The sequence below is a fragment of the Streptomyces sp. NPDC088194 genome, assembly GCF_040702025.1.
Taxonomy (GTDB): domain Bacteria; phylum Actinomycetota; class Actinomycetes; order Streptomycetales; family Streptomycetaceae; genus Actinacidiphila.
On the sequence record NZ_JBFBIV010000001.1, the window covers coordinates 1 to 115,343 of the forward strand.

A 115,343-nucleotide genomic window follows, 5' to 3' on the forward strand; every position below is an offset into this window, starting at 1 on the left:
GGGCTTGTCCGAGTAGGCCCACTACGAGGACAACCCTCCGCCTTGCGATCGCACGCACCAGACGCCACGGGCCCCGCCCTTTGGGCGGACGGCGCTACTTCCAAAACACGGCCTAACCCCGCGGGCCCGGCCAGGCGGCCAGGCGCGCCGACAGCGCGGCCCCCGACACCCGGGAATTCACCCGAACGGCCCGCGCGGATGTCCCGCGCGACCGAATGACCCGAGGCTGGTCAGCATGCGGCTGCACCGGCCCAAGCTGGCGTGGTACCTACCGGCACTGGCCCTCCTCGTGACCTGTTCGGCGCCGCAGCACCCGGCGAACGCGCCGCGGCAGGGCTCTGCCGCGATCCACCCGGTGTCGCTGCGGCCGAACGTCGTGCTGCGCGCGGGATGGCACGCGGACGAGAAGGACGTACGGCCGGGGCTGGTCTACGACCACTCGGTCAAGGCGGTGTTCGTGCACCACACGGACAACCCCAACACGTACGACTGCAGGACCGACGTCCCCAAGATGCTGCTGGCCCTCGAACAGCGCCATATCGCCCTGGGCTGGGACGACCTCGGCTACAACTTCATCGTCGACCGGTGCGGCGGCATCTACGAGGGCCGGACCGGGAGCGTCGACCGCGACCCGCGGGGCTCGCACACCGAGGGCTTCAACAACGACACCGTCGGGATAGCGGCGCTCGGCAACTTCGGGGGCGGGCAGAAGGTGCCGCACGCGATGCTGGAGGCGATCGCCGAGATAGCCGCCTGGAAGCTCGACCCCGGGGTCAACCCGCTGGGCCGGGTGCGCCTGGTGTCGAGCAACAACGCGAGCCTCTACCGGAAGGGGACGGCCGCGGAGCTGAACGTGATCTCCGGCCACCGCGACGTCTACCAGACCGACTGCCCGGGCCAGGCGCTGTACGACGACCTGCCCTGGGTCCGGCAGGAGGCCGCGCGGCTGCGGCAGCAGGCCGCCCGGGACGGCTGACCCGCCGGGCCGCTCCGGTCACGGCACCGGCTCCGGTCACGGCATCCGGTTCCGGCCACTGCACCGGCTACGGCGCGGTGAAGAGCGCGGCGAAACCGGGCGCGAGCCAGGGCCTGCGACCCCAGGCGGCGATCTTGCCGCGGGCGAGGGCACCCATGCTGGTACGCCTGCCGAGCGCGAGCAGGAAGAACGTGACCGGCTCGGCCACGATCGTGCAGTCCGCGCGCCGCGGCGGCTCCCGCGTCACGGCCACCGCGCCGTCGGTGAACGTCACGGCGAGCCGGGGCCCGCCGCGCAACCTCAGGGCGTAGCAGGCGTTGTGGCCGGTGGCGGAGCGCGGGTCGACCACCCGGGGCATCGCCGTGGTCAGGAACGGCAGCGTGAGCGCGACCCGTTCGCGGTCGATCATGTGCGGCCGGCGCAGCGCCACCGCGATGTCGTAGCCGTGGCCGAGCATGTGGGTCAGCAGATACGAGCCGAGGGTGCCCAGATCCATCGGGCCCATCGGGGTGAGCACCTGCTCGTCCGCCGACCGAGCCCCGGTCGCGTCGGTGAACGCCTTCGCGTGCCGCACGATCTCGTCCGCCAGGATGGACGGGTCCCGCTCCGTGAAGGCTTGCAGGGAGGCGGAGTTGGCCGCCGCCAGGCCGCCCGGGGTCCCGTCGCCGTACGGCCGCTCTCGGCCGGCGGCGAGGTCGGCCATCAGCGCGTTGGCCAGGGCCAGATGGGCGGCTGCCTCGCCAACGGTCCACTGCGCGCCGGGAATCGGCGCGGCCGGGTCCGCACCCGCGCGGAGCAGTTCCGCGGTCCGCTCGGCGACGGCGTGGACGGCCGCGGACAGCGGTGACGCGGTGGTGGTCCCGGAGCGGGGGGTGTCCATGGTGCTGAAGGGTGACCCAACTCCGTACGTCTGTCCAGGGCCCCTACGTCCCCGCCGCCGCGCGGACCCGCGCCGCCCCCGTACGAGGAGGGCGGCGCGGATGCGTTCAGCGGGTGCGGGTGCGGGTGCGGGCGGCGGTGCCGGTGGCGCGCGGGCCGGTCAGTGCATCCACAGCAGGTACAGGCCGTTCGTGCCGTACTCGCAGATGTAGACCGGGCCGTGCACGGGCGCGTCGGCCTGGGCCTGGGCGACACAGCTGTCGTAGGTCGGGAAGTAGCCCATGAACATGAAGCCGCTGCCGGGAGGCGGGGACGCCTGCGCCGCCGTGGTGGCGACGCCGAGGCCGAGGATCGCGGTGGCGGCGACCGTGGCCGCGCGGGCGAGGACCTTCTTGCGCATGTGGATCACAACTCCTTTCCGGGCAGGCGGAGTTGCCTGCCGAATGGCCAGGGGTGTGGTGCAGGGGGTGGCGCGCGCGGCCCCCACACTGCCGGGAGCCGCCCTCCGTTTTCAATAGGTCCAGACCAATTGGTGACGGTGGGGCGGTTGGGTTTCCCGCGGTCACGCGCAGTGGCCCGCGCGGCCGGACCGATGAGTTTCGCCGGCGCGAGCGGTCCACTTGTACGAAGGTTCCGTTCCCGCGGCCGAAGACGGCCCGGGCGGACCGCACCGTCCGAAGCGCACGAGGAGATCGAGATGACCGCCGGCAGCCAGAACGGCCCCGCGAGCTACTTCCCCGCGATCGAGAAGAAGTACGGCCGCCCGATCGCGGAGTGGAAGGAGCTGATCCGTGCCTCGCCGCTGACCGGGCACATGGAAGTGGTCAACTGGCTGAAGGCCGAGCACGGGCTCGGGCACGGCCACGCCAACGCGCTGGTCGCCCACACCCGGGCGGAGGACGCGGCGGCCTGACCCCCGCCCGGCCTGACCCCCGCCCGGGTAGGGCGCGGCGGGTGGTACCGGTGCTACGGGCGGGCCGGGTCCGCCGCCGGTTCCTCCCGCGAGCCCGCTGCCGGGTCCGCCACCGAGCCCTCCTCCGTACCTGTACCTGTACCTGTAGCCGTAGCCGTACCCGTATCCGTTTCCGTACCCGCGCCGGCGCGGGCTTCCCTGCGGGACCTGGCCAGGGCCGGGTCGAGCACCGGCACGGCGGCGAGCAGGCGCCGCGTGTACGGGTCGCGCGGGTTGCCGTACACCTCGTCGGCGGTGCCCTCCTCGACCACCCGGCCCGCCCGCATCACCGCGACGCGGTCGCTGACCTGGCGGACCACCGCGAGGTCGTGGGCGACGAAGACCAGCGACAGCCCCAGGTCCCGCTGGAGTTCGCCGAGCAGGGCGACGACCTGGGCCTGCGTGCTGACGTCCAGCGCGGAGACCGGCTCGTCGCAGACCACCAGACGCGGGCGGGGCGCCAACGCCCGGGCGATGCCGACCCGTTGGCGCTGGCCGCCGCTGAACTCGTGCGGGTAGCGGTGGTACCAGGACGGTTCGAGGCCGACCCGCTCCAGCAACTCGCCCACCCGCGAGGTGATCTGCTGCTCGGTGAGGTCGCCCGCCACCCGCAGCGGGTCGGCGATCGACTCGCCGATGCTGCGGCGCGGGTTCAGCGAGGAGACCGGGTCCTGGAAGACCATCTGCAACTCCCGCCGCAGCGGCCGCAGTTGCCGCTCGCCGAGCCGCACGATGTCCTTGCCGCGGTAGCGGACGGCGCCTTGCGTGGGGTCAAGCAGCCGGACCAGCATCCGCCCCAGCGTGGTCTTGCCGCTGCCGCTCTCCCCGACGACGCCGAGGGTCTCGCCCTCCCGGACCACCAGGTCCACGCCGTCCACCGCGGCGAACCGGCCCCGGCCGCGCCCGAACTCCTTGCGCAGCCCGGCGGCTTCGAGCAGCACCTCGCCGCCCTGCCGCGGGTCGGCGACGGCCGCGCCGCTCAACTCGCGTGCGGGGGAGCCCTTTTCCCGGTCCGGTACCCCTTCCGGCGACGGTTCCGCTTCCGCCACCGATGCCCCTTCCACCGCCGGTTCCGCTTCCGCGGCGACCGGAGCGAGCCGGGGCACCGCGGACAGCAGCGCGCGCGTGTAGGCGTGGCCGGGGTTCGCCAGCACCTCGCCAGTGGGGCCGGATTCGACTGCGGCGCCGTGCTGGAGGACCAGCAGCCGGTCCACCGTGCCGGCGGCGACGCCGAGGTCATGGGTGACCAGCAGCAGCGCCAGGTCGGAGCCGGTGCGCAACTCGTGGAGCAGGTCGAGGACCTGCGCCTGCACGGTGACGTCGAGCGCGGTGGTCGGCTCGTCGGCGACGATCAGCCGCGGCTCGCAGGCCAGGGCCATGGCGATGAGCGCCCGCTGCCGCATCCCGCCGCTGAACTCGTGCGGCCGGGACCGGGACCGGCGGGCCGCCTCGGGGATGCCGACCCGGTCCAGCACCTCCACGGCCCGGGCGCGGCCGGCGGCGCGGGAGACCCGGCGGTGCACCCGGTAGACCTCGGAGATCTGGTCGCCGACCGCGAGGTAGGGGTCGAGCGCGCTGAGCGGGTCCTGGAAGACGACGGCGGCGACGCCGCCGCGCAGCCGCCGCAACTCCTCCTCGGGCGCCGTGAGCACGTCGGTGCCGGCCACCCGGACCGTCCCGCTCACCTCGGCGCCGGTGCCGCGGTGCAGCCCGAGCAGCGCGTACGCGGTGGCGGACTTGCCCGAGCCGGACTCGCCGACCAGACCGAGTGCCTCGCCGGGCCGCAGGGTGAAGCCCACCCCGTCGACGGCCCGTACCGTCCCGGACTCGGTGCGGAAGTCGATCCGCAGGTCGGCGACCTCGACCAGCGGCGCGTCCGTACGCCCGGGGGAACCGACCTCGGCCCCGGCCCCGGCCCCGGCTTCCGGCGCGGACGTGGACGTGGACGTGGACGCGGACAGCGGAGCGTTGGCGGTCACGCCAGCACCACCCTTCGGTCGGTGAGGGCGTAGAGCACGTCGGCGACCGCGTTGGCGACCACCACCGCGAGGCCCATGACCAGGACGATTCCCACCACCACCGGCAGGTCCTTCAACTGCACGGACTGCACCAGCTGCTGGCCGAGCCCGGGGACGCCGAAGAGCGTCTCGGTGAGCAGCGCGCCGCCGAACATCGTGCCCAGGTCCAGCGCGGACAGCGCGATCACCGAGGCGAGCGCGCCCCGCAGCGCGTGCCGGCGGACGATCGCGCCCTCGGGCACGCCGTACGCGCGGAAGGTGCGGATGTGGTCCTCGGCGAGCGTCTCCAGCATGGAACTGCGGGTCAGCCGGGCGTACTTGGCGGCCTCGACCAGGGCCAGCGCGAGCCACGGCAGCAGCAGGTTCCAGGCCCACTGCTCGGGGTCGGAGGTCAGCGGCACATACGTCGGGTACGGCAGCCAGCGCAGCCACGAGCAGCAGACCAGAAGCAGCAGGATGCCGGTGATGAACACCGGTGTGGCCGTGCCCAGCAGGGTGAACCCGGTGAGCAGCCGCTCCACGAGGGTGCCGCGGCGCAGCGCGGACAGCAGGCCGGTGCCCACCCCGATGACCAGCCACAGCACCATGGCGCCCAGCGCGAGCGAGGCGGTGGCCGGCAGCTTCTCGGCGACGACGTGAGTGACCAGGTCGCCGGTGCGGTAGGACTGGCCCAGGCACGGCGCCGGGCAGTGCAGGGTGCCCGTGCCGGTGCTGTAGTCGTGGCCGGCGAACACCCCCTGCAGGAAGTGCCAGAACTGGACGTACACCGCGTCGTCGAGGCCCATCTGGGCGCGGACCTGGGCGACCTGGGCGGTGGAGCAGCGCGGCCCGCAGGCGAGTTGGGCGGCGTCGCCCGGGGCGAGGTAGAACACGGCGTAGAGCACGGCGGCCAGCACCAGCAGCACGGCGGCCGCCTGGAGCAGGCGCCGCCCGGCGAAGCGGATCACGACGCGCCCCCCTTGCGGGTGCCGATCCGCAGCCGGCTGCGCGAGCGCGGGTCGAGCGCGACCCGCACGCCCTCGGCGAACACCGTGAAGGCGAGCACCGTGACGAGCAGCAGCAGCGCGGGCAGCAGGACGTACGCGGAGTCGGCCTGGTACCAGGTGGAGGCGGTGGAGAGCATCTGTCCCCACGACGCGGTGGGCGGGTTGACGCCGATGCCGAGGAAGGAGAGGCCGGCCTCGGAGACGATGTTGCCCGGCAGCAGGATCGCCGCGTAGGTGAGCACCGGGGCGACCAGCGCGGGCAGCAGTTCGCGGCGCGCGGTGCGCCAGCCACTGGAGCCGGCCAGCCGGGACGCGGCCACGTAGTCGAGGGACTTCTGGGCGAGCACCTGGGCACGGACGATCTTGGCGACGCCGCCCCAGGCGAGCAGGCCGAGCACCAGGGCGAGCAGCAGCGGGCGCGGGAAGCCGCCGGGCACCACCGCGAGCAGCGCGATGGCGAAGACCAGCGCGGGCAGCGTGACGAAGATGTCGGCGACGCGGCTGAGCAGCCCGTCCACGGCCCGGTTGCCGAGCCCGGCGGCCAGCCCGAACGCCGTGCCGATCACGACTTGCAGGATCGTGGCGCCGAACGCGACGGCGAGCGAGGTGCGCGCGCCGTAGACGAGCCGGGCGAACAGGTCGCGGCCGGTGCCGGGTTCGACCCCGAGCCAGTGCGTGCCGCTCACCCCGCCGAAGTGGCCGAGCGGGACCGCGCCGGCCCTGGAGTCCAGCAGCGCGGCGTGGTAGCTGGTGGTGTCCTGGCCCTCGACGGCGGCCAGCAGCGGTGCGGCCACGGCCACCAGCACCAGCAGCGCCACCACGGCGCCGCCGGCCAGGGCGGCGCGTTCGGCCCGCAGCCGGCGCCAGAACTGCCGTCCGCCGGGGATCGGCCCGCCCGGCACCGGGTCGCCGGAGGACGGTCCGGCCGCGGCCGGACCGTCCCCGGCGAGGGTGAGTTCGACGCTCACGACGTCACTTCACCGCGGCCTGGGAGATGTCCAGCACGCCGGTCCAGTCGCTGATCACCACGTTGCGGATGTTCTTGCCGAACAGCCGCTTGTAGACGGGGTGGACCAGCGGCACGGTCAGCGCCTGGGCGCCGATCTTCTGGTCCAGGGCGCCCCAGCGCTTCGCCGCCGCGCTCAGGTCGGTGATCTTGTCGATGGCGTCGATCTCGTTGTTGACCGACGGGTCGTTCAGCTGGGAGCTGTTGAAGTTGTAGCCGTCCTTCACGATCTGCCGACCGTCGAAGATCGGGCCGAGGAACGGGCCGCCGGACGGCCAGTCGGCGCCCCAGCCGGCCAGGAACAGACCCGGCTCGGTCTTCACGCTGTAGACCTTGTCGTCGAACGCGTTGTGCTCCAGGCCGTCGAGCTTGACGGTGATGCCGGCCTTCTTCAGCGCCTCCTGCACGGCGGTGGCGACCTCGGGGCCCTCCTCACCGCCCTTGTTGGTGTCGTGGGTGAGGGTGACGGTCAGCCCGTTCGGGTAGCCGGCCTCCTTCAGCAGCTCGCGCGCCTTGGCCGGGTCACCGCTCTTGCCCGCCGGGAACGGGTCGTAGGGCGTGTAGCCGAACGCGGCCTGCGGGGGCAGGAAGGTGGTGGCGGGCTCGGCGAGCGAGGAGCCGCCGTCGGCGTCCACCACGGTGGTCCGGTCGATGGCGTACGCGACGGCCTCGCGCACCTTGATGTTGTCGAACGGCTTCACCTTCGGGTTGAACGCCAGGTAGTCGGTGTAGCCGAAGTGGCCGGTGCCGACCCGGGCGGACAGCGCCTTGTCCCCGGTGGTCTTGGCGAGCTCGGCGGGGCCGAGGTTGGTGTCGGTGGTGACCGCGTCCGCGTCCTTGCCGACGCCCGCGGACAGCCGCTGGTTGATCACGGCCTGGTCGAGCCCGGACTGCACGTCGATGGTGTCGGGGTAGGCGCGCCGCTGGTCGTCACTGGCCTGCGACCAGTTCGGGTTGCGCCGCAGCACGATGTGCTCGCCGTTGTTCTGGTTGCTGACGACCTCGTACGGGCCGGAGGAGACCGGGTGCTCGGCGTACTTGGTGCCGGTGTCCTTCGCCTTGGGCACCGGCGCGAAGGAGGTCTGCGTGGCGAGCAGCGGGAAGTCGCCCTCGGGCTTGCGCAGGTGGAAGACGATCGTCTTCGCGTCGGGCGTCTCGATCGAGGACAGCCCCTTGGGGTCCTTGTACGGGCCCTGGTAGTCCTGCGCGCCGACCAGCCAGTCCCGCAGGTAGGGGGCGCCGCCGGACAGCTCCGCCGCGAAGGAGCGCTCGATGTCGTACTTGATGTCGGCGGTGGTGATGGCCGTGCCGTCCTGGTACTTCAGCCCGTCCTTGAGGTGGTACGTCCACACCGTCGCGTCCTTGCTGGGCTCGCCGGTGTTCGTGGCCAGGTCCGGGACGACCTTGTTGCCGGCCGCGCCGTTCTCCCGCGCGCGGGTGGTCAGGGTGCGGTAGACCAGCGAGGGGACGTTGCCGCCGCCGGAGGTGTAGAGCCGGGCGGGGTCGAAGTTGTTCTGCGGCTGGTTGTTCAGCACGTAGAGGGTGCCGCCGCGGTGCGGGGTGGAGTCGGAGCCCTTCGCGGCCGAGTCGGCGCTCTTGGGGCCGCAGGCGACGGCCCCTCCGGCGAGGGCGAGACCGACGGCTATGGCGCCCAACTGCCGTGGAGACAGGGACAAGCGAGACATGGCAGGGCCTTTCCCCGGGCGTGCGGTCGCCCGGGCGGGGGGAGGCGCGCGCCCGGGGCGCGCGGGACAAACGGGGATACGGGGATGCGGGGATGGGGCGTCATGCGGGGGATGGTCGGCCCGGGTGGTCAGCTGACCGTGCGGGCGGACCTGCCGGAAAGACCCCGGGCGCGGCAGACCCCCGACCGCGGTCGGGGGTGGCTCGGCGAAGGGGGGCCGGGTGCGCGATCAGCGACAGTGCACGTCGGCGACGCTGTGCCCGGTCACGCCGATCAGCGCCAGCTCGATGCTGGCGCGGACCAAGGGGCGGATGGGGCACAGGTGCATGGCAGAAGAGTGCGCAGACGCACCACGAATTGTCAAAGTCGGACGTTGATGATCACAAAGGAACACTTATGCACAGGGTGGGCCCTAGGGGCGGACGGCGCGGCGGACCTGCCACCAGGTGAGCCCCGCCACGGCGGTGGCCGCGACGGCGACCGCGATCTGCGGCTTCAGCCGGTCGGTCGGGCCGTTCACCCGCCTCGCGCGCACCGCCCCGTTCGACTGCCAGCTCAGGGTCGAACCGTTCGACTGCCCCGACAGCCACGAGCCGAACGACTGGAACGACCCGAGCGACACCGCGGACATCGCCGACCCCAGCGACCCGAACGACCCGAACGACGCCACCGACCCGACGGACAGCACCGACCCGGCCGCCCCGATGGACAGCACCGACTCGGTGGAGGCGATGGACAGCAACGAGTTGTGCGACCGGATCGACCAACGTGACGACATGCCCCCATCCTCCCCGATCACCCCGGTGCGGGCCACAGCGCGGGGTGCCCCGCGGGGGCGGGTCGCCCAGGGTGGCACCGTCCGCTCCCGGCGCGGGGGTTGGCGTTGGCGGGGGCGCGGGGCGCCGGGAGCGGGGTGGGGTCAGCTCTGGGTGTAGGTGTAGTGCGGGGAGTCGTACTGCGGGCCGTTCTTCTCGTAGGTGAACCAGTAGGTGACGACCGAGCCGGAGGTCAGGGAGCCGACGTTCTGGGTCCAGGTTCCGCCGTTGTCGGTCATCCGGAGGTTCTGCTGGCCGCCGCCGTTGACCTGGTAGTGCACGTCGACGTAGGCCGCGGGGGTGGTCGGCGTGAAGCTGATCAGCGCGTCGCTCGCGTCGACCCGGGTGGCGTTCGCGGTGTAGTCGGAGGTGGTGGTGCCACCGGTCGTGCTGCCGCCCGTGGTCGTGCCGCCGGTGGTGGTCCCGCTGGTCGTCCCGCCGTCGGTGCTGCCGGTCGTGGTGCCGCCGGTGGTCGTGCCGCCGGTGGTGCCGCTGCTCCCGCCGGTCGTCTGGTAGACCGCCATCCAGTCGACGCTCATGCCCGCGCCGGAACTGATGTCGGCCGACGGCGAGGTGCAGCCGCAGACCTTGTTGGGATACGAACCGCCGATCGCCACGTCGAAGATCGCGAAGAAGCCGTGGTCCACGGCCGCCTGCCAGGTGGCCGTGGAGACCTCGTTCTCGTCGACGGTGTAGGTCAGGTTGCCGTCGAGGTAGAACCGCAGCTGCTCGGCCGAGGTGTTGGTGCGGTCCACGATCACCGAGTAGGTGTGGTACCCGGTCTGGCAGCCCCCGCACGCCTGGAGCCCGCTGCTGATGCCGTCCGGGTCATGGCACTCCCCGGCCCAGACGCCGCAGTGGAAGGTGGTGGAGTGCTGGCTCAGCGCGTTGACGTCCTCCATGATGTCCATCTCGCCGATACCCGGCCAGTTGGTCGCCCCGACCGGCCTGGCGTCCGCGCCCATCGCCCAGAACGCGGGCCAGTAGCCCAGCCCGCTGGCCGGGTTGGGCTGCTCCAGCGACGCGCTGATCTCCAACTGGCCGCCGGCCGGCGCGGCGAAGTCGGTGCGCTGGGTCTCGATCCGGCCCGAAGTCCACTGCCCCGACGCGTCCTTGACCGGCTTGATCACCAGATGACCGGCGCCGTCCTGGTAGACGTTCGTCGTCGAGTCGGTGGCCGTCTCCAGCTCGCCGGTGCCCCAGTTCGCCGCGGCGCCGGGGTAGTTGTAGCCGGTCCCGGTGTCGTAGAGCCAGTTCGACCGGTCGAGTCCGGTGCCCGCGGCGCCGTTGAAGTCGTCGCTGAAGACGGTGCTCCACCCGGTGGGGGGTGCCGGCGCGGCCACCGCGGCCGAACCGCCGGAGACCGTCAGCGCGAGCACCCCGGCGAGCAGCAGGAGGAAGGCGCTGAGCACGGCGATCGGCCCCCGCCGACCACGACGGCGGCCGGGCGGACGGAGACGGAGCGGGGGACGGAGAGGGGGCGGGGGACGGAGCCGGAAACGGTTCTGGCCGCCTTGCGCGGCACCGGAGTTCGGCATGCGTGTCACGGGTGATCCCGACCTTTCTGCGGGTGCGACTTGGACCGCGGTGAGGCCGGACGCGGCGCGGAGACCGGAAGGTGCGCACCGGGGTGGGGGGTCCCGTCTCCTTCGCACCGCGTCGTGAGAGCGCTCTCAGAGCGGCGGATCGAGGCGAGTGTCGGGCTCCCGCCAGGTTCACGTCAAGGCGTCGGGCGGGATCGGGTGGGAATGCCCGCGGGTGCGGGGAGCGGGCGGTGGTGACCCGGGGGCGGGTGCGGCGGGGTACCCGGGGAGGCGTGCGGCGGGGTACCCGGGCGTGGCCGGTAGGGACACGCAGGAGGGGTACGCGGGCGCGTCGGCGGGGACCCCCTCGCCCGGCGTGCCACCAACCCCGGCTCCGTACGGCCGGGTTGACCTGCCTCCGCCACCCCGGTGCGGGAACCGCGGAAGAGTGCCCCCTTCGCCCTCCAACGGTGCCCCGGCGTACCTGGACGGGCGCCGGACGCTCCGGGTAGAACAAGAAGATCCGCTTGCTGGAGGAGGAGAACGTGGCTTCTGCCATGGACAGGGAAAACGCTCGCGCGCAAGGACGCGCGGCCGCTCCCGGGCGTCGCCCCCACGCTCCCGCGCACGCGCCCTCCCGAGGGATTCTCGGCCTTCAGAGCACGGCCGGGAACGCCGCCGTCGTGCAGATGCTCCGCAACGGCGGACCCGCCGGCGGCCGGAACGACCATGAGCACAGCGCCGGTTGCGGCCACGGCACGGAACAGGCCGCCGTGCAGCGCTCCGCGGTCCACTCGGTGCTGCAAGGCCCGGGCCGACCGCTGGACGCCGCGCTCCGCTCCGAGATGGAAGCACGCCTCGACGCGGACTTCTCCAACGTCCGTGTCCACACCGACAGCGCCGCGCAGCGCTCCGCGGCGGAGATCGGCGCCCGCGCCTACACCTCGGGCAGCCACGTGGTCATCGGCCAGGGCGGCGGCGACAAGCACACCCTCGCCCACGAGTTGACGCACGTCATCCAGCAGCGCCAGGGCCAGGTGGCCGGAACGGACCATGGCAACGGGCTCCGGGTGAGCGACCCGTCCGACCACTTCGAGCGCACCGCCGAGGCCAACGCGCAGCGGGTGATGAGCGGCCCCGTACCCACCAGGGGCCACGAAGCCGGCCACCAGGCCGACGACGCCGCCGGCGCCGCACTCACCCCGACCGTCTCCCGGGCGATCCAGCGCGTGTACGGCGGCCGTCACTACGTCCAGTACGGCAACACCACCAACGACGTGGGCACGTACATGAGCGCGGAGCTGCACCCCCGCTCCCTCGGCAAGGGCAGCTCCCCCCGGGTCAAGCCCTCGTGGTGGCCGTCGTCGAAGACCGCCACCGGCGCCTGGTTCGCCCGGAACATGGTCCAGGGCCACCTCCTCAACGAGAACCTCGGCGGCCCCGGGAACACCCTGACGAACCTCACCCCGCTCACCAAGACCGGAAACTCCAACCACCTTCACTACGCAGAGGCGAACGTGAAGAAGGAGATCAAGAACGGCAACGTGGTGGAGTACGAGGTCGTCGCCCACTTCGACGGGATCACGGGGCGGGAGCTGGGCGCGTCAGGCTCGGTGGCGGCCGACATCGACCAGAACTACCAGTACGTCATCCCCTCCCACCTCGCCTGCGACGTCCAGGTGTACGACCCCCGGGGCAAGTGGCTGTACGGCGAGAGCTGGTACGTGCGCAACACCAAGTAGCCCGGCGCAGCCGGCCGGACGCCTGGCGTGGTCTCAGGAGAGGGCCGTGCCGTCGGAGTTGACGAACTGCCAGGTGATGCCGGTGACGACACCGGTGCCGGTCGGGGCGAACTCGGTGAACGCCGGCTCGCTCAGGTCGATGTGGGTCGCGTCGCAGCTCGGGCACTTGTCCTCGACCGGGACGGTGATGGTCTGGCCGTTGTAGGTGACCTGGACCGAGATCCCGTCGCACAGCGGGTCGTTGTTCGGGTTGGCGGTGGTCCACCACTGGTACGACACGGCGACCAGGTACTGGCTGGACGCGTCGATGGGGGTGCCGCAGGCGCCGTAGCCGGCGTCGTCGTAGTACGTCATCTCGCCGGTCATGGGCTGGCCGATCGGCACGTCGGCCGCGGCCGGCCCGCCGCCGAGCAGAAGCAGCGCCGAGGCGCCTGCCGCGCCGCCGATCCAGTGGCCGATACGTCGCGCGATGCGCAATGTCCTTCTCCTGTCCGTCTGTTCAGCGTGGGGGGACTGAGCAAGCGTTCCGAGCAAGGCGTTCCGTGCGGCGCGCTCCGAGTACGGCGGGTCCGCATCTCTGACGGTACGCGAACAAGCGCTCCCCGGGTACGGGGCCTCACCCCGCCCGGGTGCCCTACCGCTCGGCGCCTTCCCGTTCGGCGTCCTCGGGGGGCGGGCAGGGCGGCAGGTGCATGGTGGCGAGGCGTTCGGGGTCGCCCACCGAGAGGATCTCGACGATACGGCCGCCGGCCACCGTGCACGCCATGACGCTGTGCGGCTTGCCGTTCGCGCGCCAGGCGATGATGCCGGTGCGGCCGTTGACCCGGGCGGGGCGGGCGATGATCGAGGTACCGGCGCCGAGCCGGGCCCGCTCGGCCACCGCGGTGGCGCCGTGCCGGACCACCAGACCGTGCGGAGCGTAGGAGCGCCAGGTCACGTCCGGGTCGAGCACCTGGAGCAGCCCCTCGAAGTCGCCGTGCCGTGCCGCCGCGAGGAACGCCTCGACCACCGCGCGCTGCTCCCGCTCGCCGGACGGGCGCGGGGTGCCCCGCACCTTGCGGCGAGCCCTGCTCGCGAGCATCTTCGCGGCGTCCGTGGACCGGTCGAGGATCTGGCCGATCTCGTCGAACGGCACCGCGAACATGTCGTGCAGCACGAACGCCAGCCGTTCGGCGGGGCCGAGGGCGTCGAGCACCACCAGTAGCGCCAGCCCGACCGACTCGGCGAGCAGCGCGGCGTCCTCCGGGGCGTCCTCGCCGTCCTCGGTCACCACCACCTCGGGCGGCGGGTCGTCGTAGGCGGCCTCGGGGTGGGCCCGGCGCGAGCGCAGCACGTCGATGCAGACCCGGCCGACCACGGTGGTGAGCCAGCCGGCGAGGTTGTCGATCGCGGCCGCGTCCTGGCGGGCCAGCCGCAGCCACGCCTCCTGCACCGCGTCCTCGGCGTCGGCCCGCGACCCGAGCATCCGGTGGGCCACCGCCACGAGCCGCCCGCGCTGCTCCTCGAAGGCACCCGCCAGTGCTTCGTCCCGAAGCGGTCCGGTCGTCATCTCGTCACCTTCCTCGATCAAGCCACGTCACCGCTGTGACGCGCCCGGGAGGAGGAAGGTAACCGGCCGGGATTCCCCCGGTGCGCCGGGGGCCGTCATTCGTGGCCGACGCCGTCGGGCAGCAGGGCGGCGGCCAGGGCGGTCGGGCCGTGGGCGGCGGCTCCCCGCGCGTACGCGACCGCGTACCCGTCGTCGCCCAGCGCCGCGCGGGCCGTTCGCTCGCAGCGGTCGCGTATCGGCTGGAGTTCCGGCGCCCCGCGCTGCGGGTGGCCGACGCTGCGCCAGTACGCCCCGCCGGTGCCGTAGACCGACGCGGCCTGTTCGGCGCGGCCGGCGGCGGCGAGCGCGGCGGCCAGCAGGTCGAGGCCGAGCGCTATGCCGAAGGAGTCACCGAGCAGGTGCTTGCTCTCCAGCATGGTGCGCGCGTACGCGACCGCGTCCTCGGGCTCGGCGGAGAAGAGGGCCACGACGGACAGCTGGTAGTCCAGGTAGGAACGCGTCCACACCTCGCCGATCTCCACGCAGTGCCGGCGCAACTCCAGTGCCCGCGCCCGGCCTTCGGCGAAGTCGCCCAGCGCGGTGAGGGAGAGCACCTCGACGAGGTGGCAGCGCAGCCGGTCGGGTGTGTCGAACGCGGAGCCGGGGACGGAGTCCAGCGCGTGGCTGCGGAGGGTGCCGGGAACGTAGCCCGGGGCGGACCCGAGCGCTTCCCGTACGGCGTCCAGGGCCGTACGCGACTGCCCGGTGAGCATGCCCAGCAGGCCGGTCAGGCAGGCGGCGGCGGCCAGGTCCTCGCTGTCGCCGCGCATCGCGACCATGGCCTGCACCCGGTCGCTGATGTCGGCGGCGCGGTCGTACTCGCCCTGGAGGGTGAGGGTCGCGCCGAGTCCGATCAGGGCGCGGGTGCGGGCGGGGCCGGGCGCGGTGTGCTGCTCCAGGGCGCGCTCCAGGTAGGACCTGGCCTCTTTGAGGTGACCGCAGCAGGTCCAGAAGTAGACCAGCAGACCGGCGAGTTCGGCGGCCGCGGCGCTGTCGTGGTCGAGCCAGTGGTCGAGCGCCGCGCGCAGGTCCGGGTGGGCTTCCTCGATCCGCCGGTAGCCGAGGAGCTGGTCGCGCCCGGACCAGGCGGCGTCGGCCCAGCGGGCGAGCCCGGTGAAGTAGTCGGCGTGCCGGTCCTGGGTGCCGGCGACCTCGCCGAGTTCGCACAGCCAGGTGTGGCCGTACTCACGGATGGTGTCGAGCATGCGGTAGCGGTCGCCGGAGCCGGCGTTCGGAGCGGTGGCGGGTACAGATACGGGACCGGGTGCGTGTGCGGGGCCGTTGCCGTTGCCGGACGTCGGTAAGGTGCCGGGCCCGGACTCGGTTCCGGTCCCGGGCTCCGCGCCCGGCCCGATCCTGCGGACGACGGACTGGGCGACCAGCCGCTCCAGGGTCGGCGCCACGGCCGCGGCGCCGAGCGGACCACCGGCGGCGACGGCCTGGGCCGCGGCGAGGTCGAACGCGCCGCGGAAGACGCTCAACCGCGCCCACAGCAGCCGTTCCAGCGGCGCGCACAGCTCGTGGCTCCAGCCGATCGTGGTGCGCAGCGTCTGGTGCCGGCGCGGCCAGGCGTACCCGGGCGAGGCCAGCGTGTCGAAACGCGAACCGAGCCCTTCGGCCACCTCGGCGACGGCACCCGGCCCGACCGAACCGACCCGCGCGGCGGCCAGTTCGATCGCCAGCGGAATGCCCTCCAGCCGGCGGCAGACGGCCTCGGCCGCCTCGGCCGCGCCCGGCTCGGCCAGCGGCGCGCGGCCCAGCCGGTCGGTCACCCGGTCGGTGAACAGCGCGAGCGCGTCGGGGCCGTCGGCCGGCAGCGGCAGGACCTCCACGAGTTCCTCGACCGCCGAGCCCAGCGGGCGGCGGCTGGTCGCCAGCACCGTCAGCCCGGGGGCCGCGGTCAGCAACTCCCCCACCAGATAGGCGCACGCGTCGATCAGGTGCTCGCAGGAGTCCAGTACGAGCAGCAGCCGCCGGTCGGCGAGCCACTCGCTCAGCGCGTCCAGCGGCATCCGCAGCGAGTGGTCCGCGAGGTCCACCGCGTCGCTGACGGTGGAGAGCAGCAGCTCGGAGCTGTCCAGGGTGCTGAGGTCGGCCCACCAGGCACCGTCCGGAAAGTGCCCGCGCCCCGCGCCCGCCTCGCGTTCCGCGCCTCCCGGGACCCCCGTATCCGCCTCGCCCGGACCGCCCCCGGTATCCGCCTCCGCCGCTGCAAGTGCTGCCCGCTGCGCCAACCGTGTCTTCCCGATCCCGCCGGGGCCCGTCAGCGTCACCAGCCGGTGCCGGGCCAACGCCCCCTCCAACCGGCCGAGTTCCGCTCCCCGACCCACGAAACTCGATGTCTCCTGAGGAACGTTGCCCGTCATGACCTCAGCCTGACACCAACCGGACACGGAGGGAAACTCACCCGTCACTCCGGTCCCCGGCCCCGGCACGGGGCGGGAGTTCGAGGCCGAGGTTCTCGCGGAGGGTGCTGCCCGTGTAGTCGTCGGCGACGACCTTGCGTTTGCGCAGTTCGTTGAGGAGCCCGTTGACGACGAAGTCGTGCTGGCGCGGGTCGGCGAGGCCGCTGAGCGAGATCACGTCGAGCACGCCGGCCCGGAAGCGTTCCTCGACGGCGTCGGCGAGTTGCTCGGGGGTGCCCGCGACGGCCCAGTGCCCGGTGTCCTGCGCGGCGATGACCAGTTCGCGCAGCGTGTAGCCCTGGCGGGCGTAGCCGGCGAAGATGTCGACGCGGCCGCGGCGGCGGTTGACCGTGGTGACGTCGGGCAGCAGGCTCTCCGGCAGCTTCGCGTCGAGCGGGAGTTCCGACAGGTCGACGCCGCCGCCGAGCATGTCGGCCACCTGCGCCCGGCCGCGTTCGAAGTCGATCGACTCCCGCTTGTCGCGGACCAGTCGGCGTGCCTCCGCCTCGGTGGCGCCGTACGTCGCGTGGAACGAGCTGAAGATCAGCGGCAGTCCGCCGGGCCGGCCGAACCGCTCGGCCTCGGCACGGATCTTCCGGGTGAAGTCCGTCGCGATGTCGAGGGTGGGGAGCGAGGTGAAGACGATCTCGGCGTAGCGCGCGCCCAGCGCCCGGCCCGCCTCGGACTGCCCGGCCTGGATCTGCACCGGGCGGCGCTGCGGCAGCGGCGGGATGTTCAGCGGTCCGGCCACGGTGAAGTACCTGCCGGCGTGGTCGATGGGGCGCACCCGGTCCCGGTGCAGCGTGGCCCGGCCGTCCGGGCCGGCGGTCAGCGCGCCCGGTTCCCAGCTGTCCCACAGCGCGTTGACGACCTCCAGCGACTCCGCGGCGCGCGCGTACCGCTCCTCGGGGCTGGGCAGGTCGCCCGGGCCGAAGTTCTCCTCGCCGACGGAGGAGGTCACCAGGTTCCAGGCGGCCCGCCCGTTGCTGACGTGGTCGAGGGTGCCGAAGAGCCGGGCCAGGTTGTACGGGTGGTGGAAGGTGGTCGAGACGGTCGCGATCAGGCCGATCCGCGAGGTCACCTGGCTCAGCGCCGAGACGAAGACCAGCGGCTCCTGCGACCCGATCGCGCCCTGGGCGCCGAAGCTGAGGAGGTCGGCGGTGAACAGCGCGTCGATCCGCGCCGCCTCGGCGAGTCCCGCCACCCGTATCGCGGTGTCCAGGGTGGAGCGGGCGGGGTCGATCGCCAGGTCGTAGGTCTCCGACGTGCCGCCGGCGCCGGTCACGGTCTTCAAGGTCCTGGGCGGCTTCGCGTTCACAGTTGGTCCCATCTCACCGCTGGCGGTGACGTCTCGGGGCTGGGGTTCAGGGGTTCAGGGGTTCTGGGATTCACGGGTACGGGGGATCGCGCGTACGCGGGTTCGTGGTTCCGCGAGCGCGTGAACTCACGCGTGCACGCCTTCCCGGAGCCTTCACGGCGAAGGCGAAAGCGAAGGTGGCGAAGGCGAACGGGCGCCCGGGCAGCGGAAGTCGACCCCTTCCGGGCTCCCTGCGGACGTGCGGCGCGGCGCCGGCGGAAAAGGGCGCGCGTCGACCGCTCAGCGCGGGGGAGAGGCGGGGCGGGCCGTCGTCAGCGACAGAGCGCGGTCTGGGTACGGCACAGGTCGACGTGACGCCGCTTCGTCCAGCCCGGCAGCGGAACCGCGGTCCCGGCCGGCCCGACGCGCGTTGCCCTCACGATGACTCCCATCGACCCGGGCGGCCGTCGAACGGCAGCCCTTCGACCCGCGGCTCAGGCGATCCAGGCGCCCCTCAGCCGCTCCTGACGGTACGGAACGAACGTACGCGGCAGGTGGGCGCCCCTGTCAAGACCGCCTCGGACCAGCCCGCGCCGCCCTGCGGTGCGCCGCCGCTCACCGTCGCGTCGAGTACGGGGCGGCATCCCGCCCCGTACGTACGCGCCGAACGCCTGCCTCGGCCGATAATGGGGTGGTGAGCAACCGGCGTCTGCGCGTGGTCCTGGCCGAGGACTCCGTCGTTCTCCGTGACGGCATGGTCGAACTGCTCGGCGCCCGCGGGTGTGAGGTGGTGGCCGCCGTCGGGACGGCGCCCGGGCTGCTCGCCGCGGTGGTCGACCATCGGCCCGACGTGGCCGTGGTGGACATCCGGATGCCGCCCACGCAGACCGACGAGGGTATCCGCGCCGCCGTGGAGATCCGCACGAGGACGCCCGGCGTCGGCATCGTGGTCTTCTCCCAGCACGTCGAGACCACCTGGGCCTCCCGCCTGCTGGCGGGCGGCGCGGCGGGCATCGGGTACCTGCTGAAGGAACGCGTCGCCCGCACTTCCGAGTTCGTGGACGCGCTGCACCGGGTCGCCGACGGGGGCACGGCACTCGACCCGGAGATCGTCACCCAGCTGATGCGGGGTGGCCGGCGCAGCCGGGTGGACACCCTGACGCCTCGCGAGCGCGAGGTGCTGGAGCTGGTGGCGCAAGGGCACTCCAACCGCTCCATCGCCTCGCTGCTGGTGGTGTCGGAGCGGGCGGTGGAGAAGCACGTGGCCGCCGTCTTCACCAAGTTCGGCCTGCGGGCGACGGACACCGACAACCGCCGAGTGAAGGCCGTCCTCACCTACCTGGCGGAGAACGGCAGCCGACCGGCCGTCACAGACGCGTCGGCAACTCGGCGGTGACCACGGTCGGTCCGCCGGGCGGGCTGTCGATCCGCAGCGCGCCGTCCACCGCCGCGAGCCGTTCGGCCAGGCCCGTCAGGCCGGTGCCGACGCCGAGCGCCGCGCCGCCGCGCCCGTCGTCGCGCACGGACAGGACGACCCGGCCGTCGGTCGCGCTCGCCTCGACTGCGGCCGAGCGGGCAGCGCTGTGCTTGGCGACGTTGGTGAGCAGTTCGGCGGCGCAGAAGTAGAGGGCGCGTTCGACCACGTGGTCCGGTCGTTCCGGCAGGTCCAGGTGGAGGGTGACCGGCACCGGCGAGGTGGCGGTGAGCCCTGGCAGTGCCTCGCCGAGGCCGCCGTCCAGCGTCACCGGGTGGATGCCGCGAGTGAGCCGCCGCAGTTCGGTGACGGTGTCGTCGGTCTGGCCGCGGGCGCGTTCCATCAGGGCGCGCAGCCGGGCGAGGTCCGGGCCGGCGGCGGGAGCGAGCGCGTCTTCGGCCAGCGAGAGGGTGATGGCCAGGGCGACCAGCCGGGCCTGGGTGCCATCGTGCAGGTCACGCTCCAGGCGGCGGAGCTCGTCGTTGTTCTGCGCGAGCAGCGTGGCGCGGGCGGTCTCCAGTTCCCGGACGCGCCGTTGGGCACGGGCCGGTCCGAGCAGCAGCCGGGCGAGCCGCCGGTTCACTCCGCTCAGCGCCCGAACCGCGCCGGGCACCGCGGCCAGGACCACCAGGCCCAGCGGTGTGGACGCGGCACCCATCCAGGGGGCGGGGCGCGGACCCGGTTCGAGCAGGCGTACCCAGAGCGGGAAGCCGATCAGCCAGCCGCAGACGAGGGGAACCGCCACCGCGGCGGCGAACCCGAGCACGCCGAGCGGCAGTCGCAGTACCAGATAGAGCAGCGACCGCCAGGCGATCGGGTCGGTCAGCACGACACGGCCACGGGCGACCACGCCCGCCGGGCGGGGCAGCCTGGCCGGCTGCTCGACGCGCTCGCCGAGCAGCCGGCCGACCAACTGCCGGTGCAGCGCGCCGAGACCGCGCGCGCCCCTCAGCGCGGCGGCCACGAACGGCAGGCCGAACACGGTGAGCGAGAGCAGCGTCCCCGCGTAGAACACGGCGAGGGCGTAGGCCCCGCCGAGCAGGGCGAGCGGCAGCCCGACGACCGCGAAGGCCCATTCGCCGCCCCGGACGGACAGGTAGCGCCGTTGCTCAGCCACGGTCGGCCACGGGGACCCGCGCGGGCCCGCCCGACGCGGGGGACAGCACCCGGCCGGCGGGCGGCGCGCCCGCCGACCCCTCCCGGGTGGGCGCCTGTTCGCCGGCCGTGCTCCCGCGGGCCGACTCGTCGCCGCGCTCAGTCACGGCTGCCTCCCGCCAGTCCTGCCGCGGGCCCGCGTATCGTTCGCAGGCCTGTGGCCGGGATGCCGGGGAGGGTCAGTGTTGTTGCGTCCGCGGCGATTCTGGTCGTGCTCTTGCTGGGCGGCCTGTTGCGGTGTTCAGTCATGGCTGCCTCCCACTAGCTCTGCCGCGGGCCCGCGTATCGCTCGCAGGCCTGTGGTCAGGATGCCGGGGAAGGTCAGTGCTGTCGCGCCCGCGGCGATCCACCAGCAGCCGGCCACCGGGAGGGACGGCATCGGCGACCCGCTCACCGCCGTGCTGAACGCCGCCGACGCGGCGCCCGCGACCGCCGCGCCGAGCAGGACCCCCACCGCCGTGGTCAGCACCGCCTCCGCGGTCAGCATGCGCAGCAGTTGCGAGCGGGTCGCGCCGATCAGCCGCAACAGCGCGAACTCGCGGCGCCGTTCGGCGGTCACGGCGACCAGGGTGTTGAGCGTGGAGACGGCGGCGAAGCAGACGAGCAGCGTCAACTCGGCCTGACGCAGCCAGACATCCGTGGCGGAAGTGACGCTGGACGCCGCCGCGCCCGCAGCGTGCCCGGCGGTTCTCGTCATGATCAGCATGGTGCCCGACAGGCCCACGAGCAGGGCGACCGGCACCACGGCGGACGACAGTCGCCGCGCGTACCCGCGCAGGTTGGCGTCGGCCAGCCACCCCGCACCGGGTGCCAGCGCCCGTACCGGTGCGCCCAACAGGGCCGCCAGGACGCGCGCCGCGAGCGGCCCCGCCAGAGCGACCGCGACCAGCAGAACCAGCGAGCCGAGCAATGCCGCCTGACCCGCCTTGTCCACCTGCTCCGCAGGGCGCGTCGCGGCCAGCCGCAGCAGCAGGCCGCCGCCCACCAGCACGCCGATCGCGGCGAGCAGACGCAGCGCACCCGTCCGCCCGTGCTCGGTCGAACTCGCCGTGAGGGCGGCCGCGGGCGTGATCCGGGAGATCCGCCGTGCCGCCACGGCCGAGGCCGCCAGCGCGACGGCGAGCGCGACGGCCGGCGCCACCAGCATCGGGATCGGGTTCCACGGCACCCGCACCCCCGGCGCCGCCATCCCTCGCCGCTGCATCGCGGCGAGGAAGCCCCGGGCCGCCGCGGCACCGGCGGCCCAGCCCGGCGCGGTGACCACCAGCGTGGTCACCACGACCTGACCACGGACCAGGCGCCGCACCTGGCGGGGTGTCGCCGCGATGGTGCGCAGCAGGGCCAGCTCCCGGTGCTGCTGGCGCAGCGCGAACCCCAGCGCGTTGACCACGACGAAGAACGCGACCAGCACGGCGATCTCACCGAAGGCGCCGGCGATCACCATCAGGCTGGGCCCGGTGGTCGCCTTCCGGGCTGCCGCCGGGGCGGTGGCGCCGGCGGCGAACAGCAAGCCGAACAGGGTCAGGGTGGCGATGGCGAGGAAGAGCGCGACCGCCAGGCCGACGAAGGCAGCCGGACGGCGGCGCATCTGCCCGAGCGCGAGCGAGGTCACAGCCCTTCCCCGCCCAGCCGGCTCAGGGCTTCGCCGACCTGGGCGGCGGTGGGCCGGTCGAGTTCGTCCACCAGCACGCCGTCGGCGAGCAGCAGCGCCCGGTCCGCGTACCCGGCGGCCACCGGATCGTGGGTCACCATCACACAGGTCCCGCCGCTCTCGTCCACACCGGCGCGCAGCAGGGCGAGGATCTCGTGGCCGGTGGCCCGGTCGAGCGCGCCGGTCGGCTCGTCGGCGAACACCATCGGAGGACGGGAGACCAGTGCCCGGGCGATGGCGACCCGCTGCTGCTGCCCGCCGGACAGCTGCCCGGGCCGGTGCCGCGCGCGCCCGGCCAGCCCCACCCGGGCGAGCGCGTCCAGCACCCGGCCCCGGTCGGGCCGCTCGCCGGCCAGCCGGCCCGGCAACTCGACATTCTGCGCGACGGTCATCGCGGGCATCAGGTTGAACGCCTGGAACACGAACCCGACCCGACTGCGCCGCAGTGCCGCCAGCCTCCGCTCGGGCAGCCGGGACACCTCGGTACCGCCCCACCAGACAGAGCCCCGAGTGGGCCGGTCCATCCCCGCCAGGCAGTGCAGCAAGGTGGTCTTGCCGGAGCCGGAGGGCCCCATCACCGCCGTGAACGTCCCGGGCGCGAAGGCCACCGACACCCCGCGCAACGCCCGCACGCTGGCGGCACCGCGTCCGTACTCGCGGTGCAGGTCCTCCCCTCGGGCGGTGGTGCCCGTCCTGGTATCCCTTGTCGTCTCAGCCATGCCCTCATCCTCGGCGGGCGGAGCACGGCGATCGATCCTGCCCGCCCCCGCATCGGCAGTTCGGAAAACCGCACCCCGGTAGGCGCCGCGCCGCCTCGCTCGGCCCCGCCCCGCGCCGCTCGGCAATCCCGGCCCCGCGCCGCTCGGCAACCCCGGCCCCGCCCCGCTCGGCAACCCCGGCCCCGATGACGAATACGTTTCATCTTCATTGACAGCCCTCGCCGTTCCCATCAGGATGACAGCCGTCTCACCGCTGCTCTGAAGGAGGCTGTCGCGGTCTCCTCTGATGAATCGTTTCATTCGGAGGCTTGGAATGGCGCAGTCCCGACGGTCCGGTCACGGGCCCCTCCTGCTCCTGGCCGCGCTGACCGCATGGTTGACCGCGGTCGGCCTCGTCCTCGGGACCGCGATGCCCAGCGCCGCCGCGGGCCCCGTCGGTTCCCCGGGTTCCCCCGGTTCCGCCGCCACCCGCGCCGCCCCGAACCACCTGACCGTCGGCGGCCTGACCGCCCCCGCCGACGTCGCACCGGACGCCACCCCGCTGCTGGGCTGGCAGGTCGGCGCGGGCACGCAGCGCGCCTACCAGGTCGAGGTCGCCACCACCGCCGCCGCCCTGGCCGGCCGGCCCGACGTGTGGAACTCCGGCAAGGTCTCCTCCCGCGCCAACGGCACCGTCGCCTACGGCGGCCCCGCGCTGCGCCCCGCCGCCGGCTACGTGTGGCGGGTGCGCACCTGGGCCCCCTCGGGCGCCGCCTCCGCCTGGTCGGCCGCGGCCTCCTTCGGCACCGGCCCCGGCAAGGCGTGGCCGGGCGCCGCGCCCATCTGGGCCGGCAGCGCCTCCTGGAGCGACTACACCTTCCAGGGCAGCTTCGTGATCGACGCGAAGTACGCCAGCGTCACCTTCCGCGAGTCCGACACCCGCGACTTCTACCTGTGGCAGTTCAAGGGCAACGGCGAGAACACCATCGCCCCGCAGGTCCAGAAGGACGGCGCCTTCTCCAACCTCAAGGCGGCCGAGCCGCTGCCCTTCGCGCTGGTCGACGGCACGGCGTACGACTTCCGCGTGGTGGCCGCCGGTGCGACCTTCACCACCTACCTCAAGGCCGCGACCGGCACCGGGTGGACCCTGGTGGACACCACCACTGACGCCACCTTCGCCTCGGGCGGCATCGGCTTCCGCACCGGCAGCACCGAACAGGCCACCTTCGACGACATCACCGTCACCGCCCCCGACGGCACCGCGCTGTACGCCAACGACTTCAGCGACCCGGCGAACACCGACTTCAGCTGCGGCACCGTCACCGGCCAGGCGCTGTTCGTCGACAAGAGCAAGAACTGCGGCACCGGCTTCGGCGGCGCCGACTGGGCGTTCCTGCGCGGCGACACCACCCTGGCGAAGGGCCGGCACATCGCCTGGGCGCACCTGTACGCGACCGGCTCCTCCACCACCCCCGGCCGCCAGTTCGTCTACAAGATGTGGGTCAACGGCCGCTTCGTGGGCGTCGGTCCGACCCGGCCGGTCGGCACGGAGACCCGCTACGACGGCTACGACGTCACCTCGCTGCTGCGGCCGGGCGCCGCCAACACCATCGGCGCGCTCGCGTACACCACCAGCGACCAGCGCTTCCTCGCCGACCTCGTGGTCCGCTACACCGACGGCAGCACCCGGACCTTCGGCACCGGGCCCGGCTGGAAGGCGGAGAGCGGCGCCAAGGTGCTGCCGAGCGCGGGCAGCATCGGCACCAGCTACTACACCGCCCCGGTCGAGGACTTCGACGCCCGCGCCTACCCGACCGGTTTCGCCGCACCCGGCTTCGACGACGCGTCGTGGCCGGCGCCCGTGGTCAAGAGCGCCTTCGCCGACCTGGAGCCGACCCCGACCGCCAAGGTCCGGCAGAAGCCGGAGAAGCCCGCGTCGGTGGTCGAGTACGCCCCGGGCGACTACTACGTCGACTACGGCCGCAGCTGGATCGGCGGCCTCTCGCTCGACCTCACCGGCAGCGCGGGACAGCGACTGGACATCCGCTACGGCGAGGTGCCCGCCGGCACCGACACCGTCCGCTACAAGACCTCCGCGGGCAACACCTACGAGGACACGTGGACGCTGAAGGCCGGCGGCCAGCACCTGGAGACCTGGGGCCTGCGGGTCTTCCGCTACGTCCAGATCACCGGCGCCCCCACCGGCCTGCGCGCCGCGGACCTCACGGCGGAGGCGTACGTCTACCCGTTCGACGAGTCGGCCGGCACCTTCGACTCCTCGGACAGCTCGCTCGACCAGGTCTGGACGCTGTCCAGGAACACCGTGGAGATGTCCGACCAGAACCTCTACGTGGACTCCTGGGAGCGCGAGCGCGGGGTCTACGAGGCCGACTCCTACCTCCAGTTGATGGCGAACCTCTACACCGGCGGCGACGCCTCACTCGGCGACTACTCGCTCAACTTCCTCCTGTCGAGCCGCACCTGGCCGACCGAGTGGCCGATGTACCTGATCCTCGCCTTGCACGACAGCTACCAGACGACCGGTGACGCCACCGCGCTGGCCGCGAACTACGCGTCTCTACAGGGGAAGTTGCCCGACCGGTGGTTCGACCCGGCGAGCGGGCTGATCCACAAGACCACCGGCGACACCGGCGCCGGCAGCTGCAACGACTGCGACATCGTCGACTGGCCGGCCTCCGAACGCGACGGCTACGTCTTCAGCTCCTACAACACCGTGATCAACGCGATCAGTTACCGCAGCTACCGCGACATGGCCGACATCGCCACCGCGCTGGGCCGCACCGCGGACGCCACCGCCGACAACGCCAAGGCCGACGCGATCAAGTCCGCGGTGAACGCCACGATGTGGGACGCAGCCAAGGGCGCGTACCGCGACGGCCTCGACGACAGCGGCGCCCCGATCGGCCACTACGCCGTGCAGGCAAGCGTGTTCGCCACCGCGTTCGGCCTCGCCGACGACCAGCAGGCCGCGCGGGTCGCCGACTACCTCGGCACGCGCGGCATGGCGTGCAGCGTCTACTGCGCCGCGTTCATGATCCAGGCGCTCTACGACGGCAACCGGCCGGACCTGGCGCACGCCATGCTCACCTCCACCGGCACCGACAGCTGGCTCAACATGATCAAGGCCGGCGCCGGCGCGACCATGGAGGCGTGGGACCTCTCCTTGAAGTCCAACACCACCTACTCCCACCCCTGGGCGGCCTCGCCCGCCTTCGACATCCCGCAGGACATGTTCGGCATCCGGCCGACCACCCCCGGCTACGCCACCTTCGACGTCAAACCCCAAACCGCCGCGGTGCGTTGGGCCCATGTCACGGTGCCCACCGGCAAGGGGAGGATCGGCGCGGCCTTCGACACCGCGGCCGGCGGCCGGGTCGACACCGGGGTGAGCGTCCCGCCCGACTCCAGCGCCGACGTCTACCTGCCGGGCGGCTCGGCCACCGCCACCGCCGTCTACCTGGACGGGCGCCGGGTCGCCGCCACGTACGGCAACGGCTTCCTGCGGGTCGCCGGGGTGCAGCCCGGCTGCCACGTCCTCACCACCGACCCGGGAGGGTCCGCCTACCGGGACACCAAGCTCACCGGCATCTGCCCCGACGGCTACCGGGCTCCGGCGCGACACGGCCGGTAGGACGCGGTCGGGAGGGCACGGCCGTCAGGCGTGCGGTCGGTAGGGTGCGCCTTATGCCGGATGTCGCCGCCCTGCCCGAGCCGTTCACCCCGTCGACCGACCCCGCGGCGCTGGCGGACCTGCGCGCGCGGCTGCGCGCGACCCGCTGGCCGGACGCGCCGGCCGACGCCGGCTGGTCGCTCGGCACCGACCTGGACTACCTCCGCGAGCTGGTCGCGTACTGGGCCGACGGCTTCGACTGGCCGGCGCAGGAGGCGGCGCTCGCCGCGCTCCCGCACTTCCGCGTCCGGCTCGGCGGCCTGGGCATCCACTTCGTCCACGCGCGGGCCGCGGCCGCGCCGGCCGGCACAGCGCTGCCGCTGGTGCTCAGCCACGGCTGGCCGGACTCGTTCTGGCGCTACGCGAAGGTCGTCCCGCTGCTCACCGACCCCGGCGCGCACGGCGCCGACCCGGCCGACGCGTTCGACGTGGTCGTGCCCGACATGCCCGGCTACGGCTACTCCGACCGCCCGACCGGCCCGCCGCTGAACTCCATCGCCGTCGCCGGCCTGTGGGCCGAGCTGATGGACGTCCTCGGCTACCGGCGGTTCGGCGCCGCGGGCGGGGACATCGGCAGCCATGTGAGCCGGTACCTCGGACTCGACCACCCCGAACGGGTCGTCGCCGTGCACCGTACCGACGCGGGCGTGCCGGTCTTCGGCGGCGACCCGGCGGATCTGGCACCCGAGGAGCGCGCCTGGTTCGAGAGCGTGGCGGCGTGGGGCGGGGCCGAGGGCGCCTACGCCGCCATGCACCGTACGAAGCCCCAGACTGCGGCCTTCGGCCTCACCGACTCGCCGGCCGGGCTCGCCGCGTGGATCGTCGAGAAGCTCCGGTCGTGGAGCGACTGCGGCGGCGACATCGAGCGCAGCTACACCAAGGACGAGATCCTCACCAACGTCACGCTGTACTGGCTCACCGGGACCATCGGCTCCTCGATGCGGATGTACGGCGCCAACGGCGCGATCCCGCCCGCCCAGCTCGCCCGCCGGGTCGAGGTCCCCTCCGGCTTCTCCCTCTTCCCCGGCGACATCGCCCGCCCCCCGCGCGCCTGGCTCGACCGCACCGCGAACGTCGCCTACGTCAACGAGCCGCCGCGCGGCGGCCACTTCGCGGCGTTCGAGGAGCCCGAGCTCTACGCCGAGGAACTGCGTGCCTTCTTCCGCCCCTTCCGGCGCGCGCTCTAGGAGGCTTTCCGGGCGCTGGAGGGCTCGGGAGAGCGCTGGCGGACGCCGCCGCGGATTCCCCCCGGGGCGGGTTGTCGGTGCTCGCGGCTATCGTGGCCTGCGTCGCGGCATGTGCGGCCGGCGAAGGGGGCCGGTGTTCGCGCAGGGCCGCTCTGTGACGATATGCGGATGGCGAGCGGTCCTGGGGAGGGTCCGCCCGCGCGCCAGGGGTGGGAGAACGCCATGGGAAACAACGGGGATTCCATACCGGACGAGGAGTGGGAGCGCTTCCTGCGGGAGGCCGAGGCCGGGACGCGCAGCGCGCCTGTGGAGCCGTCGGCGCGGGCCCGGATGGTCGCACGGCGGCTGCGGGAGGAGGCCGGACCCCCGGAGGGATGGCGGGCCCACCAACCGCCCCGGCGCGGACGGGCCAAGGCGTGGTACGCGGTCGGACTCCTGCTCGTGGTGGGGCTGCTGGTCGTGGCGCTGGACCCGGGGCGGGCCGCCGGATGGTTCGGGGGCGGTAGCGGAAACGGCGACGGGAAAGCCGGCCGCGCGGACGCGTCGCCCACCGCGAAGTCGTCATCCCGACTGCCCACGCCGGAAGAGCCGTTCAGAGGATCGCCGGCGGCGCAGTGGGACGACGGCACAGCCGGGATCAGCATGCCCACCGCACGGGCGACCGGTTGGATGACCGAGAAGCAGGTGGCGCGGGCGCTCCAGCAGAGCCTGGACTTCCTGGCGGCGGCCAGCCTCGACCCGGCGGTGATGCGCGGGGAGCGGCCGAAGAAGGCGATCGCCCTGGTCAATCCGCACCAGAGCGACGTCCAGGACTACCTGTCGACCGCGTTCCGCACGCCCAGCCAGGAGAACGACCCTCTGCTGATGTTCAGCCGCTTCGCGCAGACGAAGGTGCGGCTGGTGGGGAGCGTGGTCAAGACGCGGGGACGGATCACGTTCCGCGAGGGCAAGCGCGGCGCGCTGGAGGTGACCAGCGATGTCACCTACGTCTACCCGGTCGTCCGCGCCGCGAAGGGCAGCGACGAGGTCGCGCGCACCATCGTGCGCCGCGAGACGGTGATGAGCTGGGACGACCCGGCGAAGGTGATCACCGAGCCGGGGACGTTCTCCTTCGTCTCCTACAAGATGGACGCCACCAACGGCGGTTGCAGCAACTACACGGGCTATTTCCGCCCCGAGTTCACCGCCGACCGCGCCCCGAGGAGCCCCGGAAGCGGCCCCGAGATGGACCCGTACGACCGGACCACCTCGATGAGCGAACGCCTGCGCGAGGCCGACGGAACGGAGTGCGGGACGGCCACGCGATCGTGACCGATCCCGGTCACCAGGGGTAGGGAAAACCCGACCGTGAGGTCTCGACCTGGCTGTCATGACCTGATGGGGCCGGTCGAACTGGAATGGCCGGGTGGCTATTCGTCGATTTCACGGTTCCGCCGATCCGCGAAAGCGGTGGGGTGCGGGATGGCTCGTCGCCGCTTTCTGGGCTTTCGGATTTCCGCTGGTCTCCGGCCTGGAAACCCAGCGGATCTGGGGATTCTGCGCGGGAACCGGCTATCTCTGCGCCGCGGTTGCCGCGTTCCTGCCTCCGCGCCCGCCCGCCGGCAGCCCGGCCGGCGTACGGGCCAGCGCAAGGGCGGGCATACGGGCCGGAGCACGGGCCGGCGCATGGGCGGGCATACGGGCCGGAGTCGGGTGCGCGCTCGCCGGGGCCGTCGTCCTGCCGTTGCTGTACTGCGTGTTGAGCGGCCGCGCGCAGAGCGAGGTCGGCGTCATCGAGCGCTCCGGGCAGCTCCTGCTGCACGGCCACAGCCCCTACGTCGCCCACCCCCGGACCGTCCTCGACTACGACCCCTACCTGCCCGGGATGGCCGCCTTCGGGCTGCCGCGGGCCCTGTTCGGCGACGGGGGCCCGCTGCTTCGGCTGCTCGGCGACGCCCGCGTGTGGTGCGCGCTCGTCCTCCTCGGCTGCCTGGGGCAGGGACGCCGCATCCTGCGTACGCCGGTCGCCGGCGAAACGGCATCGGTAGAGGATCGGTTGGGGTACGGCACCGCCTTCGCCGCCCTGGTCGCCTCGCCGGTGGTGGCACTGCCGCTGTGCGTGAGCGGAGTGGACCTTCCGCTGACCGGTCTGCTCTGCCTGGCGCTCGCGCTGGCCGCCCGAGGGCGGCCCACCGCGGCGGGGCTCGCCGTCGCGGCGGCCTGCGCCCTCAAGTGGACGGCGTGGCCCGCTCTCGCGGTGGCGGCGTCCTTGCTGGCGCACACCGCGGGCCGGCGGGCCGCCCTGCGCTTCGCGGGCGTCTCGGTGGCGGGCACCCTCGCGCTGGTCCTGCCCGGAGTGCTGTGCTCGCCCGGGGCGGTGGCCGAGCAGGTGGTCGCCTTCCCCACGGGACGCGGCCGGTTGGCGACCCCGGCCCGGAGCCTGCTGCCCGGCCGGCTGCTCGCGGAGTCGGGCCCCGCGGGCTGGTACGCGGCCGTCGCGCTCCTGTCGGCGGGCGCGCTGGCGGTGGGCGCCTCACTGGTCGTACGCCCGCCGTCCGACGCTGTGGCGGCCGCCGACCGGCTCGCGCTGGGCCTGTGCGCGGGGTTCCTCCTCGCCCCGGCCGGGCGGTTCGGGTATCTCGCGCTGCCGGTCACGCTGGCGGTGTGGACGCGGCTGGCCGGCACGGGGAGCCGGGTGGGACGGGCGGCGGAGCGGCGGGCGCCGGAACGGGGTGCCGGACGGGAAGCGGAATGTCGCTCGGGGCGGGAAGCGGAGGACCCGGACGCGGCGGTGCGGCCGGGGCGGGAGGTCGCGGTCGGGCCCGGCCGGGCGGTCCGCGCTCGGCGGGCGGTCGGCGGTCGGCGGGCGGTCGGCGGTCACCGTGCGGTCGGCTCTCCCGCCGGCCGGTCGGCGTCGAGGTGGCCGCGCAGATAGGCGAGGACGGCCAGCACCCGCCGGTTGCCCTCGGCGGGATCGAGGTCCAGCTTCATGAAGATGTTGCCGGAGTGCTTGACCACCGACGCCTCGGTGACGGTGAGGCGCCGGGCGATGGCCTGGTTGTTCAACCCCTGTGCCATCAGGGCGAGTACCTCCCGCTCCCGTGGCGTCAGCCGCAGCAGCGGCTTGGCGGCGCTCTGCTCCCACAGCAGCACCCGCACCACCTCCGGGTCGATGACGGTCCCGCCGCCCGCCACCCGGTCCAGGGCGTCGAGGAACTCCGCCACCTCGCCGACCCGGTCCTTCAGGAGATAGCCCAGGCCGCCCTGGTCCGGCGGCCCGCCGAGGAACAGCCGCGCGGCATACGCGCCCGCCACGTACTGGGAGAGCACCAGGACCGGCAACTCCCGGTGTCTGGCGCGCAGTTCGAGGGCGGTACGCAGGCCCTCGTCGCGGAAGGCGGGCGGCATCCGTACATCGGTGATGACCACGTCGGGCCGGTCGGCGTCCACCGCGCGGGCCAGTTCCGCGGCGTCGCGGACGGCGGCCGTCACCTCGTGGCCGACACGGGAGAGGAGTTCGACGAGTCCGGCACGCAGCAGCACCGCGTCCTCGGCGAGCACTACACGGAGCACGGGACCTCCAGGGTGAGACGGGTCGGGCCGCCGACGGGGCTGGTCACCTTGAGCCTGCCGTGCAGCACGGCCACGCGGTCCGCGAGTCCCTGCAGCCCCGCACCGGCCGAGGGGTCCGCGCCGCCGCGTCCGTCGTCGGTGACGGTCACGGTCAGCAGGTCGCCCGCCAGCCGCGCGGCGACGGTGACCGCTGAAGCGCCGCTGTGCTTCGCCGCGTTGGTGAGCGCCTCGGTCACGGTGAAGTAGGCCACGGTCTCGACGGGGCCGGGCAGCCGGTGCGGGAGGTCGACGTCGACGGTCACCGGGACGGGGTGGCGCAGCGCGACCTCGCTGGTGGCGGCGGCCAGTCCGTGGTCGGTGAGGACCTGGGGATGGATGCCGCGGACCAGCCCGCGCAACTGGTCCAGGGCCGCCCGGGCCTCCGCGCGGGCCCGGGAGACCAGCTCGGCGGCGGGCGTGCCGGCCGCGTCCTGGCTCCGCAGCTCCCACTCGGCGAGCCCCAAGGTCATGGTGAGCGCCACCAGTTGCTGCTGGGCGCCGTCGTGCAGGTCGCGCTCGATCCGGCGCCGCTCGGCCTCGAACGCGTCGACCAACCGGACCCGGGACCGGGTGAGTTCCACCACCCTGGTGCCGAGGTCCGCCTCGACGGCCGGCAACAGCGCCAGGGCGACGCGCACTTGCGCGCCGGCCAGCACCCCGCCCGCATAGGCGCACACCGTCAGCCCGGCCAGACCCGCGGCCGTGGCGGGCAGGGCGGCGACCGGACCGCTGATCGACCTGCCGGGGATGAGCATCAGGGTGTCCGGGGCGATCAGCCACGCGAAGACGGGCGTGGTCACCAGCAGCGCGGAGAAGCCCAGCAGCGCCGTGAAGCCGAGACCGGCGGCGGTGAACACCACGCCGAGCACCAGCGCGTACCCGAGTTCGCGCCAGGTGGCCCGCTCCTTGAGCCGGGCGCGCAGCCAGGGCAGTGCCCCGACGCCCGGCAGTGAACCGTGCGGGTCCGGCAGCGGCTCCGGCTCGACCAGGCGCAACCTGCGCCGCTCCACCGCCGCGACGGGCACCCCGCAGGCCGCCGCGGCCATCAGCACCAGCACGCCGACGCCGACCACCGAGAGCCCGAGCCCGACGACGAGCAGCGTGGTCAGCGCGACCAGGACCGCGCACCCCACGACCGCGCCCGTGCACAGGTAGGCGGCGCAGCGCAGCGGCCACCGGGAGAAGAGGAACCGCACCGGTCGCCGGCGCAGCGCGTCCCACACGGCAACGGTCATGGCCTCTCTCCTCCCGCCGGTCGCGCGCGCCCGTTTCCTCCCCTTGAGGACTCCGCTCCGGCGGAGCGGGTTGCCTGGTGGGGAGGGGCGGTGGGCCCCGGGTGGGGAGGGGCGGACGGGCGGCGGCCGTGCTGCCGCCGGCGGGGTCGGAGGGTCGGGGGCGGCCGGGGAGGACTGACAGATCGGCGGCGAGGTGCTTATGATGCCCGGGATGATGAACTTCTCCTCGTACGGATTGGGGGACTCGTCCGCGCAAGGTGAGTGCTGATGGCACTTCACTTCGCGAACGGGATTCCGCCCCGCCTGCTGATGTGGCAGCGCGTACGCGAGTACGCCGTGCCACCGTCCATGATCGGGACCGTGACCGCACGGCGTGCGGTCGGCGACTGGGCGGGGGCCTGCGCCGCCGCCCGGATCGACGTCGATCTCGATCTGCGCGCCGTGCGCGACCGCCACGGCACCGATGTCGCCACCCGACTGCGAGCGGATCTACGCCGGTTGGCGCCGGATCTGCTCCGCTGGCACCTGCCCAGGACCGCCCCCGACGGGCGGCTGCGGCCGGGCCTGACCCTCTGCCTCGCCCGGTACGGAAGCGCGCGCACCGCACTGGACCTGGTGGTGCGGACCCCGCCGTCCTGGGCGGACGCCGGCCAGCGGCTGTCGCTGGCCCTGTGGGAGGGGCCGGGGCACGACACCCCCGAGCCGCCCCCGCTGTGGCCGCACCCCCACCCGCACCCCGGTCCGCATCCGCACCCGCACCCCGACCGGCGGTTCCGGCTCGACCTGCACCGGCACCTCTGGGACGCCCGGCGCAGCGGCGAACTGGCGTGGCGGTGCGGCGCGGAGGGCGCGCCAAGGTCCAGGACCCTGTCCTCGGCACCTCCCGAGGTGCCCCTCGACGAGGCCGCCACCGACACGGACTCCCTGTGGGCGGCGGCGACTTGGGCCGCGGAGGCGGAGCTGCTGCTGCGGGCCGAGGGCCGTCCGCGCGGCGCCTTCACCGTACGGCTCGGGGCGCGCCGCCGCGCGGTGCTCGAACTCGTCGCGCCCGACGACAGCCACGCACCCACGTGCCGGCCGGTGCGGGAGGCGCTGCCGCCGCAGGAGGTCGCGGCGCTTCCGATGCTGCCGGAGGTCGCGGCCCGGGTACTGCCCGATCTGGAGCTGCTGCGGGCCGGGTTGGTCGCGGCGGACCGGCTGCATCCGCTCGTCGCGGCGGCGTTGGCGGCGTACGTCTCGGCCCCGTCGGCCGGTCCCGCCCCCGAGCCCGGTGATCCGCACCGGGTGGAGTGCCGGGGCGAGGTGCACCGGATCGCCCTGCGGGACGGGGTGTTGACGGCGGTCGACCACGACCCGGACCAACTGCGCCGGGAGGAACTGCTGGTGGCGCTCGGCGGGCCCGCGCTGCCCTGCCTGCGCGCCATCGACACGGTGCACCGCGACCCGGAGGCGCTGCCCGCGGTCCGGGAGCGGCTCGGCCATGGCGACGTCGTCGGGGCGCTGGCCGTGGTCGAGGGGCTGCTCGGACCGAACGCGGTGCTGCGGGACGGTCCGCTCCGGCGGGAGCTGGAGTCCGCCGCGGCCCGCCGGGTCGACCACGGGCTCTTCCGCGCGGGGATGGCCCCCGTGCCGGGTGCGGGGCGTACGAACGCCGCTCGCCGTCAGCGGCCCGGCCGCGCGACGCCTGCCTACCCGAGCAGCAAGGGTTCCAGCCGGGCCCGCCCCCGTACCGGCCAGTACCGCTGACCCGCCACACCCCCCGAACTCCCCTTCTCCCGAGGCGCGTTCCGCTCGCGCACGCCCATGACCTCCGGGACGGGCCGACCCGTCCCCGTACACGACCCCAGGTGATGCCCATGACGTCCAGCACCCTCCTGCCCGCCCCGGCTCCGGCCGCGGGCGTGCCCGTATCCACTGTCCCGCCCACCGTCGCGCCCGCCGGGGCCTCCGGCACTGACGCCCAACTCGCCGTGGCCGAGGACCTCCTGACCCTGCTGCGGACGACCAGGACGGAGCCCCGTCCGGACGAGCAGCTCGAAGCGCTCACCCTGGCCGTCGCGGCCGACCTGCCCGTGCTGCTGTGGGGGGAGCCGGGCATCGGCAAGACCGCGGCCCTGACGCAGCTCGCCGCCACCCTCGACCTGCCGCTGACGACCGTGATCGCCAGCGTCCATGAGCCGTCCGACTTCTCCGGGCTGCCCATCGTGGGCGAGGAGCCCGAGGTGCGCGGGGTGCCGATGGCGCCGCCGCAGTGGGCCGTCGAACTCGTGCGGGCCGGGCGGGGGTTGCTCTTCCTCGACGAACTGTCCACCGCCACCCCGGCGGTCCAGGCCGCGCTGCTCCGGGTGGTCCTGGAACGGCGGGTCGGCGCGCTTCAACTGCCCCCGGGCATCAGGATCGTGGCCGCCGCCAACCCGCGCGCGTCGGCCGCGGACGGGTGGGAGCTGAGCCCGCCGCTGGCCAACCGGTTCGTGCACCTGTACTGGGTGCACGACCGGGAGGTGGTGGTCCGCGGTCTGGGCGGCGTCTGGCCCCGGGCGGAACTGCCCCGGCTGGTGCCCGAACGGCTCTCTGAGGCGGCGGACTTCGCCCGGCGCGCGGTCTGCGGCTTCCTCCAGGCCCGGCCGACCCTGATCCACCGGCTGCCGACCACCGAGACCCGGCGCGGCGGCGCCTGGCCGTCACCGCGGAGCTGGGAGGCCGCGCTCACGCTGCTGGCGTTCGGCACGGCGGCCGGTGTCTCCCGCGAGGTGCTGGCGCTGCTGGTGCGGGGCGCGGTCGGGGACGGACCCGGCCTCGAACTCCTCGCCCACCTGGACCGGATGGAGCTGCCGGACCCGGAGCTGATGCTGGCCGATCCGGCCGCCGCCGAGCTGCCGGAGCGGGGCGACCTGCGCCAGGCGGCCCTGGAGTCGGTGGTGGCCGCCGTCGGCGCGCGGCCGGAGCGGGACCGGTGGGAGGCGGGCTGGGCAGTACTGGCCCGGGCGCTGGAGACCGGCGCGCCGGACCTGCTGGTCGCTCCGGCGACGGCGCTGGCCGCGCTGAGGCGCGAGGAGTGGGAGGTGCCGGCGGGCGTGGAACGGCTGACCGGGGTGATCGGCCTCGCGCGCCGGGCGGACCGGTCGGTGCGGCGGGCCGAGGCCGCGCCCGGCGCGCGGCGGACGCCGGGGGAGCGGCGATGACGGGGGCCGCGAAGGGTACGGGGCCGCAGCCGGGTTCGGTGGCGCGTTCGTCGTCCCGCGATGTGCCGCGTCCGGTGCCGCGCCCGGTGCCGAGCCCGGGACCGCATCCGCGTACGGCGCCCAAGCCCGCGCCACCGCGTACGGCGCCCAAGCCCGCGCCACCGCGTGCGGCGCCCAAGCCCGCGCCACCGCGTGCGGCGCCACCCACCGCGGCGCGGGACGGCGCCGCACCGCGACCGGGTGCCACCCAGCCCGGAATCCCGCTGGACATGGAGAAGTTGCTGGCCGCCCGGCTGCACGCGGTGAAGGTCCGCCCGTACCTCGCCGACGCGCTCTTCGCGCTGCACGTGGTCGAGGACCGGTCGGTGCCCACGATGGCGGTGGACGCGCACTGGCGCTGCTACGTCTCGCCCGGCTTCGTGGCGCGGATGCCGGTGGAGGAACTGGCGGGCGTATGGGTGCACGAGGTCTCCCACCTGCTGCGGGACCACCACGGGCGGGGCGAGCGCTACGCGCGCGAGCAGGAGGACCGGGAGGGGCGCGGCCGGGGCGCGCGGAGCGAGCAGGAGGTGCGGCAGGCCGAGCGCTGGGAGCGGCTGCGGCGGAACATCGCCGCCGACTTCGAGATCAACGACGACATCTACGACGACCTCCACGGCAAGGGCCTGCCGCGCCCCACCGGCGCGGTGCTGCCCAGCCTGCTCCGGCTGCCCGAGGGCCTGCTCATGGAGGAGTACCTGCGGACCTCGTCGCTGTCCGGGGCCGCCACGGACCTCGCCTGGCTGGACTGCGGCAGCGGTGCCGACGGGCAGGCCCGGCCATGGGAGTCGGGGCCCGACGGCGCGCAGGGGCTCAGCAGGCAGCAGCGGGACGCGGTCCGCTTCCGGGTCGCCGAGGCGATCAAGGGCCGGCCGGGCAGTGCTCCGCAGGGATGGCGCCGATGGGCGGAGGAGGCGTTCCATCCGCCGCAGCCCTGGCGGCAGTTGCTGGGGGCGGCGGTCCGCTCGGCGGTGAGCGCGCCGGGGGCGGGCGGCGACTACAGCTACCGCCGCCCGTCGCGGCGCTCCGCCGGTGTGCCCGGGGTGCTGATGCCGAGCCTGCGCCGTACCCCGCCCCGGGTCTGCGTCGTGATCGACACCTCCGGGTCGGTGAGCGACGCCGAACTGGGCAGCGCGCTGCTGGAGGTGGCGGCGATCACGCGCGCGGTGGGCGGACGGCGCGACCTGGTGTCGGTGATCTCCTGCGACGCGGCCGCCGGGATCGCCGTCCCCATCTGCCGGGCCGAGAACATCGAACTGGTCGGCGGCGGCGGGACCGACCTTCGCTCCGGCTTCGCCCAGGCGCTGCGGTCCCGGGTCCGGCCGGACGCGATCGTCGCGCTGACCGACGGCCAGACCCCCTGGCCCTCCGCGCCGCCGCCCTGCCGCACCGTCGTCGGCCTCTTTCCCCGCCCGGCCGACTCCGTGGACGAGGAGGACCCCGACTACGTCCCTCTGGACCCGCCCACCTGGGCCCGCGTCGTCACCATCGGCTGAACGGCCGTGCCGCCGCGCCCGGTGGGACCGTCAACGCGGGCGCGGTCAGAGGCTGTTGAGGAGGTCGTCGAGCGGCGGCGGGACCAGGTCCGGGGGGAGGGCCTGCACGAGGACATGGCCGTAGCGGATCTTGCGGCCCTTCTTCGTGCCGATGAAGCGCCGCAACTGCCGCGGTGCGGCGCGGTCGCGCTGCGCGGGCTGCTGCAGGAAGGTGCGCAGCGCGCGCAAGTCGCCTTCGGCGCGCACGAGTTCCGTCACCCGGGGCACGCCGAGCGCGCGGATGAGTTCGTCCTCCAGGTCCGCCGCGCAGACGAAGAACCGTTGCCGCGCGGCGCCGGCGCGCGCGAAGCCCCGCTCGTAGAAGCCGCGTTCCGCCTCGTCGCACAGCCCGGTCAGGCGCAGGTCCAGGCCGGTCGGGCCGAGTAGTTGGGCGAAGCGCGCGATGCTCATCGCGCCGCCCATCGCCAGGACGCAGACGCCCTCCCCCTCCAGGTCCCGCCCCCGGGCCGCGGCCAGCGCGCCGACCGCCGCGACGTCACTCGGCCCCTCCACGAGCACCACGGTCCGCACCGCCGCCCGTCCGGCCCACTCCGCCGCGATGTCCCCGGCCGGCCTTTCGGCCGTATCTCCTCCCGCACCCCTGGGCGCGCCCCCGGTCACAGCCCCGGCCGCACCTTCGGCCGCCCACGCCGTGACCGCCTCCCGGAACTCCTCCATACCCGCCATGCGACGAGTCTCCGGCCCCGCCACCCGCGACGGAACCGAATTTCCGCGGTCGGGACACCGGCCCGCGCGCCGCGGCCCGACCGCGGGCCCTCGAACGCGGCGAGGAACAGCCGCCGACCGTCAGACCACCCTCCGGTCGGCGAGCGCGGCCACCTCGGTGAAGTACGCGCGGAACAACGGCTCGTCACCGGTCGGCACCCGGAACGCGGGCGAGGCGGAGTACCGGAAGGCGGCCGGGTCGGTGCCGTAGGGCGCGGCGTTCGGATCGCCCACGCAACCGATGAACAACTGGCCCGCCCGGCTACGGCAGGCGCGCCGCGATCTCGCCCGCCGGCCGGCCCGTGTGCAGGGCGAGCAGGTCCACGATCAGGTCGTCCAGGGGCGGCCAGGGGATCGTCCCGTGGTCGTTGTAGAGGCTGATCAGGCCGTGCATCGCGGTCCACAGCATGAGCCCGGCCTGCCACTGCTGCGCCGCCCTGGACCCCTTCCGGTCCGGTTCGGTGACCGCGGTCAGGGAGGCGATGACGGCCCCGAGCATCTCGGCGCCGGCGCCGTGCGTCGATACGGGGACGAGGTCGGCCGGCATCCGCCCGCCGAAGAGGGTGCGGTAGTGGCCGGGCTGTTCGACCCCCCAGCGCACGTAGGCCGCGCACCGGGCCACCAGGTCGGCGAGCGGGTCCGGGGCCGGGCGGGCGGCCTCGTTCATCAGCCGGGCCAGCTCGTCGTAGCGCAGCCGCAGCACGTGCTGGATCAGCGCGCCCAGGTCCGGGAAGTGGCTGTAGATGCTGGCCGGCGCGACGCCGACCTCCCGCGCGACCTGCCGGAGCGTGAGTGTCTCCGGCTGGTCGAGGGTGGCGAGCAGCTTCGCCGCGGCCTCCACGAGCTGGGCCTTGAGCACCTGCCCCTGGCCGCGCGGGTTGCGGCGGCGGGCCGCGGCCCGCTCCTGAGACGACACCGTCGCTCCCTTTCCGACGTCCGATCCGACTTTCCGGCCCTCCCGGCCCTCCCGGCCCTCCCGGCCCTCCCGGTTCCGACCTTCCGGGTTCCGGCCTTCCGACCTGCGTGAACCGTTCGGCGACGACGGTTCACCCTACCGCTCCCCGCTCCTGGGCAGCTCCTTGACACCGATAACCAACACTTGTTTACTCATATGACCAACAGTTGTTCAGTCAAAGGCGGATGATCATGCGAATCGCAGTACTCGGCGCGACCGGGAAGACCGGCCGCCTCCTCGTGGAGCAGGCGCGGGAGCGGGGTCACGAGGTGGTGGCGCTGGTGCGGGCCCCGGACCGGTTCGCCCCGCCCGCGGGTGCGGAGGCCGGGGCGGGCGCCGGGCGGGTGGAGGTCCGGCGGGCCGACGTCTCCGCTCCCGGGACCTTCCCCGCTCTGGACGACGTGGACGTGGTCGTCTCGGCCGTCGGCATCAGCAAGGGGGACGGCCCGGGCGCGCTGGCCGCCGGCGCGCGGCGGCTGGCCGAGGCGCGCGTCCGTACGGTGTGGCTCGGCGCGCTCGGGACGGGCCCGTCCAAGGGCGCCGGCGGGCTGATCTACTCCGCGGTGATGCGGATCTTCGTCGGCGCGGAGCTGGCGGAGAAGGCGGAGGCCGACCGGATCGCGCTCGACGCCGGCGCGACCGTCTTCCACGCGCCGGACCTCACGGACGGGCCCCTCGGGCCCGAACGCCGCACGGTGCCGCTCGCGGACTACCCGCGCCCCCTGCTCCCGCCGCGGACCTCCCGCGCCACCGTGGCCGCGCTCATGCTCGACGAGGCGGAACGCACGCACCCCTCCGCCGGAGTCGTCATCCCCCTCGGCTGACCCGCACCTCCCGGGGGGCGCCCGTCCCCCTACGCTGCCGGCATGGATCGGATGGAGCGCGCGATCGGCGCGGTGGTCGGATCGGCGGTCGGGGACGCGCTGGGCGCGCCCTTCGAGTTCGGTGCGGCGGGCACGTTCTCCACCCGGTTCCCGAGGGCCGGTGTGGGCGGTGAGATGTGCGGAGGCGGCGGCTGGGAGGTCGGCGAGGCCACCGATGACACGCAGATGGCGGTGCACGTCGGGGAGTCGCTGGTCGAGCGCGGCGGGTTGGACCTGCAGGACGTCTTCGCGCGATTCCGGCGTTGGGCGGCGGCCGAGCCGAAGGATATCGGGTTGCAGACCGAGGATGTCCTGACCAACGGACTGCCGTGGGACCAGGCGGCCGAGGCCCACTTCCGCGGCAATCAACGGGCGGCAGGGAACGGCGCGTTGATGCGGGCCGCCACGTCGGGGGTGTTCTTCGGCGGGCGGGGAAGGGCGGCCACGATGGACGCGGGGCGCCGGCTGTCCGCGCTCACCCACGGGGACCCCGCCGCGTGGGAGGGCACCGCGATCTTCCACGAGTTGCTGCGCGTGGCGCTGGCCGGCGCCGACCCGCTCGACGCCGTTCCGGCCGCGCTTGCCGCGGCGAGCGCCGAACACCGCGAGCGGTACGCGGTCGTGCTGGCCCCTGGCTGGGAGCCCGAGCAGGCAACGGAGTTCAACGGCGCCGTGTGGCCCTGCCTCGGCTCGGCAGTCTGGGCGGTGCGGACCACCACCTGCTACGAGGACGCGGTGCGCGCTGCCGTGGACCTGGGCGGCGACACCGACACCGTGGCGGCTGTCACCGGCGCGCTGGCCGGGGCGGTTCACGGCATCGCAGGCGTTCCAGGTCGCTGGACGGAGCCGCTGCACGTCCCGCTCCCCGGGGCCGCCGGACCGCCCCGGGTTCTTCGCCGCAGGGAACTGGAGGAACTGACCGCAGAGTTGCTGGCCGCATCGGCGCGGTCCGGTTCGTAGGCGCGAACGGCGTGGGGGCGTGGGGCGCCGGCGGGGCCGCCCACTTCTGTGGGCGGGCCCGGGGGACGGGGGTGGGGCGGGTCAGCGGACGTGGATCGTCACCGTGACGGTCTTGAGCACCGCCGGGAGCTTGGTGGTGTCGACCTTCAGGATCTCCCCGTTGTCGGTCTGGCCGGTGGGCGGCATCACCTTCTGGTGGACCGTCCACTTGCCGTCGGGGTCCACGGCGATGGTGTCGATGCCGAAGTCGTCGTCGTTGGACAGGTAGAGCGTCCTGCCGGCGTCCGTGGTGGCGACGCCCTCGACCTTGTCGTGCGAGAAGAACGCACCGCTGGGGTCGAGTTGGCTCACCAGCGTGCCGACGTTGAGGTACGGCTGCTTCTGCGCGACGTGCACACCGGCGCCGGTGAGCGCGGCCAGCGCGTCGTTGGTGCCCTTCTTCCCGACGAACGCCTCCGGCGACTTCCCGCCGATCGTCAGGCCGCTGACGTCGGCGGCGCCGTTGATGTCGATCTCGTAGAGGTTCTTCTGCGCGAACGGCTCGAAGTTGCCGTCCCGCTCGTCGACCAGGAACTTCGTGTCCGACAGCGCGGTGATCTCGCTGTTGGCGTCACCGGTGTCGTCCGGGTCGTCCAGCAGGTAGAGGTACTGCTTGGTCTGGTACGTGCGCAGGTTGATCGTGATGACGCGGGTGGTCGAGACGTTGCCGGCCTTGGTGCTGCCGAGGTCCGGCTGCTGGAGCGCGGACTGCATGACGCCCACCAGGGTCGAGCCGTCCGGGGTGACCGTCAGGCCCTCCATGCCCTTGTTCTTCAGGCGGTCCGCGAACTCGGCCGGCAGGTAGCCGACGATCTTGTGATAGGCGTTGTCCTGGCTGTCCTTGTACGGGGTCAGCCGGCCCAACTCGTAGCCGCTCGCGTCGAAGTGCGTGATGTACGGGCCGTACTCGTCCGAGACCCAGAACGTGCCGTCCGGCAGCGCGACCAGTCCCTCGGAGTCGTAGCCGTACGGGTCCTTGGCGACGGGGACCGGCGTACCGCCGTTGGCGTTGGTCGCGTTGACGTCGTCGATCACCTCGCTGGTGTCGTGCGGCGGGCGGCCGCTGTAGTTGACGCCGCCCAGGCTCTTCGGGCCCTTCAGGGTGACCTTCTTGACCAGTTCGGCCTTGCCGCCCACGAGCTTGAACTCGCCGATCTGCGGCGTGAAGTCCGGCACCATCTCGGACTTGTTGCCGTCGGGGGCGTCGGCGTTGGGGCCGCGGTCGGTGAGGCCGTAGAAGTAGCCGGACCTGCCGGGCACCGGGGCGAGCGAGGAGCCGTAGCCCTCACCGGAGATCTCGGTGGTGCTGCCGTTCGGGCCGGCGACCTTCGCCAGCGGCGGCAGGGCGTCGCCGTTCGCCTGGGTGTCCTTGAACAGCTGCACCGCGTCGGTCGCCGTGTAGGTGAAGGTGTCCGTGCCCTTGAAGCCGGCCTTGGGGGTGTACGTGAACGAGCCGTCCGGGTTGACCGTCGCGGTGCCGTCGGACGGGTCGGTGTGCCGGACGACCGCGGTCGCGCGGGCGTCGTTGCGCAGCACGTTGCCGGTCACCTTGCCGTGGCCGGAGTACGAGTCGGCGGCCGCGGAGAAGTCGTGCGACGGAGCCGACAGCCAGCCGTGGGCCTGGGCCGCGGCGGTGCCCGCGCCCACCACGGCGGCGGTGGCGACGATCGCGACGGCAACCCGGGTGCGCTTGCGGGAGAAGGGTCTCGAAGTCATGCTGCCGAACCTGTCGGTCGACGGTGAACGCCGAGTTGACCCCTGGTGAACCCTCGATCCGGGATGGAACGACTCCGCGAACGTCCTCGACTTCCGCCGCCGTCGTTGCTACGCCCTGGGGCCGCTGGGATACGTGGGGGTGGGGGTACGGACTCCCGGGACGTGGCCCGGCCCGGGAGTCCGTACCCCCTTCCCGGCGGGCGGGGCGGGTCAGACGGTGCCGTTCTCCCACCACCAGCCCCGGCCGAGGTCGGCCCGGCTGTCCACGTGCTGGTGGTCCTCGGTGTAGGTCTCCAGGCCGGAGAAGCCGCAGGTCTCCGCCTTCTGGTAGACGGTCTTGTTGGCCACGCCCGGGACGTCGAGGTCGGCGGCCGTGCCGTACAGGTGCATGCTGTCGCTCGCCCCGCCGACCGCGGCGTTGTGGGAGATGCTGCGGAAGCCGGAGTTGACGGTGATCGGGACGTTGCCGAGCTTCTTGCGGAGCGCTTCGAGCTTGTACATCGCGCGGCGGACGTTCTCCTTCGCGGCGGCGGCGCTGACCTTGCCGCCGTCGAAGGTGCCGCTCACCCGGTCGGTGAACTCGCTGAAGTCGAAGTGCGCGGTGGAACCGTCGGACTGCTGAAGGGCGTTGAGCTGCGCCTGGGTGGCGGGGCCGACGACGCCGTCGGCCGACAGGCCGTAGGCGGACTGGAAGAGCCGGACCGCGGTGGCGGTGCCCGGGCCGAAGTCCCCGTCGATGGCGACCCGGGTGTGGCCGGCGCTGCCGGTGGCCCAGCCGGCCACCCGGACCTGCAGTTCGGTCACGTCGGCGCCGGTCGATCCCTGCTGGAGGGTGCGCGACCAGGTGTACGCGTACGCCGAGCGGGACAGCAGGATCGGTCCGAGGACGACACCGGCGCCTGCGGCCAGCGTTCCGCGCAGCAGGGTGCGGCGGTCGAAGGGGGAGGAGGACGAGGGAGGCGAGGACGGCGAGGAGGACGAGGACGGGGACGAGGTCATCGTGGTCCTTTCGGTGAGCGAGCGGCTGGGAGTGGGCCGCGGGCGTGGAGCGCCCCCAGCATGGCGGCGGCACGGGCGGTGCTCAAGAGGCGTGCGGCGCACGGGGGATGAGGCCGGATCAACCGATCGGTGGAGGGGGACCGGCCCGGTGGCCGATCAGCCGGTGTCCGCGGAGTGTGGTCGGTCGGCCGATGGGCGCGGGAGCCGTCCGCTGTCAGGGTGGTGAACGGTCCGGGACGGGTTCGGGAGCAGAGGGGACACCACGTATGCCCGCGGTGGTCGAGGTGCGGAACCTGCACAAGAGGTACGGCGGCACCGTGGCGGTGGACGATGTCTCGTTCCGCGTGGAGCAGGGCGAGATCTTCGGGATTCTCGGTCCGAACGGCGCCGGCAAGACGACGACGGTGGAGTGCGTCGAGGGGCTGCGGACGCCGGACGGCGGGGAGATCAGGGTGCTGGGGCTCGATCCCCTGCGCGACCGCGCGGAGTTGACGCAGCGGCTGGGGGTGCAGCTCCAGGACGGGCAGCTCCAGGACCGGATGACGGTGGGCGAGGCACTGCGGCTGTACCGCTCGTTCTACCGCCGGCCGGCCGATCCGCGGGCGTTGATGGCGGCGCTGGGGCTGACGGCCAAGGAGCGGACACGGTACGCGGATCTGTCCGGCGGCCAGAAGCAGCGGCTGTCGATCGCGCTGGCGCTGATCGGAAGCCCGGAGGTGGCCGTCCTGGACGAGCTGACCACGGGGCTGGACCCGCAGGCCCGCCGGGACACCTGGGAGCTGATCCAGGGTGTCCGCGCCCGCGGGGTGACGATCCTGCTGGTCACCCACTTCATGGAGGAGGCCGAGCGGTTGTGCGACCGGGTGGCGGTGATCGACCGGGGCCGGGTGGTCGCGGTGGACAGCCCGAGCGCCCTGACCGAGCGGGTCCCGGACGGCCAGCGCATCCGGTTCCGGCCGTCGGTGCCGTTCGAGGACGGCCTGCTGACCGAGCTGCCGGACGTGACCGGACTGACCCGGCGGGGCGATCTGGTGCTGGTCACCGGCACCGCCGACGCGTTGAACGCGGTCACCTCGGTGCTGGCCCGCCACGGCATCGTGGCGGAGCACCTGCGGGTGGACCAGCCGAGCCTGGAGGACGCGTTCGTCGCGCTGACCGGCAACCACCTCACCACCGGGACGGGCGAGACGGATTCGCCCGGCGCCGTCCACGACTGACCGTTCGCCCCACCTTCGTTTCTCCGCACCTTCGCGCAACCGTACGAGCAGGAAGAGGAGTTCAGTGATGCCGGTGGATACGTCGAGCGCGCCGGCGGTGCCGGGCGCCGTCGCGGACGGTTCGGCGCTGGGCCGGCTCGCGCTGGCCGAGCTGAGGTTGTTCCTGCGGGACAAGGCGGGCCCGGTCTTCGCGGTCGGCCTGCCGTTGGTGCTGCTGGTCGTGTTCGGGAACGTCCCGTTCTACCGGCGGCATCGCGCGAACCTGGGCGGGTACACCCTCCTCGACGTGTACGTGCCGATCCTCGCGGCCTTCGTACTGGCCACGTTGTCGTTCAACGTGGTGCCGCAGGTGCTGGTCGGCTACCGGGAGAAGGGGGTGCTGCGGCGGCTGCGGACGACGCCGGTGGGGCCGGCCCGGGTGCTGGCGGCGCAGCTCCTGGTCAACCTGGCGACCGCGGCCGTGGCGGTGGTCGCGCTGCTGCTGGTGGCCCGGCTGGCGTTCGGGGTGCCTCTGCCGCGGCAGGCCGCCGGGTACGCGATCGGCATCGTGCTGACCGCGCTCGCGCTGATCGCGCTCGGCCTGCTCGTCGCGGCGGCCTCGCCGAACAGCCAGGTCGCGAACGCGGTGGGGGTGACGCTGTTCTACGTGATGATGTTCTTCGCCGGGCTCTTCCTGCCGATCGCGACCATGCCGTCGCTGCTGCGGCACATCAGCCAGGCCGCCCCGCTGGGCGCCGCGGTGCAGGCGCTGACGGACGCGACGGAAGGGCACTGGCCGCACCCGGTGCAGCTGATCACGCTGGTCGCGTACACGGTGGTCTTCGGCGGGGGAGCGGTTAAATGGTTCCGCTGGGAATGAGGACGGGGGACGGGATGACGGGGTCGTGGGCGGTGGGGCCGGAGCGGGAGGGGCCGCGATGAGCGGGGCGGCGCCACCGCCCGTACGGCCGGGTCGCCAGGACCAGCGGCTGGAACCGCTGATGACCGTGGCGCCGTACGTGATCCTGGCCGCGCTGGTCGTCGTGACGCTGGTCGTCAAGCGCGGTGCGGGCGGCTCCCTTCTGATCGACCTGGGGCTGTGTGCCACGGCGGCGCTGTGGATGCTGTGGATGTTCACCTGGCACCCCGCGTGGCGGGAGCGCGTGGCGGTGATGGCGGTGTTCTTCGCCGGGCTGGTCGTGCTGATCGGCGTACTGGTGCTGCGCGACCCGTGGTTCGGCCTGTTCACCCCGGCCGGGTACTTCTACGCGTTCGGGGTGCTGGTCTGGCCGTGGCGGCTCGCGGGGGTCTCCGGGGTCGCGTTCGAGTCGGGGATGGCGCAGGTGGCGGGCATCCCCAAGCACAACGCCTTCGGGGTGGCGCTCACCGTGGTGGTGCTGGCGGTGAACGTCGTCTGCATGTGCGGGATGGCGTGGTGGGAGTGGGACGCCGATCGGAAGAACGTGGAGCGGGTGGCGGCGCTGGAGCAGGCGCGGGAGGCCAACCGCCGGCTCCAGGCGACGCTGGCCGAGAACGCCGGGCTGCACCGGCAGTTGGTGGTGCAGGCCCGCGAGGCGGGGGTCCTGGACGAGCGGCAGCGGATGGCCCGGGAGATCCACGACACGCTGGCGCAGGGCCTGATCGGGATCGTCACCCAGTTGCAGGCCGCGGAGTCGGCGGGGGACGTCCCGGAGCGGTGGCGGGCGCACTTCGCCGCGGCGACCCGGCTGGCCCGGGAGAGCCTGGCCGAGGCGCGCCGGTCGGTGGACGCGTTGCGGCCGCGGCCGTTGGAGACCGCCGGGCTGGGGGAGGCGCTGGCCGGGGTCGCCGACCGCTGGTCGGCGCTGCATGGGGTCACGGCGCAGGTGACCACCGTCGGGACCGCCCGGCCGCTGGCGTCGGAGACCGAACTGGCCCTGCTGCGGGCGGCGCAGGAGGCGCTGGCGAACGTGGCCCGGCACGCCCGCGCCGGCACGGTGACGCTGACGCTCGGGTATCTGGGGTCCGAGGTCACGCTGGAGGTGCGGGACGACGGTTGCGGCTTCGACCCGTCGGCCCCTCGCGTGCCCGCGCCGGCGCCGGCCGCGTCGGCGACGGTCGGACCCGAGCCGGAAGCGGAAGCGGGATCGGGCACGGAAGCGGAACCGGGATCGGGGTCGGATACGGAAGCGGGCGGTGGGTTCGGTTTGAAGGCGATGCGGGAGCGGATCGAGGGGTTGTCGGGGACGTTGCGGGTCGAGTCGGCGCCGGGATCGGGTACGACGGTCTCCGCGTGCGTGCCCCAGGAGACGGTGGAGGCCGGCGCGTGAGCCCGGCCGGCGGGGCCCCGATCACGCTGCTGATCGCCGACGACCACCCCGTCGTCCGGGACGGCCTGAGCGGCATGTTCGCCGCCGACCCGGCCTTCGAGGTGGTGGGCCAGGCGGCCGACGGCGCCGAGGCGGTCCGGATGGCCGGCAGCCTCCGGCCGGACGTGGTCCTGATGGACCTGCGCATGCCCGGGATGGACGGCGTGACCGCGATCGCCGAACTCGCCAGGACCGGCAGCACCGCGCGGGTGCTGGTGCTGACCACGTACGACTCCGACAGCTACGTCCTGCCGGCCATCGAGGCGGGCGCGACCGGCTACCTCCTCAAGGACGCGCCCCGCGACGAACTGCTCCGCGCGGTGCGGGCCGCCGCCAACCGTGAGGCCGTCCTCTCCCCCGCCGTCGCGGCCCGGCTGATGAACCGGGTCCGCTCACCCGGCCCCGGACTGCTCAGTCGGCGCGAGAGCGAGGTCCTGAAGTGGGTCGCGGCCGGTGCCACCAACCGCGAGGTGGCGGCCCGCCTCCTGATCAGCGAGGCCACCGTCAAAACCCACCTCTTGAACGTCTACGGCAAGCTCGGCGTCAGCGATCGCGCGGCCGCCGTGGCCGAGGGGTTCAACCGCGGCCTCCTCACACCCCGCAAGTCCCCCCACCGGGGTGACCCCCCGGGCCCGCAGGCCCTGCCCCCGCGGTGAGTTGCCGGACCACCCGCGCGTAATGGGCTGGTCGCGCAGTTCCCCGCGCCCCTTGAGGGTGCCGTTCTTCCGCGGGGGGAGCCGTACCTGCCCAGGGGCGCCTGGGAGGTGCCCCCAGCGTCGCTTGGGGGTGCGGTTCTTTCGCGGGGGGAGCCGCACTTACTCGGGGGCGCGGGGAACTGCGCGCTCAGCCGACCACTGTGGCGCGCTGGGCCCGCGGGCCCTCCCCCCGCGGCGGGTTGGCCGGACCTGCGTGCTGTCGGCTCGGGTTGGGTCAGCCGATCAAGAGGACAAGCTTTCCGCGCAGGCGGCCGTTCTCGCCGGCGCGGTGCGCCTCCGCGATGTCGGCGAGCGGGAACGTCCCGCCGACGGGGAGCGAGAAGCGCCCGGCCTCGATCAACTCGCCGATCTCCGCGAGCGCGTGGAGCGCGCGGCCGGAGTCCCCCCGGCTGAACCGCACCCCGTGCTCCTGCGCACCGGCGAAGTCGGCGACCGTCAGGACGTGTTCCGGGCCGCCCGCGAGGCCGATGAGTTCGGGCAGCACGCCGCTGCCGGCGACGTCGAGCGCCAGGTCGACGCCGTCGGGCGCGAGCGCGCGGACCCGCTCGACGAGCCCGTCACCGTAGGCGACGGGCACGGCCCCCAACGAGCGCAGGTACGCGTGGTTCGCCGGACTCGCGGTGCCGATCACCTGCGCGCCGCGCGCGGCGGCGAACTGGACCGCGGCGCTGCCGATGCTTCCGGAAGCGCCGTTGACCAGCAGCGTGCCGCCGCTCCCCACGCCGAGCTGGTCGAGCGCGCGGGTCGCCGTCTCGACGGCGGCCGGCAGCGCGGCGGCGCCGGCGAAGTCGAGCGACGGCGGGATCGGCGCGTAGTACGACAGCACCGCCGACTCGGCCTGCGCCGCCCCCTCGGCGCAGAAGCCGAAGACGCGATCGCCGACGGCCGCGTCCGTGACGCCCTCGCCGAGCGCGTCGACGATGCCCGCCGCCTCGTAGCCCAGGGTCTGCGGGAGTTCCTCGTCCATGAGCCCCGCGCGCTTCTTCCAGTCGCTCGGGTTGACGCCGGCCGCGCGCACCGCGATCCGGACCTGGCCGGGGCCGGGACGCGGAGCGGGCAGGTCCACGAGTTCGAGGACGTCCGGGCCCCCGAACCGGCTGAAACGGGCTGCTCTCATCATGCGCTCCGATCTCGACGCGGCCCGGCTGGTCCGCGGGCGTGGCTCGACTGCTCGCTGCCGACCGCTGCTGGTGGCCGCCGCTGGTGGGTGCCGCTCGCGGCATGGTGCGACGAGGTCCGCCGCCGGCACCGTACGCAAGGGGCGCCGGCCAGGTCCGCCCGACGTCCCGGACGACAATGACGTGGGTCCGTTCGGCGGCCCGACCACTATATTAAGTGACTAAGTTTAGTCACACAAGACAGAGCGGGAGTGAGGCCGGATGCCCAGGACCGGAGAGCGCGGCGGGCCGCAGACACGCGCGAGGATCGCGGAGGCCGCGACCCGGCTCTTCCTGGAGCGCGGGTACGACACGGTCACGGTCGCCGAGGTCGCGCGCGCGGCCGGGGTCTCCAGCGTGACCGTCTTCAACCACTTCCCGCGCAAGGAGGACCTCTTCCTCGACCGCGCGGACGACGCCGTGGACTTCCTGCGCTCGGCGGTACGCGACCGCGCCCCGGGCGTCGACGTACCGACCTCGCTGCGCGCCACCGTCCTGCGGCTCGTCGAGACCCGGCACCCGCTCTCCGGCGTCAACGACCGCTCCCTCCCCTTCTTCCGCACCGTCGCGGGCTCGCCCGCGCTGATCGCCCGCGCCCGGGAGATCGCCGCCGACCTCCAGCAGACCCTTGCCGACGAACTCGCCCGCGACCCGGCTTTCGAGGGCGACCCCGACCTGCTCGCCGCCTTCTTCGTCGCCGGTTACGGCACCGTCCTGGTCCGTACCGCGCGCCGCCTCACCGCGGGGGACCCGCCGGACGCCGTGCTCCCCGACCACCGCGCCCGCCTCGACCGCCTCTTCACCGCCCTCCGGCACGGCCTCTGATCCGTTTCCACGACGGCTATCCCCAGGTGACGGCGTTCTCCGCGGGCCAGTAAGTGATGTCGCACCCGCTCTCCTCGTCCGGCACGGGCGCCGGGACGGGGGACAGGCAGTGGCAGCACAGCTTGTAGCCGCTCCCGTGGCGGGGGTCGGTCTGCCACCTGACCCATTCGGCGGCTTCTTCCGCGGTCATGACCTGCATCCCGGCCGCCCACGTGGTGCTGCACACCCCGTGGTGGGCGAACGCGGACAGGCCGGCCAGGGACCACCGCGACCCCACCGGCTCCGCCCGGCCGACATACCGCGCCACCCGGAGGCAACTGCTCAGGTGCAGCGTGGTTCTCCCCGCGGCGTACGGATAGAGGTCCGGATCGGACAGGCGCACCTTGTGCAGGAACGACTCGGCGGCGATCGCGTCGAACTCGGCCCGGGCGCCGGCGCACACCGGACAGCCGAGCGGGCAGTCGTAGCCGGTGAACGCCGTCTCGGTGTCCTCGTACCGCGGGTCCGGCGGACTGAGCCGTTGCGCGAAGGCGTCCAGCGCCTCGTGGAGTTCCTGCCCGGTGACGTATCCCTGCACGAGCATGTCGATCATCTCCTTGACCGCGGGGAGTTCGATCACGGTGAGAAGGGTGTCCGGAGCGTCGGGGGCGACGGTGGAGTGCATGCCCCAGACGAGCCAGTCCTCTGTGCGCGGGTTTTCGATCATCACCTGACTGTTTTCTTCGAGGAGCACGCCGAACCTCCCGTTGGGACTGTGCGGGCCGCACGTCGGCCGACTTGTTCTGGCACCGGTGCCGGTGGTCGCGCCGAGGTCACCTGCCCCTCGTCGCGGGGCTCAGTGCTTGCGCCGGCGCTGGCGCGGGATCTCCACCCGGTCGGGGCGGAGAAGGGTGATCTGCCGGGAGAGGAGGACGAAGCTGGCCAGTGCGGAGAACGGGGGCAGACCGGCGGTGGCGCTCGCGGTGACGGTTCTCGGCGCGTGGGCGACGCACAGGGCCACGGCGATCGCCGAGAAGAGGAACACCGCGGTCCACCCGGTCCGGGTGGGACGCCGGTGCGCGGTGGCATGCAGGACGAAGAGGCAGCCGACCAGCCAAGGACCGTAGACGAGCAGCGGCCAGGACCAGTCCAGTTCGTGCGCGGTCGGCGAGGCCAGTCGGCGCAGCGGACCGTAGGAGACCATGGCGCCGAGCACGCTGACGCTGCTGGTGACCGCGCTCGTGATCCCGGTGATCACGACACCGACGACGGCCGACCATCGCGGCCGCACCAGCCGGGGGCGCCTGCGGCGGTGCTTGATCGGGGGCGCCGCGGGCGGTTCGGCCGGGAACGGCGCCTCCTCCGGGACCTGCGGCTGGAACAGGTACTCGAACTCGGCATCGAAGTCGCCCTGTGTCCGGGTGTCGTCCGGCTCCGCCTCGGGGTAGAAGTCCGGCAGCCGGCCCAGCGGGGGAGCGAACTCGTCGGCGCCCACCATCTGGTAAGTATCGTATTCATACACTATGGGGCCACCCGGGGCGCGAGTTCTGCCGGTGAGCGCTCATCGGGCCTCCGAGTCGTGCGAGGCGCAAACGCCGCGGAAGTCCACTTCGACACGTCCCATGAGGGCGAGGAATTCGCCGAGCAGGGAACTGCACGAATGCGGACCTTCGGCCGGCTCGCAGCCGGATTCGGCGCCGCGCGCCACCTCCGTGGTGGCCGCGGGAGTGAATTCCCGCGGAAGGGGGCCGGAGCTGACGTGCCGTGGGTCCGTGTACTCGGAAGTCTGTTGGACAAGGGGCGTGTTCACATCTCCATCAACGAGGACGGGGCGGGAGCAGGACGAGGCAAACGAGTGAAGCGTGTGGCATTCGGCTGGACCGTTTGCCACGGATCGGGCGGGAAGATCGGCGCCTGCGGTATATGGCGTCGCTCACAACGTTTCTGAGACCGTGTCAGATATCGGCGCTGCCCGATGTTCCGATGGCGGGAGGAACGCTCCCCGAGGTCCTGGAAACGCCGGAGGCCCTGGAAACGCCCGAGGCCCGGTGATTGGGGCGGCACGGTATTCCTCCGGGACCCCGGGAATCGGGTGCCCGGACGGGCGCTCCGGTGCCCGTGCGGCCCGGTTTTGGGACAACCTTCGGCGGGTGTCCCGAGTCGGTGTACGTATGCGCAAGCGACTTGCCGCGTGGGTCGCGGTCACGGTGTGCTGGGCGGCCCTCGGCCTCGCGGGCTGCTCGGGGGACCCGTCCGGTGGGGGCGGCGGGGGCCGGACCACGTCCGCCCGCCCGACGTCCGACCAACTGCCGTCCGACCAGCGGCCGTCCGCATCCGCATCCGCATCCGCATCCGCTTCCGCCTCGCCGTCCGCCGGCTCCGCGGCGCGCGGACCCGGCAGGGGCGGGCCGTACGACTTCGACGGGGACGGCAGGGGCGACCTCGTCGTGACCGACGACACGGCGAGCGTCGGCGGGGTGCGGGCCGCCGGGTACGCCGCGGTGCTGCCGGGCGGCCCCCAGGGCACGGACCCGAAGCGCGCGCGGATGATGACGCAGAACAGCATCGGCGCGGGCCCCGCGGGTCAGGGCGGCTATTTCGCCGCGGCGACGGCCTCGGCCGACCTGGACGGCGACGGCAGGGCCGATCTCGTCGCCCAGGCCGGCTACGACACGCTGTTCCTGGTGTGGGACGGCTCCGGGGCGAGCGGCAGACCCGCGCGGCTGCGCGGCACCCGGCCCTTCACCGGTGACTTCGACGGCGACGGCCACCCCGACGTCGCCGCCACCGTCCGCGACGATCCCCTGACCGAGACCTTCTCCTACGGGCCGTTCAGCCGCTCCGGCAAGCCGGCCCGTACCGCGACCGTACGGATGCCAGCGGACGGCGGGTCCGCGGGCGGCTCCGGCTTCAGCGGCGAGAGCGTGGTGGCGGTGGGCGACTTCAACGGGGACGGGCGCGACGACCTGGTCACCTCCTGGACCACCCAGTACACCGACGTGGTCGACACCCCGCGCGCCACGGTCGTCTGGTACGGCACGGCCACAGGTGCCACCCGGGGGCCGCGGCTGAAGGACGCCCGGGGCAGGGACGTCTACAGCAGCAGCTACGACACGCCTTTCGCCGTCGGCGACTTCGACCGCGACGGCTGCGACGACATCGCGGTCGGCCTGCCCGACGAGGTGGGCCCGGGGGAGGAGGAGCCGGGCCCGCCGAAGGGCGGCAGCCGGCTGACCGTCTGGTACGGCGGCAGGAACGGCCCCGCGCGCGCACCACTCACCTTGACCGCCGCGACCCCGGGACTGCCCGGGCCGCCCCTCGCGGACGAGTTCGGCCAGTTGCCGGTGGCGGGGGACGTGAACGGGGACGGCTACGCGGACCTGGCGTTCGTCGCCAACACGGGCGGGGGCTCGTCCCGCGCGGTGCTGGTGCTGCGCGGCGGCCCGCACGGGCTGACCACGTCAGCGGTGCAACTCGTGCCGGCCCAGGACGCCGCGGCCACCGCGATGCTCGACACCGACGGCGACGGGCGGGCCGACCTCGCGATGGGCTCGCCGGACGTCCGCCCCCCGCAGGTGGCGGTGGTGCGCGGCACCGCGGCCGGCCTCGATCTGCGGCACCCGATCACGATCACGGCCGTCGACTTCGGTACGCCGATACCGACCGACGGCGCGGGCTTCGGGTCGGCCTTCGCCCGCTGACCGTACGCCCGCTCACCGTGTCTGGCGCGGGTGCGCGCCCGCGAACGGCAGGCCCGCTAGTGGTGCAGCAGGTGCCTGCGGTGGTGGGGCCGGTCCGGGTGCCGGGTGCCGCCGTGGTAATTCGGTCCGCCCATGAGGACCACGAGAGTGCCGATGGCGAAAGCGATCACGACCAGCGAGAATCCGATCGTTTCCAGTGCTCTCATCGCGAGGTCCTCCTCCTGGGAGCGTCCCGTTCCGGGCACGGCACGGTGCTGCCGCGCCCCTCCCCTTCGACGCTCTCACGGTCACGAGCCGTCGGCAGATCGGGGCTCACCTGACGAAATTCCGGTCTCACCGATTGAACGAATCCGCCGCGCGGAGCAAATCCGTCACGTCACGGCGTAATCCCATCGCCACGCAATGTCGCCACCCCGAAAATCCGTCCACCCGCAATGTCGCCGCCCCGCAAATCCGTCCCCGCGCAAAGGCGTACGCGCGCGAGAATCCGCCCGCGCGAATCCGTGGTGCCCACGACGTCAGATCCGCCCCGCGAGGCGGTCCAGGAACGCCGTCTGCGCCGTGACGACGACCTCGCGCGCCGCGTCGAGCCCGAACCACGCCACCCGGTCCAACTCCGGGAACTCGGCGGTGCGGCCCGAGCCGCGCGGCCACTCCATGGTGAACGTGCCCGGCACCACGTCCGCCGGATCGAGGTCGCCCTCCACCGCCCACACCGTCACGTGCTTGCCCCCGGACTGCACCACCTCGCCCAGCGGCAGCGGCGCCCCTTGCGGGGCCGGCAGCCCCAACTCCTCGCGGAACTCGCGGCGCGCGGCGTCCCAGGGCTCCTCGTCGCCCTCGTACTCGCCCTTCGGCACCGTCCACGCCCCGGCGTCCTTGCGGGCCCAGAAGGGTCCGCCCATGTGCCCGAGCAGCACCTCCACCCCGGCGCCGGTACGGCGGAAGAGAAGCAGGCCCGCGCTGCGCTTGATATCAGCCATGAGGCCAGTCTCACCCGCCGGATAGGCCGACCGGCCCTCGAATCGGCCCGGTCGGGGAAAAAGGAAATGCGCATCGCGCCGACCACCGCATAGGCGCGGCTTGTTCACTGCTTGTTCACGACTCGCGCACTCCATGACCGCATGTCACCGGCTCGATGTACCAGCCAGCGACCTGCCGCCGTACTGCCGATCGGCACGGCATACCGTGGTCCTGCACAGGGTGATCGGTTCCGCGCCGAAAACGAGCGGCACGTCGACTGATGCTCAATCAAATATGTGATGATCAGGAGCGCATCACATACAGACGGAGGATGAGCAACCGTGGGTCAGAGGCGGAGATCGAAGCGGAAACTTGCGACGTATGTCGTGGGTGCGACGTTGGTCGTCGCGGGGTGCGTCGGCGCGCCGGTGGCGTTGGCCAGCCAGAGCGGGAGCAGTGCGGGGCCGGCTTCCGCGGGCGAGCAGAAGGACTTCGCGGACGCCGCGAAGGAGTCCGGCGTACCGGCGTCGGTGCTGATGGCCGTCGCGTACGAGGAATCCCAGTGGGACGTCCACCAGGGGCACAACACCAGCGGTGGATTCGGGCCGATGAGCCTGACGGACGTGACGCCGTCGATGGTCGCGGACGGTGGCGCCGGCGCGGCGGGCCGCTCCGACCTGGCGTCGCTGGCGTCCGACCCGTCGCTGCACACGCTGACCGCGGCGGCCAAGCTGATCGACGTGCCCGCGCAGCAGGTGCGGACCGACCGGCGGGACAACATCCGTGCCGCGGCGGCGCTCCTGGCGTCGTACGAGAAGAAGCTGCGGGGTGACGCCCCGCAGGACCCGGCCGACTGGTATGCCGCGGTGGCCCGATACAGCGGGTCCACCGACCAGGCCGCCGCCGAGGACTTCGCGAACCGGGTGTTCGCGACGATGAAGTCCGGTGCGCAGCGCACCACCACCGGGGGCCAGCGGGTGGACCTGGCGTCGCAGCCCTCGCTGCGGGCGGACACCAGCCACCTGTCGTCGCTGCACCTGAAGAAGACGTCGACCTCCGGCACCGACTGCCCGCAGCAGCTCGACTGCCAGCTGGCACCCGCGGCGACGACCAACTACCAGGTCGCGGACCGCGCCGCCGACGGGATGAAGATCAAGTACATCGTCATCCACGACACCGAGACGTCGTACCAGACCGCCATCGACGGGTTCCAGAACCCGGCGAGCGGGGACGCGGCGAACTACGTGATGCGCTCGTCCGACGGCGCGGTGACGCAGTCGGTGGCCACCAAGGACATCGCGTTCCACGCGGGCAACTACTGGTTCAACATGCACTCGGTCGGTATCGAGCACGAGGGTTTCGCGGCCCACGGCGCCAGTTGGTACACGCAGGTGCAGTACCAGAACACCGCCGACCTGGTGAAGTACCTGGCGGCGAAGTACCACGTCAAGCTGGACCGTGAGCACATCATCGGCCACGACAACGTGCCGGGACCGGTCGACTCGCTCGTCTCGGGCATGCACTGGGACCCGGGACCGTACTGGGACTGGAACCAGTTCATGGCGCTGCTGGGCACGCCGACGGACAAGGGCGAGCACAGCGTGGGCCCGGTCGGCACGGCCGTGACGATCGCACCGGAGTTCGCGTCCAACGAGCAGACGGTGAACGTGTGCCCGGTGGACGACCCGACCGGGGCGACGACCACCTGCACCGACCAGACCGCCGCGTCGAACTTCCTCTACGTGCGCACCGCGCCCAGCGCGACCGCGCCGCTGGCGAGCGACCCGTACGTGCACACCGACGGCTCGCCGGGCAAGGACGAGATCAGCGACTGGAGTTCGACCGTCTCGGCCGGGCAGCAGTTCGTCGTGGCCGACCAGCAGGGCGAGTGGACGGCCATCTGGTACGGCGGCCAGAAGGTCTGGTTCGACAACCCCGACGGCAAGAACACCGTCGAGGCGCAGGACGTGAAGATCCTCACGACGGCCGGGGACACCGCCGCACCGCTCTTCGGTGAGGCGTACCCGGACGCGTCCGAGTACCCCGCGGGCCTCTCGGCCGACGTGGCGCCGCCGCTCAGCAAGTACACCTTCGCCGCGGGCCAGCAGTACGTGGCGACGGCGAAGCCCGCCAACCGGGACGACTTCTACCCGGCCAACGGCACGACCCGGCCCACGGAGACCTACATCGAGGGCGCCGGCACGGTGTACACGATCCAGTACAACCACCGCTTGGCGCTCGTCAACTCCTCCGACGTCAAGGTGAGTTGACGCTCCCCGCTCGCTGAACCGGGTCGCCGCACCCGGCACCGAAGGGCCCCCGGCCGCGACGCGCACCCGCGCGCGGCCGGGGGCCCACGTGCGTACGGCGCCCGGCGGGGCCGGGGGCGGTGTGCGATCCGATCCTCGGGCGGGACGGGGACCGACCGCGTTCCGTCGGAGCGCCGACCGATTCCGCTCCGGTTCCCGACACCGGAGCGGCCCGCGCCTCAGAGGGCGCGGGCCGCCGGCGTCATCCGTGACGCGCCGCCCTTGTCGGGCGGGCGCGCGGCGGATCAGGTGCCGTAGTAGCCGTCGAGGTCAGCGATGACCTGGACGTCACCCGTGTAGTTCGTCAGGGAGATCCTGCCGTCGACCACGGGCACCACCACCTGGTTGGCGATGGTCGTGCTTGCCGGGTAGTTGAGGTTCGACACTCCCGGCAGCGGTGTGCCGTGCGGATAGACGGTCAGGTGGCTGTTGGCGCTGGGGGCGGTGGCCGTGACGTTGAGTGCCACGGCCGTCAGACCGTCGGTGGGGACGCCGTCGACCCCGTCGACCTCGAAGCTCACCGTCGCGCCGGGGCCGACCTGTCCGGCACGCGCGCCGAGCCCGCTTCGGGTGTCCAGCAGCCGCACGGGGTCGACAGGGGTGAACGCGGAGCCCGTCGTGGAGAAGTAGCCCGAGACGTCGGCGAGGAGGTCGACCGTGCCGGCGCTGTTCTCCAGGTCCACGACGCCGTTGTGCACCGGTACGGTCACCAGGTTGGCGATGGTCCGCCCCGCACCGTAGCTGACGCTGGAGACGGAGGGCAGTTGCTGTCCGTCGGGGTAGACGGTGATGTGGCCGGTCGTGGTGGGGTGTACGGCGGTCACGTTCATGGTCACCGCGGTGACGCCGGAGGCAGGGACGCCGTGTGCTCCGGCGACGGTCAGCCGCACGGTCTTGCCGGCTCCGACCTGTGCCTTCGGTGCCCCGGTTCCGTTGCGGGTGTCCAGGAAGCGCGTCGGCGTGATCGTCGTCAGGGCCGATCCGTTGCCGCCGTCGGTGTAGTAGCCGGTGACGTCGGCGAGGAGGTCGACCGTGCCGGCGCTGTTCTCGAGGTCCACGACGCCGTTGTGCACCGGTACGGTCACCAGGTTGGCGATGGTGTGGCCGGCCTGGTAGCTGACGCTGGAGACGGAGGGCAGTTGCTGTCCGTCGGGGTAGACGGTGATGTGGCCGGTCGTGGTGGGTTGTACGGCGGTCACGTTCATGGTCACCGCGGTGACGCCGGAGGCAGGGACGCCGTGTGCTCCGGCGACGGTCAGCCGCACGGTCTTGCCGGCTCCGACCTGTGCCTTCGGTGCCCCGGTTCCGTTGCGGGTGTCCAGGAGGCGCGTCGGCGTGACCGGGACGAACCGGCCGTGCGAGGCCGTGGCGGCGGGGGTGACGGTGAAGCCGTCCGGCAGGTAGCCGGTCGACTTGGTGCCGACGCTGTAGCCGGGTTGGTCGACGACGACGTCGTAGTCGCCCGGATCGGCGGACCCCGGGTTCAGAAGCACCGTCAACGACGTGCCGTCGGCGCTCACCGAGACGGGGCTGCTCCACGAGCCGGACGACGGGGGGACGCCGTTGCTCGCCAGTTCGACGTCCGTTCCGAGGGTGAGGTCCGAGCCGTGCACGACGACCTGGGTGGCGGTGCCGGCCTTGCCGGTCGCCGGACTCAGGGAGGTGACATCGGCGTGGGGGTGCTGGGTGGAGCAACCCTGGCTGCACACCCCCTGGACCGAGTACTCCACCGGGGCCGTGGTGTGGTCCGCCGAGATCACCAGGATGTACTGCCCGGCCGGAGCGGAGGAGTCGGTCAGGCAGGAGGAGTGGAAGCCGGGGCTGTACATGGCGCACTGGTAGGCGGTGTTGATCGAGGTCCCGGCGAAGCCCGTGGTGCCCAGAAGGTCCACCGAGAGCGCGTAGCCGGCGATGTCGCTGTCGGTGCCGTAGACGTCGAACCGCTGCGAGGGCTTGAGGTCCATCACCGCGCAGTAGCCGGACGCGGACTCGGTGAAGCTACCGCTCTGGACCGGGAAGCCGTCCGGCGAAAGCTGGTTGGCCGTGCACTGCGGCACCCAGCCGGCGGCTGTGCCCACCTTCCAGGTGTCCACCCGTGCGGCGATGGGGTCGCCGTCGTAGCCGGAGGCCACCGCGCCGATCACGTAGGACGTCGAGCCGGTGACGCGGCATGCGGTGCCCTGCTGCCAGCACACGACGGTGCCGTCGGCGTCCGCGACGAACAGGTCGGCTCCCGTTTTGTACTCCGGGTTCGGCGTGCGGACCGACAGCCACAGCTTGTCGGTGGCCGCGGCGGACACGTGCAGGCAGCCGCTGTCCAGGGCGGAGCCGAAGGAGTAGGCGGTCGCGGCGCCGCCGACGGTGAGGGACGCGGGCGTCTTGCAGGACGCGGTGGAGGAGATGTCGCGCCGGACCACGTCGTAGGTGTCGTCATAGCCGGTGCCCACCAGCAGCACCTGGTAGGCGGTGCCGGTGGCGAAGCGGCAGGTGGTCAGCGAACTGCCCGAACTGGCACAGACCTTCTCGCCCGCCGCGTCGTAGACCTGGTAGGAGGCGTCGAGCCGGTTGGAGGTGTTGGTGAAGTCGAGCATCTCCGCGGTGGAGTGGCTGTCCGCCGGGAGGGCGAGGCAGCGCATCTGCTGCGCGGCCGTGAGGGAGACCTCCGCGCCGTAGGAGCCGCCGAACGCGGACTGCGGCCAGGCGGTGCAACCGCTGGTGGAGCCGGTGCGCTGCACGGTGTAGACGTAACTGCCCGTGTCGGCACCGGAGTCGCTGCCGGTCGCGGTGTTCCCGAGCGCCAGGTGGAAGGGCGCGGTGCCGGTGAGCTTGCACACCAGGCGGACGGTGTCGTCGGCGCACTGCCGGGCGCCCGCGGAGTCGTAGACGGCCTCCTCCAGTTGCGCCCCGCGACCCTCCTGCTGGTCGAGCAGGTAGAGGCCCTGGCCGGTCGCGGTCGGCAGCGTCCAGCACAGCTCCTCGCCCTGGCCGGCGAAGGCCCCGGTCAGAGACCCGGAGGCGAACTCGTCGTCGCGGCCGGCCGTGCAGCCGTCGGTGCTCGCCGCGGCGCGGAACCACACGCCGTAGGCGGCGGGTCCGCTGTCCTGGAAGTCGCGGGCCCAGGTGTAGTCACCCGCGGTCAGCGCACACGCCGTGCTCTGGTCCTCGGTGCAGACCTCGGTGCCGTCGGCCCGGTACAGGGCGCCGGTGACGCCGTGGTCGGCGGCCGCGGTACCGAAGACGTACGGCCCGGCGGCTGTGACGTGCAGGGTGCGGCAGCGCGCGGTGGACGACGCGTCCGGGACGGTGCCGTAAGCCTGCGGGTCCAAGGCCGGGCAGCCGGTCGGAGTGGACAGGCGGGCGAAGGAGAGGGTGTAGCTGCTCTGTTCGGCTTCGCGCTGGTCGAGTTGGACCCGGTAGGGCGCGGAACCGGTGAGGGTGCAGTCCATCTCGAAGGAGCCGTCGCCCTTGGCGCACACCTGGGTGCCGTCGGCGTCGTAGACCCACGCGTTGTCGGTCCAGTCCGACACCCGGGAGCGCAGGACGTCCCCGGCCGCCAGCGGAAGGCTGTAGCAGTCGCCGGGGGAGCCGGCGTCCAGGGAGCCGGCCAGGGCGACGGGCGCGCCCAGCGCGGTGTCCTGGGCGGACAGCGTGGTGCAGGCGGCGTCCGACAGCAGGGCGTTCCAGGCGACGGTGAAGCCGGCGCCGGGGACCGTCAGCGTGTACGTGCCGGCCTGCGCGGTCGGGCAGCGCAGGGTGCCGTAGCTCTGCTGCTGCGGGTCGTCCGGACGGTCGCAGGTGAGGATGGTGCCGTCGGGCGCGGTGACCACCGGGGTCGGCGCGAAGGGGTCCCGTGCGACGACCTGGACGAAGAGCACGTCCTTCGACCGCGGCAGGTCGAGCGTGTAGACGGGGTCGCCGTTCTCCGGATCGGCGCAGGAGTAGACGGTGTGCGGTGCCAAGGCGCCGGAGCAGGCGTCGGGTGAGTCGGCGGCGGTGGTCTGCCGCACCGCCTGGGCGTGCGCCTTCTCGGCGTCGGACTTGGTCCATGCCCGCGGCGGCGCGGTGGACTTCGCGGCCGACCTTCCGGCGGATTCGGCCGGGGACTTCGCGAGGGACTTCGCCGCGGTCCTGGAACTCGCGGCCTTCGCTGCCGCCGAGCCCGGCGCGGGCTTCGCGGCCGCCGCGTCGGCTGGTGCGTGCCCGCCGGCACGGGCGGTCGAGGAGGTCCCGGCACCGGCCGGTGCCACACTCGTGCCGCCGGTCGCCGCGGCGGCCGGCGCGAGCCACAGGGTCGCCGCCGTGGCGAGCGCGGCGGTCAGCGCGGTCGTCCCGCGCACCGCCCCGGCCCTCCGCCGTCTCGTCCACGACCTGCGCCGCGACGTGGCGGCGCCTTTCGGTTCTCTCATGATCCCCCCTGGGATACGCCCTGCGTCACGATCAGCGGGAAGCCGTCGTGCGGGCAGCCGGATTCTAGGGGGTGACCATGACAATCGGGCCGGCTTTTCCCGGGGCCGCCGCCTCCTCGAAGGCCGGTTCGCGGCCGCTGCGGTCGTCTCTATCGGGTTGTCCGACGTGTGGGGGCTGGGGCAGCATGCGGGGATGCCAGCCCTTCTGCGCAACGAAGCCGAGGTGCGCGCGCACCTGCTCGACGTCCTCTCCTACTCCGTCACCTTGGACCTCACCCGTGGCGAGGAGGGCTTCCGCAGCACGGCGGTGATCCGCTTCGGGTGCGCGGAGCCCGGTGCGGCGTCCTTCGTGGACATCGAGCCCGGGGCTTTGCTGCGCGTCGAGTTGAACGGCCGGCCGCTCGACCCCGGCACCCTCGACGGCAACCGCCTGCCGCTGCCCGCGCTGGCCGCAGGGAACGAGTTGCTGGTCGAGGCCGACATGCCGTACTCGCGCACCGCCGAGGGCCTGCACCGCTTCACCGACCCGGCCGACGGCGAGGTCTACGTGTACACGGCGTGCGCTCCCGACCTCACCCCGAAGGTCTTCGCCTGCTTCGACCAGCCGGACCTGAAGGCGCCGTTCTCCTTCACCGTCACCGCGCCCGAGGGCTGGACGGTGATCGGCAACGGCGCCAACGGCCGCCTGCCCGACGGCCGTTGGCGGATCGACCCGATCGGCGCGATCTCCACCTACCTGACGACCGTGGTCGCCGGTCCGCTGCACGCCGTGCGCGCCGAGCACGACGGCATCCCGCTCGGCCTGTACGCCCGTCGCTCGCTCGCCGCCGAACTCGACCGGGAGGCAGGGGAGTTGTTCGAGCTGACCCGGGCGTCGTTCGACCGGCTGCACGAACTCTTCGAGGAGCGCTACCCGTTCGGCGGGTACGACCAGGTGTTCCTGCCCGAGCTGAACTGGGCGGCGATGGAGAGCCCGGGCTGCGTCACCTTCCAGGACACGATGCTCTTCCGCTCCGCGCCGACCGACGCGCAGCGCGTGACCCGGGCGGTGGTCGTGTGCCACGAGATGGCCCACATGTGGTTCGGCAACCTGGTCACCCTGGCCTGGTGGGACGACATCTGGCTGAACGAGTCCTTCGCCGAGGTGCTCGGCTACCGGATCGCGGCCGAGGCCACCCGCTACACCGGCGCCTGGGCGCTGTTCGCCGCGGGCCACAAGGGGTGGGGCTACGACGCCGACCAGCGCCCCACCACGCACCCCGTCGCCGCCACCGGGGCGGACTCCGCCGCCGAGGCGCTGTCCAACTTCGACGGGATCTCGTACGCCAAGGGCGCCTCGGCGCTGCACCAGCTGATGTACCTACTCGGTGACCAGGCGTTCTTCGCCGGGGTCAACGCCTACTTCGCCGAGCACCGCCGGGGCAACGCCGGCCTGGCCGACTTCCTCGCCGCGCTGACGTCCGCCGACGGCCCGGACGTGCCGGGCTGGGCCGACCGGTGGCTGCGCACCACGGGCGTCGACACGCTGCGGATCGAGGTCGAGGTCGAGGCCGGGGTCGAGGCCGAGGCCGGGGCCGGGGCGACCGGCGGGGCCGTCACCTCCGCCGTGCTGGTCAACGACGGCAGCCGCCCGCACCGGGTGCGGATCGGTGTGTACGAGTGGGCCGGCGGGCGTGAGGGGCACGGCGGGGCCGGGCGGGACGGCGTACGCGAGCGGGACGGTGCCGCGCTCGTGGCCCGCCGGCGGCTGGACGCCGAGGTCGCGCCCGGGGGCCGTACCCCGCTGCCCGAACTGGTCGGTGCGCCGCGCGCCGCCCTGCTGCTGCCCAACGACGGCGACCTGACGTGGGCGCGGGTCCGGCTCGACGAGCACTCCGCGGCCACCGTGACCACCTCGCTGTCCGCCGTCGAGGACGAGTTGGGCCGCGCCGTGCTCTGGGAGCACCTCCGGGACCTGACCCGCGGCGCCGAACTGCCCGCCGCCGACTACCTGCGCCTGGTCGCCGCCCACCTCCCGGCCGAGAGCTCGGACAGCATCGTCGGGGCGGTGCTGGCCTTCGCCCGCGACCATGTCGTCGCCCGCTACCTCGACCCGGACCAACGGCCCGCCGCGCTCCTCCTGCTCGGCGACGCCGCGCGCGCCGTGCTCGCCCGCCCGGACGCCGGACGCGGACTGCGGATCGCCGCCCTGCGCGGCGTGATCGACACGGCGTCGGGGGAGGGCCGGCGAGCGGAGCTCGACGGCTGGCTGGACGGCCGCGACCTGCCGGACGGCGTCGACTTCGACGCGAGCCTGCGCTGGGCCGCGCTGACCCGGCTCGCCGCGACCGGGGCGGCCGACGAGGCACGGATCGCCGCCGAGCTGGCGGCCGACCCCAGCGACACCGGTGAGCTGGGCGCGGCCCGGGCCCGCGCCGCGCTCCCGGACGACGCCGCGAAGGAACGGGCCTGGCAGCGGCTGTTCACCCCCGACGCGCTCGCCGGCCCCCTGCTCACCGCGACCGCGGAGGGCTTCTGGCGTTCCGGCTCGCCTCGCGGCCAACAGGGTTACGCGCTGCGGTACTTCGAGGAGGTTCCGGCGGCCGGGCAGCGTGGTGGCGCGGTCGCGGGCGCACTCGGCGCCGGGCTCTTCCCGGTGGGCGCGGCCCACCCGGACACCATCCGCGCGGCGGAGGCGTGCCTGGCCAGGACCGACCTGACCCCCTCCCTGCGCCGCCACCTCGCCGACGGCCTCGACGACCTGCGCCGCGCCCTCGCGCACCGTCGCTGACAGCAAGCGGCCCCCGGGAGAGCAAGCGGCCCCCGGCCGGTTCGGTCCGGCCGATACCGTTGCCCGATACCACCGTTGCCGGCGATGGTGCCGGCGCGGACTACCGACAACTCCACAACTCCACAACTCCACGGGGAATCAGCGCCGTCATGCCGCATCGCACTCGACGCACCGCGTCCACCACCACTCTGCTCGCCGCCGCCACCGCCTCGCTCGCCCTCGCCGCGGGCTGCTCCTCCTCATCCGGTTCCCCCTCGCCCTCCGACTCGACGGCGACGAGAGCCGCCGCCGAGCAGCCGCTGCTCCCCGCGAGCGAGGCGAACAAGGTCGTCGACACCTACCAGAGCGTCAACAACCGGGCCAACGCCCAGCACAGCCCGACGCTGATGGCCAAGGTCGAGGCCGGCGCGATGCTCGCCTCCGACAACGGGTACTTCACGCAACTGCCCAAGCTGGACAAGAAGGAGGTCGCGGCGAACCTGGCGCCGTTCGTGTACGTCCAGCGCTCCTTCTTCATACCGCCGGCCTCCGCGAAGGCGAACTGGTTCGTGATGAAGGCCAGGATCGCGGAGCTCAAGGCCGGCAAGGCGGGCACGCCGGCGACCACGTACATTCGCTTCCTCGTCTTCCAGCACCTGAGCGGTGGTTGGCGCGCGGTGGCCGCGGCCGGCTTCTCCGGGGCCGAGCAGAAGGCCGTCCCGGCGCTCGCCCTCGACGGGAACGGCCTGGCGACGGTCGTCGACCCCGCGGCCAAGATCGGCACCCACGCGCCGAAGGACCTGGCCGGCATGGTCGCCGACCTCTACGCCACCGGCGGCGAGAAGTCCGACCTGGCGAAGACCAAGGAGCGCGACGCCGCCATATCCGTCTACACCGACCGCGCCAACAGCATGGACGGCCACGCCTACGCCGACTACAAGGCCGCCCGCCCGCCGGCCGGCGCGACCTTCGCCCTCCGCACCAAGGACGGCGGCGCCCTCGTCCTCAGCGACAGCGCCGTCGACGAGACCGTCCTAGCGAAGGACCTCACCTCCGCCGTCAACCTCGGCCCGAGCCTGCAACCGTTCGTGAAGAACGGCTCCGTGCCCATGGACCAGGTGGTGGAGCACGACATGCAGTCCCAGCTCGGAGTCATCTCCCCTTCCGGCCGCACCTCCGTCTACACCATCGACCAGCAGACCACCGCCGTCGACGCCACCCCGTCAAGCGCGGCGTGAGCCCGGCGTTGGGCTTTCGCCCCGGACCGTTCGTGACATCCGGGAGTCCCTGCTCGCCGTGACGGACACGGCCGCCTGGCCGCGCTTCGCCAGGGCCCCCGCTGCCGTTCGACGGGCTGCCGGCGGAGGCCGCGCACCGCCGCCTCATTTGGCCGCCGTGATCAGCCGACGGCCCGACATCCCGACGGCCCGACGGCGGGCGTGCGGAACGGGGTTCGGGGGCACCCTGCCCGCCGCCCCCGGTGGACAGCCCACCGTCCGCTCAATCCTGTTGCACGGGTGGGGCGCCCGCGCCGGCCACGGCGACCGCTGGGGCTCCTTGGCCCAGTAGCAGGCGTTCCCGATCACGGCGCTGGGCGGGCTCCTCCGGGGCCGGGGGGACCTGGAGCGGGCCGTGCAGGTGTTCGTGCGCGCCGAGGAGTTGGGCGACGGGTACGCGATGGAGTACCGGGCGCGGATCTTGGCTGCCCGAGGCCGGCACGAGGAGGCCGACGCGCTGCGCGCACGGGCGGCGGCGGCCGAGCGGATGCTCTGAAACGTACGGGCGCCGCGGGCGCGGCGCTGACGTGAAGGGGGGAGCGGGCGGCTTTCGCTGGGACGAGGCGCTGGATCTGCTCGGCCCGGCACGCGCGATGTGCGGCCCGCGCAGGGACGAGCGCACCGTGCGGGCCGGCACGTCGTCGCGGCAGGCGCTAGGCCAGCGCGAAGTAGCGCAGCCACAGGTAGACCGCTGACGTGCCGACCGTCGCGGCGGTGACGACGAGCCCGTAGCGGGTGAACTGCCAGAAGGAGATGGGGCGTCCGGAGCGTTCGGCGATGCCGAGCACGACGACGTTGGCGGACGCGCCGATCGCGGTGGCGTTGCCGCCCAGGTCGGCGCCGGCCGCCAGCGCCCACCACATCACGTGGTCGCTCGCACCGCCGAGGTGGTGGACGAGGTCGGCGGTGACCGGCGCCATGGTCGCGACGTAGGGGATGTTGTCGATGACGCCGGACAGCACGCCCGAGGCGCCGAGCATCAGCATGGAGCCGCCGAACTCCTTGTCGCCGACGGCGCCGGCGAGCGCGTCGGAGACGTGGGCGACGACCCCGGTCTCGATCAGCCCGCCGATCATCACGAACAGCCCGGCGAAGAACGCCAGCGTCGGCCACTCCACCTCGGCGAGCACCTCGCCGGTCTCCACGGTGGAGACCGCCACCAGCAGACCCGCGCCGAGCAGCGCCACGATGCTCGGCTCGAACCCGATCAGCGGGTGCAGCACGAACCCGGCGATCACCAGGCCCAGCACCGTCAGCCCCTGGACGAGCAGCCGCGCGTCCCGGATCGCCTCGCGCCCGTCCAGCGCGAGCACTTCGGCGGCGCGGTCGGCGTCGTAGACGAAGGCGGAGCGGAACATGAGCCGGGCCAGGCCGATCAGCACCAGCACCAGCAGCACGGCCAGCGGCGCGAGGTGCGCCAGGAAGTCGTTGAAGGTCAGCCCGGCCCGGCTGCCGATGATGATGTTCGGCGGGTCGCCGACGAGGGTGGCGATGCCGCCGATGTTCGACGCGAAGACCTCGACGATCAGGAACGGGGCGATCGGCAGCGCGAGACGCTCGCAGATCAGCAGCGTGACGGGGGCGACGAGCAGCACGGTGGTGACGTTGTCCAGCAGCGCCGAGGCGATCGCGGTGATGGCGATGAGCATCACCATCACCCGGAAGGGCCGGGCCCGGGCCTTCCGCACCGACCAGATCGCGAGGTACTCGAACAGGCCGGTGCGTTTGAGCACTCCGACGATCATCATCATGCCCATCAGCAGGAAGATGACGTTCCAGTCGATGCCGGCGCGCTCGGAGTAGAAGGCGGCGTTGCCGTCGGTCGCCCCGACCAGCAGCATCAGCGCCGCGCCGCCCATCGCCGCGGCGACGCGGTGTATTCGCTCGCTGATGATCAGGGCGTAGGTGCCGATGAAGACGGCCAGCGCCGCCCAGCCGTGCCAGTCGTTCATGCCACTCCGAGCAGTCGGTCCAGCAGATGGGAGGCGGTGATCACGCCGAGCAGGCGGGTGCCGTCGGGTTCCTTCGCCATCACGGCGACCAGCGGGCTGCGTTCGCGGGCCATCAGCGCCGCGACCTCCAGCACGGTGGCGTCACCGGCGACCACGGGCGCCGCCGTCCGCTCCCTCGGCAGGATGTCGGCGACCGCCCGGTCCGCCAGCGCGGCGCAGAGCCGGTCCGCGTGCTGCTCGTCGACGACGGCGGCCAGCGTCGGGTCCTCGACCACGTACGACGGCACCAGGAGCCGTACGAACCGCGAGGCCGGCACGATCGCGTACGGGGCGCCGTCCGCGTCCACCACCAGCACCCCCGGCAGTCCGCGGCCCGCCAGCAGCCGGGCCGCGTCGAGCGCGGGGCTGCCGAGGGTCACGGTCGGGTAGGACCGGGCGAGTTCACGAGCGCGCATGTCCTGCCTCCTGGGTAGGGGCCGTGGGCGGCGGCCCTGGTTCGTCGCCGGGCGCGACGCCGGGCGACTCGCCGGGCGACTCGAACGCGGCCGGACACGGGCTCGCGCGGAAGGAGAGGTGCCGGCCACCGGTGAACGGCACGGTGAACAGGGCGGTGAACAGGGCGGTGAACGGGCCGAGATCGGCGGTGGCCGCGACGATCGGGCTGCCTGGCGGGCTGCGTACGCGCCCGAGCCCGCCGTCACCGACGAGCGCGCCGCCGACCGGGAAGGGCGGGGAGGCCGGCCGCACCGGCCGGGGGACAACACCCGACCGCGGCACCGCGACCAGCGGCGCCACCCCGAAGACGACGAGCACCATGGAAGACCCCGATCAGCGAAGAGAGTTCTCTCGTATTCGCCGACCAGACTTCCCGGCACACCAGCAGCAAACGTACACGACCTTCGGGCGGCTGCGGCGGGAGTCCGGAACTGCGGCAGGGTCGGTGGCTCCTCCACCGGTGCGGCACTCCCGGACCTCGCCGTGGTTTTCGTGCCTTCGAGGCCACGACGGGTCCGGGCCACGAGGGGTGTACGGCCGGTCCAGGGCTCAGCAGGTCCCTCACGCCCGTGACCTGCGGTTTCCGCGCCACCAGGCCGGTCGCCGTACGGGTGCTCAGTGGGCGGGGCCGGCCGGCCGGCGGGTGCCGGGTGAAAGACGATCAGCGAGGAAGCGGGCTTCCGGAAGCTGTCGGGCGGGCCCCGCCCGACACCATGCTCCTGCAACATGGAAGCTGTTGCAAGCTCTTCGCAATAGGGGTCTAGGGTGGGTCGTGGCATGTTGACGACCATCGTGGAAAGGGGCCGTGCCTGATGGGCACCTACGCTCTTCCGGACCTGCCGTACGACTACTCCGCGCTCGCGCCGGCGATCACCGGGGAGATCCTGGAGCTGCACCACGCGAAGCACCACGCCGCTTACGTCAAGGGCGCGAACGACACGCTGGAGCAGATCGCCGAGGCCCGTGACAAGGACGCGATCACCCCGACCGGGCTGGTCGGGCTGGAGAAGACCTTCGCGTTCAACCTCTCCGGGCACGTCCTGCACTCAATCTTCTGGCAGAACCTCTCGCCCGACGGCGGGGACCGCCCCGACGGCGCGCTGGCCACCGCGATCGACGAGCACCTCGGTGGTTTCGAGGCGTTCAAGAAGCAGCTCACCACCGCCACCGCGTCCGTACAGGGCTCCGGTTGGGGCGTGCTCGGCTGGGAGCCGCTGGGCAAGCGGCTGATCATCGAGCAGGTCTACGACCACCACGGCAACGTCGGCCAGGGCACCACCCCGCTGCTGGTCTTCGACGCCTGGGAGCACGCCTACTACCTCCAGTACAAGAACGTCCGCCCGGACTACGTCACCAAGCTGTGGGACCTGGTGAACTGGACCGACGTCAGCGCCCGCTACACCGCCGCCACCGCGAGCTGAAGGCCCGCGCCGCGCGGGGAGCGGCGCCGGTAGCCCCCGTCCGCCGGGTCGGGCCCGTCAGCAGCCGGGCCTGACCCGGTGCCGCCCCCGCCGCACGCGGCCAGTGCGAGCAGTGCGAGCAGTGCGCCGGCCAGCGCCGTGGCGGCGGGACGGGTGCGGGGGTTCATTCCTGGGTCGCCGGGAGGCGGACGACGTAGGACTTCTCGCCGGCGAGGGTCAGCTGGCCGGCGTGGTAGGTCAGGGTGCGGGGGAGGGCGCAGGGGAAGCGGGTGGCGTCGACGGGGTGGTGGACGTCGCAGGTTCCGCTCTTGGCGGCGCTCGTGGAGGGCTTCGCGGACAGCAGCAGGGTGGCGGTGCCGTCGTGGAGGTGGAGGACGTAGTCGCCGTTGCCGTGGGTGAGTTGTACCGCGTGGACGTAGAGGCCGTCGGCGCCGTCGGAGGCGAGCCAGGTGGTGGTGAGGTCGGCGGGGCGGCCGTTGACGCCGGCGACGGATGCGGGCAGGGGCAACGCGGTCGTCCCGCCCTGGGGGGAGACCACGCGGACGTCGGCGAGGGTGGTGGAACTGCTCTTCGTCCCTCGCAGGTACGTCGTGCCGTCGGGGGCCACGGCGTCGCCCACGTTGAGGAAGGTGGTGTCCTTGCCGTGGCCGACCGGTTGCTGTGCGACGCGGGTGAGCCGGCCGGACGACAGCGACCACAGCGCGCGGTCGTCGACGAGCACGACCGCGCCCGCACGGGTCACCCCGACCGGGGTGACCGCTTTGGTGAAGCGGACGTCGCCGGCCGTCGCGGTGGCGGGAGCCGAGGTGTTGTAGGGACGTGTCCGGTCGGCGTCGCCGGCCAGGACCGAGGTGTTCCCGCTCTTCGGGTCGAGCCGGACCACTTCGGCGCCGTGCCCGAACACGACCGAACCGTCCGGCATCGCCACGAGGCCCTCCGGCGGGGTCGCGTCGAAGAGGTTCCCGGTCGTGGGGAAGGTCTTCCCCTTGCCGGTGGCGCTCAGCCCGGTCAGGGCCGGGGAGTTGAGCAGATAGGTGGTGCCGGCGGCGTCGGTGGCCGCCCCGTTCGGATGAAGGGAGCCCAGCGCCTGGCCGACGGTGGTGCTGCCGTCGTACGTCCCGAGCAGCGCGGCCTGCCCCGGCTTCGGCGCGTGCGGCTTCCCCTTGCCGCCGCAGCCGGCCACCGCGACCAGCCCGACCAAGGCGACCGCGACCGAGACGGCGACGGTGGACGCGGCCGTACCGCGTCCGCGCGCCGGCCGTACCCGCCGACCCGCCCCAGATCCGCCCGCGCCAGATCTGCCCGCGCCAGATCCGCGGGCCCCAGACCCGCCCACCCCAGACCCGCCCGCGACCGTTCCGGCCACCCGCTCAGCTCCGTCAGTTGACATTGTTCGAGCTCCCTGTGTGCTCGGAGGTGGTCTGCGAGTGGCCCTCCTTCGCGTAGTTGGAGAGCTGGTTGATGGTGTTCTGCTGGGAGGTGGGCAGCCCGTCGAACCACCGGTCGTACTCGGTCCCGTTGAACTTGGTCATGTCGAAGTTCCCGTCGTGGTACCAGGCGTACGGCGGCGGGTTGATCGTGCCCGCGTGGATGAGGCCGTTGGCCGCCGGTATCTGGAGGGACTGCTCCTCCTGGAAGTCGGCCTTCTGCGCCGCGTTGGTGACGTCGGCGGCGTGGGTAGTGGAGAACTGGTAGGAGAGCCAGGCGCTGCCGCCACCGTTGGCCATGGCCACGATCGCGGGCGCTTCCTCCGGGATGAGCGGACCGATCAGGCCGCCCGCGATCCACGCGTACATCGCGTCGTTCTGCGCCTGCGCGTCGGCCTTCGCCGCCGGCTGGTACTTCAGGTCGCTCATGACGTTGTCGATGCTGCCGTCGAGCCGGCCCAGGTTGGTGAGGACCGTGCTGGCGTCCTTCGAGGAGCTGTCGCCCTGGTAACGGGCGCTCTCGGTGGTGATGTTGGCGTGCACGGCGGCCCGGAAGTCGCCGGCGGCCGCGGGGTTGCCGTTCATGAACTCGTGCATGAAGAGGTTCAGGTCCGTGGGGTTGGCGTTGATCTGTGGCCGGCCGCTCGCGTCGTGGTCGACCTCGAATCCCGCCGAGCCCATGTGGGTCTGCGCGCTCGTGAAGTCCGGCACGTAGGCTCCGGCGACGTCGGCGAGGGCGACCCCCAGCTTCGGCGGCAACTGCTGCCCGCCGGACTTGTAGTGGCTCGCGCCGGCCTGGAAGACGTTCGCGGCGGCCTGCGTGGCGTCGGTGTCGATGTCCTTGTTGCCGCTGCCGCGCTTGGTCGCCTGCAGGAGGACCTGGGAGGGGAACTCGGAGTCGTCGCTGATTCCGGGTGTCTGCCAGTTGGCGTTGACGAGCTGCTCGGCGGCGAACTTGCCGTCCCCGCCCGAGAGCAGGTCGCGGGACGCCTGCTGGTTCTCGCCGAGCTTGGACAGCACCGCGAGGCTGGGGTCGTTGGCGGACACTCCCCGCGCGATGTCCTGCTGCTGGCTGATGCTCTTGGTGAAGTTGTCCTCGTGCAGGCCGAGTTCCTTGTACCAGGGGTCCTTGTCCGGGTCGATCCAGCTGTCGACCGTACCGATGCTCATGTCCCCGGGGGTGTAGCTCGGGCGCAGGTTGTCCTTCTGGTCGGCGCGCCAGTGCAGGGCGGCGTCGCCCATGTTCGTCAGGAACGTGGGTTCCCACTTGTCGCCGGAGGGGCCGTACTTGACGAGCATGCTCGCCGACCACATGTCGTGGGGGGAGGTGAAGGTCTTCGCGTCGAACTGCGGGAGGTTGCCGGCCTTGCTGAGCTGGGTCGCCGCCGCCAGGTTGTCGCCGAACTCGCCGAGGATCTTGGTCGAGTCCGGGCTGAGCACGGTGCCGCCGTGGGTGCCGTCCATGGCGTGGAGTTCGAGCGCCAGGTTCGATTCGAGGTCGGCGCCGCCGTTGCCGTAGTAGCCCTGCATGAAGCCGGTGTCGTTCTTGCCCGCTTCGGCCTGGTCGGCGGCGGAGTGGATCGCGGTGCGGGTGGCGGGCCACTTCGGGTCGGCGCTCTGGGTCAGCTTCAGCAGTGTCGCGGTCTGGGTGCCGGTCTGCTGCGGGGTGGCGCCGGCGGGCGTGCCGAACATCTCGAAGGTGGTGGCGATGAAGTCCTGGTAGTCGCTCTGCTTGGCGTTGCTGCCGCTGAGCGCGCTCATCGCGGCGGTGGCGAAGTCGGTCTCGGTTCCGGAGTGCAGGACCGGGGCGTAGTACGAGCCGTACGGCCCCTGGGTCGAGTGGTCGCCGGAGCCTGCCATGAGGGTGGCCTGGAACGCGGCGGTCATGTCCGCGTCGTGCTGTGAACCGACGTATGAGGCAAGGGACTTGAGGTTGCCGTTCAGGTCGGTCTTGCCCGGGTCCTGGCCCATGTTGGCGAAGACCTGCTGGGTGGCGGCCTCGTTCGGGGACAGCGCGTGGAGGTCGAGTGCCACGACGTCCTTCGGCAGCCCGAGCACGTCGGCGGCGTCGAACGGGTCGCTGCTGAAGTTCTGCTTGGGGTCCTTGGCGAACTGGTCCATCCCGGCCGCCCGGGTGGTCTTGACCAGGAAGTCCGTGGAGAAGTTGCCGTACTGGAGCATCGCGGCCCGGTTCCAGGCCGCGCTGTTGGAGCCCTTGGGCAGGGGCGAGGTGTAGTACGAGACGACCTTGTCGAAGCCCGGCACCGGGTAGGCGGCGTCGGTCGCCGTGCCGAGGGCGTGGCTGAAGACCGTCAGGTCGCTGCCGGCGGTGCTGCTGTGGGTCGAGGCGAGCAGCGTGGGCAGTGAGGTGGCCTCCGACGGGGTGAGGTTGGCGTAGAAGGCCGCGCAGTAGTCCGGGTCGTCCTGGTGTGCCAGCAACTCCTGGGCGAGCGTGTGGTATTGGTCGCCGGCCTTGCTGTCGCCGCCGTTGTTGGCGTTGAACTGCTGGGCCAGCTTCTTGCCGTCCGCCTGCGCCTGCGCGGACGACTCGGTGACCGGCTCCGGGATCTGCACCATGTGCATGTCCGGCCCGTTGCCCGCGGCCGCCGCGGCGGCCAGGGTCTCCCGCCGTTTGAGCTTCGGCGACTCGTCGTCCAGCCAGCCGCAGATCGTCAGGAGACTGCTCAGGTCCTGGGTGTCGAGCCCCTTCGCCGTGAACTGCCCCATGTAGCGCGACACCAGGTCCCGCAGATGCTGCCGGTCACCGTCGAACGACGAGATCATCTGCTTCAGCGCGGTCGGGTCGATACCCGAGAACTCCCCCATGGCGTCCCCCCGTGGACTTCATGGCGCCGGTCGGCGCCGCCGCTTCCATTAACGCACCCGAGCCCGCCGCACGCCCGTTCGCCGCGAGATCCTTGACGCTCCCTGTACGTTCGCGGGCCCATCTGCCGGGACGGGCCGCGCCGGGCCGATCGCGCGCGTCATTCCTGGGCCGTCGCCACCGTCACCGCCCGCACCCTCAGTGCCACGCGTCCGGGCAGCGCGGTCGCGACAAGCGCGAGGAGTCCGGCCGCGGCGACCACCGTCACGTACAGGTGCGGGGTGACGGCGGGTGCCGTGCGGCCCGTCATGCCGATGCTGAACGAGGTCAGGACGGCCAGGGCGATGCCGCTGCCGAGGAGGGTGCCGAGCAGGAGGACCGACAGGGCCTCGGTCCGCAGCATGCCCAGCACCTGGCGGCGGGTCGCCCCGGCCAGCCGCAGCAGCGCGAACTCCCGGACCCGCTCGGAGACGGACATGGCGAGGGTGTTGACCACCGCGATCGCGGTGAAGGCCAGGACGAGCCCCATGGCGATGAGGTTGACCTCCGCGTCGGTCTGCTGCCGCCGCGCCTGGAGGGAGTCCGCGGCGGCGGGGGAGAGCACCCGAAGGCCCGGGAAGTCGCGCAGATTCGCGGCGAGTTGTGAGCGGGTGCGGTCCGTGCTGACGAGGAGGGAGGCGGCGAGCGGGTTGTCGACGTGCCGGGCGAGCAGGTCGTGCGCGAAGGTGAGGTCTCCGAAGCCGAGCCCCCTGGCGTAGACGGCGGCGACGGTGAGCGTGGCGGGGGTGCCGTCGCCGAGGGTGAGTCTCAGGGTGCTTCCGGGCTTCACGTGGTGCTGGCGCGCGGCCAGTTCGCTGACCGCGACGCTGTGCTCGGTGAGCCCGCCGAGGGAGCCGGCGGTGACGTGCGGGTCCCAGGTGCGGGCGAGCCCGGCCGGCGTGACGCCCTGGGCCGGGTACTTGTCGAAGCCGATCCGGACGGTCGTACGGACCACTTCGGTGACGACGTCGTGCCGGGTGCGCAGTTGACGTGCCGCCTCGGACGGGACGCCGGGCCCCTGGGAGGCGACCACCCAGTCGGCCAGGACACCCGCACGGGCCTGGGCGCGAGCCGCGTCGCCGAGGGTGGACTGCACGAAGAGCACCGTGCAGGTCATCGCGACGAGCAGGGTGAGGGGGGTGACGACGGAGGCCATACGGGTGGCGTTGCCGCGGAGGTTGGCGGTGGCGAGCCTGCCACCGGGACCGGACCAGCGCAGCGGTCCGGCCAGCAGAAGGGCGGCCGCTTTGACCAGGAGCGGCCCGAGCAGCGCGACGGCGGTGGACAGGACGACGACGGCGAGGAACGTCACCGGTGTGGAGGCGGGTTCGGTGTGCAGGCTGCTGAGCAGTGCGACCAGGACGCCGCCGCCGGCGAGCAGCAGGAGGCCGGCGAGGAGGCGTCCGTAGGAGAGCCGGGTGGTTTCGGTCCGGGCTTCGGTGAGTGCCTCGGCCGGGTGGATACGGGCGACGCGGCGCGAGGCGATGCGCGCGGCGGCCCACGCGCCCAGCAGGGTCACGGCGAGGCCGGCGAGCGGGGGAACGAAGCCGGAGGTGTGCTGGAGGGTGGTGGGCACCGCGCCCGCAGCGGTGAACCGGGCGTACAGCCAGTCGCCCAGGGGGAGCCCGAGCAGGGCCCCGGCCGTTCCCGCGGTCGCTCCGACGATCAGGGCCTCCCGTCCCAGCAGCTTGCGGATCTGCCCGGAGGTGGCGGCGATGGCGCGGAGCAGGGCGAGTTCGCGGAGGCGTTGCTGGACGGAGAGCGCGAACGTCCCCACGACCACGAGCACCGCCACGAGCAGCGAGGTGCCTCCCATCGCGCCGCCGATGCTGACCAGCTTGACGCGGGCCGCGGCGGCGTCCAGGAACTCCACCGGACCGCGGGCGCCTCCGGTGCTGACCTGGGCACCGGTGCCGTGCAGCGCCGCAGCCACGGCATCGCGCAGCCGGCCCGGATCGGTGCCCGCCGCCGGGATCACGCCGAACGCGGTGACCTGCCCGGGGCGGGCGGCCAGCCGGCTCGCCTCGGCGGCGGAGAAGAAGAGGGACGTCTGGTGGGTCACGCTCGTGGCGGGGGCGGCGACACCGCTGACGCGGTAGGTGCGCGGAGCCCGCGTCGACTGGACGGTGAGGCGGTCACCGGGTTCGAGGTGCGCGCGCCCGGCGAGGTAGCCGTCGACCACGACGTCGGAGTCGGCCGTGGGAGCGGTGCCCGCGGTGAGCCGGTACGGCGTCAGCGCGGCGGATTCCCAGGCGTGTCCGTAGGCGCTCCTCCCGCCGGTGCCGTTCGCGGTCAACGGCTCTGCTAGGAAGGTGAGTTCGGGGATGACGCGGGTGACGCCCGGAGTCGCGGACAGGGTGCCCGCGATGCCGGCCGGGAGCCAGGCGCGTTCGGCGACAGGTTTGGCCTTGTGTTTGACCTTGGTCTTGCCCTTCTTGTGCTTCACGGTGGTCTGGTGGACGTTCTGGTCGGCGGAGACCACGATCGGGGCCGCGGCGTAGCGCTCGGTTCTGACGCTGCCGCGCAGCCCCGTGTCCAGGAGCGTGCCGCACGCGGTCATCAGGGCGGCCGCGCACATCAGGGCGACGAAGGCACCGAGGAAGCCCGCCTTGCGCGCGCGGACGGTCTTCAGGGCGTAGCGCAGCATCATGAGTGGTCGGCCTTCCTGCTGTCGTGTGCGGTCTCGTTTTTCGGGCCGGCTTCCGAACTGCCGTGGGCAGCGGGCTCGTTCACCGGTTCGGCCGTCGAGTCGTTCACCGTCTCGGGCGTCGGCTCAGCCGTCGGCTCGGGCGCCGGGAATCCGAGGAAGCGGGTCAGCAACGTGCGTGCGCCGGGCGGCGTTTCGGACTCGGGCCGCTTGTAGCGGTTGAGGAGGGCGATGTACTCCTCGAAGAAGGACCTGAGTTCGGGCAGCGTGAGCCGGACACTGCCGCGCGAGTAGAGGAACGCGTCCGCCCAGGGACCGTCCTCGGCGTCCCGTTGCAGCCGTTCGAAGAGCTCCAGGTCCCCGGCGTACGCATGGTGGTTGAGCTCATCCATGACCTGCCGCATCTCGGGACTCTGGCGGCTGCGCGGCGGGAAGCGGCGGTCCCCGGGAACCATCCGCCACCACCGCTCGCGGTGCGCGCTCGGACCGCCGTCCGTCTCCTCGACGAAGCCGTATCTGGCCAGTTCGCGCAGGTGGTAGCTGGTCGCGCCGGTGTTCAGCCCGAGGGCTCGGGCGAGCATCGCCGACGTGGCCGGGCCGTGCAGGGTCAGGTGCTGGAAGACGGCCTGCCTGCGGGGGTGGGCGAGGGCCTTGAGCGTGGCGAGGTCGCCGAGTTCGACGGGCGTCGCGAAGGCGCCTCGCGCCGCGGGGAGTTCACCGGAGCCGGGTTGCTGGGGCATGGCTCCACAGTCGTCCGTGCACAGGTGTCTGTGCACTGCGGCAACCCGGCGTCCTCGAACGGGGGTTACCCCCACCACCCGCGGCCGTCCGGTGCGGCTTGAGCTCAACCTCGGTTGAGGTCGTAGCGTCGAGGCAGCCACCGCGGGAAAGGACATCTCTGCCGTGATCGCGATCGCGCACGCATCGGCCGGCGCTGCCACGTGTACGGCGACCCGTGCCGCCCGTGGACCGTCCGCCGCTACGCCCGGCCGTTGCATGGCGGGGGAGCCGCGGGTGTCGGGCTCGGGCCGTTGCGGGGTGGGGGAGCCCCGGGTGCCGGGCTCGGGCCGTTGCATGGCGGGGGAGCGGCGGGTGTCGGGCTCGGGCCGGCCATGACGCAGGACAGGCACGTCGACCCGGACGTTCCCCTCGCGGTCGGCGAGGTGACGAGACGAACCGGAGTGTCCGCTTCCGCGCTCCACTTCTACGAACGCAAGGGCCTGATCTTCTCCACCCGCAACAGCGGCAACCAGCGTCTCTACCCGCGCCATATGCTGCGGCGCGTCTCGCTCATCATCGTCGCCCGCCGCCTCGGCATCCCCCTCTCCGACCTCGCGACCGTCTTCGCCGCCCTCCCGCAGGACCGTGCGCCGACGGATGCGGACTGGCAGCGGATGTCGCGGCGCTGGAAGCGCCAGTTGCAGGAGCGCCGGCGGGTCCTGGAGCAACTCGAACACGAACTCACCGGCTGCATCGGGTGCGGCTGCCTGTCGATGCGGGCCTGCGTCCTGCTCAACCCCGACGACGCACTTCAGCACAAGGGCCCGGGCCCAGTCCGGTTGCAGGAGCCACCGCGCCGGAAGCCGCGGTAGGGGGAGCGCGCTCCGGGCGTGGGCGGGTCACGCCGCCGGGGGGACCCGGCGGGCCGGCGGGATCGAGGGGTTGACCGCAGTCGAGGGGGGTTGACCTCAACCGCGGTCGAGGCGGTGGGCTGGCGCCGGAAACACGCTCATCCCTCGGCGAAGGCGAGTCCCATGAATACGGAAACCGCGGCCCAGGGCACCGGTGCCAGGGGGTCCGGCCCTGCGGTGGAACCAGCGAACCGGACCCTCCCGGTGGTCCTGGTCGGCGTCGTGCTGGTGGCGATGTCGATCTCCGGTACGGCGGTGGCACTGCCGGACATCGGCGCCGACCTGGACGCGTCGGGGTCGGCCCTGAACTGGGTGGTCGGCGGCTACAACCTGGCCTTCGCGGCGACCACCCTGGTCGCCGGGTCGACCGCGGACCGTATCGGCCGCAGACGGGTCTTCGTCATGTCCGCCCTGGTCTTCGCCGTGGGGTTCGTCGTGACCGCCGCGAGCCCTTCGATCGTCGTCACCGACCTCGCCCGGGTCGTCTCCGGCGCCGGCGGCGCGGGCGTCATGGCCGCGGGAGGCGCGATCCTCGCCCACACTTTCGACGGCGCGGCCCGTAACCGCGCGTTCGCGCTGATGGGCACCATGGCCGGGGTCGGCATCGCGGTCGGCCCGACGCTCGCCGGACTGCTGATCGCCGTCACCGGATGGCGCGGCGGCTTCGTCGTGTTCGCGCTCGTCGGTCTCGCCGTCGCCCTGGGCGCCCTGCGCCTTCGCGAGTCCCGCGCCCCGGGAGGGGCCGGCGACCCGGTGGGAAGCGTCCTGTTCATCACGGCGCTGACCCTCGTGATGTCCGCGGTCCTGCAAGGCCCCACGGCCGGGTGGGGCGACCCGCTCATCGTGTCCGCACTGGCCGCGGCCCTGCTGGTCCTGATCCTGTTCGCGCTCGTGCAACGGCGCAGCGCGATGCCCGTACTGGCGCCCTCGCTCGTGGCGAACCGCGGGTTCCTGGGGTGGAGCCTGGCCACGCTGACCACGTCCGTCGGGTTCCTCGGCGTGCTGGTCTTCCTTCCGACCTACCTCCAGACCGCCACCGGCATGTCTCCGGCGCTCGCCGGTGTCACGATGCTGCTCCTGACCGCGCCTGTCCTCTTCATGCCCCTGGTCGCCGTCGCCCTGATCGGCAAGGGCCGCTCGCCCCGGCTGCTCATCCTCGGCGCCCTGGTCCTCGTCGTCGCGGGGAACCTCTGGCTCACCGCGCTGCGGGGCCAGCACACGGTCGCCGTGATCGCCGTACCGCTGCTGATGATCGGTACCGGGATGGGCGCGTCCTTCGGCATCACCGACGGGCAGGCCATGAGCCTGGTCCCCCCGGAGTCGGTCGGCATGGCCGCGGGATTCCTCAACACGCTCCGGGGGGCGGCCGAAGCGCTGGTCATCGCCGGCTTCAGCGCCTCCCTCCTCGGGCTGCTCACCCACCGGCTCCGCGACCGCCCCCACGCCGCCGCCGTCAGCTCCGGCCACCTCAGCGCCGACCGTCTCCACGCCACGGCGGAACTGTCCGCGCTCACCTGGTCCTGGCGCCTCACCCAACTGGGCGTCAGCGCCCTCTGCGCGGCGCTCACGATCACCGTCGCGATCCTGATCCGCCCCCGCGACCGCACCACCTGAGCCCTCCCGGCGCCGCCCTCTTGCGGCGGCGCCTCAGCCTCGCCCACACCACCCGGCGGTGGACGCGCGAGCGCGGGCGGGGGTGGTGGGGGTGTGGTGTGGTGTCACGTGGTGCGAGGTGGTGCCAGCTGGCGCCATTCGTGTGCCGTCATGGTGGCGGGGAGCCGGGTGGTGCCGCGCTGGCTCAGGCTGGCTCTGCTCGTTTCTGCAGGTGGGAGGGGTGGTTCGGGAGGGGTGGCGTCGTGGTGGGGTGAAGGGGTTGCGCGTGGCGCCAATGTGGTGCCATGATGGCGTCATGGATCTGAACCCGTATGTCGACGCCCTTCGTCGCGAACTTGCCGTGGCCGCCGAGGCCGGCGGGGAGGATGCCCGCGAGTTGGCCGAGCGGCTCACCGCTCCGCTGGAGTCGGCGACCCGGCTGGCCATGCTCAACGTGCTCTCCGCCGCGATGGACGAGGTCACCCGCGAGCTCGCCCCGGGCTCCGTCGACGTACGGCTGCGCGGGCTCGACCCGGACTTCGTGGTGACGCTGCCGCCCTCCGACAGCGGTCCCGCGGAGCCGGCCGCGCCCGTGGAACCGCTCAAGGGGCAGGCGCCCGACGACGGGGACGAGGGCGGCACCGCCCGCGTGAACCTGCGCCTGCCGGCGCACCTCAAGGCGCGTGCCGAGGAGGCCGCGAGCCGCGAGGGCCTGTCGGTCAACGCGTGGCTGGTCCGGGCCGTGTCGGCCGCGGTCGGCGGTGGCACGCAGCCGCGCAGGACGGAGAAGACCCGCACCATCGGACAGAGCTTCACCGGCTGGGTGCGCTGACCGCGCCCACGCCAACGCGCACCACCCGCACGCGCACTCACCCGCCCACTCCCACCCTTACCGCGTCCCACCAGCGCGGACGCCGAAACGACTCGCGAGGACGGTACAGCCATGCCTTCTTTCGACACCCCCGAACCGATCTCGGTCATCGCCCACGTGGGCGCCGGCTCCATCCAGTTCACCGCGGCCGACCGCACCGACACGGTCGTCGAGGTACGGCCGCGCGACCCGAAGCGGGACCGGGACGTGCGGGCCGCCGAGCAGACCGAAGTCACGTACGCGAGCGGCGTCCTGACCGTCAGGACGAAGCAGCGCTATCTCGTCGGGCCCACCGGCTCCGTCGACGTGATGGTCGACCTGCCCACCGGCTCGGGCGTGGAGGTGACCGGCTCCTGGACCCGGGTGCTCGGCGAGGGCCGGTTCGGCGAGGTCCGGGTGAAGACCTCGGGCGGTGACGTCCGCTTCGACACGACCGGGCCCGTCCAGTTGGCCGCCTCGTACGGCGCGGTCACCATCGACCGGATCGAGGGCACGGCCGAGATCACCGCCAGCTTCGGCAGCCTGCGCGTCGGCACCATCGACGGCCCGGCCGTCCTGAAGAACTCGCACGGCGCCACGACCGTAGGCGCCGCGATCGGCGACCTGCGGGTGAGCGGTGCGCACGGCAACATCGACATCGCGCGCGCCGAGGGATCGGTCACCGCCACCACCGCCCACGGGGCCTTGGGTCTCGCCGAAGTCGCGCGCGGAAAAGTCCAGTTGGACACGTCCTACGGGGCCATCGAGGTCGGTGTCCGCGAGGGCACCGCCGCCTGGCTCGACGTCAGCTCCGAGCACGGGCAGGTGCGCAACGCACTCGCCGAGGCCGGGGTCCCGCAGGAGACGGAGGACACCGTCGAGGTCCGCGCCCGGACCCGGTGGGGCAACATCGACGTGCGCCGCAGCCGGCTCTGAGCGCCCGCCCCGCGACCCTGCGTACCGGCTCCGCCGACCCTGAGCACCGCCGCCGCTGCCCGCCGACCCTGAGCACCGGCCCCGCCAACCCGCCCGCTCCGCCCCGCGGTTAGCCCCTCACGCCTCACCCTTCACGCTCGCACCCCACCCCCGCCCCGCCACGCCTTGCCTCGCCTCACCCTTCACGCTCGCACCCCACCCCTGCCCCGCCCCGCCTTGCCTCGCCTCGACTCGAACGGGAGAGCCCATGGCTTCCTCTGTCATGCCCACGCCCAGGCATGCCGACCCCTATCCACCCGCCGCCATCTCCGCGCTCGGCCTGCGCAAGTCCTACGGGGACAAGCTCGTCCTCGACGGCATCGACCTGCGCATCCCGGCCGGCTCCGTCTTCGCCCTGCTCGGGCCGAACGGCGCCGGCAAGACCACCGTCGTCAACATCCTCTCCACCCTCATCACCGCCGACGCCGGCCAGGCCCAGGTCGCGGGCCACGACGTGAACGCGGCGCCGCACGGGGTGCGCGGCGCGATCGGCGTCACCGGCCAGTTCTCCGCCGTCGACAACCTGGTCACCGGCGAGGAGAACATGCTCCTCATGGCGGACCTGCACCACCTCCCCCGCCGCGAGGGCCGCCGCACCACCGCCGAACTGCTGGAGCGCTTCGACCTGGTGGAGGCCGCGAAGAAGCCCGCCTCCACCTACTCCGGCGGCATGAAGCGCCGTCTCGACATCGCCATGACCCTGGTCGGCGCCCCGCGGATCATCTTCCTCGACGAGCCGACCACCGGCCTCGACCCGCGCAGCCGCCACACCATGTGGGGGATCATCCGCGAGCTGGTCGCCGGCGGCGTGACCGTCTTCCTCACCACCCAGTACCTGGACGAGGCCGACGAACTCGCCGACCGCATCGCGGTGTTGAGCGACGGCACGATCGCCGCCGAGGGCAGCCCCGACGAGTTGAAGCGGCTCGTCCCGGGCGGGCACGTACGGCTGCGGTTCACCGACCCCTCCGCGTACCAGTCCGCCGCCGTCGCCCTGCGCGACGCCGCCAGGGACGACGCGGCGCTGTCGCTGCAGATCCCGCACGACGGCGGCCAGCGCGCGCTGCGCGCCCTCCTCGACCGGCTGGACTCGGCCGGCGTCGAGGCGGACGAACTGTCCGTGCACACCCCCGACCTCGACGACGTGTTCTTCGCCCTGACCGGCGGCGCCGCGACGGGCGGGTCCGACCACCCCCAGGAGGAAGCCCGATGAGCTCGCTCTCCCTCGCCGTGCGCGACTCGAACACGATGCTGCGCCGCAACCTGCTGCACGTGCGGCGCTACCCGTCCCTGACCCTGAACCTGCTGCTCACGCCGCTGATGCTCCTGCTGCTGTTCGTCTACGTCTTCGGCGACGTGATGAGCGCGGGGATCGGTGGCGGCGCCGACCGCTCCGCGTACATCGCCTACATCGTGCCGGGCATCCTGATGATGACCGTCGGCAGCACCGTGGTCGGAGCGGCGGTCTCCATCGCCATGGACATGTCCGAGGGAGTCGTCGCCCGCTTCCGTACGATGGCGATCCACCGCGGCTCCGTGATCATCGGGCACGTCGTCGGGAGCGTGCTCCAGTCGCTGGCCAGCGCGGTCCTCGTCGGTGCCGTCGCCGTGGCGATCGGCTTCCGGTCCAAGGACGCCACGGCCCTGGAGTGGCTGGCGGCGTTCGGCCTGCTCGCGCTCTTCGCCCTGGCGCTCACCTGGATCGCGGTCGGGATGGGCATGGCCAGCCCGAACGCTGAGGCAGCCGGCAACAGCGCCACGCCGCTGGTCCTCCTCCCGCTCATCTCCAGCGCCTTCATCCCGGCCGACACGATGCCCGGCTGGTTCCGGCCGATCGCCGAGTACCAGCCGTTCACCCCGGCCATCGAGACCCTGCGCGGGCTCCTGCTGGGCACCGGGATCGGCGACAACTGGTGGATCGCGCTGATCTGGTGCGTCGGCCTGACCGCACTCGGCTACCGCTGGTCGTCGGCGCTGTTCGACCGAGACCCGAAGTAGCGGCGGGGACCGGGCGGATACCCAGCGGGGTATCCGCCCGGCGCCGCGCGTGGCCTTCTCCGGGAAGGCGGCGCGGCTCCGGCGATCAGGCGAGGACGCGCTGGTGCAGCGCGGTGACCGCGCTGCGGGCCGAGGTGAACGCGCCGTGCTGCCACGCGTCCATGTAGCTCAGCCAGTCGCCGGCGAAGTAGACCCGGCCGGTGGGCTGGGTGAGCGGCTTGTACCGGGGGTCGTCCGGGCCGCCGGGGGTGCTGTGCCAGGCGGCTTCCTGGTAGGGGAACTGGCGCCAGTGATGCGAGAACGAACTGGCCAGCTCGGAACGGTACTTGGCGCCGTAGATCTTCACGCCGGCCGCCACCGCACGGGCTTCACGCTGGGCCGGGGTGAGCGGAGCGTAGGAGTCCGCGTTCGAACCGGTGTTGTAGTAGCCGATCATCAGGCCCCGCTCGCCGTGGAAGCCGTAGGAGGGGTGCCAGATGTGCGTGACGTCGAGGTCGGTCTCGGTGATGCCGCCGTAGATGCGGTAATCGGTCTCCCACCAGCGGGACTTGTACTCCAGGCCGATCTTGGCCGCGGACGACGGCTTGATCGCCTCCAGCGCGGACTGCACGCCGGAGCCGAGGTTGTGCGGGACCTTGGCCAGGATGTTGGGCGGCATCGCGGACACGCAGAAGTCCGCGGTGAGGCTGCGGGCACGGCCGTCGCGCTCGTAGGTGACGGTGACGCCGTGCTCGGTGTCGGTGATCCGCGTGACGGCGCTGCCGTACTGGATGCGGTGCCCGCCGACGGCACGAGCGAGCGCGTACGGTATTCGGTCCATGCCGCCGACCGGCTGGAACATCAGCATGGCCTGGTCGAACTCGAACTCGAAGGAGAAGTAGCGGCCGACGCCGGTGGCGAAGACGTCCGACGCCGACGGCACGTCGCCGGCCACCACGCCGGGTTGGCCCGCGGCACCGGGCCACACGCTGTATCCGCGCCGGGTGCTGCCGCTGTAGTCCAGGGTGTCGCCGAGGTCGCCGTAGTCCTTGAGGAAGTCCATCAGGCGCTCTTTGTCCGACCCGGTCAACTGCTGGTCGAGCGCGCCCTGGTCGGTGAGTTTGGCCAGGAGTTCGGTGGCGTAGCCGAACACGTCCGCCTTCGCCACGCGGTAGCGCATCGGGGCGGTCATGCCGGCGGACTCGTTGTAGAGGAAGGCGTCCGCGTTGACGTTCGTGAACACCTCGATGGGCACGCCCAGTTCGCGGCAGTAGTCGAGGGTGACCATCCACTGCGCGAGGCGGGCCGGGCCGGCGTTCATGTACTGGCCGTCGGAGAATCGGGCGGTCTGCTTGTTGCCGTACAGGTCGGTGGTGGTGGTGCCGCCGCGGATGGTGAAGTTGCGGCCGCCGGGGCGGTTTTGGGCTTCGAGGATCGTGCAGTCGTATCCGGCCTTGCCGAGTTCGTACGCGGTGGCGAGCCCGGCGATGCCGCCGCCGAGCACGACGACCTTCGCGGCGGCCCGCCCGGAGAGCGTGAAGTCGCCCTTGCGCGGCGCACGGTAGTTCGCGGCCTCCTGCCCGGCCGCCTCGGCCGTCTGGGTCAGGCCGAGCGCTCCCATGGTGGCGAGCATGGCACCCGCTCCGCCGGTGGCACCCACCGCACGCAAGAACGCACGTCGGTTGAACTGGGTCACTGTCATGTCCCCTTTCCTTCGCTGGCCGCAGCGGACTCTGGCAGCCGGCTGTTACGGAGGACCTCCTGTACGTGTGTCGTGCAGGCAACGTCCGCTTCGGCGCCGTCTGTTGAGGTGCGCCGGAAGGCCGGCCCGCGGCGGGCTCACGGGGCTCCGGGGGGCGCGGTCGCGGACGTGCCCGCCCCGCTGCGGGACGAAGGCGCTTGCCCGAAGCGGACCGTTCGTGTTCGGCTGCCCTCTCGATCCGCTGCCTTCTCGATGCGCTGCCGTGTCGATCCGCGACGTCGCCGTTCGACCTGGGAGAGAGAGGGCCGATCGGCGACCCCCGAGCAAGGAGACCGACGATGGCGAAGTACATGCTGATCATGCGCGGCACCGACGAGTCCGTCGCGACGATGATGTCCACACCCTTCGAGGAGATGCTCTCGACCGTGGGGAGCTTCAACGAGGAGCTGATCCGGGCGGGCGTACTCGTGGCCGCCGAGGGGCTGGACGACCCGTCGCAGGGTGTGGTGGTCGACTTCGGCGGACCGGCCCCGGTGGTCACCGACGGTCCGTACGGCGAGACGAAGGAGCTGTTCGGCGGCTTCTACCTGATCGACGTCGCTTCCAAGGAGGAAGCCGTCGAGTGGGCCAAGCGCCTCCCGGCGGTGGCCGGCTCGAAGTGCGAGGTCCGCCGGGTGCCGGGCATCGACGAGTTTCCGCAGGACAACGAGTGGATCATCAGGGAGCGGGCGTGGCGGGAGCGGACCGGGCAGATCTGATGCCCGCGGGCGTCGGTGGCGCGTCGGGGGGCGACGGCACACCGGGTGTCGCCGGCACACCAGGTGTCGGCGGCACACCACGTGTCGCCGGCACACCTGGTCTCGACGGCACGCGGCGCGCCGAGGCGGCGCGGCGGGCCGCCTCGGCCGTCTGGCGGATCGAGTCCGCGCGGATCGTCGGTGCGCTGGCCCGTTTCACCGGGGACTTCGCGCTCGCCGAGGACGTCGCGCAGGAGGCGCTGGCGGAGGCCCTCGTCACCTGGTCGCGCGACGGTGCGCCGGCCGAGCCGGTGGGCTGGTTGCTGGCGACCGCGCGGCGGCGGGCTATCGACGCGTTCCGCCGCAGGTCGGCGCTGGACGAGCGGTACGCCCTGCTCGCGGGCCAACTGGGCGAGGGCCAGTTCAGTTCGGGCGGGCGGGCCGCGCCCGGCCGTCCGGACGACCTGCCGTGGGACCCCGACCGGATCGACGACGACGTCCTCGCGCTGATGTTCACCGCCTGCCACCCGGTGCTCTCGCCCGAGGCCCGGGTGGCGCTCACCCTGCGGGTGGTGGGCGGCCTGTCCAGTGAGGAGATCGCCCGCGCGTTCCTCGTGCCCACCCCGACCGTCCAGGCCCGGATCACCCGGGCGAAGAAGACGATCGCCGCGGCGCGCGTACCGTTCGCGCTTCCGCCGCCCGAGGAGCGGCGCGAGCGGCTCGGCGCCGTCCTCAGCGTCCTGTACGTGATCTTCACGGAGGGCTCGACGGCGACGGCAGGCGACCGCCTGCTGCGCCCCGACCTGGCGTACGAGGCCGTCCGGTTGGCCCGGACGCTGGCCGCGCTGCTCCCCGCCGAGCCGGAGGTGTACGGCCTGCTCGCGCTGTTCGAGCTCACCGCCGCGCGCTTTCCGGCGCGTACCGGGCCCGACGGGCAGGCGGTGCTCCTGGCGGACCAGGACCGGCGCCTGTGGGACCGGTCGGCGGTCCGCCGCGGTCTGGCCGCGCTCGGCCGGGCCACGAGCGCCGGGCGGGGCCTCGGACCGTACGGCCTCCAGGCGGCCATCGCGGTCTGCCACGACACGGCGCCCTCGGTGCGGGAGACCGACTGGGAGCGCGTCGTGCTCCTCTACGAGGCGCTCGGCCGGGTTGCCCCCTCACCCGTGGTCGAGCTCAACCGGGCCGTGGCCGTCGCGATGGCGAGCGGACCGCGGCGGGCGCTGCGCATGGTGGACGAACTGGCCTCCTCCGGCGCCCTGTCGGGGTCGCACCTGCTCCCGAGCGTGCGGGGCGAACTGCTCACCCGGCTCGGCCGGACCGCCGAGGCCCGGGCCGAGCTGGAACTCGCCGCCCGGCTGTGCCGCAACGCCCGCGAGCGGTCCGTACTGCTGGGCAAGGCGGCCGCGTTGGGGCGATGACCGTCCGCCCGGCGGCGCGGCCGAGGAGCCGATCGCACGGCGGTGCGCGGAACAACACGCGGAACAGCGCGCGGAACGACACCGGAACGACACCCGGAACGACGCGCGCAGCAGCGCGCGGAACGGTGCCTCGGCCGGTGCCCGCGGATCGCTCCGAGCGGCGTCCCGGATGATGGAGCCATGCGCATCGGCATCATCGGCACGGAGAGCAGCCACGTCGACCACATCGTCGACCACCTCAACGTCAAGGCCCTGGGCGACGGCGCCCGCGTGGTGGCGCTGAGCGGCGGCGCCTCGCGGCGCAACGAACTCCTGCGGGCCAGGGGCGCGGTGGAGCGGATCGTCGACGCGCCCACCGACCTGCTGGGCCTGGTCGACGCGGTCATGGTCACCGACCGGGACGGCGGCCTGCACCGCGCCCACGCCGTGCCGTTCCTCCAGCAGGGCCTGCCGGTCTTCGTGGACAAGCCGCTCGCCTGCGACGTGGCGGACGCGGAGGCGATCATCGCGGCCGCCCGCGCGCACGACGCCCCGCTCACCTCGTACTCGGCGCTGCGCTGGCTGCCCGACACCGACGCCCTCGCCGCCGAGGCGGCGGCCCAGGGCGCGGCGCAGGTCGTCGTCGCATCCGGCCCGGCCGACCCGGACAGCCCGTACGGCGGGGTCTTCTTCTACGGCGTCCACGCGGTGGACGTGGCGCTGCGGCTGGCTCCCGGCGCGCTCGGCGACATCCGCGTCGAACGCTCCGCGACGGCCATCACGGCGACGGCCGTCGCGGGCGCCACCCGCGTCGTGGTCAACCTGGTGCGCCCCACCGAGACCGCGCAGATCCCCTTCCACGCCATGGTCGTCTCACGCGAGGCCATCGCCCAGCGCACCCTGCCCCTCGACGACCACTACCTGCTCCCCGGCCTCAAGACGTTCCTGCGCATGGCCCGCACGGGCACACCGCCGCTGTCCTATGACGACCTGCTGCGCCCGGTGCGCTTCCTCCACGAGGTGGCCACGACCCTCCCCGGCTGACCCGCCTCGCTCGGTACGCGGGGTCAGCGCAGCACCGCCGCCACGAGGTCCGCGCCCAGCGTTGTCGCGGCGGTGAGATCGAGTGCGTAGTGGACGTAGCGGCCGCGGCGCCGGGAGGTGAGCAGGCCGGCCCGGCGCAGCAGGGCCAGGTGGCGGGAGACCTCGGGCGGGGTCAGGCCCCAGGCGTCCGCCAGTTCGCCGGTGGTGTGGGGGCCGCGGGCGAGGGTGCGTACCAGCCGCAGCCGGACCGGGTGGGCCAGTGCCTCCAGCCGCAGCCGGACCGTCTCCAGCGGCACCGCCCCGGACGCGCCGCGTTCCGCGACCGGATACTGCAGGGTGGGTCGGCGGCCGGCGGTGTGCACCGCGACGAGGTGCGGATGCCCGAACACGCTGGGGATGAACGTGACGCCCGATCCGCGCGCGCTGCTCGCGTTGTCCTGCAGCTTGTCCACGAGGATGCGCTCGCCGTCGCGGTCCAGGGTGACGGCCGCCGATACCGAGGCCAGGGCGGAGCCGAGTCCCTGCCGGGCCCTGAGATCGGCCTTGAGGCGTATGTCCGCCGCCAGTTGGGTGGCGACGCCGGGCCAGGCGGCATCGAAGAACGCCTCGCCGCATTGCTCGAGCGTCTCGCGCACCCGGGCCCGGACGCCGGTCGGGTCCGCCAGGAGACGTTCGGCGAACGCCTCCTGGAGTGTGCCCCGTGCCTGCGCCCGGTCCAGGGCACGCGCACGGGCCCCGGCGTCGGCGAGCGGGGACGGCCCGGCGAAGAACAGGCGGCTGCTGCCGCAGGTCGTGATCAGCGCGGAGGTCACGTAGGCGTCGTCGTCGAGGTGGTCGACGTCGTCGAGTTCCTCGACGAGGGTCGCCCGCGGCCGGGCCGGCAGCAGGAAATCCGCGCGCGACGACCGCCACAGGAACTCGGCCTCCCGCAGCCGCTCCGCCAGCTCCGGACGCAGCGCGGCTCGGACACCCGCGGACCACGCCGCCAGATGCGGGTGATGCTCCGGAGCGGCGAGCACATGCAGCATCGCCGTCAGCTCGGCGAGCGGCGAGGCGGCGAAGCACAGCCGTTCCGGCGGTACTCCGGCGATGTCGATGCGCAGAGTCACCCGCCCATCATCGCCGGTCGACGAGGTCGGCGCGGCCCCGGTTGACGCGAACCGTCAACCGGCGTGACCGGCCGGGGCGCGGCCGCGCACGGTGACGGCATGACGATCACCATGCCCCGCGGACTCGTTCAGGCATCCGGGGGTCCCCGCTACACCGTCGCCCTGGCCGTGGACGCGCTCGGCACCGGCCTGCTGCGGCCGTTCCTGCTGCTCTACGGGATCAAGGTGCTGGGGCTGTCCGCCACGACCACCGGCATCGCCATGACGGCGGGCATCGTCACCGGTCTGGCCTGCACGCCCGCACTCGGCCGCTGGCTGGACCGGGGCGCGCGCAGCGACGCCGTGGCCGCGGCCATGCTGGTACGCGTCCTCGGCGTGGTGCTGTTGCTGGCCGCCCCCAGCGGAAGCCCGGGGATGTTCGCGGCCGCCGCGCTCTTCCTCGGCATCGGCAACCAGGCGTGGCCCGCGGCGCACGCCGCACTCGTGACCACCGTCTCCAGCGGCCGTACCCGCGACGCCGCCCTGGCCGCCGCGCGGTCAGTGCGCAACGCGGGGATGGGCGTCGGCGCGCTGGTCGCCACCGCCTGCCTGGCCGGTGGCACTCCGGCCCTCAAAGCGCTGGCCGCGGCCACCGCTGTCGGTTACGCGACGGCGGCGGCGCTGGCGTGGTCGGTCCATGTCTCCGCCGCTCCGCCCACCCGCCCGGCCTCCTCTGCGCCGGCCGCGCCCGCTTCGTCCATGAGCACGGTTCTCCTGGCCAACGTCGTCCTCGCCTTCTGCCTCAACGTCCCCGAAGTCGCCCTTCCCCTGGTCCTGGCGACCCAGGTGCGCGCCTCCCCGGTCTGGTCGGCGGGAATCTTCGTCATCAACACGGTGCTGGTGGTCGCCCTGCAAGTCGGTGTGACCGTCAGGATGTCCCGCTTCCCCCGCCACATCACCCTGATGACGGCCGGGATGGTCCTCACCCTGTCCTACCTCGGCTTTCTCCTGGCGACTCCGCTGCGCCACGGGCTGGCCGCACCCGTGATCACCGCGGTGTCCGTCCTGTGCACCCTCGGCGAGGTCCTCTACGCGGGCAGCGCCACCGCGCTCGTCGCAGCCACCGCACCGCCGCACGCGCTGGGCCGGGCGCTGGCCCGGCTCCAGCTCTCCAGCGGCCTCGGCCTTGCGATCTCCCCGGCCGTCATGACCTCCCTCGCCGCCCACGGCGCCGCCACTCTCTGGGGCTCCCTCGCCGTCGCGACGCTGCTGGCCGCGACGGCCGTCGGCTCGGTGGCCCCGCAAGCCCGACCGACTCTCACCCCCGAGTGAGCACCAGCGACCCGGGGCGGGCGAAGGACCGGAACCCGCGCGGGAGGCCAGCCGTCGCTCGTATGTCGCGGCCGCGCCGGTGAGCGACGCGTGGGCTTCCGAAGTGTCCGCTGGACCAGCGTCGTTGGTGTCCGCGGCCGACTTGTTCACGCGGGGTGGCCTCCGACGCCCAGGACTTCAGGACCCCGACGAAACCCGCGGGTCGGTCAGTGGGAACCGGCTAAAGTGCCAGTTCCAGGCCTCAGCTCGCCATGTCGTCGGGAACCGAGCCGGAAACGCGGTGTCGGACGCGACGTCGAGCCCCGAGCCCTCGTTCCGGTGCGCGGCCGACCGGTGCGAGGCGGCGCGGCGCGCGGGGAGGCGTCAGCGGAACTCGGCCAGTCGGGGACGGAGCGCGAGCACCGTCAGCCCGGCGGCCGCCAGCACCGCGGCCCCCGCGCCCGCGAGGCGGCCGGTCAACTCGCCCCGTCCGGCGGCCACCGCGCCGGTGTAAGCGTCCGCGTTGATGCCGATCAGCTTCCGCAGAGCCGTGTCGTACTGCCCGAAGTCGTAGTTCGAGGCGTCCTTGTCCCAGCCGACGCAGAACGCGACGGCCTGCTGGAACTGTCCCTGGCGCACCAGCGTGCGGACCTTGCGGTCGTCCTGTTCGTAGAGGGCGTAGGCGTCGACGGTCGCCTCCGCCGCGGCACGTTCCCCGGGGAAGGTGATGTTGCGGAACTCGTCGCCGTAGTAGCCGGTGAAGCGCAGGTCGGCGTGGTGCGCGCGGTAGGCGGTCAAGGCGGCGGCCAGCCGGGCGTCGTACGTGCCGAGGGTCGCCCGCGGCAGGGTGAGCAGTTGCTGGGAGGTGTCCTCGAAGGACTGCTCGTACGTGCCGCGCCGGCCCGGGTCGAGCAGGTAGCGGGACTCGTCGGCGTTCGCGTCGTACGACATCGCCCGGGCCTGCGACAGCGCGACCACCGAGTCGAAGGCGTCCCGGCGGGCCACCTTCAGGTCGTGCGACTGCGCGGCCAGTACCGACCAGCCGAGAGCGCACGCCACGACCGCGCACGTGGTGGCGGCCGCGAGCGCGGGGCTGAGCAGGCGGCGGAACCGGCGGGTCAGGTGGAACTGGGTGAGCAGAAGCGTGGCGAGCAGGCAACCGCCCAGCACCAGGAGGAGGACCCGTTGGAGGTCGGCGGCGGACCTGGCGCCGCGGTAGGTGTCCTCGAACGCGCCGTCGTTGTTCTGGCCGAGGCGCTGCGCGGCGGGCAGCAGCGACTGGCGCAGCAGGTCGGTGGCGGTGCGGTAGTCGCCGAGGGCGGCGGTCTTCTCCGCCGGGTGGAGGTCGTTCTCCAGCGCGCGGCCGACGAGTTCCTGGTAGCGGGCGAAGTCGTCGTCGAAGCCGACGACGGTGGCCGTCGCCTGCCGGTCGCCCTGCGCGGAGGCGGCCAGGGTCTGGAGGCTGGCGCTGATGGTGTGCCGGGAGGCGGTGTACATCCGCTGGGCCGCGGCGTGTTGGGCCGGCATCGGGGCCAGGCCGCCGCGTCCGCCACTGGACAGCAGCAGGTTCGCCGCCTGTGCGTCCATGTCGTTGAGCGCGAAGTACAGGTTGTCCGCGCCGGTCACGCGCGGGGCGGCCCGGTGGTCGATACGGTCCCACGCGCCGGATGCCGCGAGCCGGACCACGAGCAGCAGCACGGCGACCGCGACCGAAAGGACGATCACCGCCGCCCGCAGCAGCCGCAACCGTATGGGGGTGGACGCACCGGGGCGGCTCCGCCATCTCGGCGGGCGCGGCAGGGATTCCGTAGGGGGCGGGGATACCGAAGGGGGCCGTCGCCGGAAAAGGGGGCGCCCCGACGAACCGCCTGAGCCCTCCCCATGCCGCGCGGGCGACGTCGGTGGATCGCCCGCTCCGTCGGGCGCCGCCGCACCGGTCACCGTGGCCCCGGACATCGGCGCCTCCAGACTCACTCGGTCGAAGGCCCCGTCCGCCCCCCGTCAGGACGTTCAGCCTCACCCCGAAGTCGCCTGCCCGGCAGTCCCGTTGACGCGGCGCTGACGCTCCGACCGCCGGTATTGACGCCGTGCATACGCAGTCCCGGCGCCCGCTCAACCGGTGCGGGCCCGGCCGGGTTCCGGCGGCTCGGGACGGCGCGCGCCGCGCCACCCGCCGCAGCGCGCCGCCGCGGCGACCCAGCGGCGCGGGTGGCGTACGAGCCGAGCGTCGCCCCGGGCCGTGCCAGCCGCCGGCAGCGGCAACTCGTCGAGGACGCGGGCGGCGTGGCCCACCTCGCGCATCAGGTCGGGCGGCGGGACGGCGAGGATGTCGCATCGCGCGTGCGCCAGGCAGTAGCGGCGCACCCCGCCGTGGAAGAGGCGCGTCCTCCCTCGCCGGCCCGTGCTGATCACCAACAGGTCGTCCGGCCGATCGGCCAGTTCCGTCAGAGCGCTCCCCGGCTCGCCCCGTGCCGTGACCAGGCTCAGGTCGAGGTCCTCGGGATACCCGCCGAACGCGTCCGTGAAGGCCCGCTCCAGGCATCTGGCTGCCGCCTTCTCCCCGGCTGCCAGCAGTGGCGGCCAGGGTGTCCGGCGGTAGGCGAGTTCGCCGCCGGGCGGTGCCCACGCCGTCACCGCGACGAGTTCGCCTTCTCTGCGCCGGGCCTCCTCCACCGCCCGGTGCAGCGCGCACAGGCTGTGCAGCGAACCGCTGAGTCCGACCAGGACCCGCCCGCCCTGCGACATTCCGACGCCCTTCCTCCCATGACCGGAAGCCTGCCCCCGACCCGTTCGCGACGCGCGGCGGCGGCCCTCCGCCGCCCACCCTCCGCCGCCACCCGCCGCGGGCCACCCCCGCGGTCCGCCCGCCGCCGGACCGAAGCCCTGGAGCCGGGCGACGGCATCCCGCGAGCCCTACCAGCCCGTGTCCGGGCGGCCTGTCTCCTTTGCCGGGTCAGGGCGCTGGAGCAGCCACGTCTCAGGATCGTCACTCCCGAACTCGCCGAACGGCGGCCACAGTGCCGTCGGCCAACCGCCGGGCTTGCGATGGAGTTCGGGTCGCGTCCAGCGACCCAGCGGCCGTGGCCGGGTACGAAAGAACGGCAGCCCGGCCGGGAAGGGGCCGGACTGGTCGGGGTCCCCGACATGATCGGTCGCAGCCACGGTGTCCCTCCTGACAACAGCACGCGGACGGCACTGCGGCGACGACGAACCGGAATGCCCGGGGACGACGCTATTCCCGCGGATGGCGGGCCGCCCCGTCCACTGACGCATGCTTGACGCCCACGACCGCCGCACTGACGCGACCTTGACGGGCGCCCCGGACCGGCCGTCCCACCCCCGCCGACGCACCCGGCGGCGCGGGCCTCGCCCTGCCGCCACCCGGTGCGTTCCGGCCGAGGTGGCGGGGCCGCGGGGCCCCGGGGGCGGACGGCGACCGCCCCCGCGTGGAACCCGCGTGGAACCCGTGCAGGACCCGTTCGGGACCCGCTCAGAACTTGATCAGCCGTTCCGCCGTGAATCCGAACAGCCGTCGCGCGGGCGCCGTGTCGACCGGTGCGGTGCGGCCGGGCAGGGGCCGCAGCAGCCGGGTGGTGGGGTGGAAGCGGCGCAGCAACTCCTCCGTGGGGAACGGGACGATGACCTCGGGCGCGCAGACGTGGACGGTGTGTGCGCCGGGGCCTGGTACGCCGAGCGCCAGCAGCGCGGCGCGGGCCGCGTCGTCGACCTCCAGATAGGTCCACAAGTCCCGGGCGCCGAGGGCCGGTTGCTCGGCGAGCCGGGCCGCGTGCGCGAGCAGCCGCTCCTCGAAGCCGCCGACGTACGGATAGCGCAGGCAGACCACGCTCATCGCGTGCCGCCGCGCCATCATCGCGGCGGTGAGTTCGTCGACCTGCTTGGACAGCCCGTACGGGTCCTCGACCTGGCCGGGCATGTCCGCGTCCACCGGGACGTACGGCGGGTGCGGGTCCGGGTCGGTGGTCCACGGCAGCCCGGTGGTGCCCCATGAACTGGCCAGCGCGACCTGCCGCACTCCGGCGCGCCCGGCCTCCTCCAACACGGTGAAGGTCGCGACCGTGTTGCCGGCGAAGACCTCCTGCGCGGTGTTGCGTTCGGGGGTCGGGATCGCCGCCAGGTGGATCACCGCGTCGGCGCCGTCCAGGGCCGCGCGTACGGTCGCGGGGTCGGCCGCGTCACCGGTCACCACCAGCCGCGCACCGAGACCGCCGAGACCGCCGGGACGGCCAAGGTCGCCGAGACCGCCGAGGTCGCCCGGATCATCCAGGACCAGCGCGTTCGCCTCGATGCCGCGCGCCGCGAGCAGCGCGAGCACCGCCCGCCCGATCCGCCCGGCGGCCCCGGTGACCAGCACTCTTCTGACCCGGATCTCGGCGGTCATCGCCAACCCCCCTTACGCGTAGGCCCGTACGGCGACGATGTGCGCCGACGCGGCCCCGTTGGTCGACTCGGCCACGATCCGTACCGCCGAGGTGGTGACCGGCTCGTCCAGGACCAGCGTCCTGCGGCGGCGCCGGTTGTCCGTCACCCGCGCCAGCACCCGCCAGGAGTCCGGGCCGTCCGGCACCTCCACCCGGTAGTCGCGCAGCAGCGTCGGGATCGTGTCGAACGGGGTCCTGTGGTGGTGCAGGTTGATCAGGTCCTCGTTGACGTCGTCATCGGCGACGATGTCGATCCGGCCCAGCTCGACCGGCTCGGGCCAGGCCAACTCCAGCCAGGCTTCGCAGGATTCGCCCAGCGGCTGCGACACCCACATGTGCGGGCCCGCGTACGGCCGGGCGTATCCGTCCACCGCCCTGCCGGGTGCGAAGGCGGCCGTCTCCCCGGCCCGCAGGCAGAAGGTGCGCCGCAGCAGCCCGGTGTCGGCCCACTCCCGCAGCGGCTGCGGCGACTCGTCCTGCGGCCGCAGCGGCACCCGGGTGAAGCACAGCACGCCGGGCGTCGGCCGGTCGGCGACGCGCAGGGCGAGACCCGGGGCGGCGCGTACGACCGCGAAGGCGTTGCGCGGGGTGTCCGGCGCCCACTCCAGGCCGGTCCTGACCCACTGCCCGTGCCCGGCCGCGACGTCGACGGACACTGTGGCGACCAGGCGGCGCGGCACGTAGTTCTGGCCGAGTTCCGGGTCGTACAGGTCGACGGTCAGTACGGTGTCGTGCTCGGCGTCCACCAGCAGTTCGAGGCCGGTCAGGGCCGGGTCGACCGGCAGGACGATCCCCGCGTCGGCGGTCAGCGGCCAGGTCTCGTCAGGGGTGTCGACGGTCAGGTCGCGCATGGTGGTCGAGGCCGTGGCGGTGGCGCGAAGGGCGAGGTCGGCCGGGTCGTCGGAGGCGAGCCCGATCACCGAGGCGTCCTCGCGCAGCAAGGCCCTTTGCAGCAAGGGAACTTCGAGCTCGCGCGGGGCGATCCCGCGCTCCGCGCAGAGCGCCGCCGCCGTGCCCGCCGCCTGGCCGATCGTCGCGCAGGTCGCCATCACCCGCGTCGAGCCGAACGCCACGTGGCTGGCGGAGATGTCGCGCCCCGCGAAGAGCAGGTTGGCGGTGTTCACCGAGTACAGGCTGCGGTACGGGATGTGGTAAATGCCGTCCGCGTAGCGCTGCTTGGCGCCGGCCGCCGTCGAGTACATGCCCTGCGGCGGGTGCAGGTCGATGGACCAGCCGCCGAAGGCGACGCGGTCGGCGAACTCGGTCTGGCCGAGGATGTCGCCCTGGTGCAGGACGTAGTCGCCGAGGAAGCGCCGGTACTCGCGCTTGCCGGGCAGCGAGCCGACCCACTCCAGGGTCATGGTGTCGGCGTCGAACTGCCCGGAGTTCTTGATGTGGTCCCAGATGCCGTAGATCACCGACCACAGCTCGTCGCGGATCTGCTCGTTGTCGTGCACGGTGTCCAGCTCGCCGCCGAACTCGATCCACCAGTACGCGCAGCCGTTGTCGCCCGCCTTGATGATGCGGCGCTGCGGGATGGACGTGGTGCTGATGTCCTTGGCGAAGTCCGGCGGCACGTACTTCACCGGCCGCCCCGCGTCCTTGGTGTAGAACAGCAGCGTCGAGCCGAGCGTGATGTCGTCGGCGGTCTCCGGCGCCCACGGCTCCCCGTACTCCGCGCGGGCCTCGCGGCCGATGCGGTGCCGGGCGCCGGCGAGGTAGCCGATCAGGCCGTCGCCGGTGCAGTCGAGGAACACCTCGCTCTCGAAGCGGATCAGCCGCTCCGAGCCCATCGTCCAGCCGGTCACGGCGGTGATCCGGCGCGCGTCGTCGGGCCCTTCGGCGTCGACCTCGCGCACGTCGGTGTTGAGGTGCAGCGTGATGTTGGGCTCGGCCCGCACGGCGTCGAGCACCACGGTGTCCCAGTAGTACGGATTCCCCTCGGGGTTGCGGAACTGGTTCTCCACGAACAGTTCGCCCATGACACCGCCCTCGCGGGCGTGGTGGTTCTTGCCGTGCCCGGTGGCGCCGCACACCCACACCCGGACCTCGCTGCTCGAATTGCCGCCGAGCATGGGCCTGTTGTTGATCAGGGCGACGGACCGGCCCAGCCGGGCGGCGGCGATCGCCGCGCAGACCCCGGCCAGGCCGCCGCCGACGACGGTGATGTCGTGCCGTACGGTTTCGTTCCTCATGGCGTGCTTACTTCCAGTCGGGGTCGGCGGCGAGGCCGTAGTAGACGCGGGGCGCGCCGTCCAGGGTGAGCGTGACCTTGCCGCCCGCCGCGGTCAACGTGCTCTCCTGGCCGATGCAGTTCAGCTCGCGCACCGTCCCGGCGACGGTTCCGGAGTGGGCGACGACCTGCGTCTTCGTGGTCCAGGTGTCGGTCCAGGGTTCGGGCGAGGCCCACCAGGAGTCGGTGCCGTGGTCGGCGTTGAGGACGTAGCCGTCCTTGCGGGTCCACAGGATCGAGATCGGCCCGGCGGGGCTGGTGAACAGCAGCCCCTTGACGTCCGGGTCGCCGAAGACCAACGGGCGGACGTACTCCGCCTGGTCCAGGACGCGCGCGGCCGTCGCGTACGCCAGCAGCGTCGGCTTGGCGCTGGTGTCGCGGTTCATCATGCCGCTGTGGAACTCGACGTCGTCCGGGTTCGCCTCCTGCGGATGGTGCACCGTCGAGTCGTGCAACTGGTACCAGTTGACGCCCCGCACACCCTCGGACTTCGCGAGCGCCAGGCTGAGCAGCACGTTCTCCGCGGCGTGCCGGTAGGTGTCGTTCCACCAGGAGTTCGGCTTGGTCGGGGCGTACGCCTCGGACATCCACAACTCCTTGGTGCCGTACTCGGCGATGACCTCCTTGGCTTTGCGCAGCGCGCCGAGGAAGTTCCAGTACGTGCCGGTGTCGCCCAGCACCCACTGATCAGGCGTGGGGGCGTAGTCGGCGGTGAAGTTGCCGCGGCCGGGGTGGAAGGCGAACGCGTCGATGAGGTCCCATCCGCCCGCGGCCTTGAAGTTGGCGGTCCACACGTAGTCCATGCCGCCGAGGCCCGCGTTCATGACCTTCATCGTCGAACCGGCCGCCGTCAGCCGGTCGGTGACCTGGCGCAGCCCGTCACTGACGTAGGCGTCGGCGCCCCGGCCCTGCATCCAGGGGGCGTTCACCTCGTTGCTGACCTCGAAGTACTCGGCGTCGGCGGCGATGGCCGTCGCGGTGTTGGTGTCGGCCCAGGCGGCGATCTGGTCCGCGCTGCCGCCGGTCGGGATGCCGCTCAACTCCACGTTGTGGTGGATGCCGTTGGCGTCGAGGGTCGCGATGTCGATGCCGGGCGCGCCCGCGTAGGCGATCCGGATGCGCCGCACACCGATCAGCTTCAGCAGCCCGAGCACATCGGCCTCGGTCGGCTTGAGCAGCCAGGGGTAGTTGGCGAGGCCGAACATCGACTCGCTGCCCGCCTGGTAGGCGAAGTCGGGCAGCACGGAGAGATTCGTGCGGGCCAGTGCCGTGTCGCTGCCGCTCTGGACGCTCACCTCGGTGAAGACGATGCCCTGGCCGGGTGCGGTGATCGGGAAGGAGGCGTCCCAGCCGGCACCTGCGGCGAGCGTTCGGGAGTCGGTGCCGCCCGCGATCCGGTTCCCGGCGAAGTCCCGCGCCCACCAGGTCAGGGTGACCGGTTTCGCGGCCGAACCGCCGTTGGCCACCTGCGCCTTGAGGGTCATGGTCTGCCCGGCGCTCTTGTAGAGGTTGAACGGCTGGTCGGTCCACACCTCCACGCCCAGCGGGCTGCCTGCCGCCAGCACCCCGGCGCCGCGCGGCCGCAGGTCGCCGAAGACGAGATCCACGGTCGTCGTGGCGGCGCCCGTACCGGTCGAGGCGCCGGGCGTGTGCAGCCAGGTGGCGGTGGTGTAGGCGGAGTTGCTGGCGGCCAGGCAGAAGAAGCCCTTGGTGTCCGCCCACGTCTCGGCGTACGCGCACCCCGCGTTGACCTCGTACGGGATGCCGCCGCGCGGGTCCTTCGTCCACGCGGTCAACGCCTCGTAGGACTCGGGCGCGCTGGGCGACTGCACGGTGCGGGCGACCATGAACCCGGTGGGCGTCAACGTGTCCGAGCCGCTGACCTCCCAGGACATGTGGGCCTTGTGCGCGCTGACGTCGAAGGTGCCGAGCACGGTGACACCGCCTGCGCCGCTGCCCATGGTGTAGGTGATCCGGACGGCGGGGCGGCCGTCCGCCAGCGTGATCAGGGCGGGCGTCCCGCCGTAGGTGCGCTGCTGGCCGAGCACGCTGTCCTTGAACATGAAGTGGCTGATCAGGACCCGGTCGGTGCCCGAACCGGCCGATCCGTCGCTGATGAGGACGCTGCCGTCGCTCTGAGCGGCGAGCGTGATGCCGTCGGCGGTGACGGTGACCGGGTCGGCGGCGTGCGCGGGGATCGCGGGAAGCAGCGCGGCGCCGGTGGCGACGGCCGTGCCCTGGAGGAATCTGCGGCGTGCGACGGACATGGAGGTGCCTCTCTCTTGTCCCGAAGAGAAGGTGCGGGGATGAAGCGGGCGGGCGGGGGTCCGGGGGGCCGGGTGCGCTCAGCCCTTGACGCCGGTGAAGCCGAGCCCGGCGACGATGTACTTCTGGCCGACGGCGAAGACCAGGACCGGTGGCGCGACCGCGAGCACCATGGCCGCGATGAGCTGGTCCTGCGGTGCCTGGGTGGCGAGTTGGGAGAGCGCGACGCTGATCGGCTGCTTGTCCGGATCGGTGAGCGCGACCAGCGGCCAGATGAAGTCCTTCCAGCTGTGCATGACCGCCAGCAGGCTGATCACGGCGAGCACCGGCCTGCTCATCGGCAGCACGATCCTCGTCAGCAGTTGCCAGGTGTTCGCCCCGTCGACGCGTGCCGCGTCGAAGAGCTCCCTGGGCAGCGCGTCGAAGAACTGCTTGGCGAGCAGCACCGTGAAGCCGTTGGTGCCGGCCGGCAGCCAGATCGCCCAGTACGTGTCACCGAGGTTGAGGTGCAGCAGCGGCACGTCGATGACCGTCATGAAGAGGCTGACCATGTTCACCGTGTACGGCACGAACATCGTGGCGAGGATCGCGCCGTAGACGGCCTTGCCGAAGCGCGGTTTCAGCACCGACAGCGCGAAGCCGGCCGTGGCGGAGACGAAGAGCTGCACGAACCATGATCCGCCGACCACCAGGAAGGTGTTCATCAGATAGCGGCCGACGCTCAGATCCGTGTACGCCGTACGGAAGTTGCCGAGGCGCGGCCGGTCGGGCCACAACGCCAGCGGGTGGTTGGTGAGTTCGGTGGGCGGGGAGACCGCGCCCTTGAGCATCCAGTACAGCGGCCCGATGCCGATGAGCAGCAGAAGCAGCAGCGTCAGCACCTGGATGGAGCGCACGGCCGCGCGCACACCGGGCCGTTGCCGGTCGTGGGCGGAGACGAAGGTGGTCAGCGGGGTGGTCATGACTTGCTCCAACCGCGGGTGGCCCGCAGATAGACCGCGGACAGCAGGCCCAGGGCGAGCACCATCAGGAAGGACAGCGCGGCGGCCTGCCCGTACGCGCCGTCCTGGAAGGCGTAGCGGAAGATCAGCAGCAGCACGGTCAGCGTCGCGTTGTCCGGGCCGCCGCCGGTGAAGACGTACGGCTCGGTGAAGACCTGCACGGTGTTGATGAGCTGCACCAGCAGCAACAGGCCGATCACGGAACGCAGTTGGGGAAGCATGATGTGCCAGATCCGGCGCCAGATGCCGGCCCCGTCCACCTCGGCGGCCTCGTACAGCTCGCCCGGGATGCCGACCATCGCGGCCAGGTAGATCAGCACGGCGCCGCCCATCCCGGCCCAGGTGGCCTCCAGGACCAGCGAGAGCATCGCGGTGTCGGAGGACTCCAGCCAGGTGTACGGACCGAGGCCGACCTTGCCGAGCGCGGTGTTGAACAGACCGCTGCCCGGGTCGTAGAACCACTTCCACAGCAGGATCGCCACCACCGGCGGGATGACCACCGGCAGGTAGACCAGGAAGCGGTACACCCCCGCGCCGCGCCGTACCGTCGACATCACCGCGGCCAGGATCAGCGGGGCCGGGAAGCCGATCAGCAGGCCGAGGCCCACGAAGAACAGCGTGTTGGTGACGGCGGTGGACAGCAGCGGATCGGCGAAGACGGCACGGAAGTTGTCGAAGCCGACCCAGACCGCGGGGTCGACGAGGTTGGTCCGCTGGAAGCTGAGCAGCAGGCTGCGGACGATCGGCCACCAGGCGAACAGTCCGAAGACCAGCACGGCGGGGAGCAGGAACAGCCAGGCCGTGAACTGCCTGCGGGCGGCGGTGCCGCCGCGCCGTCGGGCCGGCCGTCCCGCGGCCCCCTCGGCGGGGTCGTGGGGCGCCTTCGCGCCGCGCTGGGAGTGGGTGAGCAGGCTCATGACCGGCTACTTCTGGTTCGACTGGTCAGTGGCGAGCTTGGCGTTGACGTCCTTCTCGGCCTTCGCGAGCAGCGCGTCGATGTCGGCGTCGCGCTGGGTGAGCACCGCCTGCACCACCGGGTCGAGCGCGGCGTAGAGCGTCTGCGCCTCGTACGGCGGCTCCGGCTTGAGTTCGAGCTTGCCCAGGCCCTTCGTGTACGGCGCGAAGTTGTCGAGCTTGACGTTGACGTACGGCTTGATCGCCGCGTTGATCGCGGTCTGCCGCGCGGCGTCGAAGACCGGCAGCGTCGGTACGCCCACCGCGGACTTGGGGTCGGCGGCCAGCGACTTGGCCTGGCTCACGGCGGTGGCCGTGCTGTACTGCGGCTCGGCGTAGGCGAAGATCAGCCACTTGACGGCGGCCGCCGCGTGCTTGGTGTCGGCCGACTTCGGCACCATGTAGATGTCGCCGCCGGTGAGGGTGGCGTTGCCGCCGGACTGCGGCATCGAGGCGACGGCGAAGTCGTCGGTGTGCTCCATGCCGAACTGCGTCTTGGCCAGCCGGAAGGTGCCGGGGCTGCCGATGAACATCCCCGCCTGGCCGGCCGCGAACTGCCGGATGGCGTCGTTCTGGTTGTTCAGCAGATTCCGGCCGAGGGAGTCGTCGCTCCAGCGCATGTCCTTGAGCAGGCCGAGCGCGTTCTTCGTCGCCTCGCCGGTGAGGGTGGCGGTGTACTTCCCGCCCTGCTGCGCTTCGAGATCGCCGCCGAACGCGTAGGAGAGGATGGCCAGTTGCCAGCCGCCCTGGCTGTCCTTGGACTCCTGGACGAATCCGGCCTTGCCGGTCTTGGCGCTGATCGCCTTGGCGTCCGCCCGGACTTCCTGCCAGGTCGTCGGCGGCTTGTCGGGGTCGAGCCCGGCCGCCTTGAACAGCGCCCGGTTGTAGACCAGACCCTGGGCGTACGGATTCTGCGGGACGCCGTAGACCTGGCCCGCGCTGTCGCTCAGCGGCTTGAGGACCTGCGGGTTGAACTCCTTGAAGTGGCCCCAGGAACGGAGTTGGCTGCTGATCGACTGCACCTGCTTCTGCTGGATCAGCCGCTGCGGCTCGGTGAGCGGGACCTTGATGACGTCCTCGACATTGCCGCCGGCCAGCTTGGCGGAGAAGGTCAGCGGGTCGAAGACCGTCGTGGAGCCCTTGACCTTGATGCCCGGATTGGCCTTCTCGAAGTCGGCGACCTGCTGCTTGAAGAGCTTCAGCTCGGCCTTGTCGGTGGCGGGGGGCATGCCCTGGACGCGGAGGATGACGTCGCCGCCGCTGCCGCCGCCGGACTTGCTCGGGGTGAGCGCGGAACAGGCCGTGAGAGCCACGGTCATGGCTATGGCGGTACTGCCGAGCAGGGCCGCATTACGGTATTGTCTGGACATTTCGTCTCCACGGAGGGCAGGGTGAGGTCGGGGCGGGGTGCCTTGCCGCGCAGGGGGTCTCGGAGGCGGCCACCGGGTTGTACGGCGGGGCCGGCGCGAGGGTCGGCGGCGTGAACGGCGGGAGCGCCGCGGGGGGTCGGCGGCTGGTACGGCGGGGCGGTGGGGCCCCCGCGAGGACGGCGGGTGGACGCCGGGGTCAGCGCGTGGGTGCGGGCCCGGTGGACGCGGGGGTCAGCGTGTGGGCGCGGGCCCGGTGGACGCGGGGGTCAGCGCGTGGGCGCGGGCCCGGTGGACGCGCGGGGGACCAGCCGGGAGCCGATCTCCGCGAAGGGGGTGTCCTCGGCGTTGCCGGCATTGCCCGTACGGCGGTCGGCGTGGCCCGCGATCGTCTCCAGGAGCAGGTCGGCCGCCCGGGTGGCGACCTCCTCCGGATCGATCCTGATGGTGGTGAGGCTGGGGGTGGAGACCGACGCGAGCAGGGTGTCGTCGATGCCGATGACGCTGACGTCGCCGGGCACGCTGACGCCGAGGCTCGCCATCTGGTGCAGCACGCCGAGGCCGACCAGGTCGTTGTGCGCGAGGACCGCCGTCGCCCCGTGCGCGGCGACCAGCGTGGCTGCCAGCACTCCGGTCTCGAACCGCGGCTCGTACGGGCCGAGTTCGACGAAGGAGATGTCCTGCGCCTCGAACGACTCGTGGATCGACTTGCCGCGGCTCAGCTCGTCCCGTGAGGCGTTGATGAACACGCAGCGCCGGTGGCCGTACGCGCGCAGGTGCTCCACCGCCTGCGCGATGCCGGCCGACAGCGAGATCCGCACCTCGGGGATGCCGGGCACGTGGCGGTTGACGACCACCAGTGGCATCTGGTCGGCCAGTTCGCGCAGCCGGTCCTCGGTGAGCGTGGAGGCCCACAGCACCAGGCCGTCCACCCGCTTGGAGACGGCGGCGATCGCCTCCAGCTCGTCCGCCTCGCGCTCGTCGCTGTCGGTGACCAGCACGGTGTAGCCGAGCCGGCGGGCGCGGGCCTGCATCGCCTTGACGATCGGCGGGAAGAACGGGTTGGCGATGTCGGGGATGATCAGCCCGAGCGTGCCGGTGCCGCCGCCGCGCAGACTGCGCGCCGCCGGGTTCGGCGCGTAACCGAGCTTGGTCGCCGCCTCCAGAATGCGCTGCCGGGTCTTCTGCTGGACCTGCTCCGGTGCCGTGAACGCGCGGGAGACCGTCGAGACCGAGACGCCCGCGGCACTGGCCACCTCCCGGATCGTGGTTGCCACGGACCGCCTCCTCGCATCATCGCCGCCCGGAGCCTCGCTGCTGCCGGATGCCGTGGATCTTTGCGAACGTTCCCGGAGGTGTCAAGAGTGTTTCCACAAGGAAAATCCTGAGGGCGGTAGGGCCTTGCGGAACGGCACGGTCATTGCGGATGATGCGTTCTCAGCACGCCTGATGGTGTTGCGGGAACGTTTTCATAGCAGTCTCACGGAGGAGCGGGATGAAGATCACCGGCCTGGAAGTGCTGACCCTCCCCGACCACGGCGACAGCATGATGCTCGTCGTGGTCGACACCGACGAGGGCATCCACGGCCTGGGCGAGGTCGGCATCAGATCCCGGCAGAAGGCGGTGGCCGGCGGGCTGGAACATCTCGCGGAGCTGATCGTCGGCGAGGACCCGCGGCGGATCGAGCGTCTGTGGCAGGTCATGTTCCGGCGGGGCTTCTTCCCGGCCGACCGGATACTCGGCGCCGCCATCGCGGCCGTGGACGTCGCGCTGTGGGACATCCGCGGCAAGGCGCTGGGCGTGCCGGTGCACGAACTCCTCGGCGGCGCCGTACGGGACTACGTCCCCGCGTATGTGCACGTCGGTGACGACTACCACGACCGCGAGCGGTTCCTGGACCGCTGCCGCGCACTGGTCGCCGAGGGCTGGGGCCATCTGCGCTTCTCCGCGCCGCACGACCCGGGCGACATCCTGGACGCCCGGCGCTGCCTGCGGGACACGGTCAGCCTCTTCCACCAGGTGCGGGACGCGCTCGGCGACGACACCGAACTGATCCTGGACGTGCACACCCGGCTCGACCCGCCCGAGGCGGTGACGCTGTGCCGCGAAATCGAGGCGGCCCGCCCGTACTTCGTCGAGGACCCGCTGCGCTGCGAGAACCCCGACAGCTACCGGATGCTGCGCTCCCGCACCGGAGTTCCACTGGCCGCGGGCGAACAGTACGGCTCCAAGTGGGAGTTCAGGACCCTGATCGAGGAGGACCTGATCGACTACGCCCGCGTGGACGTCGGGGTCGCCGCGGGGCTCACCGAGGCGAAGAAGATCGCGGCGATGGCGGAGGCCCACCACATCAAGCTCGCCACCCACAACCCCCTCGGCCCGGTCACCGCCGCCTCCTCCCTCCAACTCAACCTGGCCTGCTCGAACATCGCGATCCAGGAGCACCAGACCGACCCCGAACCGGCCATCGCCGCACTCTTCGCCACCCGCCCCACCATCCGGCCCGGCCGCGTCCTTTCCACCGCCCTCCCCGGCATCGGCGTCACCCTCGACCGCGAAGCCGCCCGCCGGTACACCGCGACCGCGGCCGAACGCCCCCATCTGCGCAACCCGGACGGCGCGTTCACCAACTGGTGACGGCCGCCCGCCGACGAGCGACGGCCGGCGGCCGGAGGTGTGCGCGCCCCCGTCCGGGGGTCGCGCGCCCCGGCGGCAGTCAACCGACCCCACCGCGAGGAGAGTTCATGGCGCGCCCTGACACACCACCCCGCACAGCCCCGTTCCCCTTCGACCCGACCTACGGCCACGACCTCGCCGCGCTCCGCGCCGTTCCCGGCCCCGCGCACGAGCCGGACGACTTCGACGCGTTCTGGCGCGACCTGTACCGGCGGGCCCGGGACGTCCGGGTCGACGCGCGGATCGAGGAACGGCTGCCCGACGGGTGGCAGGAAGCCGCGCTCGAAGGGCACCAGGCCGGCGCCGCCGCCGTGGAGGCGTACCGCGTCAGCTACACCAGCCTCGGCGGGGTGCGGCTGGGCGGCTGGCTCACCGTGCCCGCGACGGGCGAGCCGTGCCGCGGCGCGGTGATCGCCCATGGCTACGGCGGGCGGGCGGCGCCGGACCCCCGGCTGCCGATGGACGGCGTGGCATCCCTCCAGCCGTGCCTGCGGGGGCTGCCCGCGCTCAGCTCATCGCCCGCCGTCACCTCCCCGCACGTCCTGCACGGCATCGCGTCGCGCGAGACCTACGTGCACGGCGGGTGCGCCGCCGACGTGTGGTGCGCGGTGACCGCGCTGCACGACCTGGTCCCGGCCCTCCGCGGCCTGCGGACGGACTTCCAGGGCTCCAGCTTCGGCGGCGGCATCGGCGCGCTCGCGCTGCCGTGGGACGAGCGTTTCGCCACCGGGCAGTTGACCGTGCCCAGCTTCGGCGACCATCCCCTGCGGGTCGGCCTGGAGTGCCTGGGCAGCGGCGCGCAGGTCCGTGAGCGATGGCTGGCGGACCCGTCGGTGCTGGAGGTCCTCGGCTACTTCGACGCGGCCACGGCCGCCCGCCGCCTGCGCATCCCGGTGCACGTCGCCGCGGCGCTCCTGGACCCGGCGGTGCCGCCACCCGGCCAGTTCGCGGTCTTCAACTGCCTGGCAGGACCCAAGGAGTTGCACGTCATGCCGTTCGGCCACTGGCCCGACCACCCCGACCACCAGGCCGTCCAGGACCGGTTGCACACCGCCATGCGCGCGTTCTTCGCCCGGCCCTGACCCGATCCCGACCTCTCCCGCGCCGCCGCCTGAGCCTGCCCGGGTCGGGTCGGGTCACAGCCAGCCGCGGCGCATCGCCTGGGTGCCGGCCTGGAAGCGGCTGGTGGCGCCGAGCCGGTGGATCAGATGGGCCACCCGGCGCCGGAAGGTGCGCTGGCTGAGGTCGAGTTGGCGGGCGATCGCCTCGTCCTTCAAGCCGGCGTTCAGCAACTGCAGCAGCGCCCGGTCCTCGGGGGAGATCTCCGGGTCGGCCGGGTCGGTCGGGTCGGTCGGGTCGGTCGGCCCGGGCGGCTCGGTGGCGGCGAAGACAGGGGTGGCCATGGCCCAGTGCGCTTCGAAGAGTTCCACCAGCGCGTCGCTGAGTCCGGAGCGGCGGACGTACGCCGCGGTGGTGCGCCGCCCCTCGTCGGAGCCGGTGAGGGGCAGGATCGCCTCGCGCCGGTCCACCACGATCAACTTGGTCGGTACGCGGGGCAGTACCCGCGCCTGCTCGCCGAGCCGGACCATCTCGCGCAGGGTCTCCGCCCGTGCGGGAATCGCGAGCACTTCGGTGGCGTAGGCGGCCCGTACGCTCACGCCGCGCGCGAGCGCGTCCCGTTCGGACGGGGCCGTGGTGCCGTTCGAGGAGACGTAGGGCGGCGCGTCGAAGGCGAGGATCTCGTGCTCCGCGCTGGTGACGAGGAGTTCGACCCGCCGGGTGACCTCGTTGGGTCCCTCGATGACCTCCACGAGGAGCCTCGGGTCGGAGCGCAGGTTGCGTTCGTGGTAGTCGGCGGCGTACGCCTCCACCGAGGCGGCGACCCGCTCCAGTTCGCGCTGGCGCGAGCGGATCAGCCCGGTCAGGCCGGTGCGGGGGTCGACCGGCCGGTAGCGTGCCGGCCGCCCTTGGTGGTATTGGGCGAGCCCGGCCGTCACCAGGCCGTCGAGCACCTGGCGGGCTCGCGCGGGTGCCAGATCGAGGATGCCGGCCAGATGGCCCGCGGTGAGCTGCTCCTCGTGCAGCAGCACCCCGTAGGCCCGCTCGGTGACCTCGTCCAGCCCGACCGGCTCCAACATCGCGACCCCTTTCTTCCCATTGCCCGGAAAAGCCCGGCCGGCAGCTGGCCTTGTGCGGCCAACGGCCACAGCAGGCCACCCGGATCGCTCCCACCACCGGCTGATGGCTGGAAAGGTACAGCCACCCCCTCTCGCGGTGACAAAGGAGTGACGGATCTCGATGAGACCCGCAGGCCAAGCCCTACGCGGCGGCGCGACAGCCGCTGTCCTGGCGGTAGCCACAGCGCTGCTGTCCGCACCGGCGGCACACGCCGCCCCGGTCGCACCCAAGCCCGTGCGTTTGAACGCCAAGCAGCTGGCGAAGCTCAGCGCGAAGTACATCCAGCGCGCCGACGGCACCTCCGGGTTCGTCGCCGCGGCGGCTTCGGGTGACGCGTCGTCCACCGGGACGACCGCCGCCCCCTCGACGTCAGCACCCTCCACGTCGACGCCCTCCACGTCAGCACCCTCGACCTCGGCCGCGCCCTCCACGACGGGCATCGACCAGTCCACGACGTGGGAGAGCGCGCGCGGCTCCGTCTCCACGCTGGCGCTCCAGGGCACCCAGGACTGGGTCGCGCTGTCCTCCGGCGGCTCCATCACCCGGTACGACGCCCAGGGCGACCCCGCCTGGCAGAAGAGCACCAGCTCGCTGTACGACGACTGGCAGGTGAAGCCGGTCAACGCCTACCAACCCCAGGCGTTCAACGCGGTGATGTCCGAGGGCTACGACCCCTACTCGCCGGGGTCCTCCGGCCGGCACCCCTTCGCCCAGGCGGACTTCAACGGTGACGGCGTGGCGGACATCGCGGTCGCCTACTCCGTGGGCCAGTACCCGTCACGGCCGTTCACCTCGCCCGGCTCCGACCTGCCGTCCGGCACGTTCGTCAACGTGCTCGACGGCCGGACCGGCCGGATGCTGTGGCACCAGCTCCTGCCGGGCTACGTCGGCTCGCTCCTGGTACAGGACGGCAAGCTGGTCGTCGCCGACACCACGGGCCCCGACTGGGGCGACGACCCGGTGGCCACCCAGGGCGACAGCCGCAGCTCGCTGCTCGCCTACTCCTTCACGGCGAAGAAGAGCGGCGACGTCACCGCCAAGAAGGCATGGACGTACAGCACCGGCGTGCCCTGGGCCGAATGGACGGACGTCGAACCGCTCAACGACGGCCGGATCACGGTCGGTTGGACGGACACGCCCTTCGGCCTCGGCAACCCCCGGCCGGCCGCCGGCCACGTCCTGGTCGTGAGCACCGCCGCCGGCAAGGCCCTGGTCGACACCAAGACGCCGGGCTACCCCCGTATCCTCCAGCAGGACCCGGGTTCTGACCGGGTGCTGGTCGCCGAGCAGAACGACCCCTATGACGCGGTGCGTTGGGACCTGACGGCGGTCGACGCGCAGACCGGCGCGCGCACCGTACTGGCCTCGCGCAAGAACACCATCCCCGAGGACTTCGTCGTCAACGGCCAGGCGCACGGCAAGCAGGCGCGCTACGCGGTGGCGGAACTCGGCATCAACGCCGACCTGTCCGACGGGCAGAGCACGATCTCCGGCTGGGACGGCAACGGCGACACCGTCTGGACCCACCAGACCAGCAGCACCGTCGGCAACCCCAACGCGCCCACGCTGTCACTGACGTACGACCCGTCCGGCCACGGCCAGGTCTACGCCGCGGTCGCCGACAACGTTGCCGACAGCGCCACCGAGCCGGAGGGCGTCTACAACACCCAACTGCTCGCCCTGGACGCGCGCAACGGCTCCCTGGCATGGCGCCGCGACGGCGACGTGACCGGCGACCAGGTCACCCCCTACCAGGGCGGCCTGCTCAGCGTCGGCCTGGACCTCAACGCCTGGACGCTGAAGAAGAGCAACGGCAAGGCCACCGACCTGCCGCTGTTCAGCGAGAACTACTCGGCCGCGTCCGTCGACGTCAACGGCGACGGGGTGAAGGACCTGATAGTCGGCGGCCAGAGCCACGGCGTCTTCGCCCTGGACGGCCGCTCGTTGAAGAACACCGCCCCGACCGTCCTGTGGCACTCCGCCGTCAGCGCGGCCGTCCACCAGATCCAGGTGGCGAACGTCGTCGACAAGCACGGCAGGACCGCGCCGCGCGTGCTCGCCGCCACCTCCCACGGCTTCGCCGTGCTCGACCCGGCCACCGGCAAGGTCGGTGCCGACGTCACCACCGGCGCCTTCCAGTACGGCCTGGCCGTCACCAAGGGCGAGATCGTCGCCACCGGTGCGAGCGACGTGGCCGCCTACACCGCGGACGGTTCCCGGATATGGGACTACCGCCCGGCCGGCGTCGGCAGCAAGCAGGTCTTCTACTCCACGCCCGTCACCGACGGCCAGGGCCGGCTGTTCCTGGAATACGGCGGCGCCCGAACCAACCTGACCACCGGCGCCACCGACCCCGCCCCGACCGGCGTCGCCCTGAACGCCACCACCGGTACGCAGATGTGGAGCGAGCAGCCCAGCAACGCCGACGTCGCCTCCGCCGCCTGGATCGAGCAGCAGGCCGGCGCCTTCGCCAGTACGGCGATCCCCGGCGCCGGCAGCGACGGAGTCGCCTTCGCCTTCGGCGGCGACCAGCCCTCGACCGGCGAGCACCGCACGCAGTTCGTGGACGGAGCCACGGGCAAGGTGCTCGCCGAGCACGACACCGTAGGCGCCAACACCTTCCAGGGCTTCGCCGCCTCGCAGAAGTACGGCCTGATCGAGTTGCACGCCTTCCAGATGACCGTCTACCCCGCGGACGGCGGCGACCCGTTCAACATCGGCACGCTCCCCAACAACCAGCAGGGCGTCTTCGCCACCACCACCGGCGGCAAGGAGACCTTCGTCGGCGCCGTCGGCGGACTGGAGCAGTACGACCAGCCGTTCTCGAGGACCGACGAATACCTCACCAGCACCAGTGAGGCCTTCTCGCTCTACGCCGGCACCGCCGTCGCGGTGGACCTGACCGGCGGCAAGGCCACCGACATCGTCGGCCTGCCGTACGACGACGCCGCCTTCGACCTCAACGAGAACACCGGCGGCTACGGCGCCAACATGGTCGCGGTGGACAACTACCCGCACGGCGTGACGGTCCAGCAGGTCACCGACACCCCGCAGCCGGCGACCGCCGCCACCCGTTCCGTCCAGCCGCGAAGCGACCAGGCCCCCGCGGGCCAGGCCGCGAAGGACCTGGCCGCGAAGCAGAAGGGCGAGCGGAGCACCGGCGCCTCGACCCTCGCGCCGTTCACCGGCGCGACCCTGCCGACCACGGGCACCATCGCCCCGCAGGTGAAGATCAAGTCGACCGTCGCGGCCACCGCCGACGACACCGACCAGCCCACCCGCGGCTACACTCCGCAGCAGATCCAGGCCCGCCTGGGCCTGACCGGGGACGGCACCGGCCAGACCGTCGCCATCGTCGACGCCTACGACTACCCGACCGCGAAGGACGACCTGAACCACTTCGCCGACCACTTCGGCCTGCCGCAGACCTGCGACAGCGTCCCGGCCGGCACGGACTGCTTCGACTTCCAGCAGGTCTACGCCGACGGCACCAAGCCTCCCGTCGACGCCAACTGGAACGAGGAGGAGGCCCTCGACATCGAGTGGGCGCACTCCGTCGCCCCGCATGCCAAGATCGTGCTGGTCGAGGCGGCCGACGCCTCCGCCGCCGGCCTCTACCAGGGCGTGGACAAGGCCGCCTCGCTGCACCCGGCCGCCGTCAGCAACAGCTGGGGCATGCCGGAGTTCTCCGAGGAGTCCTTCTACGACGGCCACTGCGCGCTCGCCGACTCGGTCTGCGTGCAGTCCACCGGTGACGCCGGCTACCCGGCCGGCTACTCCAGCACCAACCCGAACGCGCTCGCCATCGGCGGCACCAGCCTCCGACTGGACGCCTCCGGAACCACGTTGGGCGAGACCGCCTGGTCCTCGACCGGTGGCGGCCTGAGCTACTTCGAGAAGCGCCCCGCCTACCAGAAGGGCGTGCAGAGCTCGAAGTTCCGTGCCACCCCGGACGTCAGCTTCGTCGCCGACCCCAACACCGGCGTGGCCGTCTACACCTCCGCCGGAAAGAGCCCCGTGTGGATGGAGGTCGGGGGTACCAGCCTGTCCGCCCCGTCGTGGGCCGCCCTGATCAGCGCGGCCGACCAGCTCCGGGCCCAGGCCGGCAAGGCACCGCTGGCCGCCGCCGGCCCGCACGGTGACACCGCCCACACCGACGTGTACGCCCTGGGCCCCGAGCTCAACGACGTCACCTCGGGCTCCAACGGCCTGTGCGGCACTGAGTGCACCGCGGGCCCCGGGTACGACACCGTCACCGGCCTCGGCTCCCCCCTGGCCGGAGTGGACACCGCACTCGCCGCCCTGAAGTGACCTCCGGTCAGGCCGCCCCCGTACAGACGGCCTGACCGGACGCTCCGGGGCAGGACGCCCGGAGGGGGGACATCCGGCCCCGGAGCACCACCGGAACCTGTGCCCCGCTGCCACCGGCAGCGGGGCACAGTGCCGTCCGACCGTGCGCACGAGCCCCAACAGGTCCCCGCTCCGTGCCGGGGACTCACGGGGGGTCGCCCGCGCCCCGGAAGCAGGCGGGCCGCGCACGGTGGTCCGTGCGCGGCCCGTCCGGGGTCCTTCGTCAGTCCCCGAGGTCGCTCAGGAACTTGTCGGTGTACTCGAGCGGTGTCGTGCTGGAGACGGAGTTGCAGGTGGGAGACGCGTACGTGTCCGAACAGGGCGTGTCCCGGTCCAGTGACCAGTAGTGCAGCCCGGCCAGGCCGTTGCTGACCACGTACGACGACAGCGTGTCCGCGTCCGCGGGGGTGAAGATCTCGCTGGTGGCGTCGTTCATGCCGATCATCGGGGTGACGGCGATCTTGCTCGCCGGGACCCCGTAGGTGTGCTCGAGGTTCTGCACCGCCTGGATCGCCGACTGCGCCATCTCGCAGCTGCCGGAGGAGACGACACACACGCTGCTGGACGCGTTGCCGTAGTCCATGGTCATCAGGTTGATGACGTACTTCTGCAGGCTGGAGCCGAGCACCGCCTTGACGACCTCGTCGCCGAGCGAGTTCACGCCGCTGTAGCTGCCGTCGGACGCGCCCAGCGTGGCGAGGGTGAACGAGAACTGGAGGTTCGGGTACTGCGCCTGCGCTCCGGCCGCCGCGGCGACCAGGTTCTGGATGTCCGACGCGCTCTGGCCGCTTTCGATGTCGAAGTCGACGCCGACCAGGTTCGGGCCGGCGTAGCGGGCGATGAACGACTCCATGCCCGCCGTCGAGCCGCACGTGAAGGTTCCGCCCGCACCGCCGGTGGACAGGACGTAGTCCAGGTTGGCGGACTGGAGTTGCGGCACGTTCTCGGCGGCCCAGTCGGCGCCCGAGACACCGCCCCAGTTCTCGCTGCCGCACGCGCCGGTGGCGAACGCGACCGTGAGCGCGGGCAGCTTCGGAAGGTACTGCGACACCAGGCTGCCGGAGCCCACCACCGGCAGGTCGGACCCGGTCACGGCCGACTGCATCTGGTAGGTGTTCCAGTTCATGTTGATGGTGACGTCCTTGTACGGGCTGAAGAGCAGCCCGCTGACCGAACCCGATCCGGTCCCGGGGCCGGTACCTCCCCCGCCTCCTCCTGACGATCCGCCGGTACACGCGCCGTTGGACGTCCACGGTTGTCCGCTGCCGCTTCCGCCGTTGCTGGTCGCCGGGTCGTTGCCCTGGGTCCAGTAATTGGCGGTGTAATTGGCCCCGTTCTCGCTCACCTGCTGGCCGGCGGTGTAGGCGGTGCCGGAACTCCACGCCGCGGCGCAGGTGGTGGCTGCCTGCGCGGCGGGTGCCTGTGCGGCGGGTGCCTGCGCGGTGGGCGCCTGGGCCAAGGGCGCCGCGGCCACCGCGAAGGCCGTGCCGCCGACAGTCAGCCCGAGTGCCGAGCCGGTGATGAGTGCAATGCGTAGAAGCTGTCTTCCGACTCGCATGGAATCCTCCAGGAGTGAGAGGCGCTCTTGCGGAGTGGTCCGGTCCTGACCGTCGAGCAGATTGGTCAAGACCAACTTGTACGGGCGGCGAGTGGGCCGGTCAACCCTTCAACAAAGTTGCATAATTAGTTTTGCCAGATCGGGGTGTGCGGCCTTTCGGGAACAGGTCCGCCGAAAAATTCACCATCTTTCGTGATAGGCCGCCGAGGGTCGGTGGAGATATTGGTCGTGAATGGTGGAGGTTGTGGAAAACCACGTCCTCGACCATTGATCGCGGCCCATTCCGGCGCGGTGCGCGCGTGAAGGTGTGTCCGCGGATGCACCCGGGTCGGAGCCCGCGGAGGCTGCCGTATGCCGCCCGGATCGGCCGGTTGTGGCCGCTGTCCGTGTCGAGGGGTGGCAGGGGGTGGAGAGGCGATGTCCACCCGGGGTTCCACCCGTGGGTTGAGGGCGCGGGGGCCGTCGGAGCGGATGCTCGGTGCCATGACAACCACTGACTGGGTCATCGACATCGTTCTGGTTCTGATCGTCTTCCGGCAGATGCGGGAGGAGCGGCTGACGGTGCGGACCGTGCTGTTGCCGCTGGGCATCATCGGCTGGGCGGCGTCCACCTACCTGCACCACATCCCCACGGCGGGGAACGACCTCCTGCTGGCGGGTGTGTTCGCCGGCGTGGGTGTCGTCTTCGGTCTTCTCGGCGGTCTGCTCACCCGTGTCCGGCTGGCCGACGGTCACGTGCGGATTCGTGCATCGGTGGGTGCGGCCGCCTTGTGGGTGGTCAGCATGGGGTTCCGGCTCGGGTTCGCCGTGTGGTCCTCGCACCCTTCCGGCGCGGTCCACGTCGCCCACTTCTCGGCGGCGCACGACATCACCAGCGGTCAGGCGTGGGTGGTGGCCCTCATCCTGATGGCGTTCGGTGAGGTCGTGGTCCGGCTGGGCACCATCGTGGTCCGCGGGCAGTTGCTGCTCGGCCGTGCGAAGCGGGACGGCTCGGCCGTCTCGGCCGAGCAGTCCCGGCCCGTCGCGTACGTCTGACCGTGACAGCGGCCACCGTGCCCGTGGATGCCCCGGCCCGCGGCCCACGCCGCCCGCCGGGGCATCCACCCTCGCGTACGGCCCGGTTTCGGTCCGGGCGCGGATGTTCCGGTCGTTTGCGTGTGCCGCGGGCCGCGGGCCCGTCCCGTCTTCGTGCCGCCGGAATCTTCACGAAACTATGGCGGATGACGGCTCCGATTTCCTCTTGGAACGGTTGGCGGCCGGCAATCCGCCGCACGTCGCGGAGACCAGTAGCGACGAGGTCGATCCGCCCAAAGACACCGGGCGGCGTGGAAAAGCCCCCCAACAGCGCTTCTCCGCAGCCGTTTTCCTCGCCTTGCGACACGCCCATGGCACGCGGCTCGCGAAATGGTCTACGCAACAACAAAGCCCCAGGTCATTGACCCGGGGCTCTTTCTTTACGGAGCGGATGACGGGAATCGAACCCGCGCTACGGGGCTCTCTCAGCCTATGCGCTTGTCTGGTAGCTCGCTGACCGTCGGGTGCTTCATGACCGCGGGGTGGTGTGTGACTGCGGGTGCCCGCGGCATACCGCTGGAAATGGTGTGGCGGTGGTGCGGTGTGACGCTCGCGCCCTCGCGGTCGTGGAGCCGCTGCGTCGAACCTACGCGTTTACTCGCTTTGCGAGGTGGCCGGGAGCGGTGGGCCTTCGCACGACCGTACTCTGTGCGCTGGGGAGTTGCCGGTCGCCCCCGCCCGTTCGGTGCCCCAAATGTCGCTTTCTCGGCAGTTGGTTCAGGGCAGGTCCGCCCTCCCGAAAACCCGCAGGTCAGTAAGACTGCTCCCCGCACCCGCGGGGATGGACCCACGCTGCGTCGCGAGCCAGCATCATGATCGAGCGGCCCCCGCACCAGCGGGGGATGGACGCTACCTCCCCGCTCAGGGTGCGTCCACCTCGTTTGGGCCATGTACCAGTGCCAACTCGGCAAGCGGTGCAAGAGCTTCGGGCGCGAGTTGGGGAA

At 72.8% G+C, this 115,343-nt stretch carries 91 protein-coding genes (1 of these 91 running past the window's edge); 38 read left to right on the forward strand and 53 right to left on the reverse strand.

Translation table 11 applies throughout. The features are described 5' to 3' along the window. The first annotated feature begins 235 nt into the window (after nt 1–235). Nucleotides 236–976: an N-acetylmuramoyl-L-alanine amidase gene (locus tag AB0399_RS00005; protein WP_329366610.1), complete on the forward strand. Its 741-nt coding sequence runs from the start codon at nt 236–238 to the stop codon at nt 974–976. A 67-nt stretch (nt 977–1,043) separates the two neighbouring features. On the opposite strand, the gene AB0399_RS00010 is transcribed toward AB0399_RS00005, so the two are convergent. Further along, the gene (locus AB0399_RS00010; RefSeq protein WP_366409691.1) at nt 1,044–1,856 is read right to left on the reverse strand and encodes a maleylpyruvate isomerase family mycothiol-dependent enzyme; all 813 of its coding nucleotides are present in this window, start codon (nt 1,854–1,856) and stop codon (nt 1,044–1,046) included. A gap of 159 nt (nt 1,857–2,015) precedes the next feature. After that, nucleotides 2,016–2,255 carry a hypothetical protein gene (locus tag AB0399_RS00015; RefSeq protein WP_328467098.1) on the reverse strand — a complete coding sequence of 80 codons (240 nt, stop codon included), beginning with the start codon at nt 2,253–2,255 and terminating at the stop codon, nt 2,016–2,018. A 297-nt stretch (nt 2,256–2,552) separates the two neighbouring features. On the opposite strand from AB0399_RS00015, the gene AB0399_RS00020 reads away from it, so the two are divergent. Continuing rightward, a complete protein-coding gene (locus AB0399_RS00020) occupies nt 2,553–2,768 on the forward strand; it encodes a DUF4287 domain-containing protein (protein WP_329366604.1) in 216 nt (71 codons plus the stop codon). A 53-nt stretch (nt 2,769–2,821) separates the two neighbouring features. Here the strand turns inward: AB0399_RS00020 and AB0399_RS00025 are convergent, their stop codons facing one another. The 7 genes from AB0399_RS00025 to AB0399_RS00055 form a co-directional block, all read right to left on the reverse strand. Beyond that, nucleotides 2,822–4,675: an ABC transporter ATP-binding protein gene (locus AB0399_RS00025; RefSeq protein WP_366409805.1), complete on the reverse strand. Its 1,854-nt coding sequence runs from the start codon at nt 4,673–4,675 to the stop codon at nt 2,822–2,824. Nucleotides 4,676–4,782: 107 nt separating this feature from the next. Beyond that, nucleotides 4,783–5,772 (reverse strand): ABC transporter permease, encoded by a 990-nt coding sequence (locus AB0399_RS00030; RefSeq protein WP_366409692.1) that lies wholly within the window; start codon nt 5,770–5,772, stop codon nt 4,783–4,785. Beyond that, complete coding sequence (locus AB0399_RS00035) at nt 5,769–6,713, reverse strand: ABC transporter permease (protein WP_366409806.1); 945 nt, start codon at nt 6,711–6,713, stop codon at nt 5,769–5,771. Before AB0399_RS00035 ends, AB0399_RS00030 begins: the two co-directional genes overlap by 4 nt. A 70-nt stretch (nt 6,714–6,783) precedes the next feature. Continuing rightward, entirely contained in the window at nt 6,784–8,502 is a 1,719-nt protein-coding gene (locus tag AB0399_RS00040) for an ABC transporter substrate-binding protein (protein WP_366409693.1), read from the reverse strand. Between the two features lie 228 nt (nt 8,503–8,730). After that, complete coding sequence (locus tag AB0399_RS00045; protein WP_329366598.1) at nt 8,731–8,829, reverse strand: Ms4533A family Cys-rich leader peptide; 99 nt, start codon at nt 8,827–8,829, stop codon at nt 8,731–8,733. An 84-nt stretch (nt 8,830–8,913) separates the two neighbouring features. Next, nucleotides 8,914–9,279 carry a hypothetical protein gene (locus AB0399_RS00050; protein ID WP_329366596.1) on the reverse strand — a complete coding sequence of 122 codons (366 nt, stop codon included), beginning with the start codon at nt 9,277–9,279 and terminating at the stop codon, nt 8,914–8,916. 141 nt (nt 9,280–9,420) lie between these two features. Then, a complete protein-coding gene (locus tag AB0399_RS00055) occupies nt 9,421–10,728 on the reverse strand; it encodes a glycoside hydrolase family 16 protein (RefSeq protein ID WP_329366594.1) in 1,308 nt (435 codons plus the stop codon). An 800-nt stretch (nt 10,729–11,528) separates the two neighbouring features. On the opposite strand from AB0399_RS00055, the gene AB0399_RS00060 reads away from it, so the two are divergent. Beyond that, a complete protein-coding gene (locus tag AB0399_RS00060; protein WP_366409807.1) occupies nt 11,529–12,581 on the forward strand; it encodes a DUF4157 domain-containing protein in 1,053 nt (350 codons plus the stop codon). A 33-nt stretch (nt 12,582–12,614) separates the two neighbouring features. On the opposite strand, the gene AB0399_RS00065 is transcribed toward AB0399_RS00060, so the two are convergent. The 5 genes from AB0399_RS00065 to AB0399_RS00085 all read right to left on the reverse strand — a co-directional run bounded on the left by AB0399_RS00065 (nt 12,615) and on the right by AB0399_RS00085 (nt 18,323). After that, nucleotides 12,615–13,058, reverse strand: coding sequence for a cysteine/serine endopeptidase inhibitor (locus tag AB0399_RS00065; protein WP_329366592.1), 444 nt, complete (start codon nt 13,056–13,058; stop codon nt 12,615–12,617). A 157-nt stretch (nt 13,059–13,215) separates the two neighbouring features. Continuing rightward, nucleotides 13,216–14,130 carry a sigma-70 family RNA polymerase sigma factor gene (locus AB0399_RS00070; protein ID WP_366409694.1) on the reverse strand — a complete coding sequence of 305 codons (915 nt, stop codon included), beginning with the start codon at nt 14,128–14,130 and terminating at the stop codon, nt 13,216–13,218. A gap of 95 nt (nt 14,131–14,225) precedes the next feature. Then, the gene (locus tag AB0399_RS00075; RefSeq protein ID WP_366409695.1) at nt 14,226–16,535 is read right to left on the reverse strand and encodes a regulator; all 2,310 of its coding nucleotides are present in this window, start codon (nt 16,533–16,535) and stop codon (nt 14,226–14,228) included. Nucleotides 16,536–16,572: 37 nt separating this feature from the next. After that, nucleotides 16,573–17,892, reverse strand: a complete 1,320-nt coding sequence (locus tag AB0399_RS00080) for an NtaA/DmoA family FMN-dependent monooxygenase (protein ID WP_366409696.1) — start codon at nt 17,890–17,892, stop codon at nt 16,573–16,575. Nucleotides 17,893–18,203: 311 nt separating this feature from the next. Further along, a complete protein-coding gene (locus AB0399_RS00085; RefSeq protein ID WP_366409697.1) occupies nt 18,204–18,323 on the reverse strand; it encodes a putative leader peptide in 120 nt (39 codons plus the stop codon). Between the two features lie 242 nt (nt 18,324–18,565). On the opposite strand from AB0399_RS00085, the gene AB0399_RS00090 reads away from it, so the two are divergent. Further along, the gene (locus AB0399_RS00090) at nt 18,566–19,267 is read left to right on the forward strand and encodes a response regulator transcription factor (RefSeq protein ID WP_366409698.1); all 702 of its coding nucleotides are present in this window, start codon (nt 18,566–18,568) and stop codon (nt 19,265–19,267) included. On the opposite strand, the gene AB0399_RS00095 is transcribed toward AB0399_RS00090, so the two are convergent. The 4 genes from AB0399_RS00095 to AB0399_RS00110 form a co-directional block, all read right to left on the reverse strand. Next, nucleotides 19,239–20,462 (reverse strand): sensor domain-containing protein, encoded by a 1,224-nt coding sequence (locus tag AB0399_RS00095; RefSeq protein ID WP_366409699.1) that lies wholly within the window; start codon nt 20,460–20,462, stop codon nt 19,239–19,241. The two genes, AB0399_RS00090 and AB0399_RS00095, sit on opposite strands and share 29 nt — an antisense overlap. Then, entirely contained in the window at nt 20,455–20,607 is a 153-nt protein-coding gene (locus AB0399_RS00100; protein WP_366409700.1) for a hypothetical protein, read from the reverse strand. Before AB0399_RS00100 ends, AB0399_RS00095 begins: the two co-directional genes overlap by 8 nt. Before the next feature lie 134 nt (nt 20,608–20,741). Further along, entirely contained in the window at nt 20,742–22,112 is a 1,371-nt protein-coding gene (locus tag AB0399_RS00105) for an FtsX-like permease family protein (protein WP_366409701.1), read from the reverse strand. Further along, complete coding sequence (locus tag AB0399_RS00110; protein WP_329366578.1) at nt 22,109–22,870, reverse strand: ABC transporter ATP-binding protein; 762 nt, start codon at nt 22,868–22,870, stop codon at nt 22,109–22,111. Before AB0399_RS00110 ends, AB0399_RS00105 begins: the two co-directional genes overlap by 4 nt. Before the next feature lie 313 nt (nt 22,871–23,183). Between AB0399_RS00110 and AB0399_RS00115 the strand changes: the two genes are divergently transcribed. The 4 genes from AB0399_RS00115 (at nt 23,184) to AB0399_RS00130 (ending at nt 30,641) form a co-directional block, all read left to right on the forward strand. Beyond that, nucleotides 23,184–26,501 (forward strand): family 78 glycoside hydrolase catalytic domain, encoded by a 3,318-nt coding sequence (locus AB0399_RS00115; protein ID WP_366409702.1) that lies wholly within the window; start codon nt 23,184–23,186, stop codon nt 26,499–26,501. 53 nt (nt 26,502–26,554) lie between these two features. Next, nucleotides 26,555–27,727 (forward strand): epoxide hydrolase, encoded by a 1,173-nt coding sequence (locus tag AB0399_RS00120; protein ID WP_329366574.1) that lies wholly within the window; start codon nt 26,555–26,557, stop codon nt 27,725–27,727. Nucleotides 27,728–27,949: 222 nt separating this feature from the next. Beyond that, a complete protein-coding gene (locus AB0399_RS00125; protein ID WP_366409703.1) occupies nt 27,950–29,038 on the forward strand; it encodes a hypothetical protein in 1,089 nt (362 codons plus the stop codon). A gap of 424 nt (nt 29,039–29,462) precedes the next feature. Beyond that, nucleotides 29,463–30,641, forward strand: a complete 1,179-nt coding sequence (locus AB0399_RS00130; RefSeq protein WP_366409704.1) for a glycosyltransferase 87 family protein — start codon at nt 29,463–29,465, stop codon at nt 30,639–30,641. On the opposite strand, the gene AB0399_RS00135 is transcribed toward AB0399_RS00130, so the two are convergent. Then, entirely contained in the window at nt 30,584–31,279 is a 696-nt protein-coding gene (locus AB0399_RS00135; protein WP_366409705.1) for a response regulator transcription factor, read from the reverse strand. The two genes, AB0399_RS00130 and AB0399_RS00135, sit on opposite strands and share 58 nt — an antisense overlap. Beyond that, a complete protein-coding gene (locus AB0399_RS00140) occupies nt 31,267–32,553 on the reverse strand; it encodes a sensor domain-containing protein (RefSeq protein ID WP_366409706.1) in 1,287 nt (428 codons plus the stop codon). The genes AB0399_RS00135 and AB0399_RS00140 overlap by 13 nt, the downstream gene beginning before the upstream one ends. A 267-nt stretch (nt 32,554–32,820) precedes the next feature. Between AB0399_RS00140 and AB0399_RS00145 the strand changes: the two genes are divergently transcribed. The 3 genes from AB0399_RS00145 to AB0399_RS00155 all read left to right on the forward strand — a co-directional run bounded on the left by AB0399_RS00145 (nt 32,821) and on the right by AB0399_RS00155 (nt 37,270). Beyond that, nucleotides 32,821–34,299, forward strand: a complete 1,479-nt coding sequence (locus AB0399_RS00145; protein ID WP_366409707.1) for a hypothetical protein — start codon at nt 32,821–32,823, stop codon at nt 34,297–34,299. 110 nt (nt 34,300–34,409) lie between these two features. Next, nucleotides 34,410–35,735, forward strand: coding sequence for a MoxR family ATPase (locus AB0399_RS00150; RefSeq protein WP_329366563.1), 1,326 nt, complete (start codon nt 34,410–34,412; stop codon nt 35,733–35,735). 269 nt (nt 35,736–36,004) lie between these two features. Then, nucleotides 36,005–37,270, forward strand: a complete 1,266-nt coding sequence (locus AB0399_RS00155; protein ID WP_329366561.1) for a VWA-like domain-containing protein — start codon at nt 36,005–36,007, stop codon at nt 37,268–37,270. A 45-nt stretch (nt 37,271–37,315) separates the two neighbouring features. On the opposite strand, the gene AB0399_RS00160 is transcribed toward AB0399_RS00155, so the two are convergent. From AB0399_RS00160 to AB0399_RS00170, 3 genes are all read right to left on the reverse strand, one after another. Next, complete coding sequence (locus tag AB0399_RS00160) at nt 37,316–37,996, reverse strand: TOPRIM nucleotidyl transferase/hydrolase domain-containing protein (protein WP_366409708.1); 681 nt, start codon at nt 37,994–37,996, stop codon at nt 37,316–37,318. 120 nt (nt 37,997–38,116) lie between these two features. After that, nucleotides 38,117–38,269, reverse strand: a complete 153-nt coding sequence (locus AB0399_RS00165; RefSeq protein WP_366409709.1) for a hypothetical protein — start codon at nt 38,267–38,269, stop codon at nt 38,117–38,119. Nucleotides 38,270–38,297: 28 nt separating this feature from the next. Beyond that, a complete protein-coding gene (locus tag AB0399_RS00170) occupies nt 38,298–38,951 on the reverse strand; it encodes a TetR/AcrR family transcriptional regulator (RefSeq protein WP_366409710.1) in 654 nt (217 codons plus the stop codon). A gap of 230 nt (nt 38,952–39,181) precedes the next feature. Between AB0399_RS00170 and AB0399_RS00175 the strand changes: the two genes are divergently transcribed. Both AB0399_RS00175 and AB0399_RS00180 read left to right on the forward strand, forming a co-directional pair. After that, the gene (locus AB0399_RS00175; RefSeq protein ID WP_366409711.1) at nt 39,182–39,814 is read left to right on the forward strand and encodes an NAD(P)H-binding protein; all 633 of its coding nucleotides are present in this window, start codon (nt 39,182–39,184) and stop codon (nt 39,812–39,814) included. Nucleotides 39,815–39,856: 42 nt separating this feature from the next. Further along, nucleotides 39,857–40,813 (forward strand): ADP-ribosylglycohydrolase family protein, encoded by a 957-nt coding sequence (locus tag AB0399_RS00180; RefSeq protein ID WP_366409712.1) that lies wholly within the window; start codon nt 39,857–39,859, stop codon nt 40,811–40,813. An 81-nt stretch (nt 40,814–40,894) separates the two neighbouring features. Here the strand turns inward: AB0399_RS00180 and AB0399_RS00185 are convergent, their stop codons facing one another. Together AB0399_RS00185 and AB0399_RS00190 are read right to left on the reverse strand one after the other, a co-directional pair. Further along, nucleotides 40,895–42,568, reverse strand: coding sequence for an esterase-like activity of phytase family protein (locus AB0399_RS00185; protein ID WP_366409713.1), 1,674 nt, complete (start codon nt 42,566–42,568; stop codon nt 40,895–40,897). Nucleotides 42,569–42,778: 210 nt separating this feature from the next. Continuing rightward, entirely contained in the window at nt 42,779–43,567 is a 789-nt protein-coding gene (locus AB0399_RS00190) for a D-Ala-D-Ala carboxypeptidase family metallohydrolase (protein ID WP_366409714.1), read from the reverse strand. 266 nt (nt 43,568–43,833) lie between these two features. Between AB0399_RS00190 and AB0399_RS00195 the strand changes: the two genes are divergently transcribed. From AB0399_RS00195 to AB0399_RS00210, 4 genes are all read left to right on the forward strand, one after another. Continuing rightward, on the forward strand, nt 43,834–44,784 hold the full coding sequence (locus AB0399_RS00195) for an ABC transporter ATP-binding protein (protein ID WP_366409715.1): 951 nt from the start codon (nt 43,834–43,836) through the stop codon (nt 44,782–44,784). Between the two features lie 73 nt (nt 44,785–44,857). After that, on the forward strand, nt 44,858–45,643 hold the full coding sequence (locus AB0399_RS00200; protein ID WP_366409716.1) for an ABC transporter permease: 786 nt from the start codon (nt 44,858–44,860) through the stop codon (nt 45,641–45,643). Nucleotides 45,644–45,701: 58 nt separating this feature from the next. After that, a complete protein-coding gene (locus tag AB0399_RS00205) occupies nt 45,702–47,072 on the forward strand; it encodes a sensor histidine kinase (protein WP_366409717.1) in 1,371 nt (456 codons plus the stop codon). After that, the gene (locus AB0399_RS00210; protein WP_366409718.1) at nt 47,069–47,767 is read left to right on the forward strand and encodes a response regulator transcription factor; all 699 of its coding nucleotides are present in this window, start codon (nt 47,069–47,071) and stop codon (nt 47,765–47,767) included. Before AB0399_RS00205 ends, AB0399_RS00210 begins: the two co-directional genes overlap by 4 nt. A 274-nt stretch (nt 47,768–48,041) precedes the next feature. On the opposite strand, the gene AB0399_RS00215 is transcribed toward AB0399_RS00210, so the two are convergent. Next, nucleotides 48,042–48,944 carry an NADP-dependent oxidoreductase gene (locus AB0399_RS00215; RefSeq protein WP_366409719.1) on the reverse strand — a complete coding sequence of 301 codons (903 nt, stop codon included), beginning with the start codon at nt 48,942–48,944 and terminating at the stop codon, nt 48,042–48,044. Nucleotides 48,945–49,206: 262 nt separating this feature from the next. On the opposite strand from AB0399_RS00215, the gene AB0399_RS00220 reads away from it, so the two are divergent. Then, nucleotides 49,207–49,809, forward strand: a complete 603-nt coding sequence (locus AB0399_RS00220) for a TetR/AcrR family transcriptional regulator (RefSeq protein WP_366409720.1) — start codon at nt 49,207–49,209, stop codon at nt 49,807–49,809. A 16-nt stretch (nt 49,810–49,825) separates the two neighbouring features. Here AB0399_RS00220 and AB0399_RS00225 read toward each other — a convergent pair whose 3' ends face one another. Together AB0399_RS00225 and AB0399_RS00230 are read right to left on the reverse strand one after the other, a co-directional pair. Continuing rightward, entirely contained in the window at nt 49,826–50,515 is a 690-nt protein-coding gene (locus AB0399_RS00225) for a hypothetical protein (protein WP_329366534.1), read from the reverse strand. 129 nt (nt 50,516–50,644) lie between these two features. Beyond that, nucleotides 50,645–51,286: a DUF2637 domain-containing protein gene (locus AB0399_RS00230; RefSeq protein ID WP_366409721.1), complete on the reverse strand. Its 642-nt coding sequence runs from the start codon at nt 51,284–51,286 to the stop codon at nt 50,645–50,647. A gap of 673 nt (nt 51,287–51,959) precedes the next feature. Between AB0399_RS00230 and AB0399_RS00235 the strand changes: the two genes are divergently transcribed. Further along, nucleotides 51,960–53,489, forward strand: a complete 1,530-nt coding sequence (locus AB0399_RS00235) for a VCBS repeat-containing protein (protein WP_366409722.1) — start codon at nt 51,960–51,962, stop codon at nt 53,487–53,489. Between the two features lie 56 nt (nt 53,490–53,545). Here AB0399_RS00235 and AB0399_RS00240 read toward each other — a convergent pair whose 3' ends face one another. Together AB0399_RS00240 and AB0399_RS00245 are read right to left on the reverse strand one after the other, a co-directional pair. Then, the gene (locus AB0399_RS00240) at nt 53,546–53,695 is read right to left on the reverse strand and encodes a hypothetical protein (RefSeq protein ID WP_329366528.1); all 150 of its coding nucleotides are present in this window, start codon (nt 53,693–53,695) and stop codon (nt 53,546–53,548) included. 312 nt (nt 53,696–54,007) lie between these two features. Then, nucleotides 54,008–54,472 carry an NUDIX domain-containing protein gene (locus AB0399_RS00245; RefSeq protein ID WP_366409723.1) on the reverse strand — a complete coding sequence of 155 codons (465 nt, stop codon included), beginning with the start codon at nt 54,470–54,472 and terminating at the stop codon, nt 54,008–54,010. A 366-nt stretch (nt 54,473–54,838) separates the two neighbouring features. Here AB0399_RS00245 and AB0399_RS00250 point away from each other — a divergent pair, with 366 nt between their 5' ends. Next, the gene (locus AB0399_RS00250) at nt 54,839–56,722 is read left to right on the forward strand and encodes an N-acetylmuramoyl-L-alanine amidase (RefSeq protein ID WP_366409724.1); all 1,884 of its coding nucleotides are present in this window, start codon (nt 54,839–54,841) and stop codon (nt 56,720–56,722) included. Between the two features lie 284 nt (nt 56,723–57,006). Here the strand turns inward: AB0399_RS00250 and AB0399_RS00255 are convergent, their stop codons facing one another. Further along, on the reverse strand, nt 57,007–61,098 hold the full coding sequence (locus AB0399_RS00255) for a hypothetical protein (protein WP_366409725.1): 4,092 nt from the start codon (nt 61,096–61,098) through the stop codon (nt 57,007–57,009). A gap of 262 nt (nt 61,099–61,360) precedes the next feature. Here AB0399_RS00255 and pepN point away from each other — a divergent pair, with 262 nt between their 5' ends. The 3 genes from pepN to AB0399_RS00270 all read left to right on the forward strand — a co-directional run bounded on the left by pepN (nt 61,361) and on the right by AB0399_RS00270 (nt 65,689). Next, nucleotides 61,361–63,937, forward strand: coding sequence for an aminopeptidase N (gene pepN, locus AB0399_RS00260; RefSeq protein ID WP_366409726.1), 2,577 nt, complete (start codon nt 61,361–61,363; stop codon nt 63,935–63,937). 149 nt (nt 63,938–64,086) lie between these two features. Further along, nucleotides 64,087–65,154, forward strand: coding sequence for a hypothetical protein (locus AB0399_RS00265; protein WP_366409727.1), 1,068 nt, complete (start codon nt 64,087–64,089; stop codon nt 65,152–65,154). Nucleotides 65,155–65,548: 394 nt separating this feature from the next. Beyond that, on the forward strand, nt 65,549–65,689 hold the full coding sequence (locus AB0399_RS00270; protein WP_366409729.1) for a hypothetical protein: 141 nt from the start codon (nt 65,549–65,551) through the stop codon (nt 65,687–65,689). A 157-nt stretch (nt 65,690–65,846) separates the two neighbouring features. On the opposite strand, the gene AB0399_RS00275 is transcribed toward AB0399_RS00270, so the two are convergent. The 3 genes from AB0399_RS00275 to AB0399_RS00285 are packed head-to-tail and all read right to left on the reverse strand — an operon-like array spanning nt 65,847 to nt 67,961. Beyond that, nucleotides 65,847–67,145: an ArsB/NhaD family transporter gene (locus AB0399_RS00275; protein ID WP_366409730.1), complete on the reverse strand. Its 1,299-nt coding sequence runs from the start codon at nt 67,143–67,145 to the stop codon at nt 65,847–65,849. Next, the gene (locus AB0399_RS00280; RefSeq protein WP_366409731.1) at nt 67,142–67,600 is read right to left on the reverse strand and encodes a CBS domain-containing protein; all 459 of its coding nucleotides are present in this window, start codon (nt 67,598–67,600) and stop codon (nt 67,142–67,144) included. The genes AB0399_RS00275 and AB0399_RS00280 overlap by 4 nt, the downstream gene beginning before the upstream one ends. Further along, nucleotides 67,587–67,961, reverse strand: coding sequence for a hypothetical protein (locus AB0399_RS00285; RefSeq protein ID WP_366409732.1), 375 nt, complete (start codon nt 67,959–67,961; stop codon nt 67,587–67,589). Before AB0399_RS00285 ends, AB0399_RS00280 begins: the two co-directional genes overlap by 14 nt. A 491-nt stretch (nt 67,962–68,452) precedes the next feature. On the opposite strand from AB0399_RS00285, the gene AB0399_RS00290 reads away from it, so the two are divergent. Then, nucleotides 68,453–69,061, forward strand: coding sequence for a superoxide dismutase (locus AB0399_RS00290; RefSeq protein ID WP_329366509.1), 609 nt, complete (start codon nt 68,453–68,455; stop codon nt 69,059–69,061). Here AB0399_RS00290 and AB0399_RS00295 read toward each other — a convergent pair. The 5 genes from AB0399_RS00295 to AB0399_RS00315 form a co-directional block, all read right to left on the reverse strand. After that, nucleotides 69,037–69,228 carry a hypothetical protein gene (locus AB0399_RS00295; RefSeq protein WP_366409733.1) on the reverse strand — a complete coding sequence of 64 codons (192 nt, stop codon included), beginning with the start codon at nt 69,226–69,228 and terminating at the stop codon, nt 69,037–69,039. The two genes, AB0399_RS00290 and AB0399_RS00295, sit on opposite strands and share 25 nt — an antisense overlap. Next, entirely contained in the window at nt 69,225–70,262 is a 1,038-nt protein-coding gene (locus AB0399_RS00300; RefSeq protein ID WP_366409734.1) for a hypothetical protein, read from the reverse strand. Before AB0399_RS00300 ends, AB0399_RS00295 begins: the two co-directional genes overlap by 4 nt. Before the next feature lie 178 nt (nt 70,263–70,440). Next, nucleotides 70,441–73,314, reverse strand: coding sequence for a DUF6571 family protein (locus AB0399_RS00305; RefSeq protein ID WP_366409735.1), 2,874 nt, complete (start codon nt 73,312–73,314; stop codon nt 70,441–70,443). A 158-nt stretch (nt 73,315–73,472) separates the two neighbouring features. Beyond that, complete coding sequence (locus AB0399_RS00310) at nt 73,473–76,001, reverse strand: ABC transporter permease (protein ID WP_366409736.1); 2,529 nt, start codon at nt 75,999–76,001, stop codon at nt 73,473–73,475. Then, entirely contained in the window at nt 75,998–76,738 is a 741-nt protein-coding gene (locus tag AB0399_RS00315) for a helix-turn-helix domain-containing protein (RefSeq protein WP_366409737.1), read from the reverse strand. Before AB0399_RS00315 ends, AB0399_RS00310 begins: the two co-directional genes overlap by 4 nt. A 372-nt stretch (nt 76,739–77,110) precedes the next feature. Between AB0399_RS00315 and soxR the strand changes: the two genes are divergently transcribed. The 6 genes from soxR to AB0399_RS00345 all read left to right on the forward strand — a co-directional run bounded on the left by soxR (nt 77,111) and on the right by AB0399_RS00345 (nt 83,045). After that, complete coding sequence (soxR, locus tag AB0399_RS00320) at nt 77,111–77,590, forward strand: redox-sensitive transcriptional activator SoxR (RefSeq protein ID WP_366409738.1); 480 nt, start codon at nt 77,111–77,113, stop codon at nt 77,588–77,590. 162 nt (nt 77,591–77,752) lie between these two features. Then, entirely contained in the window at nt 77,753–79,243 is a 1,491-nt protein-coding gene (locus AB0399_RS00325; protein WP_366409739.1) for an MFS transporter, read from the forward strand. 295 nt (nt 79,244–79,538) lie between these two features. Next, entirely contained in the window at nt 79,539–80,054 is a 516-nt protein-coding gene (locus AB0399_RS00330) for a toxin-antitoxin system HicB family antitoxin (protein WP_328467209.1), read from the forward strand. A 111-nt stretch (nt 80,055–80,165) separates the two neighbouring features. After that, nucleotides 80,166–81,008, forward strand: a complete 843-nt coding sequence (locus tag AB0399_RS00335; RefSeq protein ID WP_366409740.1) for a DUF4097 family beta strand repeat-containing protein — start codon at nt 80,166–80,168, stop codon at nt 81,006–81,008. Nucleotides 81,009–81,270: 262 nt separating this feature from the next. Then, nucleotides 81,271–82,260, forward strand: coding sequence for an ATP-binding cassette domain-containing protein (locus AB0399_RS00340; RefSeq protein ID WP_329374087.1), 990 nt, complete (start codon nt 81,271–81,273; stop codon nt 82,258–82,260). Next, nucleotides 82,257–83,045 carry an ABC transporter permease gene (locus AB0399_RS00345; protein WP_366409741.1) on the forward strand — a complete coding sequence of 263 codons (789 nt, stop codon included), beginning with the start codon at nt 82,257–82,259 and terminating at the stop codon, nt 83,043–83,045. The genes AB0399_RS00340 and AB0399_RS00345 overlap by 4 nt, the downstream gene beginning before the upstream one ends. 85 nt (nt 83,046–83,130) lie before the next feature. Here AB0399_RS00345 and AB0399_RS00350 read toward each other — a convergent pair whose 3' ends face one another. Continuing rightward, complete coding sequence (locus AB0399_RS00350) at nt 83,131–84,726, reverse strand: FAD-dependent oxidoreductase (RefSeq protein ID WP_366409742.1); 1,596 nt, start codon at nt 84,724–84,726, stop codon at nt 83,131–83,133. A gap of 338 nt (nt 84,727–85,064) precedes the next feature. On the opposite strand from AB0399_RS00350, the gene AB0399_RS00355 reads away from it, so the two are divergent. The 3 genes from AB0399_RS00355 to AB0399_RS00365 all read left to right on the forward strand — a co-directional run bounded on the left by AB0399_RS00355 (nt 85,065) and on the right by AB0399_RS00365 (nt 87,904). Beyond that, complete coding sequence (locus AB0399_RS00355; RefSeq protein ID WP_329366489.1) at nt 85,065–85,484, forward strand: YciI family protein; 420 nt, start codon at nt 85,065–85,067, stop codon at nt 85,482–85,484. Next, nucleotides 85,457–86,881 (forward strand): DUF6596 domain-containing protein, encoded by a 1,425-nt coding sequence (locus AB0399_RS00360; protein ID WP_366409743.1) that lies wholly within the window; start codon nt 85,457–85,459, stop codon nt 86,879–86,881. Before AB0399_RS00355 ends, AB0399_RS00360 begins: the two co-directional genes overlap by 28 nt. A gap of 180 nt (nt 86,882–87,061) precedes the next feature. Continuing rightward, nucleotides 87,062–87,904: a Gfo/Idh/MocA family oxidoreductase gene (locus AB0399_RS00365; protein WP_366409744.1), complete on the forward strand. Its 843-nt coding sequence runs from the start codon at nt 87,062–87,064 to the stop codon at nt 87,902–87,904. A gap of 23 nt (nt 87,905–87,927) precedes the next feature. Here the strand turns inward: AB0399_RS00365 and AB0399_RS00370 are convergent, their stop codons facing one another. Next, nucleotides 87,928–89,013, reverse strand: a complete 1,086-nt coding sequence (locus AB0399_RS00370; RefSeq protein ID WP_366409745.1) for a DUF5937 family protein — start codon at nt 89,011–89,013, stop codon at nt 87,928–87,930. Nucleotides 89,014–89,112: 99 nt separating this feature from the next. Between AB0399_RS00370 and AB0399_RS00375 the strand changes: the two genes are divergently transcribed. Further along, nucleotides 89,113–90,324: an MFS transporter gene (locus AB0399_RS00375; protein WP_366409746.1), complete on the forward strand. Its 1,212-nt coding sequence runs from the start codon at nt 89,113–89,115 to the stop codon at nt 90,322–90,324. 363 nt (nt 90,325–90,687) lie between these two features. On the opposite strand, the gene AB0399_RS00380 is transcribed toward AB0399_RS00375, so the two are convergent. From AB0399_RS00380 to AB0399_RS00420, 9 genes are all read right to left on the reverse strand, one after another. Then, nucleotides 90,688–92,049, reverse strand: a complete 1,362-nt coding sequence (locus AB0399_RS00380) for a hypothetical protein (RefSeq protein ID WP_366409747.1) — start codon at nt 92,047–92,049, stop codon at nt 90,688–90,690. 366 nt (nt 92,050–92,415) lie between these two features. Beyond that, nucleotides 92,416–93,048, reverse strand: coding sequence for a universal stress protein (locus AB0399_RS00385; protein ID WP_366409748.1), 633 nt, complete (start codon nt 93,046–93,048; stop codon nt 92,416–92,418). Between the two features lie 745 nt (nt 93,049–93,793). Then, the gene (locus AB0399_RS00390) at nt 93,794–94,702 is read right to left on the reverse strand and encodes an NAD(P)-dependent oxidoreductase (RefSeq protein WP_366409749.1); all 909 of its coding nucleotides are present in this window, start codon (nt 94,700–94,702) and stop codon (nt 93,794–93,796) included. A 12-nt stretch (nt 94,703–94,714) separates the two neighbouring features. Continuing rightward, nucleotides 94,715–96,937: an FAD-dependent oxidoreductase gene (locus tag AB0399_RS00395; protein WP_366409750.1), complete on the reverse strand. Its 2,223-nt coding sequence runs from the start codon at nt 96,935–96,937 to the stop codon at nt 94,715–94,717. Between the two features lie 7 nt (nt 96,938–96,944). Beyond that, complete coding sequence (locus tag AB0399_RS00400) at nt 96,945–99,242, reverse strand: hypothetical protein (protein ID WP_366409751.1); 2,298 nt, start codon at nt 99,240–99,242, stop codon at nt 96,945–96,947. Nucleotides 99,243–99,320: 78 nt separating this feature from the next. Further along, nucleotides 99,321–100,202, reverse strand: a complete 882-nt coding sequence (locus AB0399_RS00405) for a carbohydrate ABC transporter permease (protein WP_328467234.1) — start codon at nt 100,200–100,202, stop codon at nt 99,321–99,323. After that, nucleotides 100,199–101,158, reverse strand: coding sequence for a sugar ABC transporter permease (locus AB0399_RS00410; protein ID WP_366409752.1), 960 nt, complete (start codon nt 101,156–101,158; stop codon nt 100,199–100,201). The genes AB0399_RS00405 and AB0399_RS00410 overlap by 4 nt, the downstream gene beginning before the upstream one ends. Before the next feature lie 6 nt (nt 101,159–101,164). Then, a complete protein-coding gene (locus tag AB0399_RS00415) occupies nt 101,165–102,514 on the reverse strand; it encodes an extracellular solute-binding protein (protein ID WP_366409753.1) in 1,350 nt (449 codons plus the stop codon). A 317-nt stretch (nt 102,515–102,831) separates the two neighbouring features. Further along, complete coding sequence (locus AB0399_RS00420) at nt 102,832–103,839, reverse strand: LacI family DNA-binding transcriptional regulator (protein ID WP_366409754.1); 1,008 nt, start codon at nt 103,837–103,839, stop codon at nt 102,832–102,834. A gap of 218 nt (nt 103,840–104,057) precedes the next feature. Here AB0399_RS00420 and AB0399_RS00425 point away from each other — a divergent pair, with 218 nt between their 5' ends. After that, the gene (locus AB0399_RS00425) at nt 104,058–105,200 is read left to right on the forward strand and encodes a mandelate racemase/muconate lactonizing enzyme family protein (protein WP_329366466.1); all 1,143 of its coding nucleotides are present in this window, start codon (nt 104,058–104,060) and stop codon (nt 105,198–105,200) included. A gap of 107 nt (nt 105,201–105,307) precedes the next feature. Continuing rightward, the gene (locus AB0399_RS00430) at nt 105,308–106,321 is read left to right on the forward strand and encodes an acetylxylan esterase (protein WP_366409755.1); all 1,014 of its coding nucleotides are present in this window, start codon (nt 105,308–105,310) and stop codon (nt 106,319–106,321) included. A gap of 54 nt (nt 106,322–106,375) precedes the next feature. On the opposite strand, the gene AB0399_RS00435 is transcribed toward AB0399_RS00430, so the two are convergent. Further along, nucleotides 106,376–107,377, reverse strand: a complete 1,002-nt coding sequence (locus AB0399_RS00435; protein ID WP_366409756.1) for a helix-turn-helix domain-containing protein — start codon at nt 107,375–107,377, stop codon at nt 106,376–106,378. Between the two features lie 280 nt (nt 107,378–107,657). Between AB0399_RS00435 and AB0399_RS00440 the strand changes: the two genes are divergently transcribed. Then, nucleotides 107,658–111,728, forward strand: a complete 4,071-nt coding sequence (locus tag AB0399_RS00440) for a S53 family peptidase (protein WP_366409757.1) — start codon at nt 107,658–107,660, stop codon at nt 111,726–111,728. Between the two features lie 262 nt (nt 111,729–111,990). Here the strand turns inward: AB0399_RS00440 and AB0399_RS00445 are convergent, their stop codons facing one another. Continuing rightward, nucleotides 111,991–113,325, reverse strand: a complete 1,335-nt coding sequence (locus AB0399_RS00445) for a carbohydrate-binding protein (RefSeq protein ID WP_366409758.1) — start codon at nt 113,323–113,325, stop codon at nt 111,991–111,993. 483 nt (nt 113,326–113,808) lie between these two features. Here AB0399_RS00445 and AB0399_RS00450 point away from each other — a divergent pair, with 483 nt between their 5' ends. Beyond that, complete coding sequence (locus AB0399_RS00450) at nt 113,809–114,360, forward strand: hypothetical protein (RefSeq protein ID WP_329366456.1); 552 nt, start codon at nt 113,809–113,811, stop codon at nt 114,358–114,360. A gap of 900 nt (nt 114,361–115,260) precedes the next feature. Here AB0399_RS00450 and AB0399_RS00455 read toward each other — a convergent pair. Then, nucleotides 115,261–115,343, reverse strand: the 3' end of a protein-coding gene (locus AB0399_RS00455; protein ID WP_366409759.1) for a hypothetical protein. Its footprint extends 3,778 nt past the window's final position; only the last 83 of its 3,861 coding nucleotides appear in the window; its start codon lies beyond the right edge, outside the window; the stop codon is at nt 115,261–115,263.

Excerpts from the sequence above, each read along its gene's own strand:
- AB0399_RS00010 (WP_366409691.1), bottom strand. The coding sequence starts at position 1,856 with ATGGACACCCCCCGCTCCGGGACCACCACCGCGTCACCGCTGTCCGCG.
- AB0399_RS00330 (WP_328467209.1), top strand. The coding sequence starts at position 79,539 with ATGGATCTGAACCCGTATGTCGACGCCCTTCGTCGCGAACTTGCCGTG.
- AB0399_RS00040 (WP_366409693.1), bottom strand. The coding sequence starts at position 8,502 with ATGTCTCGCTTGTCCCTGTCTCCACGGCAGTTGGGCGCCATAGCCGTC.
- AB0399_RS00140 (WP_366409706.1), bottom strand. The coding sequence starts at position 32,553 with ATGACCGTTGCCGTGTGGGACGCGCTGCGCCGGCGACCGGTGCGGTTC.
- AB0399_RS00015 (WP_328467098.1), bottom strand. The coding sequence starts at position 2,255 with ATGCGCAAGAAGGTCCTCGCCCGCGCGGCCACGGTCGCCGCCACCGCG.
- AB0399_RS00125 (WP_366409703.1), top strand. The coding sequence starts at position 27,950 with ATGGGAAACAACGGGGATTCCATACCGGACGAGGAGTGGGAGCGCTTC.
- AB0399_RS00230 (WP_366409721.1), bottom strand. The coding sequence starts at position 51,286 with ATGGTGGGCGCCGACGAGTTCGCTCCCCCGCTGGGCCGGCTGCCGGAC.
- AB0399_RS00215 (WP_366409719.1), bottom strand. The coding sequence starts at position 48,944 with ATGAGAGCAGCCCGTTTCAGCCGGTTCGGGGGCCCGGACGTCCTCGAA.
- AB0399_RS00435 (WP_366409756.1), bottom strand. The coding sequence starts at position 107,377 with ATGTTGGAGCCGGTCGGGCTGGACGAGGTCACCGAGCGGGCCTACGGG.
- AB0399_RS00445 (WP_366409758.1), bottom strand. The coding sequence starts at position 113,325 with ATGCGAGTCGGAAGACAGCTTCTACGCATTGCACTCATCACCGGCTCG.
- AB0399_RS00115 (WP_366409702.1), top strand. The coding sequence starts at position 23,184 with ATGGCGCAGTCCCGACGGTCCGGTCACGGGCCCCTCCTGCTCCTGGCC.
- AB0399_RS00395 (WP_366409750.1), bottom strand. The coding sequence starts at position 96,937 with ATGAGGAACGAAACCGTACGGCACGACATCACCGTCGTCGGCGGCGGC.
- AB0399_RS00155 (WP_329366561.1), top strand. The coding sequence starts at position 36,005 with ATGGAGAAGTTGCTGGCCGCCCGGCTGCACGCGGTGAAGGTCCGCCCG.
- AB0399_RS00145 (WP_366409707.1), top strand. The coding sequence starts at position 32,821 with ATGGCACTTCACTTCGCGAACGGGATTCCGCCCCGCCTGCTGATGTGG.
- AB0399_RS00355 (WP_329366489.1), top strand. The coding sequence starts at position 85,065 with ATGGCGAAGTACATGCTGATCATGCGCGGCACCGACGAGTCCGTCGCG.
- AB0399_RS00350 (WP_366409742.1), bottom strand. The coding sequence starts at position 84,726 with ATGACAGTGACCCAGTTCAACCGACGTGCGTTCTTGCGTGCGGTGGGT.
- AB0399_RS00310 (WP_366409736.1), bottom strand. The coding sequence starts at position 76,001 with ATGATGCTGCGCTACGCCCTGAAGACCGTCCGCGCGCGCAAGGCGGGC.
- AB0399_RS00085 (WP_366409697.1), bottom strand. The coding sequence starts at position 18,323 with ATGGGAGTCATCGTGAGGGCAACGCGCGTCGGGCCGGCCGGGACCGCG.
- AB0399_RS00265 (WP_366409727.1), top strand. The coding sequence starts at position 64,087 with ATGCCGCATCGCACTCGACGCACCGCGTCCACCACCACTCTGCTCGCC.
- AB0399_RS00365 (WP_366409744.1), top strand. The coding sequence starts at position 87,062 with ATGCGCATCGGCATCATCGGCACGGAGAGCAGCCACGTCGACCACATC.
- AB0399_RS00295 (WP_366409733.1), bottom strand. The coding sequence starts at position 69,228 with ATGAACCCCCGCACCCGTCCCGCCGCCACGGCGCTGGCCGGCGCACTG.
- AB0399_RS00280 (WP_366409731.1), bottom strand. The coding sequence starts at position 67,600 with ATGCGCGCTCGTGAACTCGCCCGGTCCTACCCGACCGTGACCCTCGGC.
- AB0399_RS00315 (WP_366409737.1), bottom strand. The coding sequence starts at position 76,738 with ATGCCCCAGCAACCCGGCTCCGGTGAACTCCCCGCGGCGCGAGGCGCC.
- AB0399_RS00430 (WP_366409755.1), top strand. The coding sequence starts at position 105,308 with ATGGCGCGCCCTGACACACCACCCCGCACAGCCCCGTTCCCCTTCGAC.
- AB0399_RS00225 (WP_329366534.1), bottom strand. The coding sequence starts at position 50,515 with ATGATCGAAAACCCGCGCACAGAGGACTGGCTCGTCTGGGGCATGCAC.
- AB0399_RS00425 (WP_329366466.1), top strand. The coding sequence starts at position 104,058 with ATGAAGATCACCGGCCTGGAAGTGCTGACCCTCCCCGACCACGGCGAC.
- AB0399_RS00195 (WP_366409715.1), top strand. The coding sequence starts at position 43,834 with ATGCCCGCGGTGGTCGAGGTGCGGAACCTGCACAAGAGGTACGGCGGC.
- AB0399_RS00245 (WP_366409723.1), bottom strand. The coding sequence starts at position 54,472 with ATGGCTGATATCAAGCGCAGCGCGGGCCTGCTTCTCTTCCGCCGTACC.
- AB0399_RS00005 (WP_329366610.1), top strand. The coding sequence starts at position 236 with ATGCGGCTGCACCGGCCCAAGCTGGCGTGGTACCTACCGGCACTGGCC.
- AB0399_RS00410 (WP_366409752.1), bottom strand. The coding sequence starts at position 101,158 with ATGAGCCTGCTCACCCACTCCCAGCGCGGCGCGAAGGCGCCCCACGAC.
- AB0399_RS00190 (WP_366409714.1), bottom strand. The coding sequence starts at position 43,567 with ATGACCTCGTCCCCGTCCTCGTCCTCCTCGCCGTCCTCGCCTCCCTCG.
- AB0399_RS00375 (WP_366409746.1), top strand. The coding sequence starts at position 89,113 with ATGACGATCACCATGCCCCGCGGACTCGTTCAGGCATCCGGGGGTCCC.
- AB0399_RS00120 (WP_329366574.1), top strand. The coding sequence starts at position 26,555 with ATGCCGGATGTCGCCGCCCTGCCCGAGCCGTTCACCCCGTCGACCGAC.
- AB0399_RS00345 (WP_366409741.1), top strand. The coding sequence starts at position 82,257 with ATGAGCTCGCTCTCCCTCGCCGTGCGCGACTCGAACACGATGCTGCGC.
- AB0399_RS00060 (WP_366409807.1), top strand. The coding sequence starts at position 11,529 with ATGCTCCGCAACGGCGGACCCGCCGGCGGCCGGAACGACCATGAGCAC.
- AB0399_RS00385 (WP_366409748.1), bottom strand. The coding sequence starts at position 93,048 with ATGTCGCAGGGCGGGCGGGTCCTGGTCGGACTCAGCGGTTCGCTGCAC.
- AB0399_RS00290 (WP_329366509.1), top strand. The coding sequence starts at position 68,453 with ATGGGCACCTACGCTCTTCCGGACCTGCCGTACGACTACTCCGCGCTC.
- AB0399_RS00205 (WP_366409717.1), top strand. The coding sequence starts at position 45,702 with ATGAGCGGGGCGGCGCCACCGCCCGTACGGCCGGGTCGCCAGGACCAG.
- AB0399_RS00070 (WP_366409694.1), bottom strand. The coding sequence starts at position 14,130 with ATGACGACCGGACCGCTTCGGGACGAAGCACTGGCGGGTGCCTTCGAG.
- AB0399_RS00275 (WP_366409730.1), bottom strand. The coding sequence starts at position 67,145 with ATGAACGACTGGCACGGCTGGGCGGCGCTGGCCGTCTTCATCGGCACC.
- soxR (WP_366409738.1), top strand. The coding sequence starts at position 77,111 with ATGACGCAGGACAGGCACGTCGACCCGGACGTTCCCCTCGCGGTCGGC.
- AB0399_RS00400 (WP_366409751.1), bottom strand. The coding sequence starts at position 99,242 with ATGTCCGTCGCACGCCGCAGATTCCTCCAGGGCACGGCCGTCGCCACC.
- AB0399_RS00185 (WP_366409713.1), bottom strand. The coding sequence starts at position 42,568 with ATGACTTCGAGACCCTTCTCCCGCAAGCGCACCCGGGTTGCCGTCGCG.
- AB0399_RS00405 (WP_328467234.1), bottom strand. The coding sequence starts at position 100,202 with ATGACCACCCCGCTGACCACCTTCGTCTCCGCCCACGACCGGCAACGG.
- AB0399_RS00340 (WP_329374087.1), top strand. The coding sequence starts at position 81,271 with ATGCCCACGCCCAGGCATGCCGACCCCTATCCACCCGCCGCCATCTCC.
- AB0399_RS00150 (WP_329366563.1), top strand. The coding sequence starts at position 34,410 with ATGACGTCCAGCACCCTCCTGCCCGCCCCGGCTCCGGCCGCGGGCGTG.
- AB0399_RS00180 (WP_366409712.1), top strand. The coding sequence starts at position 39,857 with ATGGATCGGATGGAGCGCGCGATCGGCGCGGTGGTCGGATCGGCGGTC.
- AB0399_RS00175 (WP_366409711.1), top strand. The coding sequence starts at position 39,182 with ATGCGAATCGCAGTACTCGGCGCGACCGGGAAGACCGGCCGCCTCCTC.
- AB0399_RS00020 (WP_329366604.1), top strand. The coding sequence starts at position 2,553 with ATGACCGCCGGCAGCCAGAACGGCCCCGCGAGCTACTTCCCCGCGATC.
- AB0399_RS00285 (WP_366409732.1), bottom strand. The coding sequence starts at position 67,961 with ATGGTGCTCGTCGTCTTCGGGGTGGCGCCGCTGGTCGCGGTGCCGCGG.
- AB0399_RS00075 (WP_366409695.1), bottom strand. The coding sequence starts at position 16,535 with ATGACGGGCAACGTTCCTCAGGAGACATCGAGTTTCGTGGGTCGGGGA.
- AB0399_RS00325 (WP_366409739.1), top strand. The coding sequence starts at position 77,753 with ATGAATACGGAAACCGCGGCCCAGGGCACCGGTGCCAGGGGGTCCGGC.
- AB0399_RS00240 (WP_329366528.1), bottom strand. The coding sequence starts at position 53,695 with ATGAGAGCACTGGAAACGATCGGATTCTCGCTGGTCGTGATCGCTTTC.
- AB0399_RS00415 (WP_366409753.1), bottom strand. The coding sequence starts at position 102,514 with ATGACCGTGGCTCTCACGGCCTGTTCCGCGCTCACCCCGAGCAAGTCC.
- AB0399_RS00160 (WP_366409708.1), bottom strand. The coding sequence starts at position 37,996 with ATGGCGGGTATGGAGGAGTTCCGGGAGGCGGTCACGGCGTGGGCGGCC.
- AB0399_RS00050 (WP_329366596.1), bottom strand. The coding sequence starts at position 9,279 with ATGTCGTCACGTTGGTCGATCCGGTCGCACAACTCGTTGCTGTCCATC.
- AB0399_RS00045 (WP_329366598.1), bottom strand. The coding sequence starts at position 8,829 with ATGCACCTGTGCCCCATCCGCCCCTTGGTCCGCGCCAGCATCGAGCTG.
- AB0399_RS00305 (WP_366409735.1), bottom strand. The coding sequence starts at position 73,314 with ATGGGGGAGTTCTCGGGTATCGACCCGACCGCGCTGAAGCAGATGATC.
- AB0399_RS00390 (WP_366409749.1), bottom strand. The coding sequence starts at position 94,702 with ATGACCGCCGAGATCCGGGTCAGAAGAGTGCTGGTCACCGGGGCCGCC.
- AB0399_RS00450 (WP_329366456.1), top strand. The coding sequence starts at position 113,809 with ATGACAACCACTGACTGGGTCATCGACATCGTTCTGGTTCTGATCGTC.
- AB0399_RS00235 (WP_366409722.1), top strand. The coding sequence starts at position 51,960 with ATGCGCAAGCGACTTGCCGCGTGGGTCGCGGTCACGGTGTGCTGGGCG.
- pepN (WP_366409726.1), top strand. The coding sequence starts at position 61,361 with ATGCCAGCCCTTCTGCGCAACGAAGCCGAGGTGCGCGCGCACCTGCTC.
- AB0399_RS00220 (WP_366409720.1), top strand. The coding sequence starts at position 49,207 with ATGCCCAGGACCGGAGAGCGCGGCGGGCCGCAGACACGCGCGAGGATC.
- AB0399_RS00335 (WP_366409740.1), top strand. The coding sequence starts at position 80,166 with ATGCCTTCTTTCGACACCCCCGAACCGATCTCGGTCATCGCCCACGTG.
- AB0399_RS00110 (WP_329366578.1), bottom strand. The coding sequence starts at position 22,870 with ATGGCTGAGACGACAAGGGATACCAGGACGGGCACCACCGCCCGAGGG.